The sequence below is a fragment of the Pseudomonas sp. RIT-PI-r genome, from assembly GCF_001297015.1.
Lineage (GTDB): Bacteria > Pseudomonadota > Gammaproteobacteria > Pseudomonadales > Pseudomonadaceae > Aquipseudomonas.
On the sequence record NZ_LIGE01000017.1, the window covers coordinates 1 to 115343 of the forward strand.

A 115343-nucleotide genomic window follows, 5' to 3' on the forward strand; every position below is an offset into this window, starting at 1 on the left:
AACGAAGCTGCACGGTGGACACCTCTTCCCAGGACACAGGTCATCTCCTTGGTGATGAGCAATGTGTCTATTAAAATGTGTCCACCATGTCTCCGAACACCCGTCCACCATGTGTCCGGTACATACACTCCCGGAGGGAGAGGGGGCCGACCGAGGTGTCTTTCGCTATCCATCGACCTGAAGCAGCGTTGTCGATTATGGATTCACAGCAAGGCGTTCAGGTCGATGTAGTTCGTAAATATCCCCCATTCGGTCCCCTCTCCCTCCGGGAGAGGGCTAGGGTGAGGGCCGCTCCTGCTGAATGACCAATTTCTCGAAACCACCCCCCAATCCAATCTTCTCTCCCTGTAAACTCCGCAAACCCAAACCGACACTCAGGGAGCTCAAATGTCCGGTTCGATCCTCTATATCCACGGTTTCAACAGCGCCCCGGCCTCGAAAAAGGCCTGTCAGCTGGTAACGGTGATGGAGCAACTGGGTTTGAGCGAGCAACTGCGTGTTCCGGCCCTGCATCACCATCCGCGCGAAGCCATCGGTCAGTTGGAGCGAGCAATCGCCGAGCTGGGCAGCCCGCTGCTGGTGGGAAGCTCCCTCGGCGGCTACTATGCGACTCACCTGGCCGAGCGCCATGGACTGAAAGCCCTGCTGGTCAACCCGGCGGTCAGCCCGCACCGGATGTTTGACGGCTATCTGGGCACGCAGAAAAACCTGTATACCGATGAAACCTGGGAATTGACCCACGACCACGTCACGGCCCTGGCCGAACTGGAAGTGCCTGCGCCGCAGGATGGCCAGCGCTATCAGGTATGGTTGCAGACTGGCGATGAAACACTGGATTATCGCCTCGCCCAGCAGTATTACCGCGCCTGTGCCTTGCGCATTCAGGCCGGCGGCGACCACAGTTTTCAGGGTTTTGCCGGGCAATTGCCGGCGCTGCTGAGTTTTGCCGGCATTGGCGCCGATGTGTATTCGGCAATCGATTTCACCGCACTGTGAAGTCTTGCCCCTATTTCATGAATGACTGACGACGAGACCCTATGGCCACTCCCAGCGCTAGCTCTTATAACGCCGACGCCATCGAAGTCCTCTCGGGCCTCGACCCGGTGCGCAAACGCCCCGGCATGTACACCGACACCAGTCGGCCGAACCACCTCGCCCAGGAAGTCATCGACAACAGCGTCGACGAAGCCTTGGCCGGCCACGCCAAATCGGTGCAGGTCATCCTGCACGCCGACCACTCGCTGGAAGTCAGCGACGACGGCCGTGGCATGCCGGTCGACATCCATCCGGAAGAGGGTGTGTCGGGCGTCGAACTGATCCTCACCAAACTCCATGCGGGCGGCAAGTTTTCCAACAAGAACTACCAGTTCTCCGGCGGTCTGCACGGTGTGGGTATTTCCGTGGTCAACGCCTTGTCGACCGAAGTCCGCGTACGTGTAAAACGTGATGGCAACGAATACCAGATGACTTTCGCCGATGGCTACAAGGCCACCGAGCTGGAAATCGTCGGTACTGTCGGCAAGCGCAACACCGGTACCAGCGTGTACTTCGCGCCGGACCCGAAATACTTCGATTCACCGAAATTCTCCATCAGCCGCCTCAAGCACGTGCTCAAGGCCAAGGCTGTGCTGTGCCCGGGGCTGCTGGTCAGCTTCGAAGACAAAGGCACCGGCGAGAAAGTCGAATGGCATTACGAAGACGGCCTGCGCTCCTATCTGGTCGATGCCGTCAACGAATTCGAACGCCTGCCGAACGAACCGTTCTGCGGCGCTTTCGCCGGTAACAAAGAAGCGGTCGACTGGGCGCTGCTGTGGTTGCCGGAAGGTGGCGATGCGGTACAGGAAAGCTACGTCAACCTGATCCCGACGGCGCAGGGCGGTACCCACGTCAACGGTTTGCGTCAGGGCTTGCTCGATGCCATGCGCGAATTCTGCGAATTCCGCAGCTTGCTGCCGCGCGGCGTGAAGCTGGCGCCGGAAGACGTCTGGGAACGTATCGCGTTCGTCCTGTCGATGAAAATGCAGGAGCCGCAATTCTCCGGCCAGACCAAAGAGCGTCTGTCGTCGCGTGAAGCGGCGGCGTTCGTCTCCGGTGTGGTCAAGGATGCCTTCAGCCTGTGGCTCAACGCCAACCCGGAAACCGGTCTGGCGCTGGCTGAACTGGCGATCAACAACGCCGGCCGCCGCCTCAAGGCGAGCAAGAAAGTCGAGCGTAAGCGCGTCACCCAGGGCCCGGCGTTGCCGGGCAAACTGGCGGATTGCGCCGGGCAGGACCCGATGCGTTCCGAGCTGTTCCTGGTCGAAGGTGATTCCGCCGGCGGTTCCGCCAAGCAAGCGCGGGACAAGGAGTTCCAGGCGATCCTGCCGTTGCGCGGCAAGATTCTCAACACCTGGGAAGTCGACGGCAGTGAAGTGCTCGCCAGCCAGGAAGTGCACAACAGCGCCGTGGCCATCGGTGTCGATCCGGGCGCGGCGGACATGAGCCAGCTGCGCTACGGCAAGATCTGCATCCTCGCCGACGCCGACTCCGACGGTCTGCACATTGCGACATTGCTCTGCGCCTTGTTCGTCCAGCATTTCCGCCCGCTGGTGGATGCCGGTCACGTCTACGTCGCCATGCCGCCGCTGTACCGCATCGACCTGGGCAAAGAGATCTACTACGCCCTCGACGAAGCCGAGCGCGATGGCATTCTGGACCGGCTGGTCGCCGAGAAGAAACGCGGTAAGCCGCAAGTCACCCGATTCAAGGGGCTGGGTGAAATGAACCCGCCGCAGCTGCGCGAAACCACCATGGACCCGAACACTCGGCGTCTGGTGCAATTGACGCTGGGCGAAGACTACGCACAAACCTCGGAAATGATGGACATGCTGCTGGCGAAGAAACGCGCCGGCGACCGCAAGACCTGGCTCGAATCCAAAGGCAACCTCGCCGAGGTGCTGACCTGATGCAGTTTGGCTGGGCCTTGGCGGGAGCCTTGCTGCTGAGTTCAATGAGCGTGTCGGCCGAGCCGATACAGGAACTGCGCCTGCTCGCCGAGCATCCGGTCGACGGCATGCGCGGCGGCAACCTGTCGGGGCTGGCGTTGTGCGGCAATGAGTTGTGGACAGTGTCTGATCGCGATGACGATCAGATTTACCGTCTCGATACCCGCGATCAGGTCTGGCAGGCCGAAACCGTGCACATCGACGTCCCGCCGGTGCCTGAAAGCGGCTTGCCGTGGGGCCTCAGCTCGCGTACCTGGGCGGCGTCGTTTATCCGTGGTGGCGAGCTGGACTTCGAAGGCATCACCTGCGACAGCGCCGGCAACCGCTACATCGTCAGCGAGGCGCATGCTGCCGTGTTGCAAGTGCCACCTCAAGGCCCGGCATCGTGGCTGAAAATCTCGCCGATGCTGGTGAAAGAAGCCCGGGCCAGTGGCATGTTGCTGCACTTCAATGCGTTGTTCGAGGGCTTGGCGATCAATCCGGCGGGCGATCAGTTGTGGTTGGCGGCCGAGCGCGAGCGTCGCGGCCTGCTGAAGATCAAGCGCCAGCAAACGGTCTGGGATTGCGACGGTGCTTGCGTGCTGCTCAGCGAAGCCGGGGTCGAAATGCAGCCGTCGCAGTTTCCCAAGGCGCGCGCCGTGACTCGCGATTTTGCTGACCTGTCGCTGTTCAATGGCAAGCTGTTTACCCTTGAGCGTAATGCCTTTCAGATCTGCCGCCGCGATGCAGTAACAGCTAAGGTCGAGCAATGCTGGTCGTACGCCGAAGACGCTTTGCAGCCGCAACGCCGCTATTCCCAGGCCTATGGCCTGGCGGAAGCGCTGGTGGTGGATGCGCAGGGCGCATGGATCGGCCTCGACAATAATGACGGCGTCCGTGCCGACGGCGAAAAACGTCCGATCGTCTGGCGTTTCGCCGCACCTGACGGTGGCTGGAGCGCCAAGCCGTGAGCCAGCAACCGCCGGGCAAGCGCGCCGGTCGCGTGCTGATGATTCTGGCGTGGTGCGCGGCGCTGTTTCTGGCTACGCGGTTCTTTGGCCAGTGGGAGCAGCGTCAGCAGAATCCGAATGTGGTGGTCAGTTCGCAGCAAGGCGAAGGTTTTATCGAAGTGAAACTGGCGGGCAACGCCCAAGGGCATTTTGTCGCCAGCGGTCAGATCAACGGCGAACCGGTCGAGTTCATGCTCGACACCGGCGCAACCGATGTGGCGATCCCGGCGGATCTGGCCAAGCGATTGAAGCTGGAAGAAGGTTTCGGTGTGACCCTGAGCACGGCCAATGGCCTGAGCCAGGGCTACCGGACAAAAATTGCCCGCCTGCAACTGGGCGACATCGTGCTGCGGGATGTTCGCGCACTGGTGGCGCCGGGGCTGCATGGCGATCAGGTGCTGCTTGGCATGAGCGCCCTGAACAAACTTGAATTTACTCAGCGCGGTGGCACCATGCTGCTGCGCCAGACAACGAACCGATGAGGCCTGCATGAGCAACCCCCTTGATCTCAGCCTGGACGGTGTAGAACGCCGCTCGCTGGCCGACTTCACCGAAAGTGCCTACCTCAACTACTCCATGTACGTGATCATGGACCGTGCTCTGCCGCATATCGGCGACGGCCTGAAACCGGTACAGCGTCGCATCATTTATGCGATGAGCGAGTTGGGGCTGGACGCCGATTCCAAGCACAAGAAATCGGCGCGTACCGTCGGTGACGTGCTCGGTAAATTCCACCCGCACGGCGACTCGGCGTGCTACGAAGCGATGGTGCTGATGGCCCAGCCGTTCAGCTATCGCTACACGCTGGTCGACGGTCAGGGTAACTGGGGTGCGCCGGACGATCCGAAGTCCTTCGCCGCCATGCGTTACACCGAAGCGCGTTTGTCGCGTTATTCCGAAGTGCTGCTCAGCGAGCTGGGTCAAGGCACTGCCGATTGGGGCCCGAACTTCGACGGCACCCTGCAGGAACCGCTGGTGTTGCCGGCGCGTCTGCCGAACATTCTGCTCAACGGCACCACCGGCATCGCCGTGGGCATGGCCACCGACGTGCCGCCGCACAACCTGCGTGAAGTGGCGACCGCTTGCGTGCGTTTGCTCGATGAGCCGAAAGCCACGGTCGAGCAGCTCTGCGAGCACATTCAGGGCCCGGACTATCCGACCGAAGCGGAAATCATCACGCCGCGCGCCGACCTGCTGAAAATGTACGAAACCGGCAAGGGCTCGGTGCGCATGCGTGCCGTGTACCACGTCGAGGACGGCGACATCATCGTCACCGCGCTGCCGCACCAGGTCTCCGGTGCGAAAGTGCTGGAGCAGATCGCCGCGCTGATGCAGGCGAAACCGTCGAAAGCCCCGCAGATCGCTGATCTGCGCGATGAATCCGACCACGAAAACCCGTGCCGCATCGTAATCATTCCGGTCAACAGTCGCGTTGATCACGACGCGCTGATGCAGCACCTGTTCGCCAGCACCGAGCTGGAGTCGACCTACCGGGTCAACGTCAACATCATCGGTCTGGACGGCAAGCCACAGCTGAAAAACCTCCGCGCCTTGCTGGTTGAATGGCTGGAATTCCGCGTGCAGACCGTGCGTCGCCGCCTGCAATTCCGCCTCGACAAGGTCGAGCGTCGTCTGCACCTGTTGGACGGTTTGTTGATCGCTTACCTCAACCTGGATGAAGTGATCCACATCATTCGTACCGAGGAACACCCGAAAGCCAAGCTGATCGAGCGTTTCGCCCTCAGCGAGATTCAGGCCGACTACATCCTCGACACCCGTCTGCGTCAGTTGGCGCGACTGGAAGAGATGAAGCTGCGCGACGAGCAGGACGAACTGCTTAAAGAACAAGCCAAGCTGCAAGCGCTGCTGGGCAGCGAAGCCAAGCTGAAGAAGCTGGTGCGCACCGAACTGCTGAAAGACGCCGAAACCTATGGCGATGATCGCCGTTCGCCGATCGTCGAACGTACCGAAGCGAAAGCGCTGACCGAGCACGATCTGCTGCCGAACGAGAAAGTTACCGTCGTGCTGTCGGAAAAAGGCTGGATCCGTTCGGCCAAGGGCCACGACATCGACGCAACCGGCCTGTCGTACAAGGCTGGCGACGGCTTCAAAACTTCGGCGGCGGGGCGTTCCAACCAGTCTGCCGTGGTGATTGACTCCACTGGCCGCAGCTATTCGGTCGCCGCGCACACGTTACCGTCGGCCCGTGGCCAGGGCGAACCGTTGACCGGTCGTCTGACGCCACCGCCGGGTGCGACGTTTGAATGCGTGCTGATGCCGGAAGACGATGCGTTGTACGTGATCGCGTCCGACGCCGGTTACGGTTTCGTCGTCAAAGGTGAAGACCTGCAAGCCAAGAACAAGGCCGGCAAGGCTTTGTTGAGTCTGCCGAACAACGCCAAGGTGATTGCGCCGCGTCCGGTGGCTGATCGCGAGCAGAACTGGCTGGCCTCGGTGACGACCGAAGGTCGCCTGCTGATCTTCAAAATCAGCGATCTGCCACAATTAGGGAAGGGCAAAGGCAACAAGATCATCGGTATTTCCGGTGAGCGGGTGGCCAGTCGCGAAGAATATGTTACGGACATCGCCGTCATTCCGGAAGGCGCCACCCTGGTGCTGCAGGCCGGAAAACGGACCCTGTCGCTGAAGGCTGAAGACCTCGAACACTACAAAGGTGAGCGCGGTCGACGTGGTAACAAGCTTCCGCGTGGCTTCCAACGGGTCGATGCGCTGCTCGTCGAAAACCTCAATTAGGCGTCCTAGAGGCGTCGATCCACGATTTAACGCGTAGATCGACGCTTTGGCGCTGGAGTCGGAACGCATATTCACGGATGATATGCCCTTTCCAAGCGCCGGCGTGGCCGAGCGTTCTTCATATTTATTGAGTATTTTCACTGTGGTCAGCCTTGTGGCGGCCACCTGGACGGGATGATGACTGCTCTGCGCCCCCTTATTTTTCTGCTCGCCGGCGTTTTGGGCCTGGCGGGTTGCAGCGTTCACCAGCCGGTGTCGCTGTATCAACTGGACAGCGGAAGTCCGGTTCAGCCTGCGCAAAGCGCAGGCATGGCGGTTTTGTTAGGGCCGGGGGCTTGGCCGACCACCCGCCACGTGCAACCTTGCTGCCGCCTCAGCCGGCCGGCAGTCTGCAGGCGGCGACCGACGGGCGTTGGGCCGGTAGTCTTTCGTCGGGTATTGACCAACTGTTGATGCGTCAGGTTGCAGGTCATCTCGACAGCCAGCGTGTGGTGCTGGCACCGGCCACCAGTGGGTTTACCCCGGATGTGCAGGTGTTGCTGACCATCACGCGTCTGGACTCCGGCGAGAAACAACCGGCGATCCTTGATGCGCAATGGCGCTTGATCGATCGTCGTGGTCAGGTGCGCGATAACCGTATCGTCCATCTGCAAGAGCTGCATGCCGGCAGCACGGCTTCGCAGGTGCAGGCGCAGGGCATTTTGCTGCAGCGTCTGGCCGAGCAATTGTCCGTGGCACTCAAGCCACTGGCCAATCAGCCTCCGGTGGCTGAGGCACCGCGTAAATCGGCACCAAAACCGGCCGCGCCGGCGGCGGAAGCCGAGAAGCAGCCGAAGATTCCGATGGCTTCGCCGATTCGTACGGATATGGAAGTGTTCCGCTTCTAACGCCGGATCGAATCAAACAGAGCCCGCCTTGTGCGGGCTTTGTTGTGTCTGGGGTTCTGCGTGAAAGATCAAAAGCCCCTCACCCCAGCCCTCTCCCCGAGGGAGAGGGAGCTGACCGAGGTGTCTGGCGCTATGCATCGACCTGAAAGAGCTTGGCGATTATGGATTCCGTAGGGCAGGGGCAGGTCGGTGTGGCTCTGGAATATCCCCGGGTCAGTCCCCTCTTCCGGAAGGAAAGGGGACTGACCGAGGTGTCTGGCGCTATGCATCGACCTGAAAGAGCTTGGCGATTATGGATTCCGTAGGGCAGGGGCAGGTCGGTGTGGCTCTGGAATATCCCCGGGTCAGTCCCCTCTTCCGGAAGGAAAGGGGACTGACCGAGGTGTCTGGCGCTATGCATCGACCTGAAAGAGCTTGGCGATTATGGATTCCGTAGGGCAGGGGCAGGTCGGTGTGGCTCTGGAATATCCCCGGGTCAGTCCCCTCTTCCGGAAGGAAAGGGGACTGACCGAGGTGTCTGGCGCTATACATCGACCTGCAAGCGCTTGGCGGTTATGGATTCAAAGCAGGACGTGCAGGTCGGTGTATTCCGGCAATATCCCCGGATCGGTTCCCTCTCCCTCTGGGAGAGGGCTAGGGTGAGGGGCCCTTCAGTCACCCACAAAAAAGCCCGCAGACAATCGCTTGTCTGCGGGCTTCTTCACATCAGGCCTGGAACTTAAGCCCGGCGCTCATGCATCCGCGCCAGTTGCCGTTCCAGCATCGACGGATAAGGCTCCATCAACCGCTCCACGCAGCAAGCACCCTCAGGGCTGGCAATCGGGCGGATTCGCGCACGTTGGCGAATCAGCGTGTCATCGCTGATCTTGCGCTCCACCAGCAGCAGGTTGCGGCTGTGTTGCGACAGGGCCAGTGCGTCCTGCGCCGAGTCGGTCAGCAGCAGGTCAATCTGGCTCAGGCCAAACAGTTCGTCACCCAAAGTCAGACCCAACTGCAATTGCAGGGTGATGCCGCTGTCTGCGACTTCGATCTGCAATTGATGGCCCAGCGCCCGCAGCAGCTCGCCGCAGCAGATCGCATTGGTCAGGTAGTCGTCGCCGCTGTCTTCGGTGTGGAACAGCATCAGTGTGCTGCCATCGTTCAGCGTTTCGATTTCGCCCTGATACAACGACGCGGCCTGATCGAGGCAGTCGCGATAACGCTCCAGCAATTCTTCCAGGCGCGCGCGTGGCAGGCGACGCAATTGCTCTTGCGAACCCAGTTGCACCGCCAGCACCGCGCTGTGTTGTGGCACGCTTGGCGTGGCCTTGCGGGTTACCGGTTGCGGTGCGGTATCGAGTGACTCGTCGCGCAGATCGGCAAAGGCGTCGTCGTCATCGTCTTCAACAGTGCTGACCACGTGGCGCGGCGCCGGTTTCTGTGCGGCCAGCGGACGGCTTTCGTCAAAGCTCGGATCACGCAGGTTGCGCACCTCGAACTCCGGTTCGTCGTCCTCTTCCTCTTCGAACTCGGGTTCCGGCTCAGGCTTGGGCGCGGGTTCCGGGGCGAAGTCGGCGTGCAACTGCCGCGCCAGATCGCCGATCTCGTCCTGACGATCAGTGCCCGGCGTATGTTCATCGATATGGCGCAGCCAGACGCGCAATTGCAGTAGCGGCGTCGACAAGTAGCGGCCCATACGCAGGCTCAGGGCCAGCGACAGTGCCAGCAGAATGCCGCTGAGAATGCCCATGCTTTGCAGGCTGATGGTCATCGGCTGCTGGAACTGATCCATGTCCAGGCTGATGCGCAGTTGCCCGGCAGTCACGTCCTGGAAAGTGATCTTGCTCTCGTACATGCCTTCGGCTTCGCCCAGCAGGCTGTGCTTGGGGCGCTGACCGGACTCGGCGAGGATGCGGTTATCCACGCTGTAGATCGCCGCGTGGGCGACCAGTTTGTTCTTGGTCAGGTTGTTGAGCAGCACGTTGAGGCTGAGGATGTCGTTGGACACCAACAGCTCCGTGGCCGAGGTCGCGGTCTGCGTGGTCAGGCTTTCGCCCAGCGCATCGGCCTGCTGGTGCATGGCCTGCTTGAATTGCAGGCCCATCACGCAGGCATAGATCACCAGGGCCAGAGCGACCAGGATCACGTTATGGCTGGCAATGCGCAATGCAATCGGTACACGGCGGTGGCGCAGTGCACGGAAGATCAGCAGGAAGAAGTTATCGGTTTTAACTGGCGTGGGCCGGTTCACTGAGCTCGGCTCTTTTGTCCGTGAAGTTGACGCGCAGTATAGCGACAGGCCCTAGACCGGCAAAGCGCTCGCGGTGCCCGATGGTCACTGAAAGTGGGTAGAATGCGGTTTTTTTCCAGTTGCGGGGGTGCGCGTTGCGCGAAATCGTCCTGATTAACATCACGGGAGTCGACCGTCCGGGTCTGACGGCAGCCATTACCGGTGTTCTGGCACAAGGTGGTGTGAACATTCTCGACATCGGTCAGGCGGTGATCCACGACACCCTGTCGTTCGGCATCCTGGTTGAAATTCCCGATTCGGAGCAGGGTAAATCCGTGCTCAAGGACATCCTGTTCAAGGGCTACGAGCTCGACCAACAGGTGCGCTTCACTCCGGTGTCCGAAGAGGATTACCAGCAGTGGGTGGGCAATCAGGGCAAGAAACGCCATATCGTTACCCTGCTGACCCGCAAAGTGACCGCCGGCCAATTGCAGGCCGTCAGCTCGATCACCGCCAAATACGGTCTGAACATCGACCACATCGACCGTCTGTCGGGTCGCATGCCGCTGGACACCCCGGCCGACAAGGGCAAGGGCTGCATCGAGTTTTCCGTGCGTGGCGAAGCGGCCGATCCGCAGGCGCTGCGTGCCGAATTCCTCAGCGTTGCCCAGGAACTGAACGTCGACATCGCCTTCCAGGAAGATTCGCTGTTCCGTCGCAACCGTCGTCTGGCGGTGTTCGACATGGATTCGACCTTGATCGAAGCCGAAGTCATCGACGAACTGGCCAAGGCTGCCGGCGTGGGTGAGCAGGTGTCCGCAATCACTGAGCGGGCGATGGCCGGCGAACTGGACTTCCGCGCCAGCTTCAAAGAGCGTCTGGCCTTGCTCAAAGGCCTGGACGTCAGCGTGCTGGATTCGATTGGCGCCTCGCTGCGTCTGACCGAAGGCGCGGAAACGCTATTTGCCGAGCTCAAGCGTCTGGGCTACAAGACCGCGATTTTGTCTGGTGGCTTCACCTATTTCGCCAAGCAATTGCAGGCCAAACTCGGCATCGACTACGTGTTCGCCAACGAACTGGAAGTGGTCGATGGCAAGTGCACTGGCGTGGCAATCGAGCCGATTGTCGATGCGCAGCGCAAGGCTGACCTGTTGAAAGAATTGGCGCACAAGGAAGGTTTGCGTCTGGAGCAGACCATTGCCGTGGGCGATGGCGCGAACGATCTGCCGATGCTGGCGATTGCCGGTTTGGGTGTGGCGTTCCGTGCCAAGCCGCTGGTCAAGCAATCGGCGAAGCAGGCGATTTCGACGTTGGGTCTGGATGGTGTGCTGTATCTGCTGGGCTTTCGCGATCGTGATGGGCAGTTGTAATTAAAGAGCAAAAGATCGCAGCCTTCGGCAGCTCCTACATAGGTTTCCTGTAGGAGCTGCCGCAGGCTGCGATCTTTTGCTTTAGAGTGATTTCCACAACGAATCAAAATCCTCCTCGCTCGCGCCATTCTGCGCGGCCTCCAGCGAGCGATAAGCAAACTGATTGAAACTGTGCGTACTCGCCACCCGACGATCCAGCCCGGCGCGGTGTTCTTCGCCCTGGGTGTTGATCAGTACTTTATTGCCTTCCTGAAACGGCAATCGCGGCGCCAGCAAGGTTGCCGGTAAGTCGATCGAACTGATCTCCGGTAACAAGAGTCCGCGCAGATACTGACTGTGATCGTCCCTCGAACGCACCAATTGCAAGCCGCACGGCTGGGCATGCGGTGCCACCAGTTCGATGCCCATTTGCGTACCACCGCCACGCACCTGACGAATCCAGCGGATCACCGCAATGCTCCAGCCCAGACTGACGCTGTCCTGAATGCCGAGCATTTCCCCGGCCTGCAGTTCGGCGGGCACCTCATTTGGCCACGCCAGGCAATAACCGCCGGGGCTGTGATTGATCACCGGCAGGGCATAGGTCGGATAGTGCGGCGCCGCGTCGGCACTGCTTTCGTCTTCGACGAGGTGGTCGTACTGGATTTCTTCGTAGGGCAAAAACTGCTCATTGTTTTGCGGTGCGGCATCGAACGCCTGGCTCCAGCTGTCTTTTTCGCCTTGGGCCACCGCTCGACTGAAATTCGCCGCACGGGCGCCGGGGTGTTTGAGCAGGTCGCTGAACGTGCGCTCGCCACCCAGATAAAAGTGCAGGGCGCTCATGCCGACGCACACGGTCAGATTGCCCTGGCCCACGGTGCGCTGAAAACTGCGCTCAGCGGCCTGGCCCCAAGTGGCATGCAAGTGTTGCAGGGTGTCGAAGCTGAGCCCGGTCGGGATCGCTAAGGGCGTCGACGTGTCCTGATGCAGCAAGTGCGCTTCGAGGGTGTTTACCAGCGGTTGCGGATCGAAACCGAGTAGTCCCGCTTGTTGCTCGCTGCGGAACATGCTGCGGTAACGCGGCCCGGCATCGATTTCGGCGCTGACCGCGAACAAGCCGGCATCTGCGCGCGCAGGCTGCAGTTTGAGCAAGGCACTCCACGGTTCAAGCACTTCGGCGAGGCGGGCGATCTGATTTTGCCGCAGTTGATTGCAACGAGCGCTGCCCAGCAGCAGGGCGGCGATGTAGGCCTGTTCCAGGCTCAACTCTGTGGTCAGGCTGGCCAGGTCGTCATGCACCCGATGCTGTTGCAGTTGCAACTCACACGCTGTGCGATATAGCTGATGCAGTTCGAACCACAGGTGTTCCGGCGGTGGACTGTACAGTTGCGTAGCGCGCACAAGTTGGCCCTTCAAAGCATGTGCCGCGCGTTGCAGGGCCGTGCTGACCAGTACTGCGCGATCTTTGCCGTATTTCGGCGTAATACGCAGGACGATCTGCTTGTAGCCGATAGCCAGTTGACTTTGCAGGGCCTGACACAGGTTGCTGATCTTGCGCGAGCGTTCGTCGAGCATGATCGCCTGATGCAGAAAATGCCGCTCCAGATGCTGGCAGACGAAATAAACTTCCGGTCGCAGCAACTCGAGCAATTGCAGGCGATTGCCGCTGGGGGTGAGCAATTGATTGAGTTCGCCCAGGCTTTGATACAGCAGGCGGGCGGTTTCGCCGATGTTGGCCTTGGGCAGGCCGGCGATCCAGCGCTTAAGGTCGCGCGGAGTGGCTTCGCAAAATGACAGGCGCGGCTGACTTGGGGTCGGGGCGCGCAACTGTGGGGAGGATATGGTCTGGCTCATGCCAAAAACCATAGCAGCAAATAAGCGAGCGGGTGTTCTGCCTCAACGCATCGTCATTGAAGATGCACAGATAACAACGTGTAGGAGCTGCCGAAGGCTGCGATCTTTTGATCTTAAAACCAGGATCAAAAGATCGCAGCCTTCGGCAGCTCCTACAGGGATTGTGTGTTTCTAGAATCAGGCTTTCGGCAGCGCCAGGCCTTGGCCCATCTGCACTGGCGAACCAGCGGCCAGCTCTTCAGCCCATTTCACTTGATCCGGGCCAAACAGCACGATAGCGGTCGAACCCAGCTTGAAGCGACCCAGTTCGGCACCTTTTTCCAGATGGATTGGCGCACGCGCAGCTTCGTCGTAACGGAAGGTTTTCAGCTCGCGTTTCGGCGGCGTGACCAGACCGGCCCACACGGTTTCGATCGAAGCGACGATCATCGCGCCGACCAGCACCACAGCCATCGGGCCGCGCTCGGTGTCGAAAATGCACGCCACGCGCTCGTTGCGGGCGAACAGTTCTGGCACGTTTTCAGCGGTGGTCTGGTTGACCGAAAAGATCCGGCCCGGGATGTAGACCATTTCGCGCAGGGTGCCGGCCAGCGGCATGTGCACGCGGTGGTAGTCCTTCGGCGACAGGTAAATGGTGGCGAAGTCGCCACCCATGAACGGCGCGGCATTGGCCGCGTCACCGCCGAGCAATTCCAGCACGCTGAAGCTGTGGCCCTTGGCCTGGAACACGCGACCGTGTTCGATCGGGCCGAGCTGGCTGACAGCACCGTCGGCCGGGCTGAGGATCGCGCCCGGAGTCTGGTCCAGAGGACGTGCGCCGTCTTTCAGGGCGCGGGTGAAGAAGGCGTTGAAGTGTTCGTAAGCGGTCAGGTCTTCGACCAGCGCTTGCGACATGTCCACCTGATAGCGCTTGGCGAACCACTGGGTGAAGGCATTCTTGAACCAGCGCACGCGGCACTCGGCAACGCAGCCGGCCAAGCGCGACAGCAGGTGATGAGGTAGCAGGTACTGGCTGAGGATAAACAGACGCTCTTTCATTGGTTGTCCTTAAAAAACCTTAAATCTCGACAGGCGTGTCAGGGTGGTTGCCCCATTCGCCCCAGGAACCGGCGTAGCCCTTGACCCGCGGATAACCGAGGGACTTGGCCACCAGATAAGTGAAGCCCGACCGGTGATGGGTCTGGCAGTGGGTAATGATTTCTTTGTCCTTGGTGATCCCGAGGTCTTCGAGGATCTGCGGCATGTCCGTGCGGATGCGCAGCTGACGGGCCTTGTCCATGCCTGCGGTCCATTCGAAGTTGACCGCGCCGGGGATGTGCCCGGCCTTGGCGGCCAGCACTTTCTCGCCGGAATATTCCAGCGGCCCGCGCGCGTCCCAGATCGCCAGATCTTCGGCGCCGAGGCGGCTTTGCAGGTATTCGCGCGTGGCGGTCGGCTCTTCGTGCAGGGTCAATGCCAGCGGCCCACCGACAATTGGCGGAACCTGGATCGACATCGGCATGCCATCCGCCAGCCACGCTGGAAGACCACCGTCTATATAGTGGTACTTGTCGTGACCGATCACGTCGAGCAGCCAGATAAAGCGTCCGGCCCAGCCGCCGCCTTCGTCGTCATAGACCACGTAGACCGCGTCTTTGCGGTGGCCCAGTTCACCGAATAACGCTTCGAGATCGGCTTTGGCCGGCAGCAGGCCCGGCGCCGGCGGCTGGCCGAGCTGGGTGCGTTTCGGGTCGACAAAGCGTGCGCCGGGGATATGTCCCTCGGTGTAGCGGGCGGCACTGGTCAGGTCCACCAGAATCAGTTCGCCAGACTCCAGGCGCGGGAGCAGGTCGCTCGGCTCAATGACGAGCGGCAAGCCAGAGAAGTCAGACATGTGAGGTCTCCAGAGCACAAAGGGGAGGATTGTAGCGCAGCCTCATCGGCCACGGCTGCTAAAGCTGTGCAGGGCTTTTTCGATGCACTGCGCGGTTTTGCCAAAGGCTTGCACGCTGATGTCGGCGAACGGCCCGCCACCCTGATCGGCGACGACGATCATGATTACCCGGCCGTTATTGATCAGTGAGCGCAGGAACAGATGCTCACCGCGAAACAGCGTACGCAGGCTCGGCGGCAGCAGGGCGGAGAACTGGGCGTTGTTGTCCGGGTTGATGCGCACCTGTGCCTGTTGCGCGAGCAAGCGTTGCAGCACGCTGCTTTGGCTGACGGCGAACGTCAGCGCCGCAGCTTCTTTTGGCAAACCATAGGTTTGCTGCACGCGCAGACTTGACTGCGTGCGGTCGGCCATCAGGATCATCACCCGGCGCATGCCGCTGGCGGCCAACGCATCGCGGGCGGCGACGGTCAGGCTCATCGCATTGGTGAAGCGGCTTGGCTCGGCGAGCAGCTCGGCGCACTGTTTGCGCCATTGACCGAGGTCTTCAGCGGTGGGCGCAGCGGCGGGCAACATCCCGGTCGGCAAGCGCCGCGTGCCCCACGGCCACAGCAGCGAAACCGCCGGGTGCCACAGATCCGGCATCGCATGATAACGGGCGCTGTTGGCGGCCTGCTGGTGCAGTTGTTGCTGCACTTCATCCATCGAAATCTGCAAGTAAAGGCTGGTCAGATACTGCCAGCGCTCGCTGTGCGGACTGTCCCAGGCCTGTTGCGCCGACAGCGCCAGACCGTTGGCCAGCAGCACGGTATTGGCCGGTTGATTGAGCCAGCGGCGCAGAGTCGGGTCGTCATCGAGGCGGTTTTGCTGGCGCAGGGGGTGTGCGCTGTCGCGAGCGATGCGCAGCACTTTCACCAGTTCGCGCTGTTCGCTGAGCAGCAGTTTGTAACCCTGTTGCACCCAGATCGGCAGGTGCCAGGCCTCGACCAGCGCTTCAGCGATTTTCAGCAGGCGTACGCCGAACAATTGCTTTTCGACCGTGCGCGCCGATTCGCCCTTGTGGATAACCCGCAACTCCCATTCTTCGAGCAATTGCGGATAGGTCAGCGCCAATGGCCACAGCGGCGAAAGAAACAACAGGCTGCCCCAATGAATGTCCTGCCACAGTCGCGCCAGGCGACTGGCGAAAAAGCCATTGGCCTGTTGTGTCGCGTGCTGGCTGATCATTTGTAGCTGGCGCAGGGCCTTGGGGATTTGCATCTGCGGTTCGGCCGGCAGTCGCGCGAGCAATTCTTCCGTGCGCGCCAGGCCGAGACGGTTGATCGCCACCTCAAGATTTTCCGCCGGCGCGGCCATCGTGCCGTGGGTGTGACGATTCGCCTCACGGATGATGCTCAGTGCCAGTGCCGGGCTGTCCTGCATCAGGTCGGCGATGTCACGCAGTGAACTGCGATTGTCGCGAATCGCCCGACACACTTTGTCGTGAGCCTCCTGCGGTACGGGCAGTCGCACGCCATCGAGCAGCTTTACCCAGCCGTCGAGGGTGGTCGGGTTTGCGTTTGGGACGTTCGTTTCATTAGCCATGTCTGGACGGGATCTTCACTGACTGTAGACGCGCCCGGCATGGGCTAAATTGGCTTTTCGCCTGAACTGGCTATAGTCTGGCGCAGTTTTGCCGATAAGTAGAAGAAGAGATTTTTTAACTTCCGAATATGACCTTGAACCCGACTCAGTAAGTACTTTCCTACCTATGGCTAAAATTATCGGCATCATCGTCGTATTCGCGAGCGTGCTCGGCGGATACGTGCTTTCCCACGGCAAGATTGCCGCCCTGATCCAGCCTTTCGAGGTGTTGATTATCGGTGGCGCGGCACTCGGTGCGTTTCTGCAGGCCAACCCCGGCTACATGACCATGCACGTGCTCAAGAAATCTCTGAGCATGTTCAGTTCGCGCTTCAGCCACACCTTCTATCTGGAAGTGCTCGGCCTGATTTACGAGATCCTCAACAAGAGCCGCCGCGAAGGCATGATGGCCATTGAAGGCGACATTGAAGACGCCGCCGCGAGCCCGATCTTCGCCAAGTACCCGGCGGTGCTCAAAGACGAACGCATGACCGCGTTCATCTGTGATTACCTGCGCATCATGTCGTCCGGCAACATGGCCCCGCACGAGCTGGAAGGCTTGTTCGACATGGAACTGTACAGCCTCAAAGAAGACCTCGAGCATCCGTCCCACGCGGTGAACGGCATCGCCGACGCCATGCCCGGTTTCGGTATCGTCGCGGCGGTACTCGGCATCGTGGTGACCATGGCCTCGCTGGGTGAAGGTGATCAGAAGTCCATCGGTCTGCACGTGGGTGCGGCACTGGTAGGTACTTTCTTCGGTATTCTCGCGGCGTACGGTTTCTTCGGCCCGCTGGCGCACTCCCTGGCCCACGATGCCAAGGAAGAGCTGAACGTTTACGAAGCCATCAAGGCTTCGCTGGTCGCTTCGGCTTCCGGCATGCCGCCATCGCTGGCGGTCGAGTTCGGTCGCAAGGTGCTGTACCCGGCCCACCGTCCAAGCTTTGCCGAGCTGGAACAAGCCGTTCGCGGTCGCTAAGCCATGGAAAATAATCAGCCGATTATCATCAAGCGCGTCAAGCGCATAGCCGGCGGGCATCACGGTGGGGCGTGGAAAATCGCCTTCGCCGACTTCGCCACGGCGATGATGGCGTTCTTCCTGGTGTTGTGGCTGCTGTCCACCGCCACGCCTGAGCAGAAGATCGCCATCGCCGGCTACTTCAAAGACCCGGTCGGCTTTTCCGAAAGCGGCACGCCGTACATCATTGACCTGGGCGGTACGCCGACCCTGGCGCCGGAAAACACCCTCAACCCTGAGGTGAAATCCCAGCCGCAACCGGACAAGGTCACCGTCGACACCGAACAGGTCGAAGGCATGGCCGAGCAGGTCGAGAAGGAACGTCTGGAACTGCTTCTGCAAGAACTGCAGAACAAGGTCGACGAGAACCCGCAACTGCAGAAGTTCAAGGATCAGATCCTCTTCGAGATCACCCCGAACGGCTTGCGTATCCAGATCATGGACGCGGAAAACCGGCCGATGTTCGACTCCGGTTCCGCACGCCTGAAGCCGTACTTCGAAGACATCCTGCTGGCCATGGCCGACACCATCAAAGCGGTGCCGAACAAGATCAGCATCAGCGGCCACACCGACGCCAAGCCGTACACCGGCACCGGCGATTTCGGTAACTGGGAACTGTCGGCCAACCGTGCCAACGCCGCGCGTCGTGCACTGATCGCCGGTAGCTATCCGGATGCGCAAGTGGCGCGGGTGGTCGGTTACGCCTCGTCGGCGCTGTTCGACCGGGAAAACCCGTTCAACCCGGTCAACCGTCGTATCGACATCGTGGTGCTGACCAAAAAGGCCCAGGCCGCGATCGAAGGCGCGCAAGGTGCGGACGCAGCGAAACCGGCCGATGAAAGCCACAACGGCGCCGCTCCGGCAGCGCCGGTTGATCCGAACGCGTTGCCGGCGGATCAGCAACCGGTGCCAGCGCATGAGTTGCGTGAGCGGCTGAACTTGTTTGATGACGCCGCGCCTAAACCGGCTGAGCCGGGGAGTGCGGCGCCTGCGCCGTCTACTCCGCCAACCACTGCCCCGGCCCCCGCGCCGAAGCAGTGACCCACAAAAAAGCCGACAGCGATGTCGGCTTTTTTGTGTCTGGAATTTCACCTCGCCGCTCATTTGCGTGGCGTTACGAAATTGATCGGGAACCAGGCAAGTGAGGTCTTAGAACCCCCGCCGAATCCTGCTCTTCAACTGATCATGAAACTGCTCGGCATTCCTCTTGTAAGTCCCCTTCATCGACTCACTCATCGAATCCAGCATCACCGACCGCTTGTTCGTCACTTCCTCTCGATAAGCATCGATAAAGAAATCCAGATCTCTGTCCGTACTCAACTTCGGCCATTTATCCAGATACAACGGCAACTGCGCCGGTCCGGTCTTGAACGAGCAGATTCGCCGGTTGCTGATCGTCGCCTCACCAATCTCGAACGGCACCCACCACGACAAAGCAGTCCTCTCCGACACCACCGCGAGCAAGTGCGTGCATTCGGTGATGTTGCGGGTGATGACGCCGGTGATGTCATCGGTGGTCTGCGATTCCGGGTCGAGCACATCCAGGTAGGTTTTGATGTTGGCCTGTTTCAGGCGACTGTTGATTGCCATGGCCTGCATGCGATCCATATGGCGGTAGCTGATGAAGACAGGCATCAGAAATGTCCTTTGAGCGCGAGTTCGCGGTAGTAGGCGCCGAGCGCGGTGAGGCGGCAGCCGGTGGAGTGGAGGGCGGCGTAGTACATGTGCTCGGCGTCGACCGGCTCGATCAGGCTGTGGCGATTGCACTTTTGTAACTGGGCGAAAACCTCGCCATGCTCGGGGTTGAACGTCGCTTCGGTCGGCTCGTAGCTGGGGTCGAGCGGGTAGGTCGATTCGGCCTCGGCAAACCACTCGGGCAGTTTGCGCAGGATCTCTTTGGGGATCAGCGGCGAGACTTCGCGCAGGGAAATGAACTGCGAGACGTTGGTCTTGAATACCGGGCGTTGTTCCCAGGCGTCGAGCGCGTTGTCGACGAAGGAATAGAGGCTGCCGGGAGTGATCTTGCCGAGAATGTTTGCCGCACCGCCGTGCAGGGCCTGGAGCAGCAACCCGGTAAACACACCGTGTTGCGAACCTTCCATGGCCGGTTCTTCCTTTTTGCACGCGGTGAGAATGGTCATGCCTTCACCGACCACGCTGCTTTCACTGCGCAAAGCGCGCACCTCGCCGGCTGATCCGCTCTGGCAGCAGTCGAGAATGATGACTTTGTTTTTGATGCGGGTGGCTTTGGTGGCCCAATTGAGGATATCGCTGATGCGAATGCCATCCTTCGGGTTACGAAAGTCCTGCGGCAGCAGCATGCCTTCGTCATTGTCGTTATCGAAGCCGCCATGCCCGGCGAAATAAAGGAGGGCGACGTTACAGTCGCCGGAAAACAACTCGCGGATCTGGTCTTCAAGTTTCTCCCGGCTCAGATAATCCTCCGCGGACGTCAGCACGATGTTCTTGAAATTCGGATCGCCATTGGCGTCGGTTTTCAACACCGAAGCCATGGCCATGGCGTCGTTGCTGCAACCGCTCAGGCGCGAAATATGGGTGTAGTCGTTGATGCCGATAAACAGTCCCTTGCGCATGATCAGGCCGCCGTGTGCAGGCGGATCGCGCCGACGATGCTGTTGGTGTTCCACGCGCATTCGGCGTGTGCGGCGTTACGCACCACCGTGGAAATACGTTCGGCACCGAACGGTTTGATCGCGATGATCACCTTGCCCATGCGCTTGGCGATCTCGATTTCCTTGTTGATCCACTTGCTGTAGGTCGAATACATGCCGGCCATGATCAGCACCGCCGAGCAGGGGCGGATCTTGTTTTCGATGGCTTCTTCAAGCTGCTTGTCGGTCTGCGCGCCCATGATCGGGTTGTGCGTCGGCACCGAAAAATTCTTGTAAGTGAAGTCGGGGTGGGCACTGAGCAGGCGCACCAGATTGTCGTGGGCGTGGGAGTAGTTCCACGAGTGGCTGATGAACAAATGGTAGGTTTGCATGGGGGTTCCTCTGGGGCGCGAACGTGCGACGAGGAACTCAATGTAGGCCCATGAAATGAGCCTACAAGGCTTGGACGGAGAAAGAGAAAGGTCCTGCAAGCAGCCGTGCAGAAGTCCTACAGAAAGGCCTGATGTTTAAAAACGCGAGGGAGGTGTCAGGGAAAACCGACATCCGGCAGCCCTTGGGCAAAGGGCTGCCGGTACGACTGTTTAATAGCCGTTTTCAGGCAGGCTGGCGATGATCGAGCGGTAGCTGTTCATTCGTTGCTGCTGCACGCGGCCATCTTCCAGTGCCTTGAGCAAGGCGCAACCCGGTTCACGGTCGTGTTTGCAGTCGCGGAAGCGGCAGGTGCCGAGCAAATCGTCGAACTCGATGAAACCGGCTTCAACGTCGGCGCGGCTGACGTGACCGAGGCCGAATTCACGGATGCCCGGGGAGTCGATCAACTCGCCGCCGCCAGGGAAGTGGAACAGGCGCGCGGTGGTCGTCGTGTGCGTGCCCTGACCGGACAGCTCGGACAGCGGCCCGACGCGGGTTTCCACTTCCGGCAGCAGGCTGTTGACCAGCGACGACTTGCCGACGCCGGACTGACCGACGAAAACGCTGATGCGGCCGTCGAGCTGCTTTTGCAGCTGTTCCATGCCGTCACCGTGGTGCGCCGACACTTCCAGCACCGGATAACCCAGCGTGCGGTACACCGCCAGCAGCGCGTTGAGCGCCGGGGCGTTCTGCTCGTCGATGAGGTCGAATTTGTTCAGCAGTAGCAACGGACGGATGCCGGCGTGTTCGGCCGCGACCAGATAACGGTCGATCAGGTTGGCATGCGGCTCGGGCAGCGGGGCGAAAACGATGACGATCATGTCGACGTTGGCCGCCACCGGCTTCAGTTGGCCACGGCTGTCCGGGCGGCACAGTTCGGTGGTGCGCGGCAATTGCGCGACGATCACCCCGATGCCCTGATTGCCGGCGCGCCAGACGACCGTGTCGCCGGTCACCAGCGCCGGCAGGTTGGCGCGCAAGTGGCAACGGAATACCTGGCCGGCCTGATCGCCATCAGTGGCCTCGACCTCGACCTGCACACCGAAGTGAGCGATCACCAGGCCGGTCTGTTCCGGGCCCAGGTCGCCACCTTCCAGGGCTTCGACGGCCGAGGACTCGCGTTTGGCGGCGCGTGCTGCGCGCTCGCCCTGAATCTTTTCGATGCGCCAGTTTTGACGACGATTGAGTTGGCGTTTGGCCATGGGTGTTCCGTCTGAAGAATGCAGCGATTAGGTAAAACGGCCGCGAGTTTAGCACGCCCGGCCACCGGCCTAGGCTAAACTGCGCAGCATTGCCTAGGAGCCGAAATATGCAAAACCCGCAGAACCTGATCTGGATCGACCTGGAAATGACCGGTCTGGATCCGGATAACGACGTCATCATTGAGATGGCCACCATCGTCACCGACAGTGACCTCAACACGTTGGCCGAAGGTCCGGTGATCGCCATCCACCACAGCGATGCAGTGCTCGCGCGCATGGACGAGTGGAACACCCGCACCCACGGCAACTCCGGCCTGACCCAGCGCGTGCGCGACAGCCGCATCAGCATGGCCGAAGCCGAAGCTGAAACCATCGCGTTCCTGGAGAAATGGGTACCGAAAGGCAAGTCGCCGATCTGCGGCAACAGCATCTGCCAGGATCGTCGCTTCCTTTATACCCACATGAAAGGGCTGGAAAGCTACTTCCACTACCGCAACCTCGACGTCTCGACGCTCAAGGAACTGGCCGCGCGCTGGGCACCGGACGTGCGTGACAGCTTCAAGAAGGGCAGCACGCACCTGGCGCTGGACGACATTCGCGAATCCATCGCCGAGCTGCAGCATTACCGCAAGCACTTCATCAAGTTCTGATGTGATCCCTGTAGGAGCTGCCGAAGGCTCCTGCACGGATTTGTGTTTGCTGTGGTGCCCCCTTTTGGTGCCGCCGCGAAATGGCTAGACTGCGCGCCTTCTTGCCTGGATCGCCACCATGTTGCTGATGCTCTATCTCGTCGCCATCACCGCTGAAGCCATGACTGGCGCGCTGTCTGCCGGGCGTCGCGGCATGGACTGGTTTGGCGTGGTGCTGATCGCCTGCGTCACGGCGTTGGGCGGTGGTTCGGTGCGTGACGTGTTGCTCGGGCACTACCCGCTGACATGGGTCAAACACCCGGAATACCTGGTGCTGACCTCGGTCGCAGCGATGTTCACTGTGTTCACCGCGCGCTGGATGCGTCACCTTCGCTCGCTGTTTCTGGTGCTCGACGCCGTCGGCCTGGTGGCCTTCACCCTGATCGGCTGCATGACTGCACTGGAGATGGGCCACGGCATGCTGGTGGCCTCGGTCAGCGGCGTCATCACCGGGGTCTTCGGCGGCATCCTCCGCGATATCTTCTGCAACGACATCCCGCTGATCTTCCGCCGAGAGCTGTACGCCAGCGTCTCGTTCGCGGCGGCGTGGTGCTACATGCTCTGCCTTTACCTGAATGTGCCGAGCGAGCAGGCGATTTTGATCACGCTGTTTGGTGGCTTCCTGCTGCGCTTGCTGGCGATCCGTTTCCACTGGGAAATGCCCAAGTTCGTCTATAACGATCAGCCGTAACGCGATATCCCATGTAGGAACTGCCGAAGGCTGCGATCTTTTGACGTTCAAGATCAAAAGATCGCAGCCTGCGGCAGCTCCTACAGGGGGTTATGTGATTCCGTGTTGTTTCAGAGCCCATTCGACGTGTTCTTGTACCAGCTCTGACGGATAGTCTCGCCGTGCCTTCAACGCTTCCAGCACCGGAATGCTCGACGGCGCGTTACCGAGTCCCACCGCCAGATTGCGCAACCAACGCTCATAACCGGCACGGCGCAGCGGTGAGCCTTCAGTGCTGCTGAGAAACTTGTCTTCATCCCACAGAAATAGCTCAGCCAGTTCAGCGTTGTCGAGATTGTGCCGTGGCTTGAAGTCGCTTTCCCCGGACGGTTTGGCGAAACGGTTCCACGGGCAGACGATCTGGCAGTCGTCGCAGCCGAACACACGGTTGCCGATCAGCGGGCGCAGGTCTTCGGGGATCGCGTTTTTCAGTTCGATCGTCAGGTAGGAAATGCAGCGGCGCGCGTCCAGCACGTACGGACCGACGAAGGCGTTGGTCGGACAGATATCCAGGCACGCGGTGCAGCGCCCGCAATGTTCGGTGCTGTGCGGCTCATCGACCGGCAGCGGCAGATCGACGAACAACTCGCTCAAGAAGAAATAACTACCGGCCTTGCGGTTCAGCACCAAGGTGTTTTTGCCGATCCAGCCCAATCCAGCCTGCTCGGCGATGGCTTTTTCCAGCACGGGCGCGCTGTCGACAAACGCACGAAAACCGAATGGGCCGATCTCCGACTGGATCTTGTCGGCTAATTGTTGCACGCGTTTACGGATCAATTTGTGGTAATCGCGGCCCAACGCATAACGCGACACGTAAGCTTTTTCCGGTTGCGCCAGTCGCTTGGCCATTTCGGTATCGCCCGGCAGGTAGTCCATGCGCAGCGAGACCACGCGCAACGTACCCGGCACCAGCTCTTCGGGGTGCGAGCGTTTGCTGCCGTGGGCGCCCATGTAGTCCATTTCGCCGTGGTAGCCGGCCTCGAGCCAGCGCGCGAGGTGCTGCTCATGCTCGGCCAGATCCAGACCGCTGATGCCGACTTGCTGAAAGCCCAGCTCGCGGCCCCAATCCTTGATCGATTGGGCGAGGGCGGGCAGGTCTGTGGTGATGGCGGACATGAGACGAGAGAAACCGGAGCTGAGGTGCGTATAATTCTGCCAGACATCGGAGCCCGAAGACGCATGCCGCACACGAAAGATCAATTACCCGACGCGCTGTATGGTGCCGCACAGGTGCGCGAACTCGATTCACGGCTGATTGCCGCGGGCACGCCGGGCTTCGAATTGATGCAGCGCGCCGCTCACGCAACCTGGCGCGCACTGGTTCGGCAATGGCCTTCGGCGACCGAGCTGACGGTGCTGGCCGGGCATGGCAACAACGCCGGCGACGGTTATCTGGTCGCGGCGATGGCGCAGCGAGCGGGCTGGCAGGTGCGGGTGTTGGCCGTCGGCGATCCGCAACGTTTGCAGGGCGATGGCGCGCAGGCCCATGCCGAGGCGCTGGCTGAAAATGTTCTGGTGCAGGGCTGGCAGGCTCAAAGCGAACTGCGCGGCGTCCTTCTTGATGCCTTGCTCGGCACGGGGCTGAACGGTGAGGTGCGCGAGCCTTACCTTTCGGCGATCAACGCAATCAACGCCAGTGGTTTGCCGGTGACAGCCGTCGATATCCCTTCCGGGCTAAGCGCTGACACCGGGCAAGTGCTGGGCACCGCGGTGCAGGCCGATCTGACGGTGAGCTTTATCGGGCTGAAAGTCGGCCTGTTTACCGGGGACGCGGCGGATCACGTCGGCCAACTGCTGTTTAACGATTTGCAGGCCGGCGCCGACATCTATCGTGACATTCCCGTTATCGCCCGACGGCTGAACACGGCTAATCTTCCGGGGCTGGCGGCGCGTGCCCCGGCTTCGCACAAGGGCCGCTTCGGCCACGTGCTGCTGATCGGGGGCGATCACGGTTTTGGCGGGGCGATCCTGCTCAGCACCGAAACCGCTTTGCGCAGCGGCGCGGGCATGGTCTCTCTGGCGACCCGCCCTGAATATGTCCCGGCAGCGTTGACGCGAGTCCCGGAAGCCATGGCGCTCGGTACATCGTCGGCCAATCAATTGATGGGGTTGCTGGAAAAAGTCTCGGTGCTGGTTGTCGGCCCGGGGTTGGGGCAGGCCGCTTGGGGGCGAGCGCTGTTGTCCGCTGCCGCCAACGCGGCATTGCCGCAAGTGTGGGACGCCGATGCACTGAACCTGCTGGCGAGCGGTTTCGTTGGGTTGCCCAAGGATTGCGTGATCACGCCGCATCCGGGGGAAGCGGCCCGGTTGCTCGGAATCAGCACTGCCCAGGTTCAGGCGGATCGCCCGGCAGCGGCGCTGGCATTGAGCAAAAAATACTCGGCGGTTGTCGTGCTCAAAGGTGCCGGCAGCCTGATCGCCCACCCCGATGGCCGATTGGCTGTGTGTCATCAAGGTCATCCGGCCATGGCCACTGCCGGCCTCGGTGATGTGCTGGCCGGTTTGACCGGTGCGCTGTTGGCGCAAGGCATGGACAGTTTCGAAGCCGCTTGCCTGGCGGTCTGGCTGCACGCCAATGCGGGAATGCAGCAAGGGAAATTGGGCCGTGGGCTGGCGGCCAGTGATCTGATTCCAGCCATTCGTCAGTTGTTGGAGGAGCAAGTACCGTGTCTGAAGTAACCCTGTACCTGGCCGATGAACAGGCCATGAGCGACTTTGGTGCACGGATCGCCCGCGTGACCCAGGGCCATGGCCTGATTTTTCTTGAAGGCAACCTGGGGATGGGCAAAACCACGCTGTCGCGCGGGATCATTCGCGGGCTGGGCCATGTCGGCGCAGTAAAAAGTCCGACCTTCACCTTGGTCGAACCTTACGAGATCGGTGACCTCCGCGCCTTCCACTTTGACCTGTATCGACTGGTCGATCCGGAAGAACTGGAGTTCCTCGGCATCCGCGACTACTTCGAAGACGATGCGATGTGCCTGATCGAGTGGCCCGATAAAGGTGCAGGCTTTTTGCCAAAGCCTGACCTGACCATTACCATTAGCCCGCAAGACAGCGGGCGTTCGCTGAAAATTTTATCCCAGGGCTCGCGTGGCGAGGCCTGGTGTGCCGCTTTGGCGTTGGAATCCAATTAAATGATGGGGTTAGGTATGCGCTTTCGCGCGATGGTGGCTGCCGCTGGACTGATGTTGATGGCAGTAACCGTCAACGCTGTGGCCGATTCAAAGGTCAACAGCGTGCGCCTGTGGCGGGCGCCGGACAACACGCGACTGGTCTTCGACCTGAGCGGCCCGGTGCAGCACAGCGTGTTCACCCTGACCGCGCCGGACCGGCTGGTGATCGACATCAACGGCGCGACCCTCGGTGCGCCGCTGAATGTGCAGACCGCTAACACGCCGATAACCGCAATGCGTTCGGCCCAACGCACGCCGACCGATCTGCGGGTAGTCATTGACCTGAAGAAAGCCGTCACGCCGAAAAGCTTCTCGCTGGCGCCGAACGCGCAGTACGGCAACCGCTTGGTGGTCGATCTGTTCGACAACCCGGCCGACGCCGCGCCGCCGCCCGCGCCAAGCCCGAAAGTCGCGACCGTGCCAGCGGTGCCGGTAACGCCAACTGAGCCTTCGATCAAATTGCCGCCCGCTCCGGCGGGCAAACGCGACATTATTGTGGTGATCGACGCCGGCCACGGTGGCGAAGACCCCGGTGCGTCCGGCTCGCGCGGCCAGCGTGAAAAAGACGTGGTGCTGCAGATCGCCCGCGAACTGCAGCGTCAGGTCAACGGCATGAAAGGCTTCCGTGCTGAACTGACCCGTACCGGCGACTACTTCATCCCGTTGCGTGGCCGTACCGAAATCGCTCGCAAGAAGGGCGCCGACCTGTTCGTCTCGATCCACGCCGATGCTGCGCCGTCTGCCGCCGCTTTCGGTGCCTCGGTGTTTGCCCTGTCTGATCGCGGTGCGACTTCGGAGACTGCCCGTTGGCTGGCCGACAGCGAAAACCGTTCCGACTTGATCGGTGGTGCCGGCAACGTCAGCCTCGACGACAAGGACCGCATGCTCGCGGGCGTTCTGCTCGACCTGTCGATGACCGCCTCGCTGACCTCCAGCCTCAACGTCGGCCAGAAAGTCCTGACCAACATCGGCCGCGTCACGCCGCTGCACAAACAACGCGTGGAGCAGGCCGGGTTCATGGTGCTGAAATCGCCGGACATCCCGTCGATCCTGGTCGAAACCGGCTTCATCTCCAACGCCAACGAGGCGAACAAGCTCTCGGCGTCGAGCCACCAGCAAGCGCTGGCGCGTTCGATCAGCAGCGGCGTGCGTCAGTTCTTCCAGCAAAACCCACCGCCGGGCACCTACATCGCCTGGCTGCGTGATTCCGGCAAAATCGCCCAAGGCCCGCGCGACCACCGTGTCGGCCCGGGTGAGACGCTGGCGATGATCGGCGTGCGCTATCAGGTGTCGCCGGCCACGTTGCGCAGCGCAAACAACCTGAAAAGCGATGAGCTGAAAGTCGGCCAGCATCTGACCATTCCTGGCACCGAACTGGCGTCCAAAGAATGAGCGAAGTGCTGAACGCTGCCGCGCGCATCGAACTGCTCAGCCCTCGGCTGGCGAACCAGATTGCCGCCGGTGAGGTGGTTGAACGCCCGGCCTCGGTGATCAAGGAGTTGCTGGAGAACAGCCTCGATTCCGGCGCTAAACGCATCGATGTCGATGTCGAGCAGGGCGGCGTCAAGCTGCTGCGCGTACGCGACGATGGCAGTGGTATTTCCGCTGATGACCTGCCGCTGGCGCTAGCGCGTCACGCCACCAGCAAGATCCGTAACCTGGAAGACCTCGAACAAGTGATGAGCCTGGGCTTTCGGGGTGAGGCGCTGGCATCGATCAGCTCCGTGGCACGTCTGACCCTGACCTCGCGCACCCGTGGTGCCGAGCAGGCCTGGCAGGTCGAAACCGAAGGCCGCGACATGGCGCCTCGGGTGCAACCGGCGGCGCACCCGGTCGGCACCTCGGTGGAAGTTCGCGACCTGTTCTTCAACACCCCGGCACGACGTAAATTCCTCAAGACGGAAAAAACCGAATTCGATCACCTGCAAGAAGTGATCAAACGTCTGGCGCTGGCGCGTTTCGACGTGGCGTTCCACCTGCGTCACAACGGCAAGACCATCCTTAGCCTGCATGAGGCCCATGATGATGCGGCGCGTGCCCGGCGTGTGGCGGCGATTTGCGGTTCGGGGTTTCTTGAGCAAGCCTTGCCGATCGAGATCGAACGCAATGGCCTGCATTTGTGGGGCTGGGTTGGATTGCCGACCTTCAACCGCAGTCAGGCGGATTTGCAGTATTTCTTTGTGAATGGCCGGGCGGTGCGCGACAAACTGGTTGCCCACGCGGTGCGTCAGGCCTATCGCGACGTGCTGTTCAATGGCCGGCACCCGACGTTTGCGCTGTTTTTCGAGGTCGATCCGGCGGCGGTCGACGTCAACGTGCACCCGACCAAGCACGAAGTGCGCTTCCGTGACGGGCGCATGGTGCATGACTTCCTTTACGGCACGCTGCACCGCGCATTGGGCGATGTGCGACCGGAAGATCAACTGGCCGGTTCGGTGACCACCGCCATCGTCCGCCCGACCGGCCTCGATGCTGGTGAATTCGGCCCGCAAGGCGAAATGCGTCTGGCTGCCAATGCGCTGCTGGAGCAACCGCAAGCGCAACCGGCGTTCAACACCTCGTCCGGTGCCAGTGCCGGCGGCGCTTACCAGTACCAATACACACCGCGTCCGCAATCGGCAGTGCCGCCGGCCGCTGAAGCTCAAGCGGCGTACCGCGAGTTCTTCGCGCCGCTGCCTGAGGCCAATGCCAACGCATTGCCGGCCGGGCAGGAAGACATTCCACCGCTCGGATATGCACTGGCGCAGCTCAAGGGCATCTACATTCTGTCCGAGAACGCCCAAGGCCTGGTGCTGGTGGACATGCACGCCGCCCACGAACGGATCATGTACGAACGTCTGAAAATCGCCATGGCCAGCGAAGGTCTCAGTGGCCAGCCTTTGCTGGTTCCAGAGTCGCTGGCGGTCAGTCAGCGCGAGGCCGATTGCGCCGAAGAACACGCAGCATGGTTTCAGCGCCTGGGCTTTGAATTGCAACGGCTGGGCCCGGAAACCCTGGCGATCCGCCAGATTCCGGCCTTGTTGAAGCAGGCCGAAGCCAATCGTCTGGTCGGCGACGTGCTGTCGGACCTGATGGAGTACGGCACCAGCGACCGGATTCAGGCGCACCTCAACGAATTGCTCGGCACCATGGCCTGCCACGGCGCGATCCGCGCCAACCGGCGCCTGGCCCTGCCGGAAATGAACGGCCTGCTGCGTGACATGGAAAACACCGAACGCAGTGGTCAATGCAACCATGGCCGACCGACCTGGACCCAACTGGGCCTGGACGATCTGGACAAACTGTTCCTGCGCGGTCGTTGATGAGCCAGCTCCCTCCAGCGATTTTCCTGATGGGCCCGACCGCTGCGGGCAAGACCGATCTGGCCATCGAGCTGACCAAGGTGCTGCCGTGCGAGCTGATCAGTGTCGATTCGGCGCTGGTCTATCGCGGCATGGACATCGGCACTGCCAAGCCCTCGAAAGAGTTGCTGGCCGAATATCCGCACCGTTTGATCGATATTCTCGATCCGGCGCAGGCCTATTCAGCTGCGGATTTCCGTCGCGATGCCTTGCAAGCCATGGCCGAAATCACCGCGCGCGGAAAAATTCCGTTGCTGGTGGGCGGCACGATGCTCTACTACAAGGCGTTGGTCGACGGTCTGGCGGACATGCCGGCAGCTGATCCCGCCGTGCGTGCGCAGATCGAAGAAGAGGCTGCACGCCTTGGCTGGCAAGCCCTGCACGACCAATTGGCAGTCATCGACCCGGTGTCCGCTGCGCGGATTCACCCGAACGATCCGCAGCGCTTGAGTCGCGCGCTGGAAGTCTATCGCGTCAGCGGTCAGAGCATGACTGCCCTGCGCCAGCAACAATCTGCGCAAAGTACTGAAGCAGCCGCTTCGGGACTGCAACAATTGCCCTATACTGTCGCGAACTTGGCCATTGCTCCGGCAAATCGTCAGGTACTGCACGAGCGCATTAAACAAAGATTCACAAATATGCTGGAACAGGGGTTCATCGACGAGGTCGTAGCCCTGCGTAAAAGAAGTGACCTGCATTCCGGGTTGCCGTCTATACGTGCGGTAGGCTACCGCCAAGTCTGGGATTATCTGGATGGCACGCTGTCGTTGGCTGAAATGCAGGAGCGCGGCATCATTGCCACGCGTCAATTGGCCAAACGCCAGTTCACCTGGCTGCGCAGCTGGGAAGATATACACTGGCTGGACAGTCTTGATTGCGACAATCTGCCACGCGCCTTGAAATACCTTGGGACCATCTCCATATTGAGCTGAGTCCTTGCAATTGCCGTCTATCCTTGGGGGTGTGACGGCCAAAGCCATCTGAATTACCTATTTTTTATTATTGAATCCTTAAAGGAGTGCGGCACATGTCAAAAGGGCATTCGCTACAAGACCCTTACTTGAATACTTTACGTAAAGAGAAAGTTGGGGTTTCCATCTACCTGGTCAACGGTATCAAACTGCAAGGCACGATCGAGTCGTTCGACCAGTTCGTGATCCTGCTGAAAAACACCGTGAGCCAAATGGTTTACAAACACGCTATCTCGACAGTCGTGCCGGTTCGTCCAATTCGTCTGCCTAGCGCAACCGAATCCGAAGCAGGTGACGCTGAGCCAGGTAACGCCTGATAGGAGTCTCCTTTGTTCTTTGAGCGCCACGGTGGTGGTGAACGAGTCATCCTCGTTCACTTGGATGGACAGGACCCTGAGGCGCGCGAAGATCCGCAGGAGTTTCAGGAATTGGCTAATTCGGCGGGCGCCGAGACCGTTGCGTTTTTTAACGTGCCGCGTCATCGGCCAACCGCCAAATTCCTGATCGGCAGCGGCAAGGTCGAGGAACTGCGCGACCTGGTCAAGGCTGAAGAAGCCGATCTGGTGATTTTCAATCACATCCTCACGCCCAGTCAGGAACGTAACCTCGAACGTGTTTTCGAGTGTCGCGTGATCGACCGTACCGGTCTGATTCTCGATATTTTCGCCCAGCGCGCCCGTACCCATGAAGGCAAGCTCCAGGTCGAACTGGCCCAGCTTGATCACATGAGCACGCGGCTGGTTCGCGGCTGGACTCACCTTGAGCGTCAAGGTGGCGGTATCGGCATGCGCGGTCCGGGTGAAACCCAGCTCGAAACCGACCGCCGTTTGCTGCGGGTTCGCCTGCGCCAGATCAAGGGCCGGCTCGAGAAGGTGCGCAGCCAGCGCGAGCAATCGCGTCGCGGCCGCTCCCGTGCGGACATCCCTACCGTTTCTCTGGTGGGATACACCAACGCCGGCAAGTCCACACTCTTCAATAATGTGACGAAATCCGATGTCTACGCGGCCGACCAATTGTTCGCCACGCTGGACCCGACCCTGCGCCGTCTCGACATTGACGACCTGGGGCCGATCGTTCTGGCGGACACGGTGGGCTTCATTCGCCACTTGCCGCACAAGCTGGTCGAAGCATTTCGGTCTACCCTCGAAGAGTCGAGCAATTCCGATCTGCTGTTGCACGTGATCGATGCGGCCGAACCGGATCGCATGTTGCAGATCGAGCAGGTGATGGTGGTGCTGGGCGAGATTGGTGCCCAGGACTTGCCGATCCTCGAGGTCTATAACAAACTCGATTTGCTTGAAGGCGTTGAACCGCAAATCCAGCGCGACGAAAACGGCAAGCCCCAGCGGGTCTGGCTTTCGGCGCGTGATGGCTGTGGTCTGGAATTGCTTGAACAAGCCATCGCCGAATTACTCGGCAGTGATTTGTTTGTCGGTACCCTGCGCTTGCCGCAACGATTCGCGCGACTGCGTGCGCAGTTTTTCGAACTCGGTGCGGTGCAGAAAGAAGAGCATGACGAAGAAGGCATCAGTCTGCTGGCCGTTCGTTTGCCCCGTGTCGAGCTGAATCGACTGGTAAGCCGCGAAGGATTGCAGCCGATGGAATTCATCGAGCAACACACTTTGCAATAAAAGCCTGAAGAAGCGGTTGTGCCGTGACGGCAGGCATTCTGTAGCATTGGTCGGCGCGCCGTGGGTGCGTCTTTGCTTTATCAGATGGAGAGCGCTATGGCTTGGAATGAGCCGGGTGGCAACTCGAATAATCAGGATCCTTGGGGTGGCAAGCGCCGCAATAACGGCGACCGCAAGGGGCCACCGGATCTCGACGAGGCCTTCCGAAAGCTGCAGGAAAGCCTGAACGGGTTGTTCGGTGGTGGTAAGAAACGTGGTGATGACGGCGGTGGTTCGGGCAAGAGCGGTGGCGGCTTCGGCGGTCTGCTCGGCATCGGCCTCGTCGTGCTGGCGGCTGTCTGGCTGTACAGCGCAGTTTACGTAGTGGACGAGCAGGAGCAAGCCGTGGTGCTGCGCTTCGGCAAGTACTACGAGACTGTCGGCCCGGGCCTGAACATCTACTTCCCGCCGATCGACAAGAAGTACATGGAAAACGTCACGCGTGAGCGTGCGTACACCAAGCAGGGCCAGATGCTGACCGAAGACGAGAACATCGTCGAAGTCCCACTGACCGTGCAGTACAAGATCAGCAACCTGCAGGATTTCGTGCTGAACGTTGATCAGCCGGAAATCAGCCTGCAGCACGCGACCGACAGTGCCCTGCGCCACGTGGTGGGTTCCACTGCCATGGATCAGGTGCTGACTGAAGGTCGTGAACTGATGGCCAGCGAAATCAAGGAGCGGCTGCAACGCTTCCTCGATACCTATCGCACCGGTATCACCGTCACTCAGGTCAACGTACAGAGCGCAGCGGCACCGCGTGAAGTGCAGGAAGCCTTCGATGACGTGATCCGCGCCCGTGAAGACGAGCAGCGTTCGCGCAACCAGGCGGAAACCTACGCCAACGGCGTCGTGCCGGAAGCCCGTGGTCAGGCCCAGCGCATCCTCGAAGATGCCAACGGTTACCGCGACGAAACGGTCTCGCGTGCCAAGGGTGAGGCTGACCGCTTTACCAAGCTGGTCGCCGAGTATCGCAAGGCACCTGAAGTGACCCGCCAGCGTCTGTACCTGGACACCATGCAGGAAGTCTTCAGCAACACCAGCAAGGTTCTCGTGACCGGCAACAAGAATGGCCAGAGCAACCTGTTGTACCTGCCGTTGGACAAGATGATCCAGAACAATCCGGGCAGCAGCGGGCCAGTGACCGGTTCGGCCGCCGCCAGCAACAACACGGATGTCACGCCGCACGTCACTGACCTGCCGCAGTCGCGCACAAGGGAGACCCGCTGATGAGCAATAAATCGCTGATCGCCCTGATCGTTGGCGTCGTGGTGGTACTGGTTGGCTGGAACTGCTTCTACATCGTCGCTCAGACCGAGCGTGCGGTGCTGCTGCAATTCGGTCGCGTGGTTCAGGCTGATGTTCAGCCGGGTCTGCATGTGAAAGTGCCTTACGTTAACCAGGTGCGTAAATTCGACGCACGTCTGATGACGCTGGACGCACCGACACAACGCTTCCTGACCCTGGAAAAGAAAGCCGTGATGGTCGATGCCTACGCCAAGTGGCGCGTGAAAGATGCCGAGCGCTTCTACACCGCGACTTCCGGTCTCAAGCAAATCGCCGACGAGCGTCTGTCCCGTCGTCTGGAATCCGGTCTGCGTGACCAGTTCGGTAAGCGCACTCTGCACGAAGTGGTGTCGGGTGAGCGTGACGCGTTGATGGCTGACATCACCGCATCGCTGAACAAAATGGCGGAAAAAGAGCTGGGTATCGAAGTGGTCGATGTCCGGGTCAAAACCATCGATCTGCCGAAAGAAGTGAACCGCAGTGTGTTCGAGCGTATGAGCACCGAGCGTGAGCGTGAAGCTCGCGAGCACCGCGCCAAGGGTAACGAGCTGGCCGAAGGCATCCGTGCCGACGCCGATCGCCAACGCCGCGTGTTGCTGGCTGAAGCCTATCGTGAATCCGAAGAGGTTCGCGGTGACGGTGATGCCCAGGCCGCTGCGATCTACTCCAAGGCCTATGGTCAGGATCAGGAGTTCTACAGTTTCTACCGTAGCCTGCGTGCCTACCGTGAAAGCTTCGCGAACAAATCCGACGTATTGGTCCTCGACCCAAGCAGCGACTTTTTCCACTACCTGGAAAAGGCCAAGCCTTGATACGCCGTTGACCTGAATCATTCCGCCCGGCGGCTAAAACCTCGGGCGGGGTGATCCTTTGGGAAAACGTGTGTATGATGCGGCAGCCGGGAAATTCCCGGCTTTTTTGCGTCTGCACGTTTGATTGCTGTTTTTTGTTGCAGGCATCGGGTTGAATGGCCCGAGAGTATTTCGAGGAAAGTGATGGGCGAAGCCGGTAACAGGCCTTTCGCCGCGTCGTTCATGCGCGTGCGTTTTGAACGGACCGATCATTTTCTGCTTCACTCAAGGCTCGCCCGCAGGCTGGCCGCCCGGATCAAAGGGGAATGGCGTAATGGCAACGGTAGACCGCTGGCTGCTGCCAGATGGCATCGAAGAAGTACTGCCACCGGAAGCGGCGCGCATTGAAGTCGCGCGTCGTCAGGTGTTGGATCTGTTCCAGAGCTGGGGTTACGAGTTTGTCGTGACTCCCCATATCGAGTACCTGGAATCCCTGCTGACCGGCGCGGGCCAGGACCTGGATCTGCGTACCTTCAAGGTCATCGACCCGCAGTCGGGCCGGCAGATGGGTTTCCGTGCCGACATCACGCCGCAAGTGGCGCGCATCGATGCGCACACCCTGCGTCGCGAAGGTCCGAGCCGTCTGTGCTACGCCGGCAGCGTGTTGCACGCGCAGCCGCGTGCACTGTCGTCCTCGCGCAGCCCGATCCAGTTGGGCGCCGAGTTGTACGGCGACGCCAGCCCGAGCAGCGACGTTGAAGTGATCAGCCTGATGCTGGCCATGCTGCAACTGGCCGATGTGCCGGATGTGCACATGGACCTCGGTCATGTCGGCATCTACCGTGGTCTGGCGCGTGCCGCCGGTCTGTCCGGTGAAGTCGAGCAGCAGTTGTTCGATGCGTTGCAACGCAAGGCCATCGACGAGGTCATTACCTTGACCGAAGGCCTGCCGGCCGATCTGTCCGGCATGCTGCGTGCGCTGGTTGATCTGTGTGGCGGCCGTGAAGTGTTGAGCGCTGCTCGCGAGCGTCTGGCCAATGCGCCGGCGCCGGTATTGGCGGCACTGGAAGATTTGCTGGCAATCGCCGAGCGTCTGTCGGCACGCTTCCCGGAGCTGCCGTTGTACTTCGATCTGGGCGAGTTGCGTGGCTACCACTACCACACCGGTGTGGTGTTCGCGGTGTTCGTACCGGGTGTTGGCCAGTCCATCGCTCAGGGCGGTCGCTACGACGACATCGGCGCGGATTTTGGCCGCGCGCGTCCGGCGACTGGCTTTTCCACCGATTTGAAAACCCTGGTGACCCTGGGGCGTGCTGAGATCGAGCTACCGTCTGGCGGTATCTGGATGCCTGACAGTACGGATGCGGCACTCTGGCAGCAGGTTTGCCAGTTGCGCAGTGAGGGTCAGCGTGTCGTTCAGGCTTTGCCTGGGCAACCTTTGGCCGCCGCCCGTGATGCGGACTGCGACCGGCAATTGATTCAGCAGAACGGGCTTTGGCAAGTATCGCCACTGGCTTCTTGAGTTTTCCTGCCGGCCATCGCCGGCACCAAGTTTGCGCGAATGAGGACAAGTGTTATGGGTAAGAATGTCGTAGTCCTGGGCACCCAATGGGGTGATGAGGGCAAAGGCAAGATCGTTGATCTGCTGACCGAACATGCTGCAGCCGTAGTGCGCTACCAAGGTGGCCACAACGCTGGCCACACACTGGTGATCGACGGCGAAAAAACCGTCCTGCACCTGATCCCGTCGGGCGTGCTGCGCGAAGGCGTGCAGTGCCTGATCGGCAACGGCGTGGTGGTTGCACCTGACGCCCTGCTGCGCGAGATCACCAAGCTGGAAGAGAAAGGCGTACCGGTGCGCGAGCGTCTGCGTATCAGCCCGTCCTGCCCGCTGATCCTGTCCTTCCACGTGGCGCTGGATCAGGCCCGTGAAAAGGCCCGTGGCGAGCTGAAGATCGGTACTACCGGTCGCGGCATCGGCCCGGCCTACGAAGACAAGGTTGCGCGTCGTGGTCTGCGTGTTGGCGACCTGCTGAACATGCCGCGCTTCGAAGACAAGCTGCGTGAACTGGTGGATTACCACAACTTCATGCTGGTCGGTTACTACAAAGAGCCGGCCATCGAGTTCGAAAAAACCCTCGCCGAGTGCAAGGAATACGCTGAGCTGCTGAAGCCGCTGATGCTCGACGTGACCGCTGAGCTGCACGACCTGCGTCGCGCCGGCAAAGACATCATGTTCGAAGGCGCCCAGGGTTCGTTGCTCGACATCGACCACGGTACCTACCCGTACGTGACCAGCTCCAACACCACCGCCGGTGGCGTGGCGACCGGTTCGGGCGTTGGTCCGATGTTCCTCGATTACATCCTGGGCATCACCAAGGCTTACACCACTCGCGTTGGTTCGGGCCCGTTCCCGACTGAGCTGTTCGACGAGGTAGGTGCACACCTGGCCAAGCAAGGTCACGAGTTCGGTGCGACCACCGGCCGTGCCCGTCGTTGCGGCTGGTTTGACGCCGTTATCCTGCGTCGCGCTATCGATGTGAACAGCATCTCGGGCATCTGCCTGACCAAGCTGGACGTACTCGACGGCCTGGAAACCATCAACATCTGCGTCGGCTACAAAGACGCCGAAGGCAACGCTGTTGCTCCGACCGACGCTGACAGCTACGTAGGCCTGCAGCCTGTGTACGAAGAAGTGCCGGGCTGGACCGAATCGACCGTGGGCGCCAAGACCCTGGAAGAGCTGCCGGCGAACGCTCGTGCCTACATCAAGCGCGTTGAAGCGTTGATCGGTGCACCGATCGACATTATTTCGACGGGCCCGGACCGCAACGAAACCATCGTTCTGCGTCATCCGTTTGCTTGATAAGTCGTTGATGTAAAAAAACAAAGGCCCCTTAATCGGGGCCTTTGTCGTTTATGCTTGTTGGACGGCATGACCTTTGCTGTGAATCTGCTTACAAGAGTGCCATCAAATTAATGGCGTCAGAAGTAGAGGTATTCACAGTGTCGGCCGTTCTCTCACTGTTACAAAGCCGTTTGTTGCGACCTGTATTCGTTACCCTTGGTATCGCCCTTTTGGTGCAGGTGCTGGTGGCCGTTGCCCTGACGCGGAGCACCGTCACGGCGCTGGAAGCTGATCTGGCGGTGCGCCTTGGTGCCGACAGCCAGAAACTCTCCGGCGAACTGGAGCAGGCCGGGCGTGAAGTCACGTCGAGTCTCGATAACCTTTCTTCCAGTACTCGTCAGCGTTTGACCGCTGGTTTGTCTGCGCGTCTGAAGGATGAGCAGGCGCAACTGCGGGCGACCCTGGAAAAGGATCTGAAGGATTCGGCCAATGACATGGCACAGTTGCTCGCTTCGGTGGCGCCGCGCGCCATGTGGGACAGCGACGTGCCGACACTGTCCGAATTCGCTCGCCGGGCCCAGCGCAATCCCAACGTGCTGTTCGTGGTGTACGACGATGCCACCGGTCAGCATCTGACCCGTTATCTCAACCGTGAAAACCCGATCAACAAGGCCTTGCTGGAAAAAGGCCAGGGTGAGCGTGCGCTGGATAAAGTGCTGGATGCGGCGAAGAACGATCCGTCGGTCTATTACCTCGAGGCCTCGATCAATCCCAATGGCGTGGAAATCGGCAAGGTGCTGATGGGTGTGTCCACGGCCTCGGTGGAAACCGATCTGGCAGCGCTGGACAAGCGCTTCACGGCGCTGATTGCCAGCAGTGATCAGTTGGTCGGCGACAGTCTCAAGGGCGCTGCCGCAGACAGTGCCAAAGCCATGCAGTCGCGCCTGCAGTCGGCGCAGTCCACTGCGACCGAGATGAAATCCAATACCGCCAATACCGTTCAGGAAGCAGCGGCAACCTTGCGCTGGCGCATTGGCCTGGGTCTGGCGCTGGTCGGTTGCGGTGTGCTGTTGTTGCTGGCGGTAGTGTTGGGCCATCGCGTGGTCAATCGGCTGAAGATGCTCAATGCAGCGATGGACGATCTGGCTGCGGGCGAGGGCGACCTGACCAAGCGAGTACAGATCAACAGCAAAGACGAAATCGGCGACATGGCTTCGGCGGTCAATCGCTTTGTGGATAAGTTGCAGCCGATCGTGCGCGAGGCGGGCGATGTTGCGCAGCGCACCGGCGTCGAGATTGGCGCGATGACCCTGCGCAATGCCGGTGCAGATGCGGCGGCGGGCATGCAGCGTGATGAAGTGGCGGAGAGTCTGCGCGCACTGTCGCAAATGGCTGATGAGGCGCAGTCGGAAAGCCATGCCATGCAGGCCGCATTGAAGCAGGTTGTGGATATTCGCCAGGCGACTGACGAAAACACTCGTACGTCCGCCAAGGTCGGCAGTCTGATCGAAGCGCTGGCGGGGCAGGTCGATACCGGGGCGAAAGTGATCGAGCGACTGGCGCAGCAAAGCGAGCAGATTGAAGTGGTGCTGACGGTGATTCACGGGATCGCCGAGCAGACCAACCTGCTGGCGCTCAACGCGGCCATCGAAGCGGCGCGTGCTGGCGAAACCGGGCGCGGCTTTGCGGTGGTGGCCGACGAAGTTCGAGCGCTGGCGAGCAAGACACAAAGCTCTACCGGCGATATTCAGGCGCACATCGTCGCGTTGCAGCAGGGCGCGCGGGAGGCGGTCGAGGCGATCGGCCAGGCCGGACGTCAGGCCAGCGAAGGGTTACTGGTGTTGCGTGACAGTGCGCGGTTGCAGCAATCGGTGCAGACGTCGGTTGAGCAGGTGCACGCGGCGATTGGCCTAGCGACGCAGGCGGCTGCACATCAGGCGCAGGGTGCGCAGGCTGTGCGTGGGCGCGTCGAGACGATTCATGCGCAGGCCGAGAAAGCGGCGCAGGCGGTGGTGGAGACCACAGCGAGTGGCAAGGTGCTGGATGGTCTGGCGGCGCAGCTGAAGGCGAGTCTGGGGCAGTTCAGGGCTTAGTGTTGGCTGGGAGGGCCTCTTCGCGAGCAGGCTCGCTTCTACAGGGGGAACGCATTCCAATGTAGGAGCGAGCCTGCTCGCGAAAGCTTTTTCAGCGGCTTAGATACATCCGCGTCGTCAGCAGATAGACCGGCAGCCCCGATACCAAAATCAACAGCGCTGCATAAGGCGCCGCCGCCGCAAACTCAACATTCGCGGTATGCGCCCAAACCTCAGTCGCCAGTGTATTAAGCCCGGTCGGACTCAGCAGCAACGTCGCCGTTAGCTCTTTCATCGCATCCAGAAACACCAGCGCAAACGCCGCACCCAATGCCGGGAAGATGATCGGCAACGTCACCCGGCAAAACGCCGTGAACGACGAAGCGCCCAGCGTGCGTGCAGCCTCTTCCAGCTGCGGTGCAGCCTTGTTCAGGGCTGTGCGGATCGGCGCCTGTGCCAGCGGCAAAAACAGCAGCGCATAAGCGATCAGCAACAGTCCCGACGTTTGATAAAGCGCCGGGACGTAGTGCAGCGCGAAGTACACCAGCGTCAACGCAATCACCAATCCTGGCAGCGCATGCAGCAGATACGGCAGGCGCTCAGCCCAGATCGCCAGTTGGCCTTTGTAGCGCACCACCAGCAAACCGACCGGCACCGCCAGTGCCAGACACAGCGCCGCGCCGCCAAGCGACAACGCCAGCGACGACAGCAGTGCTTCGGTAATCGCTGCCACCGGGAATGCCGCCGAAGAGCCCACCGCCAGCCAATACGCCAACATCCCCAACGGAATGCCGCTGCCAACGACGGCCAGCATCAGGCAATACAACTGACCGACTGCGCCCCAAGGCCCAAGCCGAACCTGTTCAGCACGACGCGCCGCACCTTGACCTGTACGCACATGCCGGCCTTTACCGCGTACGCGCAACTCCAGCCACAACAGCACCAGACACAACGCCAGCAGCACAGCAGACAGCATCGCCGCGTTGGCATTGCTGAATTCCAGTTCGAATTGCTGGTAGATCGCCGTGGTGAAGGTCTGCAGACCAATAATCGACAGTGCGCCGAACTCCACCAGCATGTGCAAGGCAATCAGCAGCGACCCCGCCAGCAGTGACGGCCAGAGCAGCGGCAGGGTGACGCGGAAAAAAACGCCCCAGCGATTCTGTCCCAGCGTGCGCGCCGACTCTTCGAGGGATGGATCAAGATTGCGCAACGTCGCCGCCACCGGTAAGAAGATCAGCGGGTATTTAGACAGGCTCATCACCAGAATCGCCCCGCCAAGGCCTTCGAACTGCGAACTCAGCGAGACCCAAGTGAAGCTGCTGACAAATGCCGGTACCGCGAACGGCAGGCACAAAATCACTCCCCACAGGCGCCGTCCCGGCAGATTGCTGCGTTCCAGCAGCCAGGCCAGCGACAGGCCGATGACGCCGCACGTGAGGGTTACGCCAACCATCAGCGCCAGAGTATTGCGCAGCAGGCCGAATACATACGGGCGCCACAACAAGTGCAGCGCCTCGGCCCAGCCGGCCTGCCAGGCTTTGAGCCCGACATAAGCGAGCGGCAACAGGCTTAGCACTACCAGCAGCAACACCGGCAACACCAGCCAGATCGATGGCCGCTTGCGCTTTGGTACGTAACCCCCGCGCGGGGCGGGGGCGGATAACGATGCGGCCATCAGTTCAAGCCAACTTCACGTTCCAGCTCCAGCGCTTCTTCGGCATTGCCCAGATCGGCCGGCGTTACATTCGGCGCTTCCAGTTCGCTGAACGGCTTGAGCCCGCGATCCGATTCCATGCCTTTGTGCAGCGGGTATTCGGCGGTGGTCTGAGTGATCACGCGCTGGCCTTCTTCGCTGGCCATGTAGGCGAGGAATTGCTGTGCTTCTTTTGGATGTTTGCTGGATTTCAGCACGGCAGCGCTCGAAACAGTGATCAAGCCGCCCGCATCGCCGCCAGTGAAATAATGCAATTTCGAATCAAGTTTGCCTTTCTCGCGTTGCAGGGCAAACCAGTAGTAGTTGTTGACCAGAACTGTGGCGACTTCGCCGTTTTCCACCGCTTTGAGGGCGACCATATTGTTGCTGTAGGTCTTGCCGAAAGCGCGCAGGCCGGTCAGCCATTCTTCTGCGGCGTCACGACCGTGCATCTTGATGATTGCGACAGCCTGTTCCTGAAACGCGCCGCTGGTCGGGACGAAGCCGACCTTGCCTTGCCATTGCGGATCGGAAAACTCCATCACCGATTTCGGCAGGTCTTTTTCATCGACCAGTTTCGGGTTGTAGGCGACAACGCGAACCCGCGCTGTCACACCGATCCAGGTGCCGTTACCGGCGACATATTTTTCCGGCAGAACGGCCAGCGTGGCGTCATCGGTCTTGGCCAGCAGGCCCAGTTCGCCGAGATTGTTCAGCGGTGGCGACTCCTCGGTGTAGATCACGTCGGCGGGGGAGCGGTCGCCTTCTTCGATGATCTGGCTGGCGAGTTGATTGCTGCTGCCCTTGCGCACGTTGACGTGAATACCGGTCTTGGCTTCAAAGGCTTTGGCGATCGCGTCGCCGACTTCTTTATGCTGGCCGTTATAGAGAGTCAGGGAAACCGCATCGGCAGCCTGGGTGAGGGGAGTGGCGAGCGCCAGGCCGAGGAGGGTGAAGGTCAGGCCTCGGCGCAGGGTATTTCGAAACGTCATTCGCAGGGTTCCTCACTGTCGCATTGCAAAAACTTGCAACAATGATAAACGATATTGTTTCTCAAGTGCGCCTTGCGAGAGGCCGCCAGCTCTGATACGGCGGGCTACGCTGAAATGTAGGAGCTGCCGAAGGCTGCGATCTCTTGATCTTGCTCTTTGAAAAAACAAGATCAAGAGATCGCAGCCTTCGGCAGCTCCTACAGTGGGATTCTGGTTTTCTGGAAGGCAGAAACGCAAAAACCCGCTTTCGCGGGTTTCTGTGAAATCCAAGGCCGTAACCTTGAATTTGAATTGGTGCCCAGAAGAAGACTCGAACTTCCACGACCGTAAGGTCACCAGCACCTGAAGCTGGCGTGTCTACCAATTTCACCATCTGGGCAATCATCGCGAGCGTTGCCGCTGTTGATGTGGCGCACTATACGGAGCGCCTTTTGATCTGTAAACCCCTGATTTGATTTTAATAAATCAGTTTTAAGAAAACCCGGGTTTAGAATGCAAAAAACCCGCTTTCGCGGGTTTTGTGTGAGTCTTGAAACTGATCTAGTCTCAAACTCGAAATTGGTGCCCAGAAGAAGACTCGAACTTCCACGACCGTAAGGTCACCAGCACCTGAAGCTGGCGTGTCTACCAATTTCACCATCTGGGCAGTATCGGCAACGCTGTGCGTCGTCGATGGCGCGCACTATACGGAGCGTCTTTTTAACTGTAAACCCCTCTCAGCAAAAAACATGATTTTTTTTACCGGCGGTGTGCAAAACGGCTTCCAAGTGACGCTGCAGGCCCTGATATGGGCCTTATAGAGTCGGAAATTTCCCGTTTCATGGCGCCTATGCCAAACTAACCCGCATATAGACAAGGTGAAAACTCTCTAATGGCCGATTGGCAGTCCCTCGATCCCGAGGCCGCTCGTGAAGCGGAAAAATATGAAAACCCTATTCCTAGCCGCGAACTGATCCTGGCGCACCTCGCCGATCGGGGTTCGCCTGCTGCCCGCGAGCAACTGGTCGAAGAGTTCGGTCTGACCACCGAAGACCAGATCGAAGCCCTGCGCCGCCGTCTGCGCGCCATGGAGCGCGACGCACAACTGATCTACACCCGTCGTGGCACCTACGCGCCGGTCGACAAGCTTGACCTGATCCTCGGTCGCATCAGCGGTCACCGTGACGGTTTCGGCTTCCTGGTGCCGGACGACGGCAGCGATGACCTGTTCATGAGCCCGGCGCAAATGCGTCTGGTGTTTGACGGTGACCGTGCGCTGGCCCGCGTTTCGGGCCTCGACCGTCGCGGTCGCCGCGAAGGCGTGATCGTCGAAGTGGTCTCGCGTGCTCACGAAACCATCGTCGGTCGCTACTTTGAAGAAGGCGGCATCGGTTTTGTCGTTGCCGACAACCCGAAGATCCAGCAGGAAGTGCTGGTGACGCCGGGCCGCAACGCCAACGCGCAGATCGGTCAGTTCGTCGAGGTGAAAATCACCCACTGGCCGACGCCGCGTTTCCAGCCGCAAGGCGATGTGGTCGAAGTGGTCGGCAACTACATGGCGCCGGGCATGGAAATCGACGTTGCGTTGCGCACCTACGATATCCCGCACGTCTGGCCTGAAGCGGTTCTGAAAGAAGCCGCCAAGCTCAAGCCGGAAGTCGAAGAGAAAGACAAAGAGAAGCGCGTCGACCTGCGCCATCTGCCGTTCGTCACCATCGACGGCGAAGATGCCCGCGACTTCGACGACGCTGTTTATTGCGAAGCCAAGCCGGGCAAGCTGCGCCTGTTCTCCGGCGGCTGGAAGTTGTACGTGGCGATTGCCGACGTTTCCAGCTACGTGAAAATCGGTTCGGCGCTGGACAATGAAGCGCAAGTGCGCGGCAACTCGGTGTACTTCCCCGAGCGCGTCGTGCCGATGCTGCCTGAGCAGCTGTCCAACGGCCTGTGCTCGCTGAACCCGCACGTCGATCGTCTGGCCATGGTTTGCGAGATGACCATCTCCAAGTCCGGCGAAATGACCGACTACTGCTTCTATGAAGCGGTGATCCACTCCCACGCTCGTCTGACCTACAACAAAGTCAGCGCGATGCTGGAAACGCCGAAAATCACCGAAGCGCGTCAGCTTCGCGGTGAGTACAACGACGTTCTGCCGCACCTCAAGCAGCTTTATGCGCTGTACAAGGTGCTGCTGGCTGCCCGTCACGTCCGTGGCGCGATCGATTTCGAAACGCAGGAAACCCGAATCATCTTCGGTACCGAGCGCAAGATTGCCGAAATCCGTCCGACCACCCGTAACGATGCGCACAAGCTGATCGAAGAATGCATGCTGGCGGCCAACGTGGCCACCGCCGAATTCCTCAAGAAGCATGAAATTCCTGCGTTGTATCGCGTCCACGATGGTCCGCCGCCGGAGCGTCTGGAAAAACTTCGTGCGTTCCTCGGCGAGCTCGGCCTGTCCCTGCACAAAGGCAAGGACGGTCCATCGCCGAAGGACTACCAGGCACTGCTGGCGAGCATCAAGGATCGTCCGGATTTCCACCTGATCCAGACCGTAATGCTGCGTTCGCTGAGCCAGGCGGTGTACAGCGCTGACAATCAGGGCCACTTCGGCCTGAATTACGAAGCCTATACCCACTTCACTTCGCCGATCCGTCGTTACCCGGACCTGCTGACGCACCGCGCAATCCGCAGCGTGATCCATTCGAAGCAGGACACCCCGCACGTTCGTCGTGCCGGTGCGATGACCATTCCGAAGGCGCGCATCTATCCGTACGACGAAGCGGCACTGGAGCAACTCGGCGAGCAATGCTCGATGAGCGAACGCCGTGCCGATGAAGCGACCCGCGACGTCGTGAACTGGCTCAAGTGCGAGTTCATGAAAGATCGTGTGGGCGAGTCTTTCCCGGGCGTGATCACTGCGGTGACCGGTTTTGGTCTGTTCGTCGAGCTGACCGATATTTACGTCGAAGGCCTGGTGCACGTCACCGCGCTGCCGGGCGATTACTACCACTTCGATCCTGTGCATCACCGCTTGGCGGGCGAGCGCACCGGTCGTAGCTTCCGTCTCGGCGATACCGTTGAAGTGCGCGTCATGCGCGTTGACCTCGACGAGCGCAAGATCGACTTCGAGATGGCCGAAAAAACCATCAGTGCGCCGATCGGCCGCAAGAAGCGTGGTGCTGAAACTGCCGCACCAGCCGCGAAGGAAAAAGCCGAAGCTGCGCCAGCGAAAACCGCTGGTCGCCGTCCGGCCAAAGAGAAAGCTGCCGAAGCCTATCGCCCAAGCGACGCCGTGGCGAAAAACGCCGAGCTGCGCAAAAGCCGTGAAATGAAGAAGGCTCTGCTTTCCGACGCCAAAAACGGTGGTAAAGCGGCGCCTGGGGGAAAGACCGGGCGGTCGGCGCCTGAAAAGGCCTCCGGCAGCAAGCCAGCAAAACCGAGCAAACACCGTAAAGGCCCGCCAAAAGCGGGTTCTGCTCCAGCCAAAAGTGGCGGGGCGCGTAAACCGAAGGCGAAGTCATGAGTCAGTTGGAAAAAATCTACGGTGTTCACGCGGTAGAAGCGTTGCTGCGTCACCACCCGAAGCGCGTCAAGCAGATCTGGCTGGCGGAAAGCCGCAACGATCCGCGCGTGCAGACGCTGGTTGAACTGGCCAACGAAAATCGTGTGCAGGTCGGTCAGGCCGAGCGCCGCGAAATGGATGCCTGGGTTGAAGGCGTTCACCAAGGCGTAGTCGCGGAAGTGAGTCCAAGCCAGGTCTGGGGCGAGGCGATGCTCGACGAGTTGCTCGACCGCACCGAAGGCGCGCCACTGTTGCTGGTGCTCGACGGCGTGACCGATCCGCATAACCTCGGTGCCTGCCTGCGCTCAGCCGATGCGGCCGGTGCGCTGGCGGTGATCGTGCCGAAAGACAAATCGGCAACCTTGACGCCGGTCGTGCGTAAAGTCGCTTGCGGTGCGGCAGAAGTGATTCCGTTGGTTGCGGTGACTAACCTTGCGCGTACGCTGGAAAAACTTCAGCAGCGCGGTCTGTGGATTGTCGGCACAGCAGGCGAAGCCGAGGTCAGCATTTATGACCAGGACCTGACCGGCCCGACCATCCTGATCATGGGCGCCGAAGGCAAAGGCATGCGTCGCCTGACCCGCGAACACTGCGACTATCTGGTGAAATTGCCGATGGCCGGCAGCGTCAGCAGTCTCAACGTCTCGGTCGCCACCGGCGTTTGCCTGTTTGAAGCGCAGCGTCAGCGCGGTGCAAAAGCCAAGGCTGCTACCAAGAAGTCTTGATCTGCTGCAAATCCCCTGTAGGAGTGAGCCTGCTCGCGATAGCGGTGCAACATTCGGCATCAAAGTTGAATGTTACCCCCTCATCGCGAGCAGGCTCACTCCTACATTGTTTTGTGGGAAGGCGAAGATCGGTAGTTGTTCAAATAATCACCAATTGCCTTGCACCTCTTCTGTCCCTTCTCTACAATTGCGCCCCTTGCTGTGACGGCAGGCACGCATGTGCCCCGCGCCGGCAAGTCCATAAGTGTCATTCACTCCTTGTCTGACCGTTTTTGAGCGGCAGGCTACAACCCGTAAGGAGCATTCATGCGTCATTACGAAATCATCTTTTTGGTCCACCCGGATCAAAGCGAGCAAGTCGGCGGCATGGTTGAGCGTTACACCAAGCTGATCGAAGAAGACGGCGGCAAAATCCACCGTCTGGAAGATTGGGGCCGTCGTCAACTGGCCTACGCAATCAACAATGTTCACAAGGCTCACTACGTGATGCTGAACGTTGAGTGCACTGGCAAGGCCCTGGCCGAGCTGGAAGACAACTTCCGCTACAACGATGCAGTGATCCGTAACCTGGTCATCCGTCGCGAAGAAGCCGTTACCGGCCAATCCGAGATGCTCAAGGCTGAAGAAAACCGCAGTGAGCGCCGTGAGCGTCGCGACCGTCCTGAGCACGAAGGCGCTGATAGCGCTGATAGTGATGACAGCGACAACAGCGATAACGCTGACGAGTAATCCACGGACCTTTTAAGGAGCCTATCAAATGGCACGTTTCTTCCGTCGTCGTAAATTCTGCCGCTTCACCGCTGAAGACGTGAAGGAGATCGACTACAAAGATCTCAACACTCTGAAAGCCTACGTATCCGAGACCGGCAAAATCGTTCCAAGCCGCATCACCGGTACCAAAGCTCGTTATCAGCGTCAGCTGGCCACCGCTATCAAGCGCGCCCGCTTCCTGGCCCTGCTGGCCTACACCGACAGCCACGGCCGCTGAGACCGGGCAGTCGACAAGTAGCAAAGGATTGAATGCATGCGTGCCTTAGCTGAGTTCATCATGCGAGGCCGTATGCAGGCCACTCTCGTGGTGGCCGGATGTGCAACATTGCCGTTGTTGTATTGGTTGGGCGCTGCCGCCGGGAGCCTTGTGCTGCTGCGGCGCGGACTGACGGACGCCTTGGGTGTTCTGTCTCTGGGGCTGCTGCCGGCGTTGATCTGGTGGCTGTATGCCGATGACCCACGCGCACTTCTGGTGCTGCTGGGGTCTTCGGGACTTGCGTTGGTTTTGCGCGCAAGTGAATCCTGGGTTCGCACGCTGCTGGTCAGCGTGGCGGTAGGGGTGGTGTTTTCGGTGGTGCTCGGGGCTGCGTTTGCGGCCCAGATCGAGATGCTCGCGCAGGCCTTGATAAAGGTCATGCCGGCGCTACTCGGTGAGACTTACAAGCAATTGTCGGTCGATGAGCAAGCGCGTTTCGCGTCCCTGATCGCACCAGTCCTGACCGGACTGATTGCGGCTTTGTTGCAAATCGTCAGCGTGCTGAGCCTGATTGTCGGGCGGCATTGGCAGGCGTTGTTGTACAACCCGGGTGGTTTTGGTCGCGAGTTTCGCGCCATCCGGATCCCGCTGGGGCCGGCGATGTTACTGCTGGCGTTGATGCTTCTGGGCCCGAATCTCGGTGCACAGATGGCCATGTTGACGCCGTTGTGCAGTGTACCGCTGGTGTTCGCCGGACTTGCCCTGATTCACGGGCTGGTCGGGCAGAAGCGACTGGCCGGTTTCTGGCTGGTGGGGTTGTACGTCACGCTGCTGTTGTTCATGCAGCTGATCTATCCGTTGCTCGTGGTCCTGGCCATTGTCGACAGCCTGATTGATTTTCGCGGTCGTCACGTGTCGAAAGACACCGACAGCGCGAACGGTGAAGGTTAAAAGTTAGAGGATTTTCACATGCAACTGATCCTTCTGGAAAAAATCGCCAACCTGGGCAACCTGGGCGACAAAGTAAACGTTAAGGCTGGTTACGGCCGTAACTACCTGCTGCCTTTCGGCAAAGCGACCGCTGCGACCGCTGCCAACCTGGCTGCGTTCGAAGAGCGTCGTGCTGAGCTGGAAAAAGCTGCCGCAGACCGTAAAGCATCGGCTGAAAGCCGTGCTGCCCAACTGGCCGAGCTGGAAGTGACCATCACTGCCACCGCTGGCGACGAAGGCAAGCTGTTCGGTTCGATCGGTACTCACGACATCGCTGACGCACTGACCGCCTCCGGCGTTGAAGTTGCGAAAAGCGAAGTTCGTCTGCCGAACGGCACCATCCGCAACGTGGGTGAATTCGACGTGGCTGTGCACCTGCACGCCGAAGTTGAAGCCACCGTACGCGTTGTCGTGGTAGCAGCTTAAGCAACACCTGATCGGCTGGCGGCTTGTCCGTCAGACGGTTAACATCGGGCACGATCCTGTTTACAGGTCGTGCCCTTTGTCTTTCTGAATTCCCCGTTTTTCCAAACAACACAAGTGGCCATGAACGATATCTCCGCTCCCGAGCAATACGATCTGCAAACCGCTGCCCTGAAGGTGCCGCCGCATTCCATCGAGGCCGAACAGGCCGTACTCGGTGGTCTGATGCTGGACAACAACGCCTGGGAACGCGTGCTCGATCAAGTCTCCGACGGCGATTTCTATCGACATGACCACCGCCTGATCTTCCGTGCGATCGCCAAGCTGGCCGATCAGAACTCGCCGATCGACGTCGTGACCCTTGCCGAACAATTGGACAAGGAAGGTCAGACCTCGCAAGTCGGCGGTCTCGGTTACCTCGGCGAGCTGGCGAAAAACACGCCGTCCGTCGCCAACATCAAGGCCTATGCGCAGATCGTCCGCCAGCGTGCGACGTTGCGCCAACTGATCGGTATCAGCACCGAGATTGCCGACAGCGCTTTCAACCCGGAAGGCCGCACTGCCGAGGAAATCCTCGACGAAGCCGAGCGTCAGATCTTCGCGATTGCCGAGGCCCGGCCGAAAACCGGTGGCCCGGTAGGTGTGAACGATTTGCTGACCAAGGCCATCGATCGCATCGACACGCTGTTCAACACTGACAACGCGATTACCGGCCTGTCCACGGGCTACACCGACCTCGACGAGAAAACCAGCGGCCTGCAGCCGGCTGACTTGATCATTGTCGCCGGTCGTCCGTCGATGGGTAAAACCACCTTTGCGATGAACCTGGTGGAAAACGCCGTGCTGCGCAGCGACAAGGCCGTGCTGGTGTATTCCCTCGAGATGCCAGGCGAATCGCTGGTCATGCGTATGCTTTCTTCGCTGGGCCGCATCGACCAGACCAAGGTGCGTTCCGGCCAACTGGAAGACGATGACTGGCCGCGCCTGACCTCAGCGGTCAACCTGCTCAATGATCGCAAGCTGTTCATCGACGATACCGCCGGCATCAGCCCGTCGGAAATGCGTGCGCGTACCCGACGCCTGGCGCGTGAGCACGGTGAGATCGGTCTGATCATGATCGACTACCTGCAGTTGATGCAGATTCCAGGTTCCGGCGGCGACAACCGAACCAACGAGATTTCGGAAATCTCGCGATCCTTGAAGGCCCTGGCCAAGGAATTCAACTGCCCGGTGGTGGCGCTGTCGCAGCTCAACCGTTCCCTGGAGCAGCGGCCGAACAAGCGCCCGATCAACTCCGACCTCCGGGAATCCGGAGCGATCGAGCAGGACGCCGACGTCATCATGTTCGTGTACCGGGACGAGGTGTATCACCCGGAAACCGAGCACAAGGGCATTGCCGAGATCATCATCGGCAAGCAGCGGAACGGGCCAATCGGCTTTATCCGCCTGGCGTTTATCGGTAAGTACACCCGCTTCGAAAACCTGGCGCCGGGCAGCTATAACTTCGACGATGACGAGTAATTTAACGTCCTGAAGTGCCCCATCGCTGGCAAGCCAGCTCCCACAGGGATCGCATCGGTCCTGTGGGACCTGGCTTGCCAGCGATAGGGTCGCCACCAATTTCCGACCACAGCCGTCGGAATTGGTCAAAATTTGTGCTATATTCCGCGCCCGCGAAATTCAATGAAAGCCAACACCGGTTATCGACATGCAAGCAGCCAAGCCGTTATTTGACTATCCAAAGTACTGGGCCGAATGTTTCGGGCCAGCGCCATTCCTGCCGATGAGCAGGGAGGAGATGGATCAGCTTGGCTGGGATTCCTGCGACATCATCATCGTCACCGGTGATGCCTACGTCGATCACCCGTCGTTCGGCATGGCGATCATCGGCCGGCTGCTGGAGTCGCAAGGCTTCCGCGTCGGGATCATCGCCCAGCCAAACTGGCAGTCCAAAGACGACTTCATGAAGCTCGGCGAGCCGAACCTGTTCTTCGGCGTCGCGGCCGGTAACATGGACTCGATGATCAACCGCTACACCGCCGACAAGAAAATCCGTTCCGACGACGCCTACACGCCGGGCGGCATGGCCGGCAAGCGCCCGGATCGCGCGAGCCTGGTTTACAGCCAGCGCTGCAAGGAAGCTTACAAGCATGTGCCGATCGTCCTCGGTGGCATCGAAGCTTCCCTGCGCCGTATCGCGCACTACGATTACTGGCAGGATCGCGTGCGCAACTCGATCCTGATCGACGCCAGCGCCGACATTCTGCTGTACGGCAATGCCGAACGCGCGATTGTCGAAGTCGCCCAGCGTTTGTCTTACGGCCACAAGATCGAAGACATCACCGACGTGCGCGGCACCGCGTTCATTCGTCGCGATACGCCGAAAGACTGGTACGAAGTCGACTCGACACGTATCGACCGTCCGGGCAAGGTCGACAAGATCATCAACCCGTACGTGAACACCCAGGACACCCAGGCCTGTGCCATCGAGCAGGAAAAAGGTCCGGTTGAAGATCCGCAGGAAGCCAAGGTCGTACAGATTCTGGCCAGCCCGCGCATGACCCGCGACAAGACCGTGATCCGCCTGCCATCGGTTGAAAAGGTGCGTGGCGACGCCGTTCTGTATGCTCACGCCAACCGCGTGCTGCACCTGGAAACCAACCCGGGCAACGCCCGCGCGCTGGTGCAGAAGCACGGCGAAGTCGACGTCTGGTTCAATCCGCCGCCGATTCCGATGACCACTGAAGAAATGGACTACGTGTTCGGCATGCCCTACGCGCGCGTTCCGCACCCGGCGTATGGCAAGGAGAAGATCCCGGCCTACGACATGATCCGTTTCTCGGTGAACATCATGCGTGGCTGCTTCGGCGGCTGCACTTTCTGCTCGATTACCGAGCACGAAGGCCGGATCATCCAGAACCGTTCAGAAGAGTCGATCATTCGCGAAATCGAAGAGATCCGCGACAAGGTGCCAGGTTTCACCGGCGTCATTTCCGACCTCGGCGGCCCGACCGCGAACATGTACCGCATCGCCTGCAAAACGCCGGAAATCGAATCGGCGTGCCGCAAGCCGTCCTGCGTGTTCCCGGGCATCTGCCCGAACCTGAACACCGATCACTCGTCGCTGATTCAGCTGTACCGCAGCGCCCGTGCATTGCCGGGTGTGAAGAAGATTCTGATCGCCTCCGGCCTGCGTTACGACCTCGCGGTCGAATCGCCGGAGTACGTCAAAGAGCTGGTGACCCACCACGTCGGTGGTTACCTGAAGATCGCCCCGGAACACACCGAGGAAGGTCCGCTCAACCAGATGATGAAGCCGGGCATTGGCAGCTATGACAAGTTCAAGCGCATGTTCGAGAAGTACACCAAGGAAGCGGGCAAAGAGCAGTACCTGATTCCGTACTTCATCGCCGCGCACCCGGGCACCACCGACGAAGACATGATGAACCTGGCCTTGTGGCTCAAGGGCAATGGCTTCCGCGCTGACCAGGTGCAGGCGTTCTATCCGTCGCCGATGGCCACCGCCACCGCGATGTACCACTCGGGCAAGAACCCGCTGCGCAAGGTGACGTACAAGAGCGATGGCGTGACTATCGTCAAGAGCGAAGAGCAGCGTCGTCTGCACAAGGCGTTCTTGCGTTATCACGACCCGAAAGGCTGGCCGATGCTGCGCGAAGCGCTGATCCGCATGGGCCGCGGCGACCTGATCGGTCCGGGCAAGGACCAGTTGATCCCGACGCATCAACCGGCCACCGACAGCTACCAGAGCGCTCGTCGCAAGAACTCGACGCCGGCCGGCAGCCATAAAGTGGCGAAGGAAGGCAAAGAGAAGACCACCAAGATCCTCACTCAGCACACCGGTCTGCCGCCGCGTGCCAGTGACGGCGGTAACCCTTGGGACAAGCGTGAACAGGCCAAGGCGGCGGCGTTTGCCCGTAACCAGCAGGCGGCCAAGGAACGCAAGGACGCTGCGAAAGGCAAAGGGCCGAAGCCGACCCGCAAGCCGGTCGTTCCGCGCTAAGTTGCTTTTTAGCTGAACAGAACGCCAACCTTCGGGTTGGCGTTTTGCATTTCTGCCGTTGGATATATGTAGGCCGCAAGATCCATCCCCCTCACCCCAGCCCTCTCCCCCAAGGGGGGCGAGGGGGAAAGGGAGCAGATCTTCATGCCTTTCAAAACCTGAGTTCGACTCAGGACTTTCAAGTCGGCGTATCTCTTAAATCCACCTCGGACAATCCCCCCTCCCTCCGGGAGAGGGCTAGGGTGAGGGGGCTCTTCGCAACAGATCTCCATGCTTTTCAAACCTGAGTTCGACTCAGAACTTTCAAGTCGGCGTATCTCTAACATTCACCTCGGTCAGTCCCCTCTCCCTCGGGGAGAGGGTTAGGGTGAGGGGCTCTTCGCAACATTTACGTGCAATCAGCCCAAACCATTTCCCCGCATCGCCCGATTTTGGTGCTGTACTGCCCTGAGCATTCCGGGAAAGCGCCCAAGCCTGTGCATGGCATAAGTCTTGCGCGCTTTCGAATACGCTTAGGCTCGCAGGAGGCACGCCGTGTCGATTCATGTCGCATTGCATCACGTCACGCATTACCGCTATGACCGCGCTGTCGAACTCGGCCCGCAGATCGTACGCCTGCGCCCGGCTGCCCACAGCCGCACGCGGATTCTGTCGTATGCGCTGAAAGTCTCGCCCGAGCAGCATTTCATCAATTGGCAGCAAGACCCGCAGGGTAACTATCTTGCGCGACTGGTGTTCCCCGAGAAGACCAGTGAGCTACGCATCGAAGTCGATCTGCTTGCCGAGATGGCGGTGTTCAATCCATTCGACTTCTTCCTTGAACCTTATGCCGAAAAAATCCCCTTCACCTATGCCGCCGATGAGCGCAAGGAGCTGGCGCCGTACCTCGAAACCCTGCCGCTGACGCCGAAATTCAAAGCCTATCTGGACGCCATCGACCGCACGCCGCTGCCTGCTGTGGATTTCCTCGTGGCGCTCAATCAACGCCTGAGCGAAGACATCGGTTACCTGATCCGCATGGAACCGGGCGTGCAAACCCCGGAGCACACCCTCGAACACGCCTCCGGTTCCTGCCGCGACTCGGCGTGGCTGCTGGTGCAACTGCTGCGTAACCTCGGCCTGGCTGCACGATTCGTCTCCGGCTACCTGATTCAACTGACCGCCGATGTGAAGAGCCTCGATGGTCCGTCCGGCACCGAAGTGGATTTCACCGACCTGCACGCCTGGTGCGAGGTGTATCTGCCGGGCGCTGGCTGGATTGGTCTGGATGCCACGTCCGGGCTGTTTGCTGGTGAAGGGCATATCCCGTTGGCCTGTAGTCCCGATCCGTCCTCGGCGGCACCGATCAGCGGCTTGGTCGAGCCATGCGAATGTGTGTTCAGTCATGAAATGTCAGTGGAACGGATTTGGGAGGCGCCGCGCGTCACCAAGCCTTACACCGATGAGCAGTGGCTGGCGATCCAGGCGCTCGGTCGCCAGATAGACGCCGATCTGCTGGCGGATGACGTGCGCCTGACCATGGGCGGCGAACCGACCTTTGTTTCCATCGATGATCCTGACGGCGCCGAGTGGAACACCGCCGCATTGGGTGATGATAAGCGTCGACTGTCCGCCGAACTGTTCCAGCGCATGCGCAAGCATTACGCGCCGAAAGGCCTGGTGCATTTTGGCCAGGGCAAGTGGTATCCCGGCGAGCAACTGCCGCGCTGGTCGCTCAATTGCTACTGGCGCCGTGACGGCGTGCCGATCTGGCACAACGATGCTTTGATCGCCGACGAGCAACAGGATTACGGCGCCAATGGCGAATTGGCCGGACGCTTCCTCGCCAGTGTCGCCGAGCGACTGAAGTTGCCTACGCGTTTTGTGTTCCCGGCCTACGAGGACAATTTCTATTACCTCTGGCGCGAGGGCACGTTGCCGAGCAATGTCAGCGCCGAAGATTCGCGTCTGCAGGAGCCGCTGGAGCGTGCGCGACTGCGCAAGGTCTTCAGTCAGGGGTTGAACAAGGTGATCGGCCAAGTGCTGCCGCTGGCACGTACGGCCAAGGGCGATCAATGGCAGAGCGGGCGCTGGTACCTGCGAGACGAGCATTGCCGACTCGTCCCGGGGGATTCGCCGCTGGGCTATCGCCTGCCGTTGGGGTCGCAGCCGTGGGTGAAGGCCGCCGAATACCCGTTTGTTCATCCGCAGGATCAAAATCAGGACTTCCCTGAGCTGCCGGAAATGGCACAGCTCAATAGCCCGGGTGAAGCGGCGACGGCTGACGAACGCGTGCCGAAAATCGACGAATCCGCCGACTGGCTGACCCGCACCGCATTCTGCGCTGAGGCCCGCGAAGGGCGTTTGTACTTGTTCATGCCGCCGCTGGAGCGGGTCGAAGACTATCTGGAACTGGTGGCCGCCATCGAAGCCACCGCCGAAGAACTGCATTGCCCGGTATTGCTGGAAGGCTACGAGCCGCCGAGCGATCAACGCCTGAATAATTTCCGAATTACCCCCGACCCTGGCGTGATCGAGGTCAATGTGCAGCCCTCGGCGACTTGGGACGAATTGGTCGAGCGCACTGAGTTTCTTTATGAAGAGGCGCGCCAGACCCGTCTGACCACCGAGAAATTCATGATCGACGGCCGCCACACCGGCACCGGCGGCGGCAATCATTTCGTGCTCGGCGGAGCGACACCGGCGGACTCGCCGTTTCTGCGTCGCCCGGACCTGCTGCGCAGCCTGATCAGTTACTGGCACAACCATCCGTCGTTGTCGTATCTGTTTTCCGGATTGTTCATCGGCCCGACGTCACAGGCGCCGCGTGTCGACGAGGCGCGCAATGATTCGCTGTACGAGCTGGAAATCGCCTTTGCGCAGATGCCCGATCCCGGCGAGGAATGCGCGCCATGGCTGGTCGATCGACTGCTGCGCAACTTGCTGATCGACGTCACCGGCAACACTCACCGTGCCGAATTCTGTATCGACAAACTGTACTCCCCGGACGGCGCCACTGGCCGTCTCGGTCTGCTGGAGCTGCGTGCTTTTGAAATGCCGCCGCATGCGCGTATGAGCCTCGCTCAACAGTTGTTGTTACGGGCGCTGGTCGCACGATTCTGGCGTGAACCTTATGCGCCGCCGAAACTGGCGCGCTGGGGCACTGAGTTGCACGATCGCTTTTTGCTGCCGCACTTTATCGAGCAGGACTTCGCTGACGTCATCGTCGAACTGAACAACGCCGGTTATCCGCTGCGGGCCGAATGGTTTGCCGCGCACCTGGAGTTTCGTTTCCCCAAGGTTGGCGATTACGCCGTCAATGGCATCGAACTGGAACTGCGTCAGGCGCTGGAGCCTTGGCATGTGCTGGGTGAGGAGGGCGCGGCAGGCGGCACGGTGCGTTACGTCGACTCATCTCTGGAGCGTCTGCAGGTCAAGCTCAAAGGGCTGCCGCCGCAGCGTTATTTGCTGACCTGTAATGGCATCGCGGTGCCGTTGCACCCGACCGGGCGCGTGGGCGAGTTCGTCGCGGGTGTGCGTTACCGTGCGTGGCAACCGGCCAACTGCCTGCAGCCGACGATTCCGGTGCACGCCCCGTTGGTGTTCGACTTGCTCGACACCTGGATGGGCCGTTCGCTGGGCGGCTGCCAATACCACGTCGCCCATCCCGGCGGGCGCAATTACGAAACACTGCCGGTCAACGCCAATGAGGCCGAGAGCCGGCGGATGGCGCGATTCTTCCGCGTCGGACACACGCCGGGGAAACTTCCTGTACCCAACGTGGAAATCAGTGACGAGCTACCGATGACAATCGATTTGCGACGTTTCTAAGTCCTGCGCGACACGCGGATTTTTCGTATATCCGCGTGTCATGTGCCTGCGTTAGTCTGACCGTTCCCTGCTGTCTGCCGAGCTTTCCATGCCTGACCTGCTAGACCGCTACCCGCTGACGGCGGGCACTTATCATGAACTGCTCGACAGCAGTGGCGCGGTGCGCCCGCATTGGCAGCGACTGTTCGATCAGTTGCAGCGCAGCACTCCGGCGCAACTGGTGCAGCGCCAGGCGTTGCTGGCGCGGCAGATTCAGGAAAACGGTGTCACCTATAACGTTTACGCCGATCCGAAAGGCGCCGATCGGCCGTGGGAACTGGATCTGCTGCCGCATGTGATTGCAGCTGATGAATGGCAACAGCTGTCGGCCGGGATCGCTCAGCGTGCGCGACTGCTCAACGCGGTGTTGGCGGATTTGTACGGCCCGCAGCGCTTGATCAGCGAAGGTCTGCTGCCGGCAGAACTGGTATTCGGCCACAACAATTTTCTCTGGCCATGTCAGGGCATTGCGCCGCCCGAAGGCGCTTTCCTGCACCTTTACGCGGTGGATCTGGCGCGTACGCCGGACGGCCGCTGGTGGGTCACCGCCGACCGAACCCAGGCGCCTTCGGGCGCCGGGTATGCGCTGGAAAACCGCACCATCGTCTCCCGTGCCTTCCCCGAGCTGTACCGCGATCTGAAAGTGCAACATCTGGCCGGCTTCTTCCGCACGTTGCAAGAAACCCTCGCGCGCCAAGCGCCAAGTGACGGCGAAACGCCGCTGGTGGTGTTGCTCACGCCGGGGCGCTTCAACGAAAGCTACTTCGAACATTTGTATCTGGCCCGTCAGCTCGGTTACCCGCTGGTCGAGGGCGGCGACCTGACGGTGCGCGATGCTACGGTGTATCTGAAAACCCTCAGTGGCCTGCGTCGGGTGCACGCGATCATGCGCCGGCTCGACGACGATTTCTGCGATCCGTTGGAGCTGCGCACGGACTCGGCGCTCGGCGTGCCCGGTCTGCTTGAAGCGGTGCGCCAAGGGCGGGTGCTGGTCGCCAATGCACTGGGCAGTGGCGTGCTGGAGTCGCCGGGGCTGCTGGGCTTTTTGCCGAAGATCAATCGATACCTGTTCGGCGAAGACCTGATCCTGCCGTCCATCGCGACATGGTGGTGCGGCGAGGCACCAGTATTGGCGCAGGCGCTGGAAAAACTGCCGGAGCTGTTGATCAAACCGGCCTTTCCCTCGCAAACCTTCGCTCCTGTGTTTGGTCGTAATCTGAGTGAAAAACAGCGTCAGAATCTAGCTGAGCGCATGCAGGCGCGGCCTTATGCCTATGTTGCGCAAGAATTGGCGCAACTCTCTCATGCGCCGATCTGGCAGGCCGAAAACGGCCTGCTTCAACCGCGGGCGATTGGCATGCGCATGTATGCCGTTGCCAGTGCTGAGGGTTATCGAGTATTGCCCGGCGGTCTGACCCGCGTGGCCGCCGATGCCGATGCCGAGGTGGTGTCGATGCAACGCGGCGGCGCGAGCAAGGACACCTGGGTGCTGGGTGATCGTCCGCCAAGCGGCGAACAGTGGAAAACCCAGCGTAATGTCGGCGTGCATGATCTCGTCCGCCGCGATCCTTATCTGCCCTCGCGGGTGGTGGAAAACCTGTTCTGGTTTGGCCGCTACTGCGAACGCTGCGATGACAGTGCACGGCTGCTGCGGATCATGCTCGCGCGCTATGTCGATGGCGATGACCCGCAAGCCTTGCAAGCGGCGGTCGACCTTGGCGAGCGACTGACGCTGTTGCCGGATGAAGGTGAGTTGCCAGAGCGCTTGCTGGCCGCGCTGCTCGGCGATGACTGGTCGTTCAGCCTGCGCTCCAACCTGCAACGTCTGCAGTGGGCGGCCTCGCAGGTGCGCGGCAAGCTTTCACGGGAAAACTGGCAGGCGCTGGTCGAATTGCAGCGTGAAGCAACGGAACTGGACACCGATGAACCGGATTTCGGCGAGTTGCTGGATTTCCTCAATCGCCTGGTGATGTCGCTGGCGGCGCTGTCCGGTTTTGCCCTCGACGACATGACCCGTGATGAGGGCTGGCGTTTTCTGATGATTGGCCGGCGTATCGAGCGTCTGCAGTTTCTCAGCAGCAGTCTGGCGGCGTTTCTGCGCGGTGCCGGGGCGTTTGATCAGGCCGGTCTGGAGTGGCTGCTGGAGCTGGGCAACAGCAGCATCACCTACCGCTCACGTTATCTGGCGGTGGCGCAATTGATTCCGGTCCTCGACCTGTTGTTGCTCGACGAGCAGAACCCCCACGCGGTGTTGTTCCAGTTGAAACTGGTGACTCGTACGTTGAAGCGTTTGAACGATGATTTCGGCGTCCCGCGGGAGGCCGGGTTGCCACGATTGGTCGAACGTCTGGCGCAGTTCGATCTGGGGTGTCTGGAGAATCCGCTGTTCGGCGAATCCAGCGTACGCGCGGCGCTCAATGGTCTGGCGGATTTGCTTCAGGAAATCGCCGAGGCCAGCGGTCAGGTCTCGGATCGTCTGGCCCTGCGCCATTTCGCTCACGTCGATGATGTCAGCCAGCGTACGGTGTCCGTCTGATGAGCGCGCATTACCAGATCCTTCACGACACCTGTTATCACTACGACAGCCCGGTGTCTTTGGCGCAGCAACTGGCGCATCTCTGGCCCCGCGAGTGCACGTGGCAGCGCTGCACCGAGCAGCAATTGCTGATCAGCCCGGAGCCGACCGCGCGCCGCGATGAGCTGGACGTGTTCGGCAATCCGCTGACGCGCTTGGCCTTCGAACGCCCGCATGATGAGTTGCAGGTCAATGCGCGGCTCACTATTGAGGTGCTCGCGCGCCCGACGCTGGATTTCAACCAGTCCCCGGCCTGGGAGCTGACACGGGATGCGCTGACCTACAGCAGTCAGCCGCTGTCCGCCGATCTGCTGGAAGCCTGTCGGTATCGGTTCCAGTCACCCTATGTGCATTTGAAGCGCAGCTTCGTCGAGTTTTCCGATAGCTGTTTTCCAGCGGGCCAGTCGCTACTGCTGTGCGTGCAGGACTTGATGCAGAAGATTTTCAGCGAATTCACTTTCGATGCCGAGGCGACCCAGGTGGCGACGCCATTGGTGGAGGTGCTGGAGCGGCGGCGCGGGGTGTGTCAGGACTTTGCCCATCTGATGCTCGCTTGCGTGCGCTCACGGGGATTGGCTGCGCGTTACATCAGCGGTTATCTGCTGACTCAGCCGCCACCGGGGCAGCCGCGTTTGATCGGCGCCGATGCGTCGCATGCCTGGGTATCGGTGTTTTGCCCGGTGCTGGGTTGGGTGGATTTTGATCCGACCAACAATGTGCAGCCGGCGCTGGAGCACATCACTCTGGCGTGGGGGCGGGATTTTTCCGATGTGTCACCGCTACGCGGGGTAATCCTCGGCGGCGGCAATCACGATCCGGAAGTGCGAGTCACCGTGATGCCATTGGACTGATGCCGATCAAACTGTAGGAGTGAGCCTGCTCGCGATAGCGGTGAGCCAGCAGCAAATATTTCAACTGACACACCGCTATCGCGAGCAGGCTCACTCCTACAAGGGATTTGGGGTGTACTCGAGGGGAAAGGTTGTGAGGGCCGGCAGTGAAACTGCCAGCCCCGTCACAAATCCGCAGGGTCTGATTCGATCATCAAACCCGGTGGGGCTCAGGCGTCGGGCGCCTGATCTTTCGGTGCTTCAGTTGCATCGATTGCATCAACATCATCTTCCGTTGCCACTTCACCCTCAGGGTTCAGTGCTGCTTCTTCAGCGGTTTGTTTCTTGCGCTGAAGCTTTTCCTCTTTCTTCTGTTCCTTTGCCAGGTCTCGTTGACGTTTGGCGAAGGAGTAATTGGGTTTGGCCATGGGCGTTCCTCTTGGTCGAAGGTGAGGTTGAGCGGCGCGTATTCTGCCCTGTATCGGTGCCCGGTGGTTAGCCGGGTTTTTGATCGACCCACTTTGGCGTAACGGTCGGCTTCCAGTTATCCAGGGCATCGAGCAGCGTTTGCGGTGATTCGCTCACTTGCAGCATGTCACGGTGTGGCGCGCGAACGAAGCCTTCGCCGACGATGTGGTCAAGAAAAGCAGTGAGTTTGCTGTAAAAACCGTTCACTTCCAGCAATCCCAAGGGTTTGCCGTGGTAACCGAGCTGACCCCAGGTCCAGACTTCGAACAGCTCTTCCAGCGTGCCGAGGCCGCCGGGCAGGGCGATGAATGCGTCGCTGAGTTCAGCCATCCGCGCCTTGCGTGCGTGCATGCCATCGACCACTTCCAGTCGCGTCAGGCTCTTGTGGCCGATTTCCTTGTCCATCAGGCTTTGCGGGATGATGCCGATGACTTCACCGCCAGCGGCCAGCGCAGCATCAGCGACAATCCCCATCAAACCTACGGCGCCGCCGCCGTAGACCAGGGTCAGTTTGCGCTCGGCCAAAGCACGGCCAAGGGCAATGGCGGCTTCGGTGTAAGCCGGATCAGTGCCAGCATTGGCGCCACAAAATACACACACGGATTTCAGAGACATGCCTTCCTCCTGGGTCAATCCGTCACAGGGTAATGGCTGGCACGCCTCGATCCAAGGCCTAAACTTCGCGTTCAGGCGATTCAAAGGTACCGCTGGCGCCACAGGCGTAGGCGGCGAGCAAACTGCACAACAGACCGTTAAAGAACATGACAGGCACTCCGTCTCAGTAGATGCGCCGATCATAGGGCGGGCCGGGGAATCTGGCCGTTAGATTGTCTCGATGAGTGTCATAGCCTGAAAGTTGTATACAATTTTTGACTCAAGTCATAGGAACTTGCGAAGATTTCAGGCAGTCTTTCCACCATTAGTGTTTTTGTTAACCCTGCCTTGGAGATTCACCATGTTTTCCAAAGTTGTTGCGGTATCCCTGCTGGCGCTGGCCAGCAGCCAATTGATGGCTGCCGAGTGCAAAACCACCGTTGACTCCACCGATCAGATGTCCTTCAACACCAAGGAAATCGTGATCGACAAGAGCTGCAAGACCTTCACCGTTGAGCTGACCCACTCCGGCAACCTGCCGAAGAACGTCATGGGCCATAACCTGGTGATCAGTAAAGAAGCTGACATGCAGTCGATCGCTACCGCTGGCCTGGCTGCTGGTATCGACAAGAACTACCTGCCGGAAGGTGACGCACGCATCATCGCTCACACCAAGATCATTGGCGCGAAGGAAACTGATTCGCTGACCTTTGACGTGGCGAAGATTGCAGACGGCGGCTACGGCTTCTTCTGCTCGTTCCCTGGCCACATCTCGATGATGAAAGGCACGATTACCGTCAAGTAATTGAGTCAGGCATAAAAAAAGCGTCCCTCGGGACGCTTTTTTGTTTTCTGTAGGAGCTGCCGAAGGCTGCGATCTTTTGATTTTGTTTTTGAAGATCAAAAGATCGCAGCCTCGTTTCACTCGACAGCTCCTACTGGGGCTTGCAACTTACGGCGCAAACGGCATCACGCGTTTGTGATGGGTCTTGTTGTAAGTCGCGACGATGATGTCGAACGCTTCCTGACGCACCGGTTCGCCATGCAGGAACGCATCGATCTCGGCATACGTCACGCCATGGGACGCTTCGTCCGGTTTACCCGGCGACAGATCCTCAAGGTCCGCCGTTGGCACTTTCTCGACCAGCGACTCCGGCGCACCAAAGCTGCGGGCAATCGCCCGAACCTGGTTTTTCACCAGACCGCTGAGCGGTGCCAGATCGCAGGCGCCGTCGCCAAACTTGGTGAAGAAGCCCATCACCGCTTCCGCCGCGTGATCGGTGCCGATCACCAGACCGTGCGCCGCGCCGGCGATAGTGTATTGGGCGACCATGCGCATGCGTGCCTTGGTATTGCCGAGCACAAAGTCCACCGACACCGCGTGCTTGCCTTCAAACGCCGCCACTTCACTGGCCAGTGATTTCACCGCCGGGCCGATGTTGACCGTGTGGCGCTCGTCCGGAGCAATGAAGTCCACCGAAGCCTGGGCGTCGTGTTCGTCGAACTGGGTTTCGTATGGCAGGCGCACGGCGATGAATTTGTAGCTGTTGTCGCCGGTTTGATCGCGCAGCTCACGCATTGCGCGCTGGGCCAGAAGACCTGCGGTCAGCGAATCGACGCCACCGCTGATACCCAGCACCAGCGTCTTGAGCCCGGAATTGACCAGGCAATCCTGAATGAAGGTAATGCGCCGGGCGACTTCGGCCTGCAGGGCCTGGTAGTCGACGAACGGCGGTTGCACCTTGAGCTGCTGCGCAATCTCACGCTGTACGGCTTGCATGAATTCACTCCTTGCTAGATAGACTGGAATCGGCAGGAACCTGGAACACGTGTCGCAAGTAGGCGACGAAATTCGGGTCTTTGCAGTGGGACTTGCCTGGCTCGTCGGAGATCTTCGCCACCGGTTGGCCGTTGCAGGCAGTCATTTTAAGCACGATGCTCATCGGTTCGACACCCGGAATGTCACAGGTGAGGTTGGTGCCGATGCCGAAGCTGACGTTGATCCGACCGTGCAGCGCGCGGAAGATCTCCAGCGATTTGGGCAGGGTCAGGCTGTCGGAGAACACCAGGGTCTTGCTCATCGGGTCGATGCCGAGCTTGTGATAGTGCGCGATGCATTTTTCGCCCCACACCACAGGATCGCCGGAGTCGTGGCGCAGACCGTCGAACAGCTTGGCGAAGAACAGATCGAAATCGCCGAGGAAAGCATCGGTGGTGATGCAGTCGGTGAGGGCGATCCCTAGCAAGCCCCGGTATTCACGCACCCAGCAATCAAGCGCAGCAATCTGGCTGTCGATCAGCCGTGGACCGAGTTGCTGGTGCGCCATGATCCACTCGTGGGCCATGGTGCCCAATGGCTTCATGTCGAGTTCACGGGACAAGTGCACGTTGCTGGTGCCGACGAAACGCCCCGGGAAATCGTGCTTGAGCACGTTCACCACTTCAGCCTGCACGCCATACGAAAACCGCCGGCGCGTGCCGAAATCGGCGACTTGCAGTTGCGATAGCTCATCGGCCGAGGCGTTGGCGGTCAGCCAGTCGAACTTGCGATAGAGCTGCTCGCGCGCCTGTTCGAGCACGGTTTCGCGGTAGCGATAGCGGTTGCGCACTTCGCTGACGATCGCCAGCAGCGGCACTTCGTAAAGGATTACATGCAGCCATGGCCCGCGCAGACGGATGAACAGCTCGCCGTTCTCAATGCCGGTATGCACGTAGCGCAGGTTGAAGCGGAACAGCCCGAGGAAACGCAGGAAGTCAGGTTTCAGGAAGCTGATGCGCTCAAGAAAACTCAGTTGATCGGCACTCAGGCTCAGCTCGGCCAGACGTTCGATCTGATAGCGGATCTCGGCCAGATACGGGCGCAGATCCTCGCTGTTACGGCAACGAAACTCCCATTCGACTTCGACGTTGGGGTAGTTGTGCAGCACCGCCTGCATCATCGTCAATTTGTAGAAGTCGGTGTCGAGCAGGTTCTGCACGATGCGATCGGCAAACACGCTCTCGCTCATAACGGGGTCTCCAGGTGCGCCGCGCTGTGGCGCGGTCTCAATCAATGGCGCTAGTGGCGCATATCAGGGACGAAGATTGCCAGCAATTTTTTAGATCAGCGCAGAACCCTGGTGGGAGCGAGCCTGCTCGCGAAGGCGTCATTTCAGTCGAAATGGTTATTGAATGTGCCGGCCTCTTCGCGAGCAGGCTCGCTCCCACATTTTTCAATCGAGTCAAATTTCCGGGCTGTCGATCTGTTCGAGCATCCACTTCACAAAGTCCCGCACCTTCGGCACTTCCGCCGCATGCTCCGGGTACGCCAGGTAATAGGCATCAGTGCTGGGCATGGCATGCTCAAAGGGAATGACCAGTTTGCCGTCGGCCAATTCCTCCTCCACCAGAAACCGTGGCAATAGCGCCACACCACAGCCGACCTGCGCAGCACGAATGCACATATAAAAGGTTTCAAACCGTGGCCCGTGATAGCTGTGTTCGGTCTGGTAGCCTTGGCTGTCGAACCAGTCGTGCCAGGCCTGCGGGCGCGAGGCATTTTGCAGCAGGACCAGATCGGTGAGTTGCGTCGGATCAGTGAACGGCTTCTCCGGCAGGCTGCCCGGCGCACACACCGGCACCAGCTCTTCGCCGAACAACTTCAGGCATTCCGTGCCGGGCCGCGAACCCTGGCCGAAATAGAACGCCAGATCGCTGCGCCCCTGCAGCAGATCATCCGCTTCCTGCTCGTTGCACAAGTCCAGATGAATCGACGGATGACGTAGCCGCCAGCCTTTCAGGCGCGGCACCAGCCAGCGCGCGCCGAAGGTCGATGGAGTAGATACGCGCAGGACTTCAGTTTCGCCGCCGTAGGAACGCAGGTAATGCGTCGACATCTCCACTTGCGTGAGGATTTTTCGCACCTCAACCAAGTACAAATCCCCGGCCGGGGTCATCTGCAAACGTCGGCGCACGCGGAGGAACAATAAGTGTTGTAACAATTCCTCAAGCTGCGCGACCTGCTTGCTCACCGCACTCTGGGTCAGGTTCAGTTCCTCGGCGGCGCGGGTGAAACTCAAGTGCCGTGTCACGGCCTCGAAGCACTGCAACGCGGTGATCGAGGGCAAGTGGCGTTTGTTCAGCATGGCCGATCCTTTTCTTGTCTTTCTGTGCTCAGCATGAATAAACGGAATGATATCTCGCGTAAAGGTCGTTTGTTGCCTTGCCAATGTGACGCTACAACTAAAGGCCTGCCCGGTCGTGCAAACAGCGGCCGCACACATTCAGTTTTTTGCTTGAGGAGTGACCCATGGTTGCCGCATTGCTTGATCGTCTAGGTGTGAATCCGGCCCTGTATCAGAACGGCAAAGTGCCGGTGCATTCGCCGATCGACGGCAGCCGCATCGCCGCTGTGAACTGGGAAGGTCCGGCCGAAGTCGAGCAGCACATCAGTCGCGCAGATCATGCGTTCGAGCAATGGCGCAAGATTCCGGCCCCGCGTCGCGGCGAATTGGTGCGTCAGTTCGGTGAAGTGTTGCGTGAATACAAAGCCGACCTCGGCGAACTGGTTTCGTGGGAGGCGGGCAAAATCACCCAGGAAGGTCTGGGTGAAGTGCAGGAGATGATCGACATCTGCGATTTCGCCGTCGGTCTTTCTCGCCAACTCTACGGTTTGACCATCGCCTCCGAGCGTCCGGGCCACCACATGCGTGAAACCTGGCATCCGCTGGGCGTGGTCGGGGTGATCAGCGCGTTCAACTTCCCGGTCGCGGTGTGGGCGTGGAACACCACGCTGGCGCTGGTCTGCGGTAACCCGGTGGTGTGGAAACCGTCGGAAAAAACTCCGCTGACCGCACTAGCCTGTCAGGCGCTGTTTGATCGTGTGGTGAAGAATTTTACCGATGCGCCGGCGAATCTTTGCCAAGTGATCATCGGTGGTCGCGACGCGGGTGAAGCGCTGGTCGATGACCCGCGTGTCGCCCTGATCAGCGCCACCGGCAGCACGCGCATGGGCCGCGAAGTAGCGCCGAAAGTCGCCGCGCGTTTTGCCCGCAGCATTCTGGAACTGGGCGGTAACAACGCGATGATCCTCGGCCCTAGCGCCGACCTCGACATGGCCGTGCGCGCGATTCTGTTCAGCGCCGTCGGTACCGCCGGTCAGCGCTGCACCACGTTGCGTCGTCTGATCGCCCATGAATCGGTAAAGGAAGAAATCGTCACCCGCCTCAAGGCCGCTTATTCGAAAGTACGCATCGGCAACCCACTGGAAGGCAATCTGGTCGGCCCGCTGATCGACAAGCACAGCTTTGAAAACATGCAGGATGCGCTGGAGCAGGCATTGAGCGAGGGTGGTCGGGTGTTTGGCGGCAAGCGTCAACTGGAAGATCAGTTCCCCAACGCCTACTACGTGTCGCCAGCGATTGTTGAAATGCCCGAACAGAGTGATGTGGTCTGCAGCGAAACCTTCGCGCCGATTCTGTATGTGGTTGGCTATAACGATTTCGAGGAAGCGCTGCGCCTGAACAACGCGGTGCCGCAAGGGTTGTCGTCGTGCATCTTCACCACGGACGTGCGCGAGGCTGAGCAGTTCATGTCGGCGGTGGGCAGCGATTGCGGGATTGCCAACGTCAACATCGGCCCGAGCGGCGCTGAGATTGGTGGTGCGTTTGGTGGTGAGAAGGAAACGGGTGGTGGGCGTGAATCGGGTTCCGATGCATGGCGCGGATACATGCGCCGTCAGACCAACACCGTGAACTACTCGCTGGAGTTGCCGCTGGCGCAGGGCATCACCTTCGACTGAGGATGGAGGAAGCTGAAAAGATCGCAGCCTTCGGCAGCTCCTACATAGGTGGCGCCAGGCTGCGGTTTTGTAGGAGCTGCCGAAGGCTGCGATCTTTTGGCGGCCCCACAAGCGCATTTGGTTAGGTTTCTGTTGGAGTCTGGCAATGCCGTTACGCGAAGAATGTCTGTGGGAAAAACTCACGCCACAAAGGCCGGATAACACCGCGCTCAAGGGCGAAGTCAAAGTCGATGTCTGCGTGATCGGCGCCGGGTTCACCGGGTTGTCGGCGGCGCTGCACCTGTTGGAAAAAGGCAAAAGCGTCTGCGTGCTGGAAGCCCATCGCGCGGGTCACGGCGGTTCCGGGCGCAACGTCGGGCTGGTCAACGCCGGCATGTGGATCCCGCCGGACGAGATCGAGGCCGGTTTCGGTGAAGCGGTCGGCAGTCAGCTCAACCGCATGCTCGGGGCCGCGCCGGCGCTGGTGTTCAGCCTTGTGGATAAATACAACATCGATTGCCAGTTACGCCGCGAAGGCACGCTGCATATGGCGCATAACGCCAAGGGCGAGGCGGATCTGCGCAGTCGCGAGCAACAATGGAAACGTCGTGGTGCACCGGTCGAGCTGTTGACCGGCAAGGCCTGCGAACAGGCCACCGGCACGCAAAAGATCGCTGCGGCTTTGCTCGATCGTCGCGCCGGTACGCTCAATCCGATGGCGTATGTCACCGGGTTGGCCAACGCAGTGATCCGTCTTGGCGGAAAAATGTTCGATCATTCGCCGGTCACTCGCCTCGAGCGTCAGGGCGCTAACTGGTCGGTGCAGACCGAGCACGGTTCGGTACTGGCCGGGCAAGTGGTCATCGCCTCCAATGCCTACACCGAAGGCGACTGGACCGAACTCAAGCGCAACTTCTTCCCCGGTTACTACTATCAGGTCGCTTCGGTGCCGCTGACCGAAGATGCCGCGCAGGAAATTCTCCCGGGCGGCCAGGGTTCATGGGATACCCGTCAGGTCTTGAGCAGCATCCGCCGCGACAAAGAGGGACGCTTGTTGCTCGGCAGCCTGGGTAACGGCAATCAGAAACCTGCATGGTTTCTCAAGGCCTGGGCCGACCGCGTGCAGCAGCATTATTTCCCCAATTTGAAACCGGTTGAATGGGAATGCACCTGGACCGGGCGCATTGCGTTTACGCCCGACCACCTTATGCGTTTGTTTGAACCTGCTCCCGGACTGGTTGCCGTTACGGGCTACAACGGTCGGGGCGTCACTACCGGCACGGTGGTCGGCAAAGCCTTCGCCGATTACCTGTGTAACGGTAATCCCGGGGCGCTGCCGATTCCTTTCGCACCGATGCAGCCCTTGACCGGCGTGGGCTTGCGCAGTTGCCTGTACGAGGCCGGGTTCTCGCTGTATCACGCGGGCCAGTGCCTGCGCATCGTCATTTGAGTGTTGAAATATGTTGCCGGAAGCAGCGCTTTTCGATGCAGCGACTAGCCTGTAATGGTGCGGGTTGTAGCAGTCCCGCACCAGCAGTGTGCAGTTCGGTGACGCGGGCTGTTACAGGCTGGTTGCACGTTGTTTGGCGCCGCGGTTGCAATGATGGCGCGTGCGGGTTGCGCCTGAAAAAATAAATGGTTTCACCTTCCGCGGTTTAGACGGTTGCACGCCCAATGAAAATGGGAACGAAACAGTCGAAATAACAAGAAAGCAGCGACTTTTTGAAGAATAAAAAACCGATGGCACGGCCCTTGCTCTGAGCATTCAGTGAAGTGAAGTCGCAGTGCCAACTAAAAAAAACCTTGGAGCACCACCTCATGTCCCAGACGTTTTACAAGAAAGGCTTTCTGGCCCTCGCAGTGGCTACTGCGTTGGGTGTTTCTGCGTTTGCTCAAGCTGATGTGAAAATCGGTGTAGCGGGTCCGATGACGGGCGCCAACGCGGCATTTGGCGAGCAGTACATGAAGGGTGCACAGGCAGCGGCTGACGCAGTCAACGCGGCAGGTGGCGTCAACGGGGAGAAAATCGTACTGGTCAAAGGCGATGATGCCTGCGAACCGAAGCAGGCCGTGACGGTCGCCAAGGACCTCACCAACCAGAAAGTCGCCGGCGTGGTCGGTCACTTCTGCTCCTCTTCGACCATTCCAGCGTCGGAAATCTACGACGAAGCCGGGATCATCGCGATCACCCCGGGTTCGACCAACCCGCAAGTCACCGAGCGCGGTCTCAGCGCCATGTTCCGTATGTGCGGGCGTGACGACCAGCAAGGCATTGTGGCCGGTGACTACATCGTCGACGTGCTCAAGGGCAAGAAAGTCGTCGTACTGCATGACAAGGACACCTACGGCCAAGGCCTGGCGGATGCCACCAAGGCACAACTGGTCAAGCGCGGCGTAACGCCCGTGTTGTACGAAGGCCTGACCCGTGGTGAAAAAGACTTCAGCACCATCGTCACCAAGATCCGTGGCGCCGGCGCCGACGTCGTCTACTTCGGCGGTCTGCACCCGGAGGCCGGCCCGCTGGTTCGCCAACTGCGTGAACAAGGCCTGAAAGACGTCAAGTTCATGTCCGATGACGGCATTGTGACTGACGAACTGGTGACCACCGCCGGTGGCCCGCAATTCGTCGACGGCGTACTGATGACCTTCGGCGCCGACCCACGCCTGCTGCCAGACAGCAAGACCGTGGTAGATGCTTTCCGCAAGGCCGGTACCGAACCTGAGGGCTACACCCTGTACGCCTACGCTTCGGTGCAGACCCTGGCTGCTGCCTTCAATGGCGCGAAGTCCAACAAGGGTGAAGAGGCTGCGGCCTGGCTGAAGAAAAATCCGGTGAAAACCGTCATGGGTGAAAAAACCTGGGACTCCAAGGGCGACCTGAAAGTCTCCGACTACGTGGTTTACCAGTGGGACAAGGACGGCAAATATCACCAGCTGGAAAAACAGAAGTAAGGGCTGACGCGATCAGTTGATCCCACGGTTCCTTTGTAGGAGTGAGCCTGCTCGCGATGACGGAGTTACAGGCAACACATGTGTTGAATGTTAATCCGCTATCGCGAGCAGGCTCACTCCTACAGGGGGCGGTGGTGACGGGTGAATCGTGGCTGACATTGCTCCGACGTAAATCTGTATTTTCCTTAGAAGAGCCGCACGTCCACAGGCGTGCAGGTTCTCACTGCGTGAGATTGCGTTATGGATGGTATTTTCCTGCAGCAACTGGTCAACGGCCTGACCCTCGGGTCGGTCTATGGCCTGATCGCCATCGGCTACACAATGGTCTATGGCATCATCGGCATGATCAACTTCGCCCACGGCGAGGTTTACATGATTTCCGCTTACCTGGCGGCAATCAGTCTGGCTCTGCTGGCTTACTTCGGTATTGAATCCTTCCCGCTGCTGATGCTCGGCACCCTGATCTTCACCATCGTCGTTACGGCGGTGTATGGCTGGGTCATCGAGCGAGTCGCTTACAAACCCCTGCGCAACTCCACCCGACTGGCACCGCTGATCAGCGCCATCGGTATTTCCCTGATCCTGCAAAACTATGCACAGATCGCCCAAGGCGCCAAACAACAGGGCGTACCCACCCTGCTGACCGGTGCATGGCGTGTCGAAATCGGTACCGGTTTCGTGCAACTGACCTACACCAAAGTCTTTATTCTGGTGGCCGCGTTTGTCGGCATGGGGCTGCTGACCTACATCATCAAGTACACAAAGCTCGGTCGTATGTGTCGCGCGACCCAGCAAGACCGCAAGATGGCATCGATCCTCGGCATCAACACCGACCGGGTCATTTCCTACGTGTTCATCATCGGTGCAGCCATGGCGGCGCTGGCCGGTGTGCTGATCACCATGAACTACGGCACTTTCGACTTCTATGCCGGCTTCATCATTGGCATCAAGGCATTTACCGCAGCGGTATTGGGCGGAATCGGTTCGCTGCCTGGCGCGATGCTCGGCGGAATCATCCTCGGCATTTCCGAGTCGCTGTTCTCCGGTCTGGTCAACTCCGACTACAAAGACGTGTTCAGCTTCTCGCTGCTCGTACTTGTTCTGGTCTTCCGACCACAAGGTCTGTTGGGCCGTCCTCTTGTGTCGAAGGTGTAAGCGATGTCTTCAACCACTCAAAAATCCATCGATATCAAAAAAAGCCTGGTTGAGGCGATTCTTGCCGGCCTGATTGCCCTGATTGTTTTCGGCCCGATTGTCGGCGTCGTGCTCGAGGGATACAGCTTCAACCTCGAACCGACCCGCGTGGCCTGGATCATTGGCGTTGTCATGCTCGGTCGCTTTGCCCTCAGCCTGTTCCTGCAAACGCCCAAAGGCCTGAAAATTCTCGACGGATTCGAGAGCACCGGTTCCGGTGTGCATGTGTTGCCTGCCGATCATAAATCCTCGCTGCGCTGGATCATCCCGCTGCTGATTGTGCTGGCCGTCATTGTTCCGTTTGTCTCCAACTCCTATCTGCTGGGCGTGGTCATCCTCGGGTTGATCTACGTGCTGTTGGGGTTGGGGCTGAACATCGTGGTCGGTCTGGCCGGTCTGCTCGATCTTGGTTACGTGGCGTTCTACGCCATCGGCGCCTACGGTCTGGCGCTCGGTTATCAATACCTCGGTCTGGGTTTCTGGACGGTGCTGCCGCTGGCAGCCATCACGGCCGGGCTGGCCGGCTGCATCCTCGGTTTCCCGGTGTTGCGTCTGCACGGCGACTATCTGGCGATCGTGACCCTGGGCTTCGGTGAAATCATTCGCCTGATCCTCAACAACTGGTTGTCGCTGACGGGCGGCCCGAACGGTATGCCGGCACCGCTGCCGACGTTTTTCGGTCTGGAGTTCGGCAAACGGGCAAAGGATGGCGGGGTGCCGTTCCATGAGTTCTTCGGTATCGCCTACAACCCGGATGTGAAGTACTACTTCATCTACGCAGTGTTGTTCCTGGTGGTATTGGCCGTGCTGTACATCAAGCATCGTCTGGTGAAAATGCCGGTGGGCCGCGCCTGGGAAGCCTTGCGGGAAGATGAAATTGCCTGCCGCTCGATGGGCCTTAACCACGTGCTGGTCAAGCTTTCGGCGTTCACCATCGGTGCGTCGACCGCAGGCCTCGCCGGTGTGTTTTTTGCGACCTACCAAGGCTTCGTCAACCCGACCTCGTTCACCTTCTTCGAATCGGCGCTGATCCTCGCCATCGTTGTGCTTGGCGGTATGGGCTCGACCATCGGTGTGGTAATCGCCGCGTTCGTGCTTACCGTCGCTCCGGAACTGCTGCGCGGCTTCGCCGAATATCGCGTGTTGCTGTTCGGCATCCTGATGGTCTTGATGATGATCTGGCGACCACGCGGGCTGATCCGCATCAGCCGTACCGGGGTCACTCCACGCAAAGGTGCCATTCACTATGAGAGGACTGCGCCATGAGTGAAGTCGTACTCTCTGTTGAAAAACTGATGATGCATTTCGGTGGCATCAAGGCCTTGAGCGACGTCAGCCTGAAGGTCAAACGCAACTCGATCTTCGCCCTGATCGGCCCCAACGGCGCCGGCAAGACCACGGTGTTCAACTGCCTGACCGGTTTCTATAAAGCTTCCGGCGGCAAGATCGAACTCAACGTGCGCGGCCAGCAGACCAACGTCATCCAGTTGCTCGGCGAGTCGTTCAAACCGACCGACTTCGTCTCGCCGAAATCTTTCCTCAGCCGCATGTACTACAAGATGTTCGGCGGCACACATTTGGTGAACCGTGCAGGCCTGGCGCGAACCTTCCAGAACATTCGTTTGTTCAAGGAAATGTCGGTGCTGGAAAACCTGCTGGTGGCCCAGCACATGTGGGTCAACCGCAACATGCTCGCCGGCATCCTCAACACCAAGGGCTATCGCAAGGCCGAAAGCGATGCGCTGGACTGCGCGTTCTACTGGCTGGAAGTGGTCGATCTGGTCGACTGCGCCAACCGTCTCGCCGGTGAGCTCTCGTACGGCCAGCAACGCCGTCTGGAGATCGCCCGGGCCATGTGCACGCGGCCGCAGATCATCTGCCTCGACGAACCGGCCGCCGGCCTCAACCCTCAGGAAACCGAAGCGCTGAGCGCGATGATCCGGCTGCTGCGCGACGAGCACGATCTGACCGTGGTGCTGATCGAACACGACATGGGCATGGTTATGAGTATTTCCGACCACATCGTGGTGCTGGACCACGGCATCGTCATCGCCGAAGGCGGGCCTGAAGCCATTCGCAACGACCCGAAAGTGATTGCCGCCTACCTGGGCGCCGACGAAGAGGAGCTGGTATGACGCAACCGATCCTCGAACTCAAAGACCTCGACGTGTTCTACGGCCCGATCCAGGCGCTCAAAGGTGTTTCGCTGCAAATCAATGAAGGGGAAACCGTCAGCCTGATCGGCTCCAACGGCGCCGGCAAATCGACGTTGCTGATGTCGATCTTCGGCCAGCCACGGGCGGCGGGCGGGCAGATCCTTTATCAAGGCGTCGACATCACCCACAAGTCCTCGCACTACATCGCCTCCAACGGCATTGCGCAGTCGCCGGAAGGGCGGCGGGTGTTCCCTGACATGACCGTCGAGGAAAACCTGCTGATGGGCACCATCCCGATTGGCGACAAGTACGCCAAAGAGGATATGCAGCGTATGTTCGAGCTGTTTCCACGGCTTGAAGAGCGACGTAACCAGCGGGCGATGACCATGTCTGGCGGTGAGCAGCAAATGCTCGCCATTGCCCGCGCATTGATGAGCCGGCCGAAGCTGTTGCTGCTTGATGAGCCGAGCCTCGGGTTGGCGCCGATTGTGGTGAAGCAGATCTTCGCGACCCTGCGGGAACTGGCGAAAACCGGCATGACCATCTTCCTGGTCGAGCAGAACGCCAACCATGCGCTGAAACTGTCGGATCGGGCGTATGTGATGGTTAACGGCGAGATTCGCCTGACTGGCACCGGCAAAGAACTGCTGGTGAACGAGGAGGTGCGTAACGCCTATCTGGGCGGGCACTGATTCTTCCACGTTATGCACAGCCCCGGCGACGCAAGTCCCGGGGTTTTTTCATATCCAAAACATACCGCACGCCTGTGTAGGAGCTGCCGAAGGCTGCGATCTTTTGATGTTGTCTTTAAAGAACAAAAGATCGCAGCCTTCGGCAGCTCCTACAGGGAATTGATCAGTGATTTCAAGTCTTGCGTGGAATTGTGGAAAACAAATTCCCCAAGCTGCCAAAGCGCGACATATAGACGCTGCAAATGGCTGTTTTTCCACAGTTTTGACTTGTCCCCGTTTGCTGTGGAGCTGGCTGTGAATAACGTGGGTGTATCTGGCTGGGCGCCTTGTAAACCGTGGTCTGCAAGTGTGTGGTTGTTTTTTGATCAGGAGGTTTTGCGGGAGCTGAAGACGTCGTTGTCAACCTTTTTCTGGGTATCGCCACTCAGCCAGTTCCAGATGGTCAAGGCTGTGGATAAGTCTGTGATTAAACTCTGGAAAGACCGCGCTGAGCGCCGTAATTACTGGCCTCGCGCAATCACTGTGCTGAACGTCCGTTCGTGCAAAATGCCATGTCCGGCACATCCGCCACTTCAGGGTCAAGCAAAAAACTTTCTATTTCGCCCGCAAAGCCTTGTGTGGCGGGGCTTTGCGCGTTTGCACTTGCCCCCGGAAACTGTGGAAGGGACTGTGGATAACATGCGCGCACATGGCTACAGGCCACGGGGGCTGTGGCGTCGACAGAGTTGGTTGTTTTTTGTACCGCTTGTGGGTGTTGCCCGTGAATGCGCGGGCGGGCATGCTGCCTGCTGATTTTCTATTCCAAGGGCTGCTGCGGTGGCCGAAGCAAGGAGAACACGATGTCCAACACCCTGTTTATCACCGGCGCGACGTCCGGATTTGGTGAAGCCTGCGCCCGCCGTTTTGCCGAGGCTGGCTGGAAACTGGTGCTGACCGGCCGTCGTGAAGAACGCCTCAATGCGTTGTGCGCCGAGTTGTCGAAGCAGACCGAAGTGCACGGCCTGGTGCTCGACGTGCGTGATCGCAAGGCGATGGAAGAGGCGATTGCCAACCTGCCGCCGTCGTTCGCCAAGCTGCGTGGCCTGATCAACAACGCAGGTTTAGCACTGGGCGTTGATCCTGCGCCGAAGTGCGATCTGGACGATTGGGACACCATGGTCGACACCAACGTCAAAGGCCTGATGTACGCCACGCGCTTGCTGTTGCCGCGCCTGATCGCCCATGGTCGTGGCGCAGGCATCGTCAACCTCGGCTCCATCGCCGGTAACTATCCGTATCCAGGCAGCCATGTGTATGGCGCGACCAAAGCGTTCGTTAAACAGTTCTCGCTGAACCTGCGTTGCGACTTGCAGGGCACCGGCGTGCGCGTCAGCAACATCGAGCCGGGCCTGTGCGAAAGCGAATTCTCGCTGGTGCGTTTCGCTGGCGATCAGGAGCGCTACAACGCGACTTACGCCGGTGCCGAGCCGATCCAGCCGCAGGACATCGCCGAGACGATTTTCTGGGTGATGAATGCGCCGGCGCACATCAACATCAACAGCCTGGAGTTGATGCCGGTGAGCCAGACCTGGGCCGGGTTTGCCATTGAGCGCAATAAGGCCTGACACCGCGTTACGGCCAATCGCTGGCAAGCCAGCTCCCACAGGTTTATTGGCGTACACAAATCTTGTGAACGGCTCGATACTTGTGGGAGCTGGCTTGCCAGCGATGAGGCCAGAACAGGCAAAAAATGGCGATAAGGTAAACTCCCTTCGCAACAACCCAACCGCACCCCGCGGTTTTCCGGGTTTTCGAGGAGTCAAAGTGAGTAACCGAGGTGAGCAGGCACTGCTCAAACAATCGACCATTCTGATGTTGGCTGTGGCGATTGCCGGGATTGTCACCGGTTTTGTTTCAGGTTCCCAATCCATCCTTTTCGATGGTTTTTTCTCGCTGATCGCAACGTTCATCAAAGTCCTGATGCTGATCACTGCCAAGCTGATCGCCAAGCAAAGCAACCACCGTTTCCAGTTCGGTTTCTGGCACCTGGAGCCGATGGTGCTGCTGATCGAAGGCAGCTTCCTGATGTTGATCGCGATCTACGCGTTTCTCAACGGAGTGTTCGGCATCATCAACGGTGGCCGCGACATCGAGCTAGGACTGGTGATCATTTATGCAGCGGTGTTTACCGTGGTCGAATTCGCCTACTTCTTCTACGTACGGCACCGTAACCGCACGCTCAAATCCAGCCTGATCCAGTTCGACAACATCAGCTGGCTGGTGGACGCGATGCTATCCGTGGGCCTGTTGATAAGCTTCCTCGCGGCGCTGCTGTTGAAATCGCAGGGTTATGGCCAGTGGGCAGTGTATGTCGACCCGCTGATCCTGATTGTACTGGCGCTGACCATGCTGCCACCGGCGTTCAAGATCCTTGGCCCGGCCTTACGCGATGTGCTGGGGATCGCGCCGGACACGCTGGATGATCAGGTGCGCCAAGTGATGGACGCGGCGAAAACCGAGCATGGTTTTGACGACTATGTGTCGTACGTGCAGAAGCACGGACGGGCACGGTTTATCGAGATTCATGTGGTGTTGCCGGCGGATTATGTGCTGAGCAATGTCGGACAGCTGGATGCGTTACGTGAGGAGATTTCGGCGAAGCTGGGCAAGCCGGATGCGGCGCGCTGGTTGACCATCAGCTTTACCGGGGACAAGAAGTGGATTGCCTAGAGACCGTGTAACGGCCATTCGTCGGATCGCCGCCCGGAGCAGGCTCACTCCTACATTTGGAATGCGTTCCCCTGTAGGAGTGAGCCTGCTCGCGATAGCTATTTATCCGTCAGCGCAGGTATTCAGCCAGACCGTGGTAACAAGTCGCCAAGTGATACGGCGTGGTAGAAGGCATGTCCTTGCGACTCACCTCGCCCAATTCATCCCGGCACTCATGCCAGCCACCGGCATGCAGAAACCGCTGCTGCAACGCCTGCAACTGGTGCAGCACCACGGCTTCACTGCCCTGACGCAACGTCAGCGCCCGCAGGTATTCCGCCTGCGCCCAGATCCGCTGAGTCGAATCTCGCGGGCGTCCGTTCGTTTCCAGATCGAGCATCGCGCGCACCGCGCCGGATGGCTGCACCACACCGTATTGCTCGGTGAAGGCAAACGCGCGGTCGAGCGCCGCGTGCAGTTTCGAACCACGCAGCAACGGCGACGATTCGAGCAGGAAATACCATTCGAACTGATGCCCCGGCTCATACCAGTTATCCACAGCGCCGAGCGGCTTTTCCATCAACACGCCATATTGCGGGTCGACGAACTGCTTGTGCATGGCTGTGCATAACTCCAGCAACGCCTTCTGCGTGTGGGCATCTTCGCGAACCGCCAGGGTGGCGAGAAACGCTTCGGCCAAGTGCATCAACGGGTTTTGCAGCGGACCGGTTTGCAGGGTGATCCAGTCGCGCTCCAGGCAGGCTTCGTACAAGCCATCGCCGGTCGCAAAGCGTCGGCCGATGATTTCCAGCGCCGCATTCAAAGTCGACTCGACCAGTGGATCGCCGGACTTCGCCCAGTAATGCGCGCAAGCGAACAGGATAAAGGCGTGGGTGTAGAGATCCTTGCGCTGATCCAGCGGCTTGCCTTGGGCATCGATGCTGTAGAACCAGCCGCCGTGCTCGGCGTCATGAAAGTGCCGTTGCAAGGAGCGGAACAGCACCGCCGCACGCACTTCAGCGTTATCCACAACCCCGATCAGGCTGGAAAACAGATACAGCTGGCGTGCGCAGGCCATCGCCCGATAGCGTTGCGGGGGCAGGGGCTGATGCGCGGCGTCCAGCGCCTCGTAGGGCAGCGCCATGTCAGCGTTCCAGCCCGGGCCTTGCCAGAGCGGCACTATGACGTTGAAGAAGTGCTGTTGCACCGCGCCGAACGTGGCGGTCAATTCGGGCAGGGAGGTGGAGCGGGAAGCGTGGGGCATGGGCGGACGTCGTCACGGCTGGGGCGATTGCGCGACATGGTAGCAGAGCGGCGGCCGTTAGAGTCTTGGTGTCTGATCGGCCGTCATCGCTGGCAAGCCAGCTCCCACAGGTGATTGGGTAAGTCCACAATTGTGTGAACACCAAATATCCTTGTGGGAGCTGGCTTGCCAGCGATGAGGCCGGTACAGGCGATGGAGATTAGCCTGCCAGCAGCCAGGCGCCCGTTATTGCTGAGGCAGCACCGGCAAGGCGCACCAACGGCGCAGCCGCCTGAGGCAGGAAACGCACCACGGCATAACCCGCCGCATGCAGCGCAGCTGTCGCAGCCACAAAACCCGCCGCATACGCCCAAGGACTGCTCATGTCCGGCAGTTCCAAGCCATGCGCCACACCATGGAACAACGCAAACACCGCCGTCGCCACCACCGCCATGACCAACGGCGGACGCACCGCCAGCGCTACCGCCAGACCCAACGCCAGCACCGACGCAGCAATCCCGCTTTCCAGCGCCGGCAATTGCAGCCCTTCAAACCCGAGCAGGCCGCCCATCAGCATGGTGCCGACAAACGTGCACGGCAGCGCCCAGCGCGCCGCACCTTGCTGCTGCGCGGCCCACAAGCCAACAGCCACCATCGCCAGCAAATGGTCGAGGCCGCCGATCGGGTGGCTGATGCCTGCGATCAAACCACTGTCGCCATGCCCCGGGTGAGCGAATGCCAGCGCTGGCGTCAGCAGCAGCGCCACGGCGCCAAGAATACGTTTGAGTGTCATGGATAAGCTTCCTTGTTGAAAAGTGAATCAGGCTGCAGTCAGCAGGCCCTGGCGTTCGATGAAGGCGATGATTTGCTCAAGGCCCTGACCGGTTTTCTGGTTGCTGAAGACGAACGGCTTGCCGTTGCGCATGCGCTTTGTATCGCTGTCCATCATTTCCAGCGAAGCGCCAACCAGCGGCGCGAGGTCGATCTTGTTGATCACCAGCAGGTCGGACTTGCAGATCCCCGGCCCGCCCTTGCGTGGCAGCTTGTCGCCGGCCGAAACGTCAATCACGTAGATGGTCAGGTCGGACAGTTCGGGGCTGAAGGTCGCTGAGAGGTTGTCGCCACCGGACTCCACCAGAATCAGATCGAGCCCCGGAAAGCGCCGGTTCAGTTGATCGACCGCTTCAAGGTTGATCGAGGCGTCTTCGCGGATCGCCGTGTGCGGGCAGCCGCCGGTTTCCACGCCGATGATCCGCTCCGGCGCGAGGGCTTCGTTGCGCACGAGGAAATCGGCGTCTTCGCGGGTATAGATATCGTTGGTCACCACGGCGAGGTTGTAGCGCTCGCGCAGGGCCAGGCACAGGGCCAGGGTCAAAGCGGTTTTGCCGGAACCGACCGGGCCGCCGATGCCGACGCGCAGAGGTTGTGTGTTCATTAATGTTTCTCCTAGGAGCGAAAGAGGCGGCTGTACTGGCGCTCGTGGGCCATGCACGCCAGGGACAGGCCGAACGCGGCGCTGCCCATGTGGTCGGGATTGATTCGGCTGGCGTCCTGCTGTGCTTGTTGCAGCAGCGGCAGCAGTTCGCTGGTCAGGCGCTGGGCGGCTTGCTGGCCGAGCGGCAGGGTTTTCATCAGGACGGCGAGCTGGTTTTCCAGCCAGCTCCACAGCCACGCGGCGAGGGCGTCCTGCGGGCTGATGCCCCAGGCGCGCGCGGCCAGCGCCCAGCACAAGGCCAAATGCGGTTCGGGGCATTGATCGAGAAAATCGCGGGCGGGCGCGTCGAGTTCCGGTAGGCCGTTGAGCAGTTGCTGCAACGAATAGCCCATCTGCCGGCTCTCCAGATGCAACTCGCGGGTCTCGCGACTGGCGCGATGGCTTTCGCAGAGGCTCAGCAACTCCGCCCATTGTTCATCCGCCGCCGCTTGGCAATGCGCGAGCAGCAGCGGCGCCTCGAAGCGGGCGAGGTTGAGCAGCAATTGATCGCTGATCCAGCGCCGGGCGCTTTGCGGGTTATCGACGCGGCCATTATCCACAGCCATTTCCAGGCCTTGCGAATAGCTGTAGCCGCCAATCGGCAATTGCGGACTGGCCAGGCGCAGTAGCGCCCAGGCCGGATTCACAGGCGTACGCCGAACTGATGGAGTTTCGGCGCGTAGTTGAAGTCTTCGTCGCCGTGGCGTGAGTGGTGATGGCCGCCGCCATAGGCGCCGTGTTCCGGCTGGAACGGTGCCTCGATGGCTACGACCTGTGCGCCGAGCTGTTCGAGCATGGCTTTGAGCACGTAATCGTCGAGCAGACGCAGCCAGCCATCGCCGACTTGCAGGGCGACGTGGCGATTACCCAAGTGATAAGCCGCACGAGTCAGCTCGAAAGCATTGGCGCAGGTGACGTGCAGCAATTGCTCAGGGCGGGCGCAGACGCGGACAATTCGGCCGTCTTCAGCCTGTAGGCATTCGCCGTCATACAGCGGCGGCTGACCGCGCTCCAAAAACAACCCGACGTCTTCGCCTTCGGCACTGAAACAGCGCAGACGGCTTTTGCTCCGCGCTTCGAAGGTCAGGTGCAACTCGGCGGCCCAGACGGGTTGAGGGTCGGTTCTGCGGTGAATCACCAGCATCGGAAAGCTTCCAGCTATGGACAATACTCTGGCTAGAGCAAGGGCCTTGCCAATCGGACGAGATGTAGGAAATCCCTGTCGGAGCGTAGTGGATGTTTCAAGATGTTGCGGGAATATGGAAGGTTTTGGTGCGTGAAGATTTTTTTATGCACCAAATGGAGGCCGTGACGCCGCACCTTTGTAGGAGTGAGCCTGCTCGCGATAGCAGTGTGTCAGTCAGCAAATATTTGTCTGATAGACCGCTATCGCGAGCAGGCTCACTCCTACAGGGGATTTGTGGTGTGGCGGGAAGAGGGGAATTACTCGGTACTGCCCAAGCCTTGCCAATGCTTGAGCCCGATAAAGATGAAGCGCAACTGCTGGGTGATCTTCGCCTGTGGCGTCAGATGCTCCGGCAGGGCTTCGGCGGGCGGATCGATGATGTCGGGGAGGGTGGCGAATACCGATTTGACGATCAGGTCAGCCATTACGCTCAGGCCTGCGGCATCCAGATGCTGCAGCTTGGGCATCATCGTCAGGTCAGAAGCCAGGTCGGAGCTGATGTTCTCGCGCAGGCGACCAATGGCCTGACGCACCGGCAGCGAACCGCCGTATTGCTCGCGAGCGAGAAACAGGAATTGCGAACGGTTGGCGCTGACCACGTCGAGGAAGATCCGCACGGACGCATCGATGATGCCGCCCATGACGAATTCGTTGTGCCGCACCAGACGGATGGTTTCGCGGAAGGTCTGGCCTACTTCACTGACCAGCACCAGGCCCAGTTCGTCCATATCGGCAAAGTGCCGGTAGAAACCGGTCGGCACGATGCCGGCGGTTTTCGTCACTTCACGCAGGCTCAGGCTGCCGAATCCTCGGCCGCTTTCCATCAAGTGGCGGGCAGCGTCCATGAGGGCGTTGCGGGTCTGTTGTTTCTGTTCGGCGCGGGGCAGCATCGCAGGGTGTGTCTTTCGGCAGGACAAGCGCGGCACTCTAGCAAATCGGCTTTGTCGGCGTCGAACGGGAGGAGATACGGGGGAGGATTCAGCGGGGTTGAAAAGTCAAAAGCCCAATCGGGTGATTGGGCTTTTTTTCGAGGCCGCCATGGGCTTAGCTCAAAGCGCTGTTGCGTTCGATCACACGATCACCGCCGCCTTCAGCGAGGGTCTGGCCTTGGGGAGTGCGGTCGCTACCATCGGAAGCCAGGGTTTGACCTTGTGGTGTACGGTCGCTGCCATCGGAAGCCAGGGTTTGACCTTGTGGGGTACGGTCGCTGCCATCAGACGCCAGGGTTTGACCCTGTGGAGTGCGATCGGAACCGTCTTGCACCAGACCTTTCTCTTCGAGGCGATCACGGCCACCTTCGGCTACGGTCTGACCTTGTGGAGTCTTGTCATAGCCATCTTGCACCAGGCCTTTTTCTTCCAGGCGGTTGCGGCCGATTTCAGCCAGGGTCTGGCCCTGTGGGGTGCGGTCGCCGCCGTCAGCAGCTACGGGTTGGCTGAATACCGAGTGGCTGGATTTCACTTGCGGAGTGGCTTGGGCGGCAGCGGGCAGGGCGAAAGCAGTGCTGGCTAGCATCGACAGGGGAAGGCTGAGCAGTAATTGGCGGTTCATGATGGGTTGCTCCTTGGGAGGGCGATAAAGTGGGTACGAGGGCAATGCTACTCTCGATAAGTCGATATAAAAGTTCATAAACGCAATGGTAATAATCAACAGAATTGATTGTTCTGCCGAGAGGCTCTAGATCGGGCCTTTGCGGGCGACGGTTTTGCACCGGGGTGGGTATTTCCGACTCACTCGCGCCTCGCAAAAGTGCGGGTCGCGGTAACACTGTTCGACTGATCGGTCAGAATTCGCGCGACTTTTTGCGCCTTAATCGACCTTTCGATTAAACCTGCGGCTGGTTTGCCAGTCGTAGATTTCATGAGGGCCGCTTTGGCCCGCCGTTTCAGCCGTGCGCCGCAGTCTTTGCGTGCGGTCGTGATCAGGAGCTTTGTGCATGACGCGCACTGGAAAAATCTTCAGCTGGACCTTCGCCATCCTCGTGCTGCTACTGGCCATGGTGGTATTGATCATCGTGTTCTTCGACTGGAACCGGATCAAACCACCGCTCAACGCCAAAGTCTCGGAAGAACTGCACCGACCGTTTGCCATCAACGGCAACCTCGCGGTGATCTGGCAGCGCGAGCCGGACGAGGGCGGCTGGCGCGCGTGGGTGCCGTGGCCGCACGTGGTCGCTGAGGATTTGAGCCTGGGCAACCCGGACTGGTCGAAGCAACCGCAGATGGTCACGCTCAAACGCGTTGAACTGCGCATCTCGCCTCTGGCGCTGCTGGCGCAACGCGTGGTGATCCCGCGTATTGACCTGACCGAACCCAACGCCGAGCTGCAACGCCTGGCCGATGGCCGCGCCAACTGGACGTTCAAGTTCGATCCGAAGGATCCGAACGCCGAGCCGTCGAACTGGGTGGTCGACATCGGCGCCATCGGGTTCGATAAGGGCCACGTTACCCTTGACGATCAGACGCTCAAGACCAACCTTGATGTCTTGATCGATCCACTGGGCAAGCCGATTCCGTACAGCGACATCGTCGGTGCCAAAGCGGCGAAAACCGCGCAGGACAAGGGCGGTGCACCGCAGGATTATGCGTTTGCGCTGAAGGTCAAAGGCCAATACCACGCTCAGAACCTCACCGGCCAAGGCAAGATCGGCGGGCTGCTGGCATTGCAGGACGCGAGCAAGCCGTTCCCGTTGCAGGCCCAGGCGAAGATCGGCGACACCAGCATCGAACTGGCCGGCACGCTGACCGACCCGCTTAACCTCGGCGCCCTCGATCTGCGCCTGAAACTGGCCGGCGCCAGCCTCGGCAATCTCTATCCGCTAACCGGTGTGACCCTGCCGGATACACCGCCGTACTCCACCGACGGCCATTTGATCGCCAAGCTGCATGACGCGGCCGGCGCGAAATTCACCTATGAGCAGTTCAACGGCAAAATCGGCAGCAGTGACATTCATGGCGACCTGACTTACGTCGCCAGTCAGCCACGGCCAAAGCTCAGCGGCGCGCTGCTCTCCAATCAACTGCTGTTCGCCGACCTCGCGCCACTGATCGGCGCCGACTCCAATGACAAGCAAAAGGCCCGCGGCGGCGAGAGCAAACAGCCGGCCGATAAAGTGCTGCCGGTGGAAGAGTTCAAGACTGATCGCTGGCGCGCAATGGACGCTGATGTCGAGTTCACCGGCAAGCGCATCGTCCACAGCGAGAAGCTGCCGTTCAACGACCTCTATACCCATCTGAAACTCAACGACGGCGAACTTAGCCTGGAGCCACTGCGTTTCGGCGTGGCGGGCGGCAATCTCGATGCGCTGATCCGCCTCAACGGCCGCACCGAACCGCTGGAAGGCCGGGCCAAATTGACGGCGCGCCGCTTCAAACTCAAGGAGCTGTTCCCGACCTTCGAACCGATGAAAACCAGTTTCGGCGAGCTTAATGGCGACGCCGATATCACTGGGCGTGGCAACTCGGTCGCCAAGCTGCTGGGCGGCGCCAATGGCAAATTGAAGATGTTGATCAACGACGGCGCGATCAGCCGTGAGCTGATGGAACTGGCCGGGCTCAACGTCGGCAATTACGTGGTCGGCAAGATCTTTGGCGACAAGGAAGTGAAGATCAACTGCGCGGCGGCGGACTTCGACATCAAAACCGGTCTGGCGACCACGCAGCTGTTTGTCTTCGATACCGAGAACGCGATCATCTATATCGACGGCACGGCGAACATGGCCACTGAGCAGCTGGATCTGACCGTGACGCCGGAATCCAAGGGCTGGCGTTTGATTTCCCTGCGCTCGCCGCTGTACGTGCGCGGCAAGTTCATCAAGCCGGACGCGGGTGTGAAGGCTGTGCCGCTGATGTTGCGCGGGGCGGGGATGGTGGCGTTGGGCGTGATTGCAGCGCCGGCGGCGGGGTTGTTGGCGCTGGTGGCACCGAGTGGCGGTGAGCCGAATCAGTGTGCGCCGTTGCTGGAGCAGATGAAGGCGGGCAAGGCGCCGGTTACCGTTAAACCTACCAAGTAATCTTCAGCGCTTATAAAGACGTCATCGCGAGCAGGCTCACTCCTACATGGGAACGCATTCCAAATGTAGGAGTGAGCCTGCTCGCGATAGGGGTTACAGGTCGTTCAGGATGTCAGCCATGTCATCGGCATGCTCTTCTTCCTGCGCGAGGATATCTTCAAAGATACGCCGCGTAGTCGGGTCTTTCTCGCCGATGTACTGAATGATCTCGCGATAGCTGTCGATGGCGATGCGCTCGGCCACCAAGTCCTCGTAGACCATCTCTTTCAGGGTATTGCCGGCCACGTATTGCGCGTGGGACATCTTCGACAGCAGGTCGGGGTTGAACTCAGGCTCGCCGCCCAATTGCACAATGCGCTCGGCCAGGCGGTCGGCGTGCTGGGCTTCCTGGGTAGCATGCTCGAGAAACTCTTCGGCGGCCACATGGGCTTTCACGCCATTGGCCATGAAGTAGTGGCGTTTGTAGCGCAGCACGCAGACCAGTTCAGTGGCCAGCGATTCATTGAGCAAGCGCAGCACCTCTTCACGGTCGGCGCTGTAGCCCTCGGTGACGGCGCCGTTCTCGACGTGTTGGCGCGCACGGTCGCGCAGGGTTTGAACATCTGACAGATGCAGGTCGTCGCTCATTTCGATCTCCTGGAGGCTAATCCGATTGTCGCCACGTTCTGCGGACGCGGTCGGTACCTAAGCTGTGAGTCATGAGCGTTGCAAAAAGTTTTATCGGTTTACGCAACCCCTGTAGGGGCTGCCGAAGGCTGCGATCTTGGCGCCAGCCCGGACAAAACTGCTTCCTCGCGCAACCAGGCAAAAAACGCCCGCACCGGCGGATGCCGTTCGCGCCCCGGCACACACAACGCGCTGTACCCGGCGCCATCGACTTGAACCTGACCCATGAACGGCACCAGCAAGCCACTGGCAACGCTCTGCGACACCAGGATATTGCTCGCCAGTACCAGCCCTTGTCCGGCAATCGCCGCTTGCAGGGCGTAATGCTCTTCATCGTATTCGCGGATGGCCGGTTGCTGGTTCAGCCAGTTTGCGCTGGCCTTCGCGCACCACGCTTCCCAGCCATGCGCGTAGAGCTTCGAGTTGTGCCAACGCACGCTGATCAACGTCGGTGTGCGTCTCGCGGCCAGCGCCACTTGCTCGGGTGAGCCGTAAACCCCGAACGACTCATCGAACAGGCACAGGCCATAAAGGTTCGGGTAGTCGTCGAGGCTGTAGCGCAACACCAGATCGACGCTGGCGTCCTGATGCAGATCGATGATTTCACAGTGAGTATCGAGGCGTACGTTGATGTTCGGGTGCCGGGCATAAAAGCGCCCGAGGCGCGGCACCAGCCACAGCGCGGCGAAGGCGGCGGTGGTCGATAGCGTCAGCGTACTGGCGTTGCGCTGCGGGCGCAGGGTGTCGACGCTTTGCGCCACCTCCAGCAAGGCACCGTGCAGACTGCGGAACAGGCGCTCGCCGCCCTCGGTCAGGCGCACCTGGCGCGGCAGGCGCTCGAACAGCGCGACGCCGAGCCAGTCTTCCAGCGAGCGAATTTGATGCGAAATCGCCGTGGGCGTGACTGACAGCTCTTCGGCGGCAGCCTTGAAACTGAGCAGTCGTGATGCCGATTCAAAGGCGCGCAGGGCGGTGAGTGGCAGCGAGGCAAACATTAAAAACTCCATGGATGAAATGAATTCATCCCGACTGATTTTTGCTCATTTGAGGCAATGGTGTGCTGCCTGCAATCTGCAGCGACACAGCAATCAAAGTCTAGCCTCAAGGAGTTTCAGATGAGCAAAATTCTTGCGATCCACGCCAGTCCCCGTGGCGACCGTTCGCACTCGCGGCGCTTGGCGGAACATTTTCTCAGTGCCTGGCAGGTGCGTCATCCGCAGGCGCAAGTGACTCGCCGCGAGGTCGGGCGGGCGCTGATTCCGGCGGTCAACGAAGCCTTTGTCGCTGCCGCGTTTCATCCACAGCCTGAGGCCCGACCACTGTCGATGCAGGCCGATCTGGCCCTGAGCGATCAACTGGTCGGCGAGTTGTTCGATCACGACCTGCTGCTGATTTCCACGCCGATGTACAACTTCAGCGTGCCCAGCGGTCTTAAGGCCTGGGTCGATCAGATCGTACGCCTGGGCCTGACCTTCGATCACACGCTGGACAATGGCGTTGCTCAATACACGCCTTTGCTGCAGGGCAAGAAAGCCTTGATCGTGACCAGTCGCGGCGGCTTCGGTTTTGGTCCGGGCGGCGAGCTGGAGGCTTTGAATCATGCCGATCCATGGCTGCGCACGGCGCTGGGTTTCATCGGCATCAACGACGTCAGCGTGGTCGCGGCCGAAGGCGAAGAGTCCGCCGAACGCACCTTCGCGGTGTCGGTGGCCGAGGCCGAGCAGCGTTTGCTCGATCTCGCCCGGGTGTTCTAAATGGCCTGGATGTTCCTGCTGATCGCCGCCGGTTTTGAAGTGACCTTCGCCATGGGCATGAAGTACGCCGAAGGTTTCACCCGACTGTGGCCGTCGTTGATCACCGTGGTTGCGGCGGTCGGCGGGATTTATTTTCTGACCCTGGCGATGCGTGAATTGCCGGTGAGCATTGCCTACCCGATCTGGACGGCGATTGGCTCCCTGGGCACGGTGTTTCTCGGTTTTGCCCTGCTCGGCGAGAGCCTGACCCTGGTCAAACTGGTTTCGGTCGGGCTGATTGTGGCGGGGGTGGTGGGCCTGAAGTAGGCTGATGGTCGAGTTGTCATGATCATGGAGGAGGCTTGGCGGGCGTTTTGCACGCCTTGCATCCACTCACCGAACACAAGGATGTTTGCCCATGTCGACGCGTTATCCATTGGTGCTGGTGCCCGGCATGCTCGGGTTTATCCGGCTGGTTCTTTATCCGTACTGGTACGGCATCATCGGCGCGTTGCGCCGTGGTGGTGCAACGGTGATTGCGGTGCAGGTATCGCCGCTCAATTCCACAGAGGTGCGCGGCGAGCAGCTGCTGGCGCGCATTGATGAGATTCTGCGTGAGACCGGTGCCGCCAAGGTCAACCTGTTTGGCCACAGCCAAGGCTCGCTGACGGCGCGCTATGCGGCGGCGAAACGGCCGGATCTGGTGGCGTCCGTCACGTCGGTGGCCGGGCCCAATCATGGCTCCGAGCTGGCCGATTATCTGGAAAAAAATTATCCGGCCAACAGCGCCAAGGGGCGGCTGCTTGAGGTGTTGCTAAGGTTGGTCGGGTGGTTGATGGCTGTTTTGGAGACCGGTTATCGCGGGCCGAAATTGCCGGTGGATATTCACGCCTCGCACCAATCGCTGACCACTGAGGGCGTGGCGCTGTTCAATCAGCGTTGTTCACAGGGCTTGCCGGAAACGTGGGGCGGGCACGGGCCGGAAGAGGTTAACGGCGTGCGTTATTACTCGTGGTCGGGGACGTTGCAGCCGGGCAAGACTGATCGCGGCGGGAATTTGTTTGATGGGACCAATCGCAGTTGTCGCTTGTTTGCGAAAACCTTTGTGCGTGAGCCGGGGCAGTGCGATGGGATGGTCGGGCGATATAGCTCGCATCTTGGTACGGTGATTGGCGATGACTATCCGCTGGATCACTTCGACATCGTCAACCAGTCGCTGGGGCTGGTTGGCAAGGGTGCGGATCCGGTGCGGCTGTTTGTCGAGCATGCGGCGCGGCTTGAGGCTGCAGGCCTTTAGGATCAAAAGATCGCAGCCTTCGGCAGCTCCTACAGGTTCGGTGTCGAACACAAATTTTGTGAACGCCCCGAACTCATGTAGGAGCTGCCGCAGGCTACGATCTTTTCCATCAGGCAACGCTGATCCGGCGACCCAACACGGTGGTCCAGCGCTCGGAAAGAATCACCCCACCCAACGTCAACAACCCGCCCACCAGGTGATACATCGCCAACTGCTCTTTCAACACCACCGCCGCAATCAGCGCAGTAATCAACGGCAGCAGATTGAAAAACAACGTCGTGCGGCTCGGCCCCAGACGCTGCACAGCCTGCATCCACGCCAGCGGCGCAACCATCGACGCCAACAGACACGCATACAACACCAGCGGAATGTTCTGCAGGGTCAGCCCGGTCTTCGGCGAAGCGGCATACAGCGGAAACAGCACGACAATCGCCACCAGCACCTGCAAATACAGCAACACCAGCGGCGGCAGGCGCAGTTGCCATTTTTTCAGCAGGGTGCTGTAGATCGCATAAGCGAGCGTGGCGATCAGCATCATCGCATCACCCATGTTCACGCCGTGCTGCAGCAACGCGCCGAGGCTGCCGGACGACACCACCACCAGTACGCCGGCAAACGACAGCACCGCGCCCACCAATGCGCCGGCAGTCAGGCGCTGCCCAAGGCTGATGATCGCCATGGCCAGCGACATCAACGGCATCAGCGACAGAATGATGCCCATGTTGGTCGCGGTGGTCAGGGTTGCGGCGAAGTAGGCGAGGCTCTGATACACCGCCATGCCCAACACGCCCAGTACGAAGATTTTGCCCAGGTTCGGACGGATCTGCGGCCAGTGCGCGATCACCGCTTTGAGCATGAAAGGCGTGAACAACAAGCCGGCCAGCAGCCAGCGGTAGAAACCGATCTCGGCGGGGAAAATCGCCCCCGCCGCCCGTTTGTTGATCACGGTATTGCCGGCCCAGATAAAAAACGCCCGCAGCGGGAACGCGTATTGCATGAGTTGAAACCAGTACGTTAATGAAAGGCAATTATCCGTTGTCTGGATGCAAGCCTATACTTCGAACCGGACAACCTGCCTCTGAAACCGGACAGCATGAACAGTAAACACATCGATCTGCTGGATTTCAGCGAACTGCCATCGGCGGTGTACTTCCGCTACGCCGATTTCAACGCCCATGAATTCGCCGCACCGCACCGTCATCCGTGGGGCACGCTGGAATACGCGGCGCACGGCGTGCTGCACATGGACGTCGACGGCAGCCGCTTTATGTCACCGCCTCAGTACGCGGTGTGGGTGCCGCCGCAGGTCGAGCACAGTTTCTACAGCCATCAACCGGTCAACTATCGCGCGGTGTGTCTTGATCCCAAGGTCTGCGCCGATTTGCCCCGGCGCGCGTGCACCTTGGCCATCAGCGACATTCTCAAGGCGATTCTCAAAGATTTCGCCGCCCGCGACGTGAAGATTCCCGAACTTGATGCCGATCAACGGCTGGCGCAGGTTCTGGTCGATCAATTGCAGCAGGCACCGGTGCATGAGTGTTATCTGCCGTACGCGAGCAGCTCCGGATTGCTGGCAATCCTCGAAACCTTGCAGGCCGAACCGGGCAACAATCAGCCGCTGGCGCATTGGGCGCTGCAAGTGCACGTCAGCGAACGCACGCTGGCCCGGCAATTCGTTCGGGAACTGGGAATGAGTTTCGGCGAGTGGCGTCAGCGTCTTCGCTATCTCGCCGCGATCGAGGCGCTGGAAACTACCCGCAGCGTGCAGGAAATTGCCTTCGATCTCGGTTACAGCAGCGGTTCGGCATTTATCGCCATGCTCGCCCGGCAGGCGGGGTGTACGCCGGAGCAGTATCGCCGTAGCCATCTCGAAGGCAGGAAGGTGTAACAAGATTTGGCTACACTCCAGCAGAGGCCGCCCCCATCGGTGCGGCGACAAGGAGAAAACTCCATGAAGATGTTGCGTGTGCCGTTGTTGATGATTGGTTTGCTCCTGTGTTCCCAGGGTTTCGCCGCCACGGCGCAACAGAACAAAATGACCACTTGCAATGCCGATGCGACCGCCAAGAGTCTGAAAGGCGATGAGCGCAAAACCTTCATGAGCACCTGCCTCAAGGCAGCGCCAGCGGCCAACGATGCCAAGGCCCTGACCCCGCAGCAGCAGAAAATGACTACCTGCAACGCCGATGCGAAAACCAAGGCGCTGACCGGCGATGCGCGCAAGGCGTTCATGAGTGATTGCCTGAAGAAAAAATAACTTGATTCGGTGGGGTAACTGGTCGACGCGTCCGCTTGAGATTTGCCCTCACCCTAACCCTCTCCCAGAGGGAGAGGGAACTGACCGCGGTGTTTCAAGACATTCGTCGACCTGAAAAAACCGGGCGATTATGGATTCCATGTCGCCGGTTCAGTTCACTGGATATCCAGAGCATCCCCCAATCGGTTCCCTCTCCCTTTGGGAGAGGGCTAGGGTGAGGGGGGCTGAAGCACCGCATATTTCTAGTGCTCCCCCCAGAACGCTGGCAGACTGCCAATCCTTTTACGCCGTTCGTTTTGAGGCTGTATGCCAACGTTTTCTGAGCGTCATGTAGTGTTCTGGGTCAGTTGCATCATCATTTTCGGCGGTTTGCTGCTGGTGCTGCCGCTGCGCTTGTTGCCCAGTCTGTTGGCCGGTCTGTTGGTCTATGAGCTGGTCAATATGCTCACCCCGCAGTTGCAACGGCTGATCGAAGGCCGCCGCGCGCGTTGGCTGGCGGTGGCCTTGCTCGGCACGCTGGTGGTGAGTGTGCTGGCGCTGATCTTCGCCGGCGCGATCAGTTTTCTCCTGCACGAAGCAGAAAACCCCGGTGCTTCCCTCGATAAATTCATGGGTGTGGTCGACCGCGCGCGCGGGCAATTGCCGCCGTTCATCGATGCTTATCTGCCGGCCAGTGCTGCGGAATTTCGCGTGGCGATCGGCGAGTGGATGAGCAAACATCTGTCCGACCTGCAACTGGTCGGCAAGGACGCGGCGCACATGTTCGTGACGCTGCTGATCGGCATGGTCCTCGGTGCAATTATCGCCTTGCAGCGCATCCCCGACGTGACCAAACGCAAACCGCTGGCCGCCGCGCTGTTCGACCGTTTGCACCTGCTGGTGCAGGCGTTTCGCAACATCGTTTTCGCGCAGATCAAGATTTCCCTGCTCAACACCTTCTTCACCGGGATCTTCCTCGCGGTGATCCTGCCGATGTTCGGCATCAAGCTGCCGCTGACCAAAACCCTGATTGTGCTGACCTTCCTGCTCGGCCTGCTGCCAGTAATCGGCAACCTGATGTCGAACACGCTGATCACCATCGTCGGCCTGTCACTGTCGATCTGGGTGGCGATTGCCGCGCTGGGTTATCTGATCTTTATCCACAAGCTCGAGTACTTCCTCAACGCGCGGATTGTCGGCGGGCAGATCAGTGCCAAGTCGTGGGAGTTGCTGCTGGCGATGCTGGTGTTCGAGGCCGCATTCGGCTTGCCGGGGGTGGTGGCGGGGCCGATTTATTACGCGTATCTGAAGAGTGAGTTGAAGCTGGGCGGGATGGTTTGATCCAAGCCTTGTAGCGCTTGAATGGGCCTCTTCGCGAGCAGGCTCGCTCCCACATTTTGAGCGCATTCCTTCAGTTGAAATGCAATCCAGTGTGGGAGCGAGCCTGCTCGCGAATGGCGCGACGCCGATTTCAGGTCAGGCCATGGCGCCATAGCGTTTCATGGCTTCAATCGCCAGTCCGCTACCAATGCTGCCAAAGATATTCCCTTCAACATGCCGCGCCTTCGGCAGCATCGCCGAGACGCTGTTGCGCAGCGCCGGAATACCGCTCGAACCACCCGTGAAGAACACCGTGTCGACCTGATCCACCGCCACACCGGCATCGTTCAACAGCTGCGTAACACTGCCACGCACTCGCTCCAGCAACGCATCGATCGCCGATTCAAACAGCGCGCGGGTCAGTTCAACACTCAGCCCGGGTTCAATGCGATCCAGCGGCACATGGCGGCTGTCGGTGTGGGTCAACTGGATCTTGGTTTCTTCCACTTCCATCGCCAACCAGTGCCCGGCGCGCTGTTCGATCAACTTGAACAAGCGATCGATGCCGCCGGTGTCTTCGATGTCGTAGCGCATGCTGCCCAGCGCCAGGCTGGATTTCTGCGAGTACACCGAGTTGATGGTGTGCCAGGTGGCCAGGTTCATGTGGTGGCTGGTCGGCATATAGGCGCCGCTCTTCATGCGGCTGCCGTAGCCGAACAGCGGCATCAGGCCTTGCAGGCTCAACTGTTTGTCGAAGTCGGTACCGCCGATGTGCACACCGCCGGTGGCGAGAATGTCATCGTGACGGTTATCGAAACCGCGACGCTCCGGCGACAGGCGCACCAGCGAGAAGTCGGAGGTACCACCGCCGATGTCGACGATCAGCACCAGCTCTTCTTTCTCGATGGTCGACTCGTAGTCGAAGGCCGCTGCAATCGGCTCGTACTGGAAGGAGACTTCCTTGAAACCGATCTTCCTGGCCACGTCGACCAGGGTGTCTTCGGCTTCCTGGTCGGCCAGCGGATCGTCATCGACGAAGAACACCGGACGGCCGAGCACCACTTGTTCGAATTCCCGACCGGCGGCGGTTTCCGCACGGCTCTTCAACTGGCCGATGAACAGGCCGAGCAAGTCCTTGAACGGCATCGCCGTGCCGAGCACGCTGGTGTCGTGCTTGATCAGCTTGGAACCGAGCAGGCTCTTCAACGAGCGCATCAGCCGGCCTTCATAACCTTCCAGGTACTCGTGCAGCGCCAGACGACCGTAAACCGGGCGGCGTTCCTCGATGTTGAAGAAGACCACCGACGGCAGGGTGATCTTGTCGTCTTCCAGCGCGATCATCGTTTCCATGCCGGGGCGCAGCCAGCCGACGGTGGAGTTGGACGTGCCGAAGTCGATACCGCAGGCACGGGCTGGAGAGGCGTCTTTCATGTCTTTCGGTTCCGGTCAAAAAAACGGCCGCGCAGTGTATGTCAGTGCGCGCCAGATTCGAAGGCCGGTCATCTGCTATTTCACGACTAAACTGCTTGAAACTCGCAGCTTTGCCCCAAACTTGCTGGCATGGGCCGGCAGAACCACCGGCGGTCGCAAGAACCGCCGTCCACTGCCGATAAACTTCTGTTGCGCCACCCGGTCACAACCTTGAGATCGGTCAACCTGGCACGCGCGAATCGGCGCATGCTGGCATCGGCGCGAAATCGATAACGGATGGTGATTCCTTCAATGGACTTCAAAGACTATTACAAGATACTCGGCGTGGAGCCGACAGCAGACGACAAGGCAATCAAGGCTGCCTATCGCAAGCTGGCGCGCAAATACCACCCCGATGTCAGCAAGGAAAAGGACGCCGAGGCCAAATTCAAAGACGCCTCGGAAGCCTATGAAGCGCTGAAAAGCGCCGACAAACGCGCCGAGTACGACGAGCTGCGCCGCTATGGCCAGCACGGTCAGCCGTTCCAGGGGCCACCGGGCTGGCAGAGCCGAGGCGGCTTTGGCGGTGGCGGTGGCGACACCGGCGACTTCTCGGACTTCTTCAGTTCGATCTTCGGCAATCGCGGCCCCGGTTTCGGTGGCGGCGAAGGTCGGCAACAACGCAGTGCAGGGCGCCGAGGGCAAGACGTGGAAATGGAACTGCCGATCTTCCTCGAGGAGACGCTCGCTAACGAATCGAAGAAAGTCACCTTCCAGGTGCCGCAATACAACGCCAACGGCCAGCACGTCAGCAACACCAGCAAGAGCCTGAACGTGAAGATCCCGGCGGGCGTGACCGACGGCGAGCGCATTCGCCTCAAGGGTCAGGGCGCGCCGGGTATCGGTGGCGGGGCCAATGGTGACCTGTACCTGACCATTCGTTTTGCGCCGCACCCGAAATTCGATGTCGAAGGTGAAAACCTCATCATCACCTTGCCGCTGGCGCCTTGGGAATTGGCATTGGGCACGGAAGTAGCCGTGCCGACCCTGACCGGCAAGATCAACCTCAAGGTGCCGGCCGGTAGCCAGAATGGCCAGCGCATGCGCGCCAAGGGGCATGGCTTGAAAAACAAGGCTGGTGAGCGCGGTTACTTGTTTGTGCAGCTCAAAGCGGTGATGCCGAAAGCGGCCGACGACGAGGTAAAGGCGCTGTGGCAGGAACTGGCGAAGAAAGCCGCTTTCAATCCGCGAGAGAACTTCTGAAACCGACGACGGAGTAGCCCATCATGAGCAGCCCCCTGATCGTTCAACTGGACCTGGCAGAATTCTGTGAGGCGGCCGATTTGTCGGACGTCTACGTGATCGAAATCGTCGAACACGGCATCCTCGAACCTCAGGGCGCACAGCCCCGGGAATGGCGCTTCACCGATTACGAATTGGCCCTGGCCAAGCGTGCGGCGAAGTTGCGCCGTGATCTGGAGCTGGAGTGGGAAGGGGTTGCGCTGGCGCTGGATCTGCTGGAAGAGGTGCGCGAATTGCGCGCCGAGAACCGTATGCTCAAACAACGCCTGGCACGCTTGGTAATCGAATAACCCATGTAGGAGCTGCCGAAGGCTGCGATCTTTTGATCTTGATCTTAAAAAACAAGATTAAAAGATCGCAGCCTTCGGCAGCTCCTACAGGGATCGGTATACGCAGGCCCTTGTACTCGCGGGTCTCGAAGGGCCTTTTTTGGTTAGAACAGGAAGTACCGCTGTGCCATCGGCAATGTTTCCGCCGGCTCACACCACAGCAGCACACCATCAGCCTTGACCTGATACGTCTGCGGATCAACATCGATGTTCGGCAGATAGTCGTTGTGAATCAGATCGGTTTTCTGCACATCCCGGCATCCCTTCACCACGCCGATTTTCTTCTTCAACCCCAACGCTTCCGGCAACCCGGCCTCCTGCGCCGCCTGGCTGATGAAGGTCAGGCTGGTAGCGTGCAACGAGCCGCCGTAGCTGGCGAACATCGGGCGGTAGTGCACCGGTTGCGGGGTCGGGATCGACGCGTTGGCGTCGCCCATCAGACTCGCGGCAATCGCGCCACCCTTGAGGATCAGTGTCGGTTTCACGCCGAAAAACGCCGGACGCCAGAGCACCAGATCCGCCCACTTGCCGACTTCGATCGAACCGACTTCATGGCTGATGCCGTGGGTGATCGCCGGGTTGATGGTGTACTTGGCGATGTAGCGCTTGGCGCGGAAATTGTCGTTGCCTTCGCCATCCTGAGGTAGCGGGCCGCGCTGTTTTTTCATCTTGTCGGCGGTCTGCCAGGTGCGTGTGATGACTTCGCCGACACGACCCATGGCCTGGCTGTCGGAGCTGATCATCGAGAACGCGCCGAGGTCGTGGAGGATGTCTTCGGCGGCAATCGTTTCGCGGCGGATGCGACTTTCGGCGAAGGCTACGTCTTCGGCAATGCTCGGGTCGAGGTGGTGGCAGACCATCAGCATGTCGAGGTGTTCGTCGATGGTGTTGCGCGTGAACGGCCGGGTCGGGTTGGTCGAACTTGGCAGCACGTTGGGGAAACCGCAGGCCTTGATGATGTCTGGCGCGTGACCGCCGCCGGCACCTTCGGTGTGATAGGTGTGAATGGTGCGGCCCTTGAACGCGCCGAGGGTGGTTTCGACGAAACCGGACTCGTTGAGGGTGTCGGTATGGATCGCCACCTGCACGTCGAACTGATCAGCGACGCTCAGGCAATTGTCGATGCTCGCCGGCGTGGTGCCCCAGTCTTCGTGCAACTTGAGGCCGATGGCGCCAGCCTTGACCTGTTCGATCAATGGCTCCGGCAGGCTGGCGTTGCCTTTGCCGGTGAGGCCGATGTTCATCGGGAACGCATCGGCCGCCTGGAGCATGCGCGCCAGGTGCCACGGCCCGGAGGTGCAAGTGGTGGCGTTGGTGCCGGTGGCAGGTCCCGTGCCACCGCCGATCATGGTGGTGACGCCGCTCATCAGCGCTTCTTCGATCTGCTGTGGGCAGATGAAGTGAATGTGCGTGTCGATGCCGCCGGCGGTGAGGATCATGCCCTCGCCGGCAATCACTTCGGTGCCGGCGCCGATGGCGATGGTCACGTTGGGCTGCACGTCCGGGTTGCCGGCCTTGCCGATGGCGGCGATGCGGCCGTCCTTGAGGCCGACGTCGGCTTTGACGATGCCCCAGTGGTCGATGATCAGCGCGTTGGTGATCAGCGTGTCGACCACTTCGGCGGCCAATAGTTGGCTTTGGCCCTGGCCGTCGCGGATGACTTTGCCGCCGCCGAATTTGACTTCTTCGCCGTAGGTGGTGAAGTCTTTTTCGACCTCGATCCACAGCTCGGTGTCGGCCAGGCGCACCTTGTCGCCGACGGTGGGGCCGAACATGTCGGCGTAGGCTTGTCTGGAGATTTTCATGCAGCGTCCTTCAGGAGAATAGTGGTGAGCCATCGACCCTCACCCTAGCCCTCTCCCAGAGGGAGAGGGGACTGATCGCGGGTTTCTTTCGACAGACATCGACCTGAAATATCGAGTCGAACTCAGGATCGGAAAAGCCCCCATTCGGCTCCCTCTCCCTCGGGAGAGGGCTGGGGTGAGGGGCAGCGGTGCACGCAGATGTCAGAGGTCACCCATGCCCCGTCCGGCAAAGCCGAACACCCGCCGATGCCCGGCGTAATCGACCAGCTCAACCTCACGGCTCTGCCCCGGCTCAAAACGCACCGCCGTGCCCGCCGGAATATTCAGGCGCATGCCACGGCTCGCTGCGCGATCGAAGGTCAGCGCGTCGTTGGTTTCAAAAAAGTGATAGTGCGAACCGACCTGAATCGGCCGGTCGCCGCTGTTGGCGACTTTCAGGCTGATGGTGCGGCGGCCGACGTTGAGTTCGATGTCGCCGGGCTGGATCTGGTACTCGCCAGGAATCATCACTGGGCTCCTTGCAGAATCTTGTAATAGAGGGCGGTCGGGCGATACGTGCCGTTCGGGTCGCAGGCGTAATCAGGAATTTCGCCGGCACGGCTGTAACCCAACGCTTTATAGAAATCTTCAGCCGGCGAACCCGCTTCGGTGTCGAGGTAAAGCATGCCGCGCTTGTGATGGCGGGCCTCCAGCTCCAGCGCGCTCATCAATTGCTGACCGAGGCCACGGCGACGGGCGTGTTCGCGCACCAGCAGTTTTTGTACTTCGGCACGATTCAGGCCGTTGGCTTTCTGGCACAACCCCAATTGCACACTGGCCAATACCTGCTCGTCCTTGACCACCACCCAGAGCAGCACGCTGCCCTTGTTCACATTGTCCTGGACGTCATCGAAATAGGCATGAGCCTGCGCCGCATCGAGATCGGCCATGAAGCCGACACTGGCGCCGTAACCCACGGCATCGAGCAGCAAATCGATCAGGCCCTGACGGTAGTGGGCAAAACTTTCAGCATTGACGCGGCGCAGTTGGGCGGCGTTCATCGGTGTCACTCCTTGATGGCTTCAGGCGGCTCCGCGCCAGGGTTGAGGGTCAGTTGCATGAAGGTCAGGTCCAGCCAGCGGCCGAACTTGGTGCCGACTTGCGGCATTTGCCCGGTGGTGATGAAACCGGCGCGTTCGTGCAGACGAATCGAAGCAGCGTTGCCGCTTTCGATGGCGGCGACCATCACGTGCTTGTCGCAGGTCCTTGCCCGTTCGATCAGCGCAGCCATCAGTTTCGGGCCGAGGCCGTTGCCGCGTTGGTCGCTGCGCACATACACCGAGTGCTCGACGGTGTGGCGAAAGCCATCGAACGGCCGCCAGTCACCAAACGAAGCGTAGCCGAGCACAGTGTTGTCGCCGTCAACGATCACCAGAATCGGATAGGCCTGGGCCTGACGCGCGCTGAACCACGCCTGACGGTTGCCGAGGTCGACGGCTTGTTCATTCCAGATCGCCGTGGTGTTGAGCACGGCATCGTTGTAGATATCGCGGATCGCCGGCAGATCGGCATGCAGGGCATCGCGAATGGAGTAGGTCATGGCGCGGCCTCAAACGATCGGTTGGTGGACGGTGACCAGTTTGGTGCCGTCGGGGAACGTCGCTTCGACCTGGATTTCCGGGATCATTTCCGCGATGCCTTCCATCACTTGTTCGCGGCTGAGCAGGGTGGTGCCGAAGTGCATCAGCTCGGCCACCGTCTGGCCGTCACGGGCGCCTTCGAGCAGGGCTGCGGAGATGTAGGCCATGGCTTCCGGGTAATTGAGTTTCACGCCGCGTGCCAACCGCCGCTCGGCGACGAGGCCGGCGGTGAAGATCAGCAGCTTGTCTTTTTCGCGTGGGGTCAGGTCCATTGTGGGAATCCAATATCGGCAGTTAAAAATGATGTCGTACACCTGTAGGAGCTGCCGAAGGCTGCGATCTTTTGATCTTGATCTTTAAAAACAAAATCAAAAGATCGCAGCCTTCGGCAGCTCCTACAGGGCAATGCATTTCAGGTGTTCCAGATTCGGGGCGGCTGAGCTTCGCGGCCCAGCAGCACCGGTCGCAGCAAGCGCCATAAATCGATGAGCCAGGCGCGGGCGAGCAGTGCCTCACTGGCCAGACAACGAGCCACCAGAAGCCCCGGCAATTGAGTCAGATCCCCGCGTAATTCGTGCCCCAGCGAGCGGCAACGCTCAAGCAACTCGGCATCAATCTCACCGGTGACCAACAACGTCGCAAACACCGGATGACCATCCAGCCCGATCGGCGAATCAAGCAAACCGTCGTCACCGACAATGCGCTGACGTTCATGCCAGAGCAATCGACCATCACGGCGAATATCCAAATGCGCCTGAAAATGCCCACGGTCAAAACGTTCGCCACTGGCCGGGCGACCCAGCGCCACGACGTCCCAGTAGAAAAGCCGCGCATCGCCTTCAAGTTCGATCGAGGTCGTCAATTCGGCCTGCGCTGCGCTGAAGACGATGGTCTCCTGCGGCAGCCATTCCAGCGTCGCCCCTGCCGCCACTTTCAAGTCGAGCTGCTGATAAGCCGGCCCCCCGGCGCGATACCACTTGGCCGCTCCGGGGCTGGTGATCTGCGCCCAGGCGTCTTGCTCGACGCGGGCGCTGATGTCCAGTCGATCACCGCCGGCAATCCCGCCCGGTGGGTGGACGATGATGTGCTGACAGACTTCAGGACCTTCGGCATACAGGTGCTTTTGCACCCGCAGCGGGCCGAGGTGGCGGCGCATGACCGGGCGCGTGCAATCGCCGAAACGGGCGTAAGCGAGTTCCAGCTCGGCGTGCCAGCTGGGGGTAAACAGGGCAGGTGCAACAGTCGAATTCATGGTGTGTAATTATCGTTAGGAAGCTACAGATTAGTTCGTTGTACTAGATCGTTACCAGCCCGCGTACACCCTCGGCCTCCATATTTTCACCGCGCCCCTGTTGCACGATTTCGCCCCGCGACATCACCAGGTATTGATCGGCCAGTTCCGCGGCGAAATCGTAGAACTGCTCGACCAGCAGAATCGCCATGTCACCGCGTTCCGCGAGTTTCTTGATCACCGCGCCGATCTCCTTGATCACCGACGGTTGAATGCCTTCGGTGGGTTCATCAAGGATCAGCAAACGGGGGCGGCTGGCCAATGCGCGGCCAATCGCCAACTGCTGTTGCTGACCGCCAGACAGATCGCCGCCGCGACGCTGCTTCATTTGTAGCAGCACCGGGAACAATTCATAAATGAAACCTGGGACTTCTTTGGCTTCGCTGCCGGGAAAACGCGACAGGCCCATCAACAGATTCTCTTCCACGGTCAGGCGTCCGAAGATCTCGCGGCCCTGCGGCACATAGGCGATCCCGGCGTGAACCCGCTGATGCGGCTTGAACGTGGTGATCGGTTTGCCTTCCCAGTTCACCGTGCCTTCTTTGGCCGGCAACAGGCCCATCAGGCATTTGAGCAGAGTGGTTTTACCCACACCGTTACGGCCGAGCAGGCAGGTGACTTCGCCGACCTTCACGTCGAAAGACAGGCCACGCAGGATGTGGCTACCGCCGTAGTACTGGTGCAGCTTGTCGACTTGCAGCATTTCCAAAATCTCCCTCGATGATCGTTCCCACGCTCTGCGTGGGAACGCATCCCGTGACGCTCTGCGTCACATGACGGCGGACGCAGAGCGTCCATGGCGGTATTCCCACGCAGAGCGTGGGAACGATCCAGGTCTTCACCGGCCGAGGTAGACCTCGATCACGCGCTCGTTTTCCTGCACCTGCTCAAGCGAGCCTTCGGCCAGCACGCTGCCCTGGTGCAACACGGTCACATGGTCGGCAATCGAGCCAACAAACCCCATGTCATGCTCCACTACCATCAGCGAATGCTTGCCCGCCAGGCTCTTGAACAGTTCAGCGGTGAACTCGGTTTCCGCATCGGTCATGCCCGCCACCGGTTCATCGAGCAACAGCAATTGCGGGTCCTGCATGAGCAACATGCCGATCTCGAGAAACTGCTTCTGACCGTGAGAGAGCAACCCGGCCTGACGATTGACCGAGGTGGTCAGGCGAATCGTTTCGAGTACTTCGCTGATCCGATCCTTCTGCTCGCCACTCAGCCGCGCGCGCAAACTGGCCCACACCGACTTGTCGGTCTTTTGCGCCAGTTCGAGGTTTTCAAACACGCTCAACGCTTCGAACACCGTCGGTTTCTGGAACTTGCGACCGATGCCGGCCTGAGCGATTTGCACTTCGCTCATCTGCGTCAGGTCCAGCGTTTCGCCGAACCACGCCTTGCCGTGACTCGGGCGGGTCTTGCCGGTGATCACGTCCATCAGCGTGGTTTTGCCCGCGCCGTTAGGGCCGATGATGCAGCGCAACTCGCCGACGCCGATGTACAGATTGAGATTGTTCAGCGCGCGAAAGCCATCGAAGCTGACGCTGATGTCTTCCAGTGTGAGGATCGTGCCGTGACGGGTATCGAGACCCGGGCCGACGCGTTGGCCGAGGCCGATCGAGTCGCGGCTGGTGCCGGCGTCCTTGTTCGGCTCGACAGGAAAGAAGGCCGGTTCCAGCATGAATTCAGCGCTCGCCGTGACTCTCATTGTTCACCTCGTTTCTTCAGCAGACCGATCACGCCTTTGGGCAAGTAAAGCGTCACGACGATGAACAACGCGCCGAGGAAGAACAGCCAGTATTCGGGGAAGGCCACGGTGAACCAGCTCTTCATGCCGTTGACCACACCGGCGCCGAGCAACGGCCCGATCAGTGTGCCGCGCCCGCCAAGGGCCACCCAGACCGCCGCTTCAATCGAATTGGTCGGCGACATTTCGCTCGGGTTGATGATCCCGACTTGCGGCACATACAACGCACCGGCCAGTCCACACAGAACAGCGCTCAACACCCACACGAACAGCTTGAAACCGCGCGGGTCATAGCCGCAGAACATCAAGCGGTTTTCCGCATCACGCAACGCGGTCAGCACGCGACCGAACTTGCTCTGCGCCAAGCGCCAGCCGATAAACAGGCTCGCCACCAGCAACAACACCGTGGCCAGAAACAGCACCGCGCGGGTGCCCGGTTCAGTGATGCCGAAACCGAGAATCGTACGGAAATTGGTGAAGCCGTTATTGCCGCCAAACCCGGTCTCGTTGCGGAAAAACAAGAGCATGCCGGCGAAGGTCAGGGCCTGGGTCATGATCGAGAAATACACGCCTTTGATCCGCGAACGGAAGGCGAAGAAACCGAACACCAGCGCCAGCAACCCCGGCGCCAGGACCACCAGACACATGGCCCAGACAAAGCTGCTGGTGCCGGTCCAGTACCACGGCAATTCGCTCCACGACAGGAAGGTCATGAACGCCGGTAGACCATCGCCGGCAGCCTGACGCATCAGGTACATGCCCATCGCATAACCGCCGAGGGCGAAGAACAGTCCGTGGCCCAGCGACAGCAGACCGGCGTAACCCCAGACCAGATCCAGCGCGAGGGCGACGATGGCGTAGCAGAGGATTTTGCCAACCAGCGTCAGTGTGTACGCCGAGACCGACAGGGCATTGTCCGCTGGCAGCAGTGACAGCAGCGGCAGGGCGATCAGCAGGGCGAGGATCACTGCGCCGACGGCGATCGTGACTTTCGGCCCGGCCTTTTGTGTAGCGGTAACAAGCAGAGGCTGGTTCATCAGTCGATCACCCGTCCTTTCAGTGCGAAGAGGCCTTGCGGACGTTTCTGAATAAACAGAATGATCAGCGCGAGGATCAGGATCTTGCCGAGCACCGCACCGATCTGCGGTTCGAGAATCTTGTTGGCGATGCCCAGGCCGAATGCCGCGAGCACGCTGCCGGCGAGTTGCCCGACGCCGCCGAGCACCACCACCAGGAACGAGTCGATGATGTAGCTCTGACCGAGGTCCGGGCCGACGTTGCCGATCTGGCTGAGCGCCACACCGCCGAGGCCGGCGATGCCCGAACCGAGGCCGAAGGCGAGCATGTCCACACGACCGGTCGGCACGCCGCAGCAAGCGGCCATGTTGCGGTTCTGGGTGACGGCACGAACGTTGAGGCCCAAGCGAGTTTTGTTCAGCAGCAGCCAGGTCAGCACCACCACAAACAAGGCGAAGGCGATGATGACGATGCGGTTGTACGGCAGCACAAGATTGGGCAGCACTTGAATGCCACCGGACAGCCACGCCGGGTTGGCGACTTCGACGTTCTGCGCGCCGAACAACAAACGCACCAGCTGAATCAGCATCAGGCTGATGCCCCACGTCGCGAGCAGGGTTTCCAGCGGGCGGCCGTAGAGGTGACGAATCACCGTGCGCTCCAGCGCCATGCCGATTGCGGCCGTGACAAAGAACGCCACCGGCAGCGCGATCAGCGGGTAGAACTCAATCGCTTGTGGCGCATAGCGCTGGAACATCAACTGCACCACATACGTCGAGTAGGCGCCGAGCATCAACATCTCGCCGTGGGCCATGTTGATCACCCCGAGCAGGCCGAAGGTGATGGCCAGACCGAGGGCCGCCAACAGCAGAATCGAACCGAGGGACATGCCGCTGAAGGCCTGACCGAGGATCTCGCCGATCAGCAGTTTGCGTTTGACTTGAGCCAGACTGGTTTCGGCGGCGGTGCGCACGTTGGCATCGGCTTCGACGCCGGGTTGGAGCAAACCTTCGAGGCGCGTACGGGCGAGTGGATCGCCGGTTTCGCCGAGCAGTCGCACCGCGGCGAGGCGCACCGCCGGGTCAGTGTCGACCAGTTGCAGATTGGCCAGCGCCAGGCTCAGGGCGGCGTGAACGCTTTCATCTTTTTCGCCAACGAGTTGCTGGTCGAGGAATTTCAGCTGCGCGGGTTTCGCGCTTTTCTGCAATTGCTGCGCGGCGCTCAGACGGATTTTGGCGTCGGCGGCGAGCAATTGGTGGCTGGCCATGGCGGTGTCGATCAGACCCCGCAGGCGATTGTTCAGGCGCAGGGTTTTCGCTTGGCCGTCGATGGTCAGTTCGCCTTGTTGCAGGGCGTTGATCAATTCGATACGTGCCGGGTCGGGCTGCGCGGCCCAGGTTTCCAGCAGTTTGGCTTGCTGCACAGGATTGGCCGCGACGAAGTCTTCGGCGTCGCCGGCGTGGGCCAGCATCGGCAGCAATAGTGCGATGGCTATGAGAAAGCGGTGTATGGCAGTGGGCATTAGTGGTGTTTCCTTTCTTGCGGTGGCCGATGGAGCGGTGTCCGGCTGTGAATCCGCCCCTCACCCTAACCCTCTCCCAGAGGGAGAGGGGACTGACCGAGTTGTCAGGTCATCCAACACCGACCTGACATTCCTGCGTCGAACTCAGGATCTGAAAGCCATAGAGATCTGCTCCCTTCCCCCACTCCCGGAAGGAGAGGGGGCTGGCCGAGGTGTCTGGACGATGTGCTGCGACCCGCGAATTCGAGCCGAACTCAGGCTTTGAAAAACATGAAGATCGGCTCCCTTTCCCCTCTCCCTGAGGGAGAGGGCTGGGCGGGCGGCGTTCCGATGAGGGGGAAATCTAAAGCCCACCTCAAAAACTGAATCCGCCTCAGTTGCTCTTCACCGCATAATCGGGCTTCTTGTCGTTGCCCTGAATGAACGGGCTCCACGGTTGCGCACGGACCGGACCTTCGGTCTGCCACACGACGTTGAACTGACCGTCCGCCTGAATCTCGCCGATCATCACCGGTTTGTGCAGGTGGTGATTGGTCTTGTCCATGGTCAGGGTGTAGCCCGACGGTGCAGCAAAGGTCTGCCCGGCCAGCGCTTCGCGGACTTTGTCGACATCGGTGGACTTGGCTTTCTCAGCCGCTTGCGCCCACATGTGGATGCCGACATAAGTGGCTTCCATCGGGTCGTTGGTCACCGCTTTGTCGGCGCCCGGCAAGTTGTGTTTCTTCGCGTAGGCCTTCCAGTCAGCGACGAATTTCTTGTTCACCGGGTTCTCGACGGATTCGAAGTAGTTCCACGCCGCGAGGTTGCCCACCAGCGGTTTGGTGTCGATCCCGCGCAATTCTTCTTCGCCGACCGAGAACGCCACGACCGGTACGTCGGTGGCTTTCAAACCCTGGTTGGCCAGCTCTTTGTAGAACGGCACGTTGGAGTCGCCGTTGACCGTCGAGATGACCGCAGTCTTGCCCCCAGCCGAGAACTTCTTGATGTTGGCGACGATGGTTTGATAGTCGCTGTGACCGAACGGCGTGTAGACCTCTTCGATGTCCTTGTCGGCCACGCCTTTGGAGTGCAGGAACGAGCGCAGGATCTTGTTGGTGGTGCGCGGGTAGACGTAGTCGGTGCCGAGCAGGAAGTAGCGCTTGGCGCTGCCGCCTTCTTCGCTCATCAAATATTCAACCGCCGGGATCGCTTGCTGGTTCGGCGCGGCACCGGTGTAGAAAACGTTTGGCGACATCTCTTCGCCTTCGTATTGCACCGGGTAGAACAGCAGACCGTTGAGCTCTTCGAACACCGGCAGCACCGATTTACGCGACACCGACGTCCAGCAGCCGAACACCACGGCAACCTTGTCCTGAGTCAGCAACTGCCGGCCCTTTTCAGCGAACAGCGGCCAGTTCGACGCCGGGTCGACCACCACCGGCTCAAGCATCTTGCCGTTGACGCCGCCCTTGGCGTTGATCTCGTCGATGGTCATCAGCGCCATGTCTTTGAGCGACGTTTCGGAGATCGCCATGGTGCCGGACAACGAATGCAGAATCCCGACCTTGATGGTCTCGGCGGCCTGGACAGTCCAGGTCATGCCCATCGCGGCAATGGATGCCGTGAGTGTGAAAGCCTTGATCAAACTGCGACGCTTCATTGTGCGATCTCCATGAACATTTGAAGTTTTTTTGGTTGGCAGATGCGGACGACTGAAGGGGCTTTAGCAAGGGCTGTGCCTAAGGCGGGCGAGGCCCGGTCTGAAGCGCTGGCGGGTGGCCTACGTAACGCGTCCTGCACCAGTGTCGGGCACTCTGAGCGGTCGCGGGCACGTCGTTGCACTTGTATGGGGCTAGCGAGCGCAGGGATCGCGAAAACGATAACTATGTACCGCCACTGAGGCTCGCGGCACGGGCAGGCTATGGGGGGCGATGTACCTCTAGAACTGAAACAGGGATGATTTCAATGACAGCAGTTTTTCCGCACGTTCGGGCGGTTACCGGTCCTGCCTTGAGTGGCGCGTTTATATCGGCAGATGACGCGGCTCGCTACGCCCACGAGCGCGTTGGCACACGTCGGGATCGCGGCTACGGCAGTTGTATTTTCAAGCGCGACGATGGCCGCTTTGTGGTGAGCGAGCCACTGGCAATCACCGCAGAATCTCTGGACAACCGTCTGCTGTATCCGCAGGACGCAGAGGGCAAGGCGATCTTTGCGCCGCAGCACACCTTGCACAGTTTCTTCTATTCCCATGTGGCACTGTCGATGCTCGATGTGCAAGTTGTCGCCAACCATGGCTGGCAACGAGCCCAGGCCATCACCAGTTTGCTGATGTTCAATGCGCCGCAACTGCGATTTCTGCTCAATGAGCAAATGACAGCGTACCTTTCAGGGGCGCATGACAGCCTGATCGTTTTCAAACCTGACACGCAAAGCGCGGCGGCGCTGCTTGAACAGCTGGGTACTGCCGAGTCACCGGGACCGCTTGGGTCAGCGTCAGCCCCGCCGGATCGTCTGGTTTCCAAGATGGCCCAGGCGGGGGAACTGGAGGTCGTGGTCAGCAACAACAACTGGCGACCAAGGGGGCGGATCACGTCGCAATCGTTCATCCTCGTTCACTCATGGGAACGAACGCGCCCCCAGCGAACTTCTTTTGGGGCGATATTCGCGAGCGCAGATGACGCCGCGCAAGATTGTTATCTGCGCGATACCGCGTCGCACGACGATGATCAAATTTGGTTTGGTTTCATCCTCAAGCAAAAGGGCAAACAGCAATACATTGCCTCGGAACTGGTGCCGGTGGACAAGGAGCGGAATGTACTTTTTGCGCTGAGTAGCCTGTTCCCTGCTTCTGGCGTTGCGGGGGGGTATCGCTTCCCCGAGTCTTTCGCCGTGCATTCGTATTTCTACTCACGCCCACGAATCAAACACGCCAAAGGCGTTTCAAAAAACTGGTTGGGGCACAACTTCATTGAACCGCGGGATCTTTTTGTTTCGGTCTACAACGCAAAAAAACATCCGCAAGTCGAGACCGGCGCAACGATCACGACCTACATCGCGCCAAGGGATGGAGTCCTTCTTAAATACACACCGCGCAAAGACACCCGGCTGTTCGATAACGATGTGCCATTGATGGGGCTGGAGGCCATTCAGAGCAACCTGGCCTCCGGCAAGGTGTCGACTACCGACTTTGTCAGGGTCGTTGCCAACAGCGGTGAGCTGAGTGTGTTGCGCACCAGTCTGTGCTGGGATCGTAAAGGTACGGTCGACCGATACTGGTACCCCGGCAAAAACCTTCAGCGATTGGCGCTGGGGGCGGTTTTTCTGAGCGCCGATGACGCAGCGATCGCAGCACGGGGCAAGATTCCTTCCGGCACCCAGCGTGCATACGGCGGGTTGATCCTGAAACGCCCGGACGGCTTGTTCGTGGCCACCGATCCGATTGCGATCCTGGAGGAAGACTTCGAAATCGATTTCATCTTTCCAGACGCCAGTGTCAGTCAGGGAGCGTTTCCGGTGGGCTGTACTGTCGTTGGCCGGTATCGCTCCAGGGTTGCCCGTGAGCTGCCCATTCTGCTAGGCGAAGTCGATAAACAGGTGTACCGGAACATGCTTTCGGTGGACGTGGTTTGCACCGCTTTCCTGTGGGACACCCAGCGTCTGGAGGAGTATCTGTTCTGTCCTGATGGCGCAATCATCCGTTTCCTGGCAAATATCGGGCATAAATTTCTGACGGGAATTTTCAAGAAATTGGGCATGGATATGCTCACGGGCATGCGGCCCTCGCTCATCAAACAGAAAATTCACGATGGCTGGTTGCTGCCACGAGACTGGGTGAAAGACCTGGTGAAGAGTGGAAAATTGGCTGTGGTCGTTGGGAGCAAACTGTGGGGCGCTCCGGGAGCGATCACGGCATTCGCCCCTATGCGGCAAGCATCTGTCGATTCACCAACCGTCAGTAATCCTGCCTGCAGTCCGCTGTTCACCCAAGCGTTGGGCGTTGCGCGTTTCGTTCATGAACAACCCGGGCGAACCGGCGAGTTGCGCTTTGGCGCCCTCCTGACCAACGCCCGCAGCGGTCACTACGTGGCGAGCCTCTCGCAAGAGGTGAGAGAGGACAAACTGACGATTGACGAAATTTTTCCACAGGGTTCATTGCCTGACCGTCACACGCTTCACGGCTTGTATCTGCGCGCTCCCGATCAACCCGCAGGCCTGACAGACGAAGATTATCGACATTTTTTTTCACCACTGGACGTGAGCCGGGCGCATACAGCCGTCTATTCACCTCAGGGGTATAAGCCGATCTATTTTTCCTGTTCAGATGGCGCGTTGCTGCGCTATGAGATGTCGCCTTTCGATACGGACGCACCGCTGGACAAGTCTGGTCAGATCCAGTCGCGTCCAAACCGCTTCGGATCTACTGAGAGGGCTGAGTATTTCTGGCAAAAAATTGCCCGGGCAACCTTCTCGCTGGCGAGCTACATCCGCCAGTTGGCCCATGTCGGCAAACTTGAAGTTCTGATCCCGAGCCCCTTCTGGTCGCGTGTTGGCGATGTGGGGGCTGACTGGGAACCGAGGATGAAAGACCGCTCACCTGAAGAACACTGGGCCAATCAGCCCGAGCTTCCTTTGGGGCCGATTTATCACCATGCCGACGATGCCGCCCGTTATGCGCAGTCTCGGGCCGGCAGCGCCTATGCACAGAAAACGGTGTATGAAAGTGCGATTCTGGCCAAGTCCACAGCCAACGCTTATGTTGCGCTGGAGCCGCTGGCGGAAAGCGAATCTCTGGAAGCGATGGATCGCATCTTCCGCACCTTGAAGGCAGCGACCCCCAGAAACAGAGCGCCGCAATTTCCCGATGGCTATGCATTGATCGCCAGTCACCAGCTGTATTTCTCCGGGAACACGCCAATGGCCGCCGACCCGGAAAAGGTCTACGCCAATTACGCCTCGCCGGAGATGGTGTTTGCCCATACATTTGCGTTGAAGTCCAAAGGATTCGACATCCACGCACACTATTACTCGACCCCGCACGGCGCGTTGATCAAATACGCTCCCCTCTATTCCGAAGCGGAGCGCCGTTTGCTGTCGACCCGCCCCGTGGAGCTTGTCAACGGCCAGTGGGAGACGCGACTTTCGCCGGGTGAATTCATCTCACAACTGGCCGGTATTGCTGAACTGCGGGTGCTGAAAGCCGCGTACTACTGGAACCAGGAGGGGCGAGTCGGCACCAAATGGCGAACGTCGCGTCAGCAGGCACCGGCACCAACTCATAGACCGGTCCGGGACGAGCTGTAACACCATCAGCGCGGAAGTCTGTCAGGGTCGGGGCAAACTTCCGCGCCACATGAACGTTCAAAAAACGCGCCTTCCAGCAGCGTCAGGCGGCCGTCTTTTCTGCAAAATATTGCGACAGCAACAGCCGATCCAGCAGCCAGACCACCAGCAGCGAAGCCCCCACCAGCGGGAAAATCACCGCCAACGCGAGCATAATCACCACGCCGGTTTTCCACTTCGGCAGATCATGGCGCAGCGGCGGCACGCCGAACTTGCCCTGTGGCCGGCGCTTCCACCAGATCACCACGCCGCTGACGGCACTGAGCAGAATCATCAGGCAGATCAGCAGCACGACAATCTGGTTGAAGGTGCCGAACATTTTGCCCTCGTGGAGCATCACGCCTATTTCGGTGGCCCGCGCTACTGCACCGTAATGCTCGAAACGCACGTCGGCGAGGACCTTGCCGGTGTACTGATCGACGTGCAGGGTCGCATCGTTGCGCGGGTCGTCGGCGAACACGGCAATGGTGAACACGCCGGTGGCGGTGGTCGGCAGGGTGATGCTGTAACCCGGCTCGACCTTGCGTTGGGTGGCGATGTTCTGCACGTCTTGCAGGCTGATGGCGGGTGTTGCCGGGCCAGCGTTGGTGGCGCCGTGGTTCATGTGTTCGGCGTGGTCGCCGGACATCGGCATCGGCGTGTTTTCCATCGCCCATGGCACGGTCTGACGGGTGGCACTGTTGAGGCTGCGCGCTTCGACGTCGGAGGTTGGCACGTTGTCCCACATCGCCGCCGGGAACACGTTCCACACTTGCGCATATTGCTTGCCCCAGAAACCGGTCCAGGTCATGCCGCTGAGCAGCATCACCAGCAGCAATGTCGCGCCCCAGAACCCGGTGACCGCGTGCAGATCCCGCCACAATACGCGACCGCGACTGTTCAGCCGGGGCCACAAAATGCCTGCGGCCTGACCGCGCGGCCACCACAGGAATAGACCGGACACCACCAGCACCACGCCCCAGCCGGCGGCCATTTCGATGAGACGGTCACCGACAGTGCCGATCATCAGTTCGCCGTGGATGGCGCGGGCGATGGCTTGCAGATTCTGCTTGGCATCCTGCTCGCCGAGGATGTCGCCGTGGTACGGATCGACGAAGATGTTGAGTTCCTGTCCCGCATTCTTCACCACAAACTGTGCGCTGCGTTCGGCGTTGACCGGCGGCAGGTATTGGCTGACCTGGCCTTGTGGATAAGCGCTTTTCACTCGTTGCAGCAGGTCATCGGCCGGGACGGTGTGATGGCCGGCGGGGACGTTGAGCAGGCTGCTGTACATCAGTGAATCGAGTTGCGGTTTGAACAGGTAAATGATGCCGGTCAGGGCCAGCATCACCATGAACGGGGCGACGAACAGGCCGGCGTAAAAATGCCAACGCCAGGCCAGGTTGTAGAAATTCGGTTTGGGCTGTTTCATCACGTGTGCTCCGCTGGGCGAATTTTTCAGATCAAGAGATCGCAGCCTTCGGCAGCTCCTACAGGGGTACATGCGGGCTGCGATCTTTTGACTTTTCTTGTTAGAAACTCATGTCGACCTTGGTCCAGAGCGTGCGCCCCGGTTCATTGAGCGCTTGCGGGTCGTTGGCCGGGTAGCCGAATCCGGCGTTGCCCGCCAGGTTCAGGTGTTCGGCGTAAGCCTTGCCGAACAGGTTGTCGACGCCGCTGCTGACCTTCCAGTGTTTGTTGATCCGATAGGCACCGTTGAGTGAGAACACGCCGAAGCCCGAACTCTTGTCGTAATCCTTGCCGACCACGTTGCCCTTGTTCTGGTCGATGCGGTTTTGCGCGGCAACCACCCTCCACAGTGCTCCAGCGCTCCAGTTGTCTTCGGTATAGGTCAGACCGAAGCGTGCATCCAGCGGCGGCATCTGCGGCAGGGCTTTGCCATCGCTGCTGTTCTTGCCCCAGGCGTAGGCCAGGGTCGCATCGGCTTTCCAGTTATCGGTGAGTCTGTACGCGGCACCGAGTTCACCGCCCATGATTCGCGCGTCGATGTTCTCGGCGCGCGAGGTGCTCATGCCCATCATTGCGGGCGTGTAGTCGAAGAGGATGTAATCGCGTACCACGCCGATGTAACCCGAGGCCCAGGCTTCGAGTTCAGCACTCTTGTAGTTCACGCCAAAATCGAACTGGGTGGTCTTTTCCGGTTTGATCGAATCGAACGCATTGAGCGATCCGGCCGGGCCGGACTTGGGCGAAAACAGCTCCCAGTAATCCGGGAAGCGTTGTGCATGGCCGAGGCCTGCATAGAGCGTGGTCGGGCTGTCGGCCAGGTCATGCTCGTAGCGGATGAAACCGCTGGGCAGGGTGTCGGCACGGCTATCGTCGGCGGTCGGGTTGGGGCGGGACATCATTCCGGAACCGGTGGTTTGCCGATAATCCTTGGCCGAAGCGCGGTCGGCGCGGGCGCCAGTGATCAGGCGATCACGGTCGGCGGCGTACCAGGTCATTTCGCCAAACACGCCGTAGTTATGGAAGTCGGCGTCCTTGCTGTACGGCTGATTCTTGTAGGTGTCGATGCCCATGCCGCTGCGTTGGCGGTGTTCATTGGTCTGCGCGTCGAGGCCGGTGATCAGTTGAATATCGGCCCAGCGCCGGGGGGCTTTGGTTCTCGCGCCAAGGGTGCGGCGGTCGACGTTGGGCGCCATTGGGCCCGCCATCATGCCGGGGCCGGGCGGCGGGCGCAGGGGGGAGTTGTCCATCACGTGGGCGGCGTAGTTGTAGTAGACCTGCGCTTCGAGTTTCTCCAGCACGTCGGTGATGTTGGATTTCTCGAAACGCAGGCCGAGGCTTTCACGCAGGAACTGCGAGCCATCCATGCCGCGCCCGGCGTAGCGTGCTTCACCATCGCCCTTACCGGCGGTGAGTTCGATCAGGGTGTCGGCATCCGGCGTCCAGCCGACCGCGACGTCGCCGTTCCACTTGTCGTAGCGTGAGGCGACGATGTCGTTGTTGCCGTCGCGGTAATCGTCGGAATGCGCGGTGTTGCCGATCACGCGCACGTAACCCAACGGGCCACCGGCAGCGGCGTCGACGACCTTATCGAAGCGGCCGTGGGAACCGGCCAGAATGCTCGCGTTCACGCGGGTACCGAGTTCGCCGAAGCTTTCCGGCTCGCGATCAAACAGCACCGTGCCCGCTGAGGCGCCCGGCCCCCACAGCACGGTTTGCGGGCCTTTGATCACGGTGAGTTTGTCGTAGGTTTCCGGCGAGATGTACGAGGTCGGCGCGTCCATCCGGCCCGGACAGGCGCCGAGCATCATGCTGCCATTGGTGAGGATGTTCAGGCGTGAGCCGAACATGCCGCGCAGTCCGGATCGCCGTTGGTGCCGCCATTGCGAACCAGCGCAAAGCCCGGAATGGTCTTCAAATAATCACCGCCGTCACTGGCCGGCACCGGTTGGCGCGGATCTTTTGGATTGGTGACGATGGTCAGTGGCGAGCTCGGCGCAATTGCGGTGATCACCGTTGGACTGAGTTCTTCGTTGTGGCCGGCGTGATCATCGGCCAGTACCAGCGGTGACAGCAGGACGCCGCAAAGGACGGCGGTAGCGTGCCTGAAACGAACCCGCGATTCGTTCAGAGCGAAGGACGCCGGGGCAGAACCCAAGCGTGGAACAGCAGTAAACCTGGACATGACAATTTCCATCAAACAGTCGTAAACGACACGGCCGGCAGCCTGAAGCTGTCTTCTCCACCGTGTGCAATCAAAGGTGCGTGTTTACGTGGCGACGGGCGGGGCGCGGCTGCGGGCGCCGGGGAAGAAGGTCTGTCGGGCATGACCCAGGCGTGGCGAGGGCGGGCTGAAGGTGTTCAGCGGCGGAATATTGAAGGCGACGAAATCGCCGCCGCCGGTCAGTGCCGGGCAATTGAACAGCAGGCTGCAATAGCCGCACTTTTCCCACAGCACGTGGTGCGAGGATTGTGGCGGGCAGTGTTCGGCTGAGGGCTTGGCGTCGTGGCCGCTGTGATCCATGCCCGGCATGTCCATCGACATGTCCATGCTCATCGGCATCGGCATCGGCATCGGCATCGGTATCGATGTCGAGGCGTGTTGATCCATCGGCATCGACTGAGAAATCAGTGGGCCGATGAAGATCATCAACATGGCGAACAGGGCGATCCAGCTGCCTCGGGTCAGGTGTTGAGTCTGACGGCGTTGCCGGGAGGGCCTGGCGCTCAGCGGGCGCATGGGCGGAGTCTGCCGGAAGGCTTACTGGGCGTGCGCGTGGGCCTGCGTGGTTTCCGGTGGTTTCTTCTGCACCGAGACTTCGACGGTGACGTCACCGGCCTTCTCGAAATGCAGCGTCAGCGGGAAGCGTTTGCCATCGCTGAGCAGGCTGCGATCGGTCGGGTTGAGCAGCATCACGTGCCAGGCCATCGGCGCGAATGTCACGTTGCCGCCGGCGGGAATGGCCACGCTTGGCACTTGCTGCATCTTCATCAGATCGCCCTGCATCACGTGTTCGTGCAATTGCGCTTCGGGGGCGATGGGCGAGTCGACGCTGAGCAAACGGTCGGCAGTTTTGCCGGCGTTGTGAATAACGAAGTAGGCGGCAACGGTTGGTGCATTCGGCGGCAGCTCTTGCGACCACGGATGGGCGATTTCCAGCTCACCGGCCTTGTATTCGTGAGCATGGGCAAAGCACGCCGGCAACAGCAGCGCAGCGACGACGATGAGTTTGTTCAACATGGCAGTTCTCCAGAACGATTTGAAACGCAGGTCAATTGCGCGAACAAATCAAACCAGAGGGGAGGCGCGGGGATTGAGACTCGGCCATTGCTGGCGCGGCGTGGGTGTTTGCAGCAAGGCGGGCGCCACGCTGCGATTACTTTCGTAACGGGCGAAATACAGCTGCGGCGAATGCCCCGGCAGCGCCACCAGTGGCGCCGAGCCTGAGCAACACCAGCAATGCTGCATGTTCGAATGCGTGTCTTCGAGCGGAGCTTTCTGATCGGTGGCGCCGATGTCGATCGCCACCATCTTCGTCCCGCTGCCGGTGCAGAAACTGCTCCAGAGCAATTGTTCGGCCGGTGAATTGGCCGCCTGCGCCATCGCCCCGGTCATCGGCATGGCGAGCATGTTGAACAGCACTGCAAAGCAGGCGATCCAGGCAATTGCTAGCCGGTGTCGGTTCATGGGACAGATCCATTGGGTGGGCGATCAGGCGCGGCTATTTAGCCTGATCAGGGCCGATAAGTAAAAAAGCGTCGTGCGGTTTGGTGTCGCAGCGCTTCCTGCAAGAGCTTGAGAAGCCTGCGCCCCAGCTCGATTTCGCCGTTATAAATGAGTGTAGCGGCTTCGATTCGCATTGCCTGGGCGAAATTCGAGTCGCTTTCTATTCGTGCACGAATGGTCTGCTTGACGTCTCGAAGTGCTACTCGGTTGAGCTGCCCATCGCCTGAGTCTTCGATCTCACAGCCCTTGATGTATTCGCTAAGATCGACAGGTGTTTTTAGGTAATCCTTGACGTCGAAACGGGAGAATTTTTCTGACATTGGATGTGTAAGCCCTCGGAATCAAAGACGTTGAGCGTAGAGGTGGACGCTGGCTGCCGATAGTCAGTGATTCGTTAAGTTGTTGTGGGCAGTGTCCGGCGCGTTTGTAGGATTAACGTCAGATATCCGGCCGAGCCCGTGACATTGTGGGAGCGGCGGTGCGACGATTCGACTTGCCGGCGCAGGCGGCCGTGATATCTGTGCTTATTTTCAGATACGGTTAAAGGTCGCGAGGGCAGCGAGAATTTCGTCGACCGAGGCAAACTCCCGATCAACCCCCGGCAACCCCGGCCGCTTCAACACCAGCACCGGCACCCCACGCTCACGCGCCACTTCCAGCTTCGGCTCGGTCGCGGCGCTGCCACTGTTCTTGCTGATCAGCACATCGATCTGCCGCCGCTCGAACAGTGCGCGCTCATCCTCAAGCAGAAACGGCCCCCGCGCACCGATCACTTCGCAGCGTTCATTGCCCGGGTAGACGTCGAGGGCGCGCAGGGTCCAGAACTGGTCGGCGGGGATTTCATCGAGGTGTTGCAGCGGGTCGCGGCCGAGGGTGAACAGCGGTCGGCGAAACGGCTTGAGGGCAGCGATCAACGCGGCCCAGGCGCTGACGTCGCGCCAGTCATCACCGGGCTGCGGTTGCCATGCCGGACGGCGCAAAGCCCAGCAGGGGATGTCGGCCAGTCGCGCGGCGGTCGCGGCGTTCTGGCTGATCTGTGCGGCATAGGGATGCGTGGCGTCGAGCAGCAGATCGATGCCTTCGTCACGAATGAATTGCGCCAGACCTTCAGCGCCCCCGTAGCCACCAACGCGCACCTGACAAGTCAGATCAGTTGGCACCCGGCCAACG

The 115343-nt window shown here is 60.1% G+C and carries 98 protein-coding genes, 2 tRNA genes and 2 pseudogenes (1 of these 102 running past the window's edge); 54 read left to right on the top strand and 48 right to left on the bottom strand.

Annotated features, from left to right (window positions below; genetic code table 11):
* Positions 1-387: 387 nt before the first annotated feature.
* From AK821_RS05005 to AK821_RS05030, 6 genes and pseudogenes are all read left to right on the top strand, one after another.
* Positions 388-996, top strand: a complete 609-nt coding sequence (locus AK821_RS05005; RefSeq protein WP_064388584.1) for a YqiA/YcfP family alpha/beta fold hydrolase — start codon at positions 388-390, stop codon at positions 994-996.
* A 41-nt stretch (positions 997-1037) separates the two neighbouring features.
* Positions 1038-2945 carry a DNA topoisomerase IV subunit B gene (gene parE / locus AK821_RS05010; RefSeq protein ID WP_064388585.1) on the top strand — a complete coding sequence of 636 codons (1908 nt, stop codon included), beginning with the start codon at positions 1038-1040 and terminating at the stop codon, positions 2943-2945.
* Positions 2945-3934 carry an esterase-like activity of phytase family protein gene (locus AK821_RS05015; RefSeq protein WP_064388586.1) on the top strand — a complete coding sequence of 330 codons (990 nt, stop codon included), beginning with the start codon at positions 2945-2947 and terminating at the stop codon, positions 3932-3934. Before parE ends, AK821_RS05015 begins: the two co-directional genes overlap by 1 nt.
* On the top strand, positions 3931-4455 hold the full coding sequence (locus tag AK821_RS05020; protein ID WP_064388588.1) for a retropepsin-like aspartic protease family protein: 525 nt from the start codon (positions 3931-3933) through the stop codon (positions 4453-4455). The genes AK821_RS05015 and AK821_RS05020 overlap by 4 nt, the downstream gene beginning before the upstream one ends.
* A gap of 7 nt (positions 4456-4462) precedes the next feature.
* Positions 4463-6727 (top strand): DNA topoisomerase IV subunit A, encoded by a 2265-nt coding sequence (parC, locus tag AK821_RS05025; protein WP_064388591.1) that lies wholly within the window; start codon positions 4463-4465, stop codon positions 6725-6727.
* Positions 6728-6904: 177 nt separating this feature from the next.
* Positions 6905-7614, top strand: a pseudogene (locus AK821_RS05030) (PqiC family protein).
* Positions 7615-8332: 718 nt separating this feature from the next.
* Here the strand turns inward: AK821_RS05030 and AK821_RS05035 are convergent.
* Positions 8333-9844 carry an AhpA/YtjB family protein gene (locus AK821_RS05035; RefSeq protein ID WP_064388595.1) on the bottom strand — a complete coding sequence of 504 codons (1512 nt, stop codon included), beginning with the start codon at positions 9842-9844 and terminating at the stop codon, positions 8333-8335.
* A 134-nt stretch (positions 9845-9978) separates the two neighbouring features.
* On the opposite strand from AK821_RS05035, the gene serB reads away from it, so the two are divergent.
* Positions 9979-11193 (top strand): phosphoserine phosphatase SerB, encoded by a 1215-nt coding sequence (gene serB / locus AK821_RS05040; RefSeq protein ID WP_064388597.1) that lies wholly within the window; start codon positions 9979-9981, stop codon positions 11191-11193.
* Between the two features lie 81 nt (positions 11194-11274).
* On the opposite strand, the gene AK821_RS05045 is transcribed toward serB, so the two are convergent.
* The 4 genes from AK821_RS05045 to AK821_RS05060 all read right to left on the bottom strand — a co-directional run bounded on the left by AK821_RS05045 (position 11275) and on the right by AK821_RS05060 (position 16480).
* Complete coding sequence (locus AK821_RS05045; RefSeq protein ID WP_064388598.1) at positions 11275-13026, bottom strand: hypothetical protein; 1752 nt, start codon at positions 13024-13026, stop codon at positions 11275-11277.
* A gap of 177 nt (positions 13027-13203) precedes the next feature.
* Entirely contained in the window at positions 13204-14064 is an 861-nt protein-coding gene (asd, locus tag AK821_RS05050) for an archaetidylserine decarboxylase (RefSeq protein ID WP_064388600.1), read from the bottom strand.
* A 19-nt stretch (positions 14065-14083) separates the two neighbouring features.
* Positions 14084-14899 (bottom strand): thiosulfate sulfurtransferase, encoded by an 816-nt coding sequence (rhdA, locus tag AK821_RS05055; protein WP_064388601.1) that lies wholly within the window; start codon positions 14897-14899, stop codon positions 14084-14086.
* Positions 14900-14941: 42 nt separating this feature from the next.
* Positions 14942-16480 (bottom strand): HDOD domain-containing protein, encoded by a 1539-nt coding sequence (locus tag AK821_RS05060; RefSeq protein WP_064388603.1) that lies wholly within the window; start codon positions 16478-16480, stop codon positions 14942-14944.
* A 166-nt stretch (positions 16481-16646) separates the two neighbouring features.
* On the opposite strand from AK821_RS05060, the gene motA reads away from it, so the two are divergent.
* Both motA and motB read left to right on the top strand, forming a co-directional pair.
* Positions 16647-17498, top strand: a complete 852-nt coding sequence (gene motA, locus AK821_RS05065; RefSeq protein WP_007915795.1) for a flagellar motor stator protein MotA — start codon at positions 16647-16649, stop codon at positions 17496-17498.
* A 3-nt stretch (positions 17499-17501) separates the two neighbouring features.
* Positions 17502-18578: a flagellar motor protein MotB gene (gene motB, locus AK821_RS05070; protein ID WP_064388605.1), complete on the top strand. Its 1077-nt coding sequence runs from the start codon at positions 17502-17504 to the stop codon at positions 18576-18578.
* A gap of 108 nt (positions 18579-18686) precedes the next feature.
* Here motB and AK821_RS05075 read toward each other — a convergent pair whose 3' ends face one another.
* From AK821_RS05075 to rsgA, 4 genes are all read right to left on the bottom strand, one after another.
* Positions 18687-19172 carry a toll/interleukin-1 receptor domain-containing protein gene (locus tag AK821_RS05075; RefSeq protein WP_008078345.1) on the bottom strand — a complete coding sequence of 162 codons (486 nt, stop codon included), beginning with the start codon at positions 19170-19172 and terminating at the stop codon, positions 18687-18689.
* Positions 19172-20131 carry a caspase family protein gene (locus tag AK821_RS05080; protein ID WP_064388607.1) on the bottom strand — a complete coding sequence of 320 codons (960 nt, stop codon included), beginning with the start codon at positions 20129-20131 and terminating at the stop codon, positions 19172-19174. Before AK821_RS05080 ends, AK821_RS05075 begins: the two co-directional genes overlap by 1 nt.
* Positions 20132-20133: 2 nt before the next feature.
* Positions 20134-20541, bottom strand: coding sequence for a TIR domain-containing protein (locus AK821_RS05085; protein ID WP_064388609.1), 408 nt, complete (start codon positions 20539-20541; stop codon positions 20134-20136).
* A gap of 210 nt (positions 20542-20751) precedes the next feature.
* The gene (gene rsgA / locus AK821_RS05090; RefSeq protein WP_064388611.1) at positions 20752-21783 is read right to left on the bottom strand and encodes a small ribosomal subunit biogenesis GTPase RsgA; all 1032 of its coding nucleotides are present in this window, start codon (positions 21781-21783) and stop codon (positions 20752-20754) included.
* Positions 21784-21890: 107 nt separating this feature from the next.
* Between rsgA and orn the strand changes: the two genes are divergently transcribed.
* Positions 21891-22433, top strand: a complete 543-nt coding sequence (gene orn, locus AK821_RS05095; protein WP_064388614.1) for an oligoribonuclease — start codon at positions 21891-21893, stop codon at positions 22431-22433.
* A gap of 118 nt (positions 22434-22551) precedes the next feature.
* A complete protein-coding gene (locus AK821_RS05100) occupies positions 22552-23163 on the top strand; it encodes a trimeric intracellular cation channel family protein (protein WP_064388618.1) in 612 nt (203 codons plus the stop codon).
* Between the two features lie 90 nt (positions 23164-23253).
* Here AK821_RS05100 and queG read toward each other — a convergent pair whose 3' ends face one another.
* Complete coding sequence (queG, locus tag AK821_RS05105; protein WP_064388620.1) at positions 23254-24318, bottom strand: tRNA epoxyqueuosine(34) reductase QueG; 1065 nt, start codon at positions 24316-24318, stop codon at positions 23254-23256.
* A gap of 63 nt (positions 24319-24381) precedes the next feature.
* Between queG and AK821_RS05110 the strand changes: the two genes are divergently transcribed.
* The 12 genes from AK821_RS05110 to AK821_RS05165 all read left to right on the top strand — a co-directional run bounded on the left by AK821_RS05110 (position 24382) and on the right by AK821_RS05165 (position 39379).
* On the top strand, positions 24382-25881 hold the full coding sequence (locus AK821_RS05110) for an NAD(P)H-hydrate dehydratase (protein ID WP_064388622.1): 1500 nt from the start codon (positions 24382-24384) through the stop codon (positions 25879-25881).
* Entirely contained in the window at positions 25869-26339 is a 471-nt protein-coding gene (gene tsaE / locus AK821_RS05115) for a tRNA (adenosine(37)-N6)-threonylcarbamoyltransferase complex ATPase subunit type 1 TsaE (protein ID WP_064388624.1), read from the top strand. The genes AK821_RS05110 and tsaE overlap by 13 nt, the downstream gene beginning before the upstream one ends.
* The gene (locus AK821_RS05120) at positions 26340-27770 is read left to right on the top strand and encodes an N-acetylmuramoyl-L-alanine amidase (protein ID WP_064388625.1); all 1431 of its coding nucleotides are present in this window, start codon (positions 26340-26342) and stop codon (positions 27768-27770) included. It abuts the gene before it with no gap.
* Positions 27771-27778: 8 nt separating this feature from the next.
* The gene (gene mutL / locus AK821_RS05125; protein ID WP_177330939.1) at positions 27779-29680 is read left to right on the top strand and encodes a DNA mismatch repair endonuclease MutL; all 1902 of its coding nucleotides are present in this window, start codon (positions 27779-27781) and stop codon (positions 29678-29680) included.
* Positions 29680-30651, top strand: a complete 972-nt coding sequence (miaA, locus tag AK821_RS05130) for a tRNA (adenosine(37)-N6)-dimethylallyltransferase MiaA (RefSeq protein WP_064388629.1) — start codon at positions 29680-29682, stop codon at positions 30649-30651. Before mutL ends, miaA begins: the two co-directional genes overlap by 1 nt.
* A 95-nt stretch (positions 30652-30746) precedes the next feature.
* The gene (gene hfq / locus AK821_RS05135; RefSeq protein WP_007902656.1) at positions 30747-31007 is read left to right on the top strand and encodes an RNA chaperone Hfq; all 261 of its coding nucleotides are present in this window, start codon (positions 30747-30749) and stop codon (positions 31005-31007) included.
* A 12-nt stretch (positions 31008-31019) separates the two neighbouring features.
* A complete protein-coding gene (hflX, locus tag AK821_RS05140; protein WP_064388630.1) occupies positions 31020-32321 on the top strand; it encodes a ribosome rescue GTPase HflX in 1302 nt (433 codons plus the stop codon).
* A 96-nt stretch (positions 32322-32417) separates the two neighbouring features.
* Positions 32418-33590, top strand: a complete 1173-nt coding sequence (gene hflK / locus AK821_RS05145; protein WP_064388632.1) for an FtsH protease activity modulator HflK — start codon at positions 32418-32420, stop codon at positions 33588-33590.
* Positions 33590-34459, top strand: coding sequence for a protease modulator HflC (hflC, locus tag AK821_RS05150; RefSeq protein ID WP_007915830.1), 870 nt, complete (start codon positions 33590-33592; stop codon positions 34457-34459). Before hflK ends, hflC begins: the two co-directional genes overlap by 1 nt.
* A 313-nt stretch (positions 34460-34772) precedes the next feature.
* Positions 34773-35960 (top strand): ATP phosphoribosyltransferase regulatory subunit, encoded by a 1188-nt coding sequence (locus AK821_RS05155; protein WP_007915833.1) that lies wholly within the window; start codon positions 34773-34775, stop codon positions 35958-35960.
* Between the two features lie 54 nt (positions 35961-36014).
* Positions 36015-37304, top strand: a complete 1290-nt coding sequence (locus AK821_RS05160) for an adenylosuccinate synthase (RefSeq protein WP_064388634.1) — start codon at positions 36015-36017, stop codon at positions 37302-37304.
* Between the two features lie 140 nt (positions 37305-37444).
* Positions 37445-39379: a methyl-accepting chemotaxis protein gene (locus AK821_RS05165; RefSeq protein ID WP_064388827.1), complete on the top strand. Its 1935-nt coding sequence runs from the start codon at positions 37445-37447 to the stop codon at positions 39377-39379.
* Between the two features lie 91 nt (positions 39380-39470).
* Here the strand turns inward: AK821_RS05165 and AK821_RS05170 are convergent, their stop codons facing one another.
* The 4 genes from AK821_RS05170 to AK821_RS05185 all read right to left on the bottom strand — a co-directional run bounded on the left by AK821_RS05170 (position 39471) and on the right by AK821_RS05185 (position 42692).
* Positions 39471-41036 (bottom strand): ABC transporter permease, encoded by a 1566-nt coding sequence (locus AK821_RS05170; RefSeq protein WP_064388636.1) that lies wholly within the window; start codon positions 41034-41036, stop codon positions 39471-39473.
* Positions 41036-42046 carry an extracellular solute-binding protein gene (locus AK821_RS05175; protein WP_007915841.1) on the bottom strand — a complete coding sequence of 337 codons (1011 nt, stop codon included), beginning with the start codon at positions 42044-42046 and terminating at the stop codon, positions 41036-41038. The genes AK821_RS05170 and AK821_RS05175 overlap by 1 nt, the downstream gene beginning before the upstream one ends.
* 292 nt (positions 42047-42338) lie before the next feature.
* Positions 42339-42425, bottom strand: a tRNA-Leu gene (locus AK821_RS05180).
* Between the two features lie 180 nt (positions 42426-42605).
* A tRNA-Leu gene (locus tag AK821_RS05185) sits at positions 42606-42692 on the bottom strand.
* A 225-nt stretch (positions 42693-42917) separates the two neighbouring features.
* Here AK821_RS05185 and rnr point away from each other — a divergent pair.
* The 11 genes from rnr (at position 42918) to AK821_RS05245 (ending at position 59988) form a co-directional block, all read left to right on the top strand.
* Positions 42918-45548, top strand: a complete 2631-nt coding sequence (rnr, locus tag AK821_RS05190) for a ribonuclease R (protein ID WP_064388637.1) — start codon at positions 42918-42920, stop codon at positions 45546-45548.
* Positions 45545-46312: a 23S rRNA (guanosine(2251)-2'-O)-methyltransferase RlmB gene (gene rlmB, locus AK821_RS05195; RefSeq protein ID WP_007915843.1), complete on the top strand. Its 768-nt coding sequence runs from the start codon at positions 45545-45547 to the stop codon at positions 46310-46312. Before rnr ends, rlmB begins: the two co-directional genes overlap by 4 nt.
* Positions 46313-46618: 306 nt before the next feature.
* Complete coding sequence (rpsF, locus tag AK821_RS05200; protein WP_003236224.1) at positions 46619-47041, top strand: 30S ribosomal protein S6; 423 nt, start codon at positions 46619-46621, stop codon at positions 47039-47041.
* A 28-nt stretch (positions 47042-47069) separates the two neighbouring features.
* Positions 47070-47300, top strand: a complete 231-nt coding sequence (gene rpsR / locus AK821_RS05205) for a 30S ribosomal protein S18 (RefSeq protein WP_002551829.1) — start codon at positions 47070-47072, stop codon at positions 47298-47300.
* 36 nt (positions 47301-47336) lie between these two features.
* Positions 47337-48230, top strand: coding sequence for a hypothetical protein (locus AK821_RS05210; protein WP_064388639.1), 894 nt, complete (start codon positions 47337-47339; stop codon positions 48228-48230).
* 18 nt (positions 48231-48248) lie between these two features.
* Entirely contained in the window at positions 48249-48695 is a 447-nt protein-coding gene (rplI, locus tag AK821_RS05215; RefSeq protein ID WP_003186385.1) for a 50S ribosomal protein L9, read from the top strand.
* A 120-nt stretch (positions 48696-48815) separates the two neighbouring features.
* Positions 48816-50213, top strand: a complete 1398-nt coding sequence (gene dnaB / locus AK821_RS05220) for a replicative DNA helicase (protein WP_008078305.1) — start codon at positions 48816-48818, stop codon at positions 50211-50213.
* 187 nt (positions 50214-50400) lie between these two features.
* Entirely contained in the window at positions 50401-52713 is a 2313-nt protein-coding gene (locus tag AK821_RS05225) for a YgiQ family radical SAM protein (RefSeq protein ID WP_064388640.1), read from the top strand.
* Positions 52714-53247: 534 nt separating this feature from the next.
* Positions 53248-56523 carry a transglutaminase family protein gene (locus tag AK821_RS05235; protein ID WP_064388643.1) on the top strand — a complete coding sequence of 1092 codons (3276 nt, stop codon included), beginning with the start codon at positions 53248-53250 and terminating at the stop codon, positions 56521-56523.
* A gap of 88 nt (positions 56524-56611) precedes the next feature.
* Positions 56612-59098: a circularly permuted type 2 ATP-grasp protein gene (locus AK821_RS05240; protein ID WP_064388645.1), complete on the top strand. Its 2487-nt coding sequence runs from the start codon at positions 56612-56614 to the stop codon at positions 59096-59098.
* The gene (locus AK821_RS05245; protein WP_064388647.1) at positions 59098-59988 is read left to right on the top strand and encodes a transglutaminase family protein; all 891 of its coding nucleotides are present in this window, start codon (positions 59098-59100) and stop codon (positions 59986-59988) included. The genes AK821_RS05240 and AK821_RS05245 overlap by 1 nt, the downstream gene beginning before the upstream one ends.
* Before the next feature lie 209 nt (positions 59989-60197).
* On the opposite strand, the gene AK821_RS05250 is transcribed toward AK821_RS05245, so the two are convergent.
* Positions 60198-60395, bottom strand: a complete 198-nt coding sequence (locus AK821_RS05250; RefSeq protein ID WP_064388648.1) for a hypothetical protein — start codon at positions 60393-60395, stop codon at positions 60198-60200.
* 67 nt (positions 60396-60462) lie between these two features.
* Complete coding sequence (locus AK821_RS05255) at positions 60463-61050, bottom strand: TIGR00730 family Rossman fold protein (RefSeq protein ID WP_064117208.1); 588 nt, start codon at positions 61048-61050, stop codon at positions 60463-60465.
* A gap of 340 nt (positions 61051-61390) precedes the next feature.
* Between AK821_RS05255 and azu the strand changes: the two genes are divergently transcribed.
* Entirely contained in the window at positions 61391-61834 is a 444-nt protein-coding gene (azu, locus tag AK821_RS05260) for an azurin (RefSeq protein WP_064388650.1), read from the top strand.
* A gap of 147 nt (positions 61835-61981) precedes the next feature.
* Here azu and nadE read toward each other — a convergent pair whose 3' ends face one another.
* The 3 genes from nadE to AK821_RS05275 all read right to left on the bottom strand — a co-directional run bounded on the left by nadE (position 61982) and on the right by AK821_RS05275 (position 65153).
* Entirely contained in the window at positions 61982-62809 is an 828-nt protein-coding gene (gene nadE / locus AK821_RS05265; RefSeq protein WP_064388653.1) for an ammonia-dependent NAD(+) synthetase, read from the bottom strand.
* Positions 62810-62813: 4 nt separating this feature from the next.
* Positions 62814-64037, bottom strand: a complete 1224-nt coding sequence (gene pncB / locus AK821_RS05270; RefSeq protein ID WP_064388655.1) for a nicotinate phosphoribosyltransferase — start codon at positions 64035-64037, stop codon at positions 62814-62816.
* A gap of 213 nt (positions 64038-64250) precedes the next feature.
* The gene (locus AK821_RS05275) at positions 64251-65153 is read right to left on the bottom strand and encodes a LysR family transcriptional regulator (RefSeq protein ID WP_064388656.1); all 903 of its coding nucleotides are present in this window, start codon (positions 65151-65153) and stop codon (positions 64251-64253) included.
* A gap of 164 nt (positions 65154-65317) precedes the next feature.
* On the opposite strand from AK821_RS05275, the gene amaB reads away from it, so the two are divergent.
* The 9 genes from amaB (at position 65318) to AK821_RS05320 (ending at position 76490) form a co-directional block, all read left to right on the top strand.
* A complete protein-coding gene (gene amaB, locus AK821_RS05280) occupies positions 65318-66808 on the top strand; it encodes an L-piperidine-6-carboxylate dehydrogenase (protein ID WP_008078287.1) in 1491 nt (496 codons plus the stop codon).
* A gap of 145 nt (positions 66809-66953) precedes the next feature.
* Complete coding sequence (amaA, locus tag AK821_RS05285) at positions 66954-68237, top strand: L-pipecolate oxidase (protein WP_064388658.1); 1284 nt, start codon at positions 66954-66956, stop codon at positions 68235-68237.
* Positions 68238-68605: 368 nt separating this feature from the next.
* Entirely contained in the window at positions 68606-69739 is a 1134-nt protein-coding gene (locus AK821_RS05290) for an ABC transporter substrate-binding protein (RefSeq protein WP_007915892.1), read from the top strand.
* A 240-nt stretch (positions 69740-69979) separates the two neighbouring features.
* The gene (locus AK821_RS05295; RefSeq protein WP_064388660.1) at positions 69980-70894 is read left to right on the top strand and encodes an ABC transporter permease subunit; all 915 of its coding nucleotides are present in this window, start codon (positions 69980-69982) and stop codon (positions 70892-70894) included.
* Positions 70895-70897: 3 nt separating this feature from the next.
* Positions 70898-72199, top strand: coding sequence for a high-affinity branched-chain amino acid ABC transporter permease LivM (gene livM / locus AK821_RS05300; RefSeq protein ID WP_064388662.1), 1302 nt, complete (start codon positions 70898-70900; stop codon positions 72197-72199).
* Positions 72196-73068, top strand: a complete 873-nt coding sequence (locus AK821_RS05305; RefSeq protein ID WP_016985385.1) for an ABC transporter ATP-binding protein — start codon at positions 72196-72198, stop codon at positions 73066-73068. Before livM ends, AK821_RS05305 begins: the two co-directional genes overlap by 4 nt.
* The gene (locus AK821_RS05310; RefSeq protein WP_064388664.1) at positions 73065-73781 is read left to right on the top strand and encodes an ABC transporter ATP-binding protein; all 717 of its coding nucleotides are present in this window, start codon (positions 73065-73067) and stop codon (positions 73779-73781) included. The genes AK821_RS05305 and AK821_RS05310 overlap by 4 nt, the downstream gene beginning before the upstream one ends.
* 839 nt (positions 73782-74620) lie before the next feature.
* A complete protein-coding gene (locus AK821_RS05315) occupies positions 74621-75385 on the top strand; it encodes an SDR family oxidoreductase (protein WP_007915905.1) in 765 nt (254 codons plus the stop codon).
* Positions 75386-75584: 199 nt separating this feature from the next.
* Positions 75585-76490: a cation diffusion facilitator family transporter gene (locus tag AK821_RS05320; RefSeq protein ID WP_064388666.1), complete on the top strand. Its 906-nt coding sequence runs from the start codon at positions 75585-75587 to the stop codon at positions 76488-76490.
* A 109-nt stretch (positions 76491-76599) separates the two neighbouring features.
* On the opposite strand, the gene AK821_RS05325 is transcribed toward AK821_RS05320, so the two are convergent.
* The 7 genes from AK821_RS05325 to AK821_RS05355 all read right to left on the bottom strand — a co-directional run bounded on the left by AK821_RS05325 (position 76600) and on the right by AK821_RS05355 (position 81923).
* A complete protein-coding gene (locus AK821_RS05325) occupies positions 76600-77733 on the bottom strand; it encodes an AGE family epimerase/isomerase (protein WP_064388668.1) in 1134 nt (377 codons plus the stop codon).
* A 199-nt stretch (positions 77734-77932) separates the two neighbouring features.
* Entirely contained in the window at positions 77933-78505 is a 573-nt protein-coding gene (locus AK821_RS05330; RefSeq protein WP_064388670.1) for a HupE/UreJ family protein, read from the bottom strand.
* A gap of 27 nt (positions 78506-78532) precedes the next feature.
* Complete coding sequence (gene ureG, locus AK821_RS05335; RefSeq protein ID WP_007915910.1) at positions 78533-79147, bottom strand: urease accessory protein UreG; 615 nt, start codon at positions 79145-79147, stop codon at positions 78533-78535.
* A gap of 11 nt (positions 79148-79158) precedes the next feature.
* Positions 79159-79833, bottom strand: a complete 675-nt coding sequence (locus AK821_RS05340) for an urease accessory protein UreF (protein WP_064388673.1) — start codon at positions 79831-79833, stop codon at positions 79159-79161.
* Positions 79830-80330, bottom strand: a complete 501-nt coding sequence (gene ureE / locus AK821_RS05345) for an urease accessory protein UreE (protein WP_064388675.1) — start codon at positions 80328-80330, stop codon at positions 79830-79832. The genes AK821_RS05340 and ureE overlap by 4 nt, the downstream gene beginning before the upstream one ends.
* A 299-nt stretch (positions 80331-80629) precedes the next feature.
* On the bottom strand, positions 80630-81262 hold the full coding sequence (locus AK821_RS05350; protein WP_064117221.1) for a TetR family transcriptional regulator: 633 nt from the start codon (positions 81260-81262) through the stop codon (positions 80630-80632).
* Between the two features lie 154 nt (positions 81263-81416).
* On the bottom strand, positions 81417-81923 hold the full coding sequence (locus AK821_RS05355; protein WP_064388677.1) for a hypothetical protein: 507 nt from the start codon (positions 81921-81923) through the stop codon (positions 81417-81419).
* Positions 81924-82308: 385 nt separating this feature from the next.
* Here AK821_RS05355 and AK821_RS05360 point away from each other — a divergent pair, with 385 nt between their 5' ends.
* Positions 82309-84384, top strand: a complete 2076-nt coding sequence (locus tag AK821_RS05360) for an AsmA family protein (protein WP_064388679.1) — start codon at positions 82309-82311, stop codon at positions 84382-84384.
* A gap of 93 nt (positions 84385-84477) precedes the next feature.
* Here AK821_RS05360 and AK821_RS05365 read toward each other — a convergent pair whose 3' ends face one another.
* Both AK821_RS05365 and AK821_RS05370 read right to left on the bottom strand, forming a co-directional pair.
* Complete coding sequence (locus AK821_RS05365) at positions 84478-85011, bottom strand: ferritin-like domain-containing protein (RefSeq protein WP_034151608.1); 534 nt, start codon at positions 85009-85011, stop codon at positions 84478-84480.
* Positions 85012-85109: 98 nt separating this feature from the next.
* Positions 85110-86057, bottom strand: a complete 948-nt coding sequence (locus AK821_RS05370) for a LysR substrate-binding domain-containing protein (RefSeq protein ID WP_161806644.1) — start codon at positions 86055-86057, stop codon at positions 85110-85112.
* Positions 86058-86165: 108 nt separating this feature from the next.
* On the opposite strand from AK821_RS05370, the gene AK821_RS05375 reads away from it, so the two are divergent.
* From AK821_RS05375 to AK821_RS05385, 3 genes are all read left to right on the top strand, one after another.
* Entirely contained in the window at positions 86166-86804 is a 639-nt protein-coding gene (locus tag AK821_RS05375) for an FMN-dependent NADH-azoreductase (RefSeq protein WP_064388683.1), read from the top strand.
* A complete protein-coding gene (locus AK821_RS05380) occupies positions 86805-87110 on the top strand; it encodes a DMT family transporter (protein ID WP_064388685.1) in 306 nt (101 codons plus the stop codon).
* A 91-nt stretch (positions 87111-87201) separates the two neighbouring features.
* Complete coding sequence (locus AK821_RS05385) at positions 87202-88080, top strand: esterase/lipase family protein (RefSeq protein ID WP_064388687.1); 879 nt, start codon at positions 87202-87204, stop codon at positions 88078-88080.
* A gap of 109 nt (positions 88081-88189) precedes the next feature.
* Here the strand turns inward: AK821_RS05385 and AK821_RS05390 are convergent, their stop codons facing one another.
* Positions 88190-89077 carry a DMT family transporter gene (locus AK821_RS05390; protein WP_064388688.1) on the bottom strand — a complete coding sequence of 296 codons (888 nt, stop codon included), beginning with the start codon at positions 89075-89077 and terminating at the stop codon, positions 88190-88192.
* A gap of 96 nt (positions 89078-89173) precedes the next feature.
* On the opposite strand from AK821_RS05390, the gene AK821_RS05395 reads away from it, so the two are divergent.
* The 3 genes from AK821_RS05395 to AK821_RS05405 all read left to right on the top strand — a co-directional run bounded on the left by AK821_RS05395 (position 89174) and on the right by AK821_RS05405 (position 91657).
* A complete protein-coding gene (locus AK821_RS05395) occupies positions 89174-89968 on the top strand; it encodes an AraC family transcriptional regulator (protein WP_064388690.1) in 795 nt (264 codons plus the stop codon).
* A gap of 63 nt (positions 89969-90031) precedes the next feature.
* On the top strand, positions 90032-90337 hold the full coding sequence (locus AK821_RS05400) for a PsiF family protein (RefSeq protein WP_064388692.1): 306 nt from the start codon (positions 90032-90034) through the stop codon (positions 90335-90337).
* 306 nt (positions 90338-90643) lie between these two features.
* Positions 90644-91657, top strand: coding sequence for an AI-2E family transporter (locus tag AK821_RS05405; protein WP_064388695.1), 1014 nt, complete (start codon positions 90644-90646; stop codon positions 91655-91657).
* Positions 91658-91792: 135 nt separating this feature from the next.
* Here the strand turns inward: AK821_RS05405 and AK821_RS05410 are convergent, their stop codons facing one another.
* Complete coding sequence (locus tag AK821_RS05410; RefSeq protein ID WP_064388696.1) at positions 91793-93067, bottom strand: Hsp70 family protein; 1275 nt, start codon at positions 93065-93067, stop codon at positions 91793-91795.
* 291 nt (positions 93068-93358) lie between these two features.
* On the opposite strand from AK821_RS05410, the gene AK821_RS05415 reads away from it, so the two are divergent.
* Entirely contained in the window at positions 93359-94309 is a 951-nt protein-coding gene (locus tag AK821_RS05415) for a DnaJ C-terminal domain-containing protein (protein ID WP_064388699.1), read from the top strand.
* A gap of 23 nt (positions 94310-94332) precedes the next feature.
* Entirely contained in the window at positions 94333-94638 is a 306-nt protein-coding gene (locus AK821_RS05420) for a chaperone modulator CbpM (protein ID WP_053116834.1), read from the top strand.
* Positions 94639-94781: 143 nt separating this feature from the next.
* Here the strand turns inward: AK821_RS05420 and ureC are convergent, their stop codons facing one another.
* The 11 genes from ureC to urtA form a co-directional block, all read right to left on the bottom strand.
* A complete protein-coding gene (ureC, locus tag AK821_RS05425) occupies positions 94782-96482 on the bottom strand; it encodes an urease subunit alpha (RefSeq protein WP_064388701.1) in 1701 nt (566 codons plus the stop codon).
* Positions 96483-96683: 201 nt separating this feature from the next.
* Positions 96684-96989: an urease subunit beta gene (locus AK821_RS05430; RefSeq protein ID WP_064388703.1), complete on the bottom strand. Its 306-nt coding sequence runs from the start codon at positions 96987-96989 to the stop codon at positions 96684-96686.
* A complete protein-coding gene (locus AK821_RS05435; RefSeq protein ID WP_064388704.1) occupies positions 96989-97522 on the bottom strand; it encodes a GNAT family N-acetyltransferase in 534 nt (177 codons plus the stop codon). The genes AK821_RS05430 and AK821_RS05435 overlap by 1 nt, the downstream gene beginning before the upstream one ends.
* 5 nt (positions 97523-97527) lie before the next feature.
* On the bottom strand, positions 97528-98061 hold the full coding sequence (locus AK821_RS05440) for a GNAT family N-acetyltransferase (RefSeq protein ID WP_064388706.1): 534 nt from the start codon (positions 98059-98061) through the stop codon (positions 97528-97530).
* Positions 98062-98070: 9 nt separating this feature from the next.
* Entirely contained in the window at positions 98071-98373 is a 303-nt protein-coding gene (gene ureA / locus AK821_RS05445) for an urease subunit gamma (protein ID WP_016984788.1), read from the bottom strand.
* A 140-nt stretch (positions 98374-98513) separates the two neighbouring features.
* The gene (locus AK821_RS05450; protein ID WP_064388708.1) at positions 98514-99353 is read right to left on the bottom strand and encodes an urease accessory protein UreD; all 840 of its coding nucleotides are present in this window, start codon (positions 99351-99353) and stop codon (positions 98514-98516) included.
* A 43-nt stretch (positions 99354-99396) separates the two neighbouring features.
* Positions 99397-100095, bottom strand: coding sequence for an urea ABC transporter ATP-binding subunit UrtE (urtE, locus tag AK821_RS05455; protein ID WP_064388710.1), 699 nt, complete (start codon positions 100093-100095; stop codon positions 99397-99399).
* Positions 100096-100230: 135 nt separating this feature from the next.
* Positions 100231-101100 (bottom strand): urea ABC transporter ATP-binding protein UrtD, encoded by an 870-nt coding sequence (gene urtD / locus AK821_RS05460; protein ID WP_007918913.1) that lies wholly within the window; start codon positions 101098-101100, stop codon positions 100231-100233.
* The gene (gene urtC / locus AK821_RS05465) at positions 101097-102176 is read right to left on the bottom strand and encodes an urea ABC transporter permease subunit UrtC (protein WP_064388712.1); all 1080 of its coding nucleotides are present in this window, start codon (positions 102174-102176) and stop codon (positions 101097-101099) included. The genes urtD and urtC overlap by 4 nt, the downstream gene beginning before the upstream one ends.
* Entirely contained in the window at positions 102176-103678 is a 1503-nt protein-coding gene (urtB, locus tag AK821_RS05470; protein ID WP_064388714.1) for an urea ABC transporter permease subunit UrtB, read from the bottom strand. Before urtB ends, urtC begins: the two co-directional genes overlap by 1 nt.
* 373 nt (positions 103679-104051) lie before the next feature.
* A complete protein-coding gene (gene urtA, locus AK821_RS05475) occupies positions 104052-105317 on the bottom strand; it encodes an urea ABC transporter substrate-binding protein (protein ID WP_064388716.1) in 1266 nt (421 codons plus the stop codon).
* Between the two features lie 305 nt (positions 105318-105622).
* On the opposite strand from urtA, the gene AK821_RS05480 reads away from it, so the two are divergent.
* On the top strand, positions 105623-108961 hold the full coding sequence (locus AK821_RS05480) for a hypothetical protein (RefSeq protein ID WP_064388718.1): 3339 nt from the start codon (positions 105623-105625) through the stop codon (positions 108959-108961).
* Positions 108962-109043: 82 nt separating this feature from the next.
* Here the strand turns inward: AK821_RS05480 and AK821_RS05485 are convergent, their stop codons facing one another.
* The 7 genes and pseudogenes from AK821_RS05485 to AK821_RS05515 form a co-directional block, all read right to left on the bottom strand.
* Positions 109044-110411: a PepSY-associated TM helix domain-containing protein gene (locus tag AK821_RS05485; protein WP_064388720.1), complete on the bottom strand. Its 1368-nt coding sequence runs from the start codon at positions 110409-110411 to the stop codon at positions 109044-109046.
* Positions 110412-110511: 100 nt separating this feature from the next.
* Positions 110512-112631, bottom strand: a pseudogene (locus AK821_RS05490) (TonB-dependent copper receptor).
* Positions 112632-112715: 84 nt separating this feature from the next.
* A complete protein-coding gene (locus AK821_RS05495; RefSeq protein WP_064388722.1) occupies positions 112716-113186 on the bottom strand; it encodes a DUF2946 domain-containing protein in 471 nt (156 codons plus the stop codon).
* Positions 113187-113207: 21 nt separating this feature from the next.
* Complete coding sequence (locus AK821_RS05500) at positions 113208-113687, bottom strand: copper chaperone PCu(A)C (RefSeq protein WP_064388724.1); 480 nt, start codon at positions 113685-113687, stop codon at positions 113208-113210.
* A 48-nt stretch (positions 113688-113735) separates the two neighbouring features.
* A complete protein-coding gene (locus AK821_RS05505) occupies positions 113736-114134 on the bottom strand; it encodes a DUF2946 domain-containing protein (RefSeq protein ID WP_064388727.1) in 399 nt (132 codons plus the stop codon).
* A 47-nt stretch (positions 114135-114181) separates the two neighbouring features.
* Positions 114182-114493, bottom strand: coding sequence for a hypothetical protein (locus AK821_RS05510; protein ID WP_064388729.1), 312 nt, complete (start codon positions 114491-114493; stop codon positions 114182-114184).
* Between the two features lie 210 nt (positions 114494-114703).
* Positions 114704-115343: the 3' portion of a cobalt-precorrin-6A reductase gene (locus tag AK821_RS05515; RefSeq protein WP_064388730.1), read on the bottom strand. 89 nt of this gene lie beyond the right edge of the window; the window shows 640 of its 729 coding nt (coding positions 90-729); its start codon lies off the right edge, out of view; its stop codon occupies positions 114704-114706.

Bases quoted from the DNA above. Each gene is read 5' to 3' on its own strand.
- AK821_RS05255 (WP_064117208.1), bottom strand. From the start codon at position 61,050: ATGTCTCTGAAATCCGTGTGTGTATTTTGTGGCGCCAATGCTGGCACT.
- AK821_RS05415 (WP_064388699.1), top strand. From the start codon at position 93,359: ATGGACTTCAAAGACTATTACAAGATACTCGGCGTGGAGCCGACAGCA.
- AK821_RS05170 (WP_064388636.1), bottom strand. From the start codon at position 41,036: ATGGCCGCATCGTTATCCGCCCCCGCCCCGCGCGGGGGTTACGTACCA.
- rlmB (WP_007915843.1), top strand. From the start codon at position 45,545: ATGAGTCAGTTGGAAAAAATCTACGGTGTTCACGCGGTAGAAGCGTTG.
- rhdA (WP_064388601.1), bottom strand. From the start codon at position 14,899: ATGTCTGACTTCTCTGGCTTGCCGCTCGTCATTGAGCCGAGCGACCTG.
- AK821_RS05175 (WP_007915841.1), bottom strand. From the start codon at position 42,046: ATGACGTTTCGAAATACCCTGCGCCGAGGCCTGACCTTCACCCTCCTC.
- miaA (WP_064388629.1), top strand. From the start codon at position 29,680: ATGAGCCAGCTCCCTCCAGCGATTTTCCTGATGGGCCCGACCGCTGCG.
- AK821_RS05295 (WP_064388660.1), top strand. From the start codon at position 69,980: ATGGATGGTATTTTCCTGCAGCAACTGGTCAACGGCCTGACCCTCGGG.
- AK821_RS05080 (WP_064388607.1), bottom strand. From the start codon at position 20,131: ATGCGCAAGGGACTGTTTATCGGCATCAACGACTACACCCATATTTCG.
- AK821_RS05325 (WP_064388668.1), bottom strand. From the start codon at position 77,733: ATGCCCCACGCTTCCCGCTCCACCTCCCTGCCCGAATTGACCGCCACG.
- AK821_RS05120 (WP_064388625.1), top strand. From the start codon at position 26,340: ATGATGGGGTTAGGTATGCGCTTTCGCGCGATGGTGGCTGCCGCTGGA.
- urtA (WP_064388716.1), bottom strand. From the start codon at position 105,317: ATGAAGCGTCGCAGTTTGATCAAGGCTTTCACACTCACGGCATCCATT.
- rnr (WP_064388637.1), top strand. From the start codon at position 42,918: ATGGCCGATTGGCAGTCCCTCGATCCCGAGGCCGCTCGTGAAGCGGAA.
- AK821_RS05330 (WP_064388670.1), bottom strand. From the start codon at position 78,505: ATGACACTCAAACGTATTCTTGGCGCCGTGGCGCTGCTGCTGACGCCA.
- AK821_RS05245 (WP_064388647.1), top strand. From the start codon at position 59,098: ATGAGCGCGCATTACCAGATCCTTCACGACACCTGTTATCACTACGAC.
- ureG (WP_007915910.1), bottom strand. From the start codon at position 79,147: ATGAACACACAACCTCTGCGCGTCGGCATCGGCGGCCCGGTCGGTTCC.
- amaA (WP_064388658.1), top strand. From the start codon at position 66,954: ATGCCGTTACGCGAAGAATGTCTGTGGGAAAAACTCACGCCACAAAGG.
- AK821_RS05075 (WP_008078345.1), bottom strand. From the start codon at position 19,172: ATGCCTGTCTTCATCAGCTACCGCCATATGGATCGCATGCAGGCCATG.
- AK821_RS05100 (WP_064388618.1), top strand. From the start codon at position 22,552: ATGTTGCTGATGCTCTATCTCGTCGCCATCACCGCTGAAGCCATGACT.
- AK821_RS05435 (WP_064388704.1), bottom strand. From the start codon at position 97,522: ATGAACGCCGCCCAACTGCGCCGCGTCAATGCTGAAAGTTTTGCCCAC.
- parE (WP_064388585.1), top strand. From the start codon at position 1,038: ATGGCCACTCCCAGCGCTAGCTCTTATAACGCCGACGCCATCGAAGTC.
- AK821_RS05045 (WP_064388598.1), bottom strand. From the start codon at position 13,026: ATGAGCCAGACCATATCCTCCCCACAGTTGCGCGCCCCGACCCCAAGT.
- ureA (WP_016984788.1), bottom strand. From the start codon at position 98,373: ATGGACCTGACCCCACGCGAAAAAGACAAGCTGCTGATCTTCACCGCC.
- AK821_RS05240 (WP_064388645.1), top strand. From the start codon at position 56,612: ATGCCTGACCTGCTAGACCGCTACCCGCTGACGGCGGGCACTTATCAT.
- AK821_RS05485 (WP_064388720.1), bottom strand. From the start codon at position 110,411: ATGAAACAGCCCAAACCGAATTTCTACAACCTGGCCTGGCGTTGGCAT.
- urtE (WP_064388710.1), bottom strand. From the start codon at position 100,095: ATGCTGCAAGTCGACAAGCTGCACCAGTACTACGGCGGTAGCCACATC.
- motA (WP_007915795.1), top strand. From the start codon at position 16,647: ATGGCTAAAATTATCGGCATCATCGTCGTATTCGCGAGCGTGCTCGGC.
- hflC (WP_007915830.1), top strand. From the start codon at position 33,590: ATGAGCAATAAATCGCTGATCGCCCTGATCGTTGGCGTCGTGGTGGTA.
- ureC (WP_064388701.1), bottom strand. From the start codon at position 96,482: ATGAAAATCTCCAGACAAGCCTACGCCGACATGTTCGGCCCCACCGTC.
- AK821_RS05390 (WP_064388688.1), bottom strand. From the start codon at position 89,077: ATGCAATACGCGTTCCCGCTGCGGGCGTTTTTTATCTGGGCCGGCAAT.
- AK821_RS05380 (WP_064388685.1), top strand. From the start codon at position 86,805: ATGGCCTGGATGTTCCTGCTGATCGCCGCCGGTTTTGAAGTGACCTTC.
- asd (WP_064388600.1), bottom strand. From the start codon at position 14,064: ATGAAAGAGCGTCTGTTTATCCTCAGCCAGTACCTGCTACCTCATCAC.
- hfq (WP_007902656.1), top strand. From the start codon at position 30,747: ATGTCAAAAGGGCATTCGCTACAAGACCCTTACTTGAATACTTTACGT.
- AK821_RS05350 (WP_064117221.1), bottom strand. From the start codon at position 81,262: ATGCTGCCCCGCGCCGAACAGAAACAACAGACCCGCAACGCCCTCATG.
- urtB (WP_064388714.1), bottom strand. From the start codon at position 103,678: ATGCCCACTGCCATACACCGCTTTCTCATAGCCATCGCACTATTGCTG.
- AK821_RS05015 (WP_064388586.1), top strand. From the start codon at position 2,945: ATGCAGTTTGGCTGGGCCTTGGCGGGAGCCTTGCTGCTGAGTTCAATG.
- queG (WP_064388620.1), bottom strand. From the start codon at position 24,318: ATGTCCGCCATCACCACAGACCTGCCCGCCCTCGCCCAATCGATCAAG.
- AK821_RS05225 (WP_064388640.1), top strand. From the start codon at position 50,401: ATGCAAGCAGCCAAGCCGTTATTTGACTATCCAAAGTACTGGGCCGAA.
- AK821_RS05360 (WP_064388679.1), top strand. From the start codon at position 82,309: ATGACGCGCACTGGAAAAATCTTCAGCTGGACCTTCGCCATCCTCGTG.
- parC (WP_064388591.1), top strand. From the start codon at position 4,463: ATGAGCAACCCCCTTGATCTCAGCCTGGACGGTGTAGAACGCCGCTCG.
- AK821_RS05375 (WP_064388683.1), top strand. From the start codon at position 86,166: ATGAGCAAAATTCTTGCGATCCACGCCAGTCCCCGTGGCGACCGTTCG.
- AK821_RS05400 (WP_064388692.1), top strand. From the start codon at position 90,032: ATGAAGATGTTGCGTGTGCCGTTGTTGATGATTGGTTTGCTCCTGTGT.
- AK821_RS05405 (WP_064388695.1), top strand. From the start codon at position 90,644: ATGCCAACGTTTTCTGAGCGTCATGTAGTGTTCTGGGTCAGTTGCATC.
- azu (WP_064388650.1), top strand. From the start codon at position 61,391: ATGTTTTCCAAAGTTGTTGCGGTATCCCTGCTGGCGCTGGCCAGCAGC.
- orn (WP_064388614.1), top strand. From the start codon at position 21,891: ATGCAAAACCCGCAGAACCTGATCTGGATCGACCTGGAAATGACCGGT.
- AK821_RS05290 (WP_007915892.1), top strand. From the start codon at position 68,606: ATGTCCCAGACGTTTTACAAGAAAGGCTTTCTGGCCCTCGCAGTGGCT.
- AK821_RS05305 (WP_016985385.1), top strand. From the start codon at position 72,196: ATGAGTGAAGTCGTACTCTCTGTTGAAAAACTGATGATGCATTTCGGT.
- AK821_RS05505 (WP_064388727.1), bottom strand. From the start codon at position 114,134: ATGAACCGACACCGGCTAGCAATTGCCTGGATCGCCTGCTTTGCAGTG.
- AK821_RS05395 (WP_064388690.1), top strand. From the start codon at position 89,174: ATGAACAGTAAACACATCGATCTGCTGGATTTCAGCGAACTGCCATCG.
- AK821_RS05510 (WP_064388729.1), bottom strand. From the start codon at position 114,493: ATGTCAGAAAAATTCTCCCGTTTCGACGTCAAGGATTACCTAAAAACA.
- dnaB (WP_008078305.1), top strand. From the start codon at position 48,816: ATGAACGATATCTCCGCTCCCGAGCAATACGATCTGCAAACCGCTGCC.
- AK821_RS05160 (WP_064388634.1), top strand. From the start codon at position 36,015: ATGGGTAAGAATGTCGTAGTCCTGGGCACCCAATGGGGTGATGAGGGC.
- AK821_RS05480 (WP_064388718.1), top strand. From the start codon at position 105,623: ATGACAGCAGTTTTTCCGCACGTTCGGGCGGTTACCGGTCCTGCCTTG.
- AK821_RS05310 (WP_064388664.1), top strand. From the start codon at position 73,065: ATGACGCAACCGATCCTCGAACTCAAAGACCTCGACGTGTTCTACGGC.
- nadE (WP_064388653.1), bottom strand. From the start codon at position 62,809: ATGCAAGCCGTACAGCGTGAGATTGCGCAGCAGCTCAAGGTGCAACCG.
- AK821_RS05060 (WP_064388603.1), bottom strand. From the start codon at position 16,480: ATGGCTAATGAAACGAACGTCCCAAACGCAAACCCGACCACCCTCGAC.
- AK821_RS05275 (WP_064388656.1), bottom strand. From the start codon at position 65,153: ATGCTGAACAAACGCCACTTGCCCTCGATCACCGCGTTGCAGTGCTTC.
- AK821_RS05420 (WP_053116834.1), top strand. From the start codon at position 94,333: ATGAGCAGCCCCCTGATCGTTCAACTGGACCTGGCAGAATTCTGTGAG.
- AK821_RS05410 (WP_064388696.1), bottom strand. From the start codon at position 93,067: ATGAAAGACGCCTCTCCAGCCCGTGCCTGCGGTATCGACTTCGGCACG.
- AK821_RS05500 (WP_064388724.1), bottom strand. From the start codon at position 113,687: ATGTTGAACAAACTCATCGTCGTCGCTGCGCTGCTGTTGCCGGCGTGC.
- AK821_RS05370 (WP_161806644.1), bottom strand. From the start codon at position 86,057: ATGGAGTTTTTAATGTTTGCCTCGCTGCCACTCACCGCCCTGCGCGCC.
- AK821_RS05495 (WP_064388722.1), bottom strand. From the start codon at position 113,186: ATGCGCCCGCTGAGCGCCAGGCCCTCCCGGCAACGCCGTCAGACTCAA.
- AK821_RS05210 (WP_064388639.1), top strand. From the start codon at position 47,337: ATGCGTGCCTTAGCTGAGTTCATCATGCGAGGCCGTATGCAGGCCACT.
- rpsF (WP_003236224.1), top strand. From the start codon at position 46,619: ATGCGTCATTACGAAATCATCTTTTTGGTCCACCCGGATCAAAGCGAG.
- urtC (WP_064388712.1), bottom strand. From the start codon at position 102,176: ATGAACCAGCCTCTGCTTGTTACCGCTACACAAAAGGCCGGGCCGAAA.
- motB (WP_064388605.1), top strand. From the start codon at position 17,502: ATGGAAAATAATCAGCCGATTATCATCAAGCGCGTCAAGCGCATAGCC.
- AK821_RS05365 (WP_034151608.1), bottom strand. From the start codon at position 85,011: ATGAGCGACGACCTGCATCTGTCAGATGTTCAAACCCTGCGCGACCGT.
- AK821_RS05155 (WP_007915833.1), top strand. From the start codon at position 34,773: ATGGCAACGGTAGACCGCTGGCTGCTGCCAGATGGCATCGAAGAAGTA.
- AK821_RS05385 (WP_064388687.1), top strand. From the start codon at position 87,202: ATGTCGACGCGTTATCCATTGGTGCTGGTGCCCGGCATGCTCGGGTTT.
- AK821_RS05355 (WP_064388677.1), bottom strand. From the start codon at position 81,923: ATGAACCGCCAATTACTGCTCAGCCTTCCCCTGTCGATGCTAGCCAGC.
- AK821_RS05440 (WP_064388706.1), bottom strand. From the start codon at position 98,061: ATGACCTACTCCATTCGCGATGCCCTGCATGCCGATCTGCCGGCGATC.
- livM (WP_064388662.1), top strand. From the start codon at position 70,898: ATGTCTTCAACCACTCAAAAATCCATCGATATCAAAAAAAGCCTGGTT.
- AK821_RS05315 (WP_007915905.1), top strand. From the start codon at position 74,621: ATGTCCAACACCCTGTTTATCACCGGCGCGACGTCCGGATTTGGTGAA.
- AK821_RS05450 (WP_064388708.1), bottom strand. From the start codon at position 99,353: ATGAATTCGACTGTTGCACCTGCCCTGTTTACCCCCAGCTGGCACGCC.
- AK821_RS05110 (WP_064388622.1), top strand. From the start codon at position 24,382: ATGCCGCACACGAAAGATCAATTACCCGACGCGCTGTATGGTGCCGCA.
- rplI (WP_003186385.1), top strand. From the start codon at position 48,249: ATGCAACTGATCCTTCTGGAAAAAATCGCCAACCTGGGCAACCTGGGC.
- AK821_RS05430 (WP_064388703.1), bottom strand. From the start codon at position 96,989: ATGATTCCTGGCGAGTACCAGATCCAGCCCGGCGACATCGAACTCAAC.
- urtD (WP_007918913.1), bottom strand. From the start codon at position 101,100: ATGAGAGTCACGGCGAGCGCTGAATTCATGCTGGAACCGGCCTTCTTT.
- AK821_RS05085 (WP_064388609.1), bottom strand. From the start codon at position 20,541: ATGCAAACCTACCATTTGTTCATCAGCCACTCGTGGAACTACTCCCAC.
- ureE (WP_064388675.1), bottom strand. From the start codon at position 80,330: ATGCTGGTGATTCACCGCAGAACCGACCCTCAACCCGTCTGGGCCGCC.
- rpsR (WP_002551829.1), top strand. From the start codon at position 47,070: ATGGCACGTTTCTTCCGTCGTCGTAAATTCTGCCGCTTCACCGCTGAA.
- AK821_RS05250 (WP_064388648.1), bottom strand. From the start codon at position 60,395: ATGGCCAAACCCAATTACTCCTTCGCCAAACGTCAACGAGACCTGGCA.
- AK821_RS05005 (WP_064388584.1), top strand. From the start codon at position 388: ATGTCCGGTTCGATCCTCTATATCCACGGTTTCAACAGCGCCCCGGCC.
- hflK (WP_064388632.1), top strand. From the start codon at position 32,418: ATGGCTTGGAATGAGCCGGGTGGCAACTCGAATAATCAGGATCCTTGG.
- pncB (WP_064388655.1), bottom strand. From the start codon at position 64,037: ATGAGCGAGAGCGTGTTTGCCGATCGCATCGTGCAGAACCTGCTCGAC.
- amaB (WP_008078287.1), top strand. From the start codon at position 65,318: ATGGTTGCCGCATTGCTTGATCGTCTAGGTGTGAATCCGGCCCTGTAT.
- rsgA (WP_064388611.1), bottom strand. From the start codon at position 21,783: ATGGCCAAACGCCAACTCAATCGTCGTCAAAACTGGCGCATCGAAAAG.